We start from the raw sequence: 109772 nt of genomic DNA on the forward strand, positions 1-109772 counted from the left end.
TCTTCCCCTCCCCGCCGCTCTTCCTATCTTTACCGCCGGTCGGGGGTTCGCGGGCCCCGCGCCCCGCGCGGTCCGGGGGTGCGAAGGGGCGCGGCCCCTTCGGAAACGGTGAAAGGGCGGGGCTGGGGCTTCTCTACGCGAAGCGCTGACTCGCCGACCCGTCACACTTCTGGAGCCGCACCGGCTCCTTCGCCCCCGCCAGGCTGAGGCACAGATCCTGCGCGGCCGCAGGCCGGTACGTCGAGCCGGACTTCGTGAACCGCTGGTTAATCCCGCCGTGGCAGTCCCACAGCACCACCGCCGTCCCGGCGGCATACGTGCCACCCGGCACGTCCACACACCGGTCATGCGTCAGCCCACTGTGCAGCGACCCCCGCTGCCCGTCGAACCACCACTGCTGGTTCCGGGCGGTGCCGGAGCAGTCCCAGCCGCCGATCTCCGTCCCGTTCGCGGAGGCCGCCCCGTACGCGTCCACGCACGTCCCCGCCGCCTCGCCGCGCAGGGGGCGGAAGGCGTCGTCCCACGCGCCCTCGCGCAGCACGGGCGACCCCGTGCTCGCCGGGTCCGCGCAGCCCGCCTCGCGCCAGCCCGAGCCGTAGAGCTGGGTGAGGCACGACGCGAAGGCCGCGTGGCCGCGGGCGTTGGGGTGGAAGGACTGCCGCACGGAGTTCTCGTTCGGGGGGAAGGGGTTCGTCAGGTCGACGTACAGCCCCCGGGCCCACGTGTTCTCCATGCACACCTCGTGCCCATGGAATAGACGCGAGTTGTCGAGGAAGATCGCGCCCGTCTCGCGCGCGGCCTTCCGCATGCCCCGTTCGAACGCGGGTACCGCCGTGTTCCGTCCCCACGCGGAGTCCGAGGTGTGGCCGACGCAGCCGCCCGCGAGCTTGCCGGGGAAGTCGGGGTTGTCCTCGATGTCGGGGCCGATGGGGCTCGGGTAGCCCATGACGACAAGCTTGTAGTCGCCGTCCGCGTAGCCCGCGTCCGTCATGACCTTGCGCAGGTCGCGGACGGTCGCCTCGACCTTGGGCACCAGGCCGTCGACGCGCGCCTGCCAGCCGGGGGCGTACTTGGGCTCGCACGGCCCCTGGAGGGTCAGATAGCGCGTGACGCAGTCGGTGATGACCGGGCCGAACTGGAGGTCGTCGTTGGCGCCGGCGACGAGCAGCACCAGCTTCACGCGCGTGTTGCGCGCCTTGACGGCGAGCGCGTCGCTCTGCACGAGCTCGTCCGCGTACTGCTTGCCGCCGCCGATGCGGATGTTGCCCGTGGTCGCGCCGGAGCACGCGACGTTGTAGGTGACGTCCGCGGGGATGCCGGTGCGGTGGATGGCGGCGTCGGGCGAGCGGTGGCACCAGTTGTCGGGGCCGTTCGTCCCTGGCTCATATGCGCCGACGCCCTCGCCGGAGATCTCGCTGTCGCCGAGGGACAGCAGCGACGATTTGCGCTGTGCGAGTGGGCGTTCGGCGGCGTCGCCGTAGAGCTTCACCGCCTCCGCGGCGCGGATCCTCTCCAGTTCGGGCGACAGAGGGGTGGTGGACGCTGCCGCGCCGCGCGACTGGGCGGCCGCCGCGGGAGCGGTGGCGGTCGTGACGGACAGTCCGCCCAGCGCCGCCGCGAAGGCGGCGAGCGCTGCGAGGGAACAGCGCAGGGTGGGTCTGCGTGTCCGGGTCATGGAGCCTCCCCGAGTTCCGTTGTTACTCGCGGTATTTAGTAGCCGCGAGCGACTTTTGGGAACACAGGGATCAGGCCAAACGCTGTGCCCAGCAGGAGTCGAACAGAAGCAGAGCAGGATCCATCAGGAGGTAAGCGGCGATGACCGACAGCGGGCAGTACCGGATCGAACACGACTCCATGGGCGAGGTGAGGGTCCCGGCGGACGCCAAGTGGCGGGCCCAGACCCAGCGCGCCGTGGAGAACTTCCCCGTCAGCGGCCAGCGCCTGGAGCGCGCGCACATCGAGGCGCTGGGCCGGATCAAGGCCGCCGCGGCGAAGGTCAACGCCGGGCTGGGCGTGATCGACAAGGAGGTGGCGGCGGCCGTCGCGGAGGCGGCGGGCGAGGTCGCCGAGGGCCGCTGGGACGACCACTTCCCCGTCGACGTCTTCCAGACCGGCTCCGGTACGTCCTCGAACATGAACGCCAACGAGGTCATCGCCACTCTCGCCACGGAGCGCCTGGGCCGTCCCGTCCACCCCAACGACCACGTCAACGCCAGCCAGTCCTCCAACGACGTCTTCCCGTCCTCCATCCACATCGCCGCGACGGCCGCCGTGACCGGCGACCTGATCCCGGCGCTGGAGCACCTCACGGCCGCCCTGGAGCGCAAGGCCGAGGAGTTCGCGGAGATCGTCAAGGCGGGCCGGACGCATCTGATGGACGCCACGCCCGTGACGCTGGGCCAGGAGTTCGGCGGCTACGCGGCCCAGGTGCGGTACGGCGTCGAGCGGCTGCGCGCCTCGCTGCCCCGGCTCGCCGAACTGCCCCTGGGCGGTACGGCCGTGGGCACCGGCATCAACACCCCGCCCGGCTTCTCCGGCGCGGTCATCGCCGAGGTGGCACGGGCGACGGGGCTGCCGCTGACGGAGGCCCGCGACCACTTCGAGGCGCAGGGCGCGCGGGACGGCCTGGTGGAGACCAGCGGTCAGCTGCGCGTGATCGCGGTGGGCCTCACCAAGATCGCCAACGATCTGCGCTGGATGGGGTCGGGCCCGCGCACCGGCCTCGCGGAGATCGCCCTGCCCGACCTCCAGCCGGGCTCCTCGATCATGCCGGGCAAGGTCAACCCGGTGGTCTGCGAGGCCGTCCTGATGGTCTCCGCGCAGGTCATGGGCAATGACGCGACCGTCGCCACGGCGGGCGCCGCCGGGAACTTCGAGCTCAACGTGATGCTCCCCGTGATGGCGAGGAACCTCCTGGAGTCCGTCCGGCTGCTCGCCAACGTCTCCCGGCTGCTCGCCGACCGCGCGGTCGACGGCATCACCGCCAATGCCGAACGGGCCCGCGAGTACGCCGAGTCCTCGCCGTCCGTCGTCACTCCGCTCAACCGGTACATCGGCTACGAGGAGGCCGCGAAGGTGGCCAAGAAGTCCCTCGCGGAGCGGAAGACGATCCGGGAGGTCGTGCTCGAATCGGGCTATGTGGACCGTGGGCTGCTGACGACGGCGCAGCTCGACGAGGCGCTCGACGTCCTGCGGATGACCCGCCCGTAGCCGCCGCGGCCCCTTCCGCCCGGCCCCCTGCCGTATACGTCTGCGGTATACGTCACGGTGCATAGGTGTCCCGGGCACCTAAGATCTGCGCATGGCAGCGGAGACCACGGACACGACGGGAACGGCGGGCACGGCGGACGGCGGCGGGAACGGCCGCTGGGCGCCAGGCGACCAGATCCTCTGGCGCTACCGAGGCAACGCCAGACCCGGTACCGAGGGCGGCATCCACATCTGCCGCCCCGTCACCGTCGTCGAGGACACCGCCGAGCTGCTCGCGGTGTGGATGGCGCCCGGCACGGACTGCGTCAAACCGCTGCTCGCCGACGGCACGCCCGTCCACCGCGAACCGCTGGCCACGCGCTACACCAAGCCGCGGACGACGGCGGTGACCCGCTGGCACGGCACGGGCGTGCTCAAGCTCGCCCGGCCCGGCGAACCCTGGTCGGTCTGGCTCTTCTGGGACCTCGACTGGCGCTTCCGGAACTGGTACGTGAATCTCGAGGAACCGCTCGCGCGCTGGGCCGGCGGCGTCGACTCCGAGGACCACTTCCTGGACATCGCCGTCTATCCCGACCGCAGTTGGGAGTGGAAGGACGAGGACGAGTTCGCCCAGGCGCGCCACGCCGGTCTGATGACGGACGATCAGGCGGGCCGGGTACGGGCCGCAGGGCACGCCGCCGTCGAGCTGATCGAGGCCTGGGGCCCGCCGTTCACCGCCGGATGGGAGCGCTGGCGGCCCGACCCGGCCTGGTCCGTGCCGGCGCTCCCCGGCGACTGGGACCGCACACCGGCGCGCGTGGGAACGTGAACCCTGGCGTGAACCAGGACTTGAACGCGGACCTGGACCCGGACCTGGACCCGGACTTGAACCCGGGCGTGAATCCCATGTGAACCGGATGTGAGCAGGATGCGAGCCGGTGGTGCGAGAGGGTGTGAATCGGGGCCCGAACCGCTTGCCGACTCCCCGCGCGGCAACCGTAGGATCGGCCTCCGCGATACTGCACTCAGCACGGCACGACACGACCCGGCACCACACGACCCGGCACAACGGACAGACAGCACAGTCACAGTCAGCAGGAGGGGCGGAGCCGTGAGCGGTGACGACCAGCGGGACTACGACGGCTTCGCCCTGTTAGGGCTGGACCGCAGCGGCCAGGCCGAGGCGTTCGACGCCATCGGCGACCGCTACGACGAGGCCTTCCCGCACAAGGAGGGCCAGCTCGCCGCCGGCGAGTGGCTGGCCGGGGCGCTGCCGCCCGGCTCCCGGATCCTGGACGTCGGCTGCGGTACGGGCCTGCCGACGGCCCGGCAACTGGTGGACGCCGGCCATGAGGTCGTCGGCGTCGACCTCTCCCCCGGCATGCTCGACCTCGCCCGCGCCAATGTGCCGGACGCGGCCTTCCGCTTGGCCGATCTCGCCGATCTGCGCGACGGCCACCTGGGCGTCTTCGACGGCGCGACCGCCTTCTTCTCCCTGCTGATGCTGCCGCGCCCGGAGATCCCGCACGCCCTGCGGATGCTCCACGGCCTCCTCAGACCCGGTGGACTGCTGGCCCTCTCGATGGTCGAGGCCGACGTCGACGACTACGCGATCCCGTTCCTCGGCAGCACGATCCGGGTATCCGGATATCTGCGGGACGAATTGCGCCAGGTCGTGCGTGACGCGGGATTCGACATCGCCGGGGAGAGCTCGCGGGCGTACGCCCCGGCGAGCACGGACGTACCACCCGAGATCCAGCTCTTCCTCGACCTGCGCCGCGCCTGACCCACGTGTACCCGCCCTCCCCCGGGCGGACGCACGGCCCCTACGGATGGAACCCCACGCGTGACGGAGCACTCCAACTCCCACGGAAGACCACGGCCCGCGCCGCGCCCCGGCGCCGACGCGCCGGGCGCGCCCGAGCACGCCCCCGGCGGCCCGGCCGCCGAGGCGACGCCGGCGGCCGGGGCCGCGGGCCCGTCGGCCGCGCCCGCGGCGGACGAGGCCCACGCCGTGGCCGAGGCCGACGACACCGCCGGCCAGCGCCCCCGTCCGGAGGCCCAGGGCCGCGTCCCCCGCCCGCGTGCAGGCGACGACGAGCCGGCCGACGAGTCCCACGGCGCCGCGGAGACGGCCGGGGGCACGGCCACCGCCGCGTCCGGTGACACGGCCGACGCCCCGGCCCCGCAGGACCCCGCGCCCGGCGCCACCGCACCCGAGACGCCCGGCGAGGGGCTCCCCGTGCGCTCCGGTCGCCGCGAGGCGGGCGACGGCGGCGACCCCCACATGCCGCCGCACGGCGGCGGCGGTGGCGGGTCCGGTCACGCCGACAACGCCCGCGAGCGGGCCGGGACGTCCGGTGGTGGGGAGCGGCTGCGGTTCGTCGGGGCCGCTACGCGGCGGATCGCACGCGGGATCGATCTGGACGAGATCGTGCTGGGCCTGTGCCGGTCGACCGTGCCGACCTTCGCCGACGCGATCCTCGTCTATCTGCGCGACCCCCTGCCCGTCGGCGACGAGCGCCCCGTGGGCCCCGTCGTGCTGCGGCTGCGCCGCACCGACCGGCTGCCCGAGTACGTCCAGGCCGGCGAAACCGCCGCCGAGGGCGACGCCGCCGTGCCCGATCCGGGGCCCGAGCTCGCCGACTCCGCCGCGGAGCGCTGCGAGGTGCGCATAGGCGGGCCGCTCGCGGAGGTGCTGCGGGGTGTCAGACCCGTCTTCGGGGACTCCTCAGCCGCGCGGGCGGCCCTGCCCGAGCTCCTCGGCGAAGGCCGGCACGTACCGGACCGGCACCGCACCATCCTGGCGCCGCTGCGCGGCCGCCGCCGGGTGATCGGCGCGGCCGTGTTCGTCCGCCGCCTGGACCGGCCCGCCTTCGAGAGCGACGACCTGCTGGTCGCCGCGCAGCTGGCGACGCACACCGCCCTCGGCGTGGACAAGGCCGTGCTCTACGGCCGCGAGGTCTACATCGCCGACGAGCTCCAGCGCACCATGCTCCCCGACTCCCTCCCCCAGCCCACCGGCGTCCGGCTCGCCAGCCGCTACCTTCCCGCCGCCGAGACCGCCCGCGTCGGCGGCGACTGGTACGACGCCATCCCGCTGCCGGGCAATCGCGTGGCCCTGGTCGTCGGCGACGTCATGGGCCACTCCATGACCTCCGCCGCGATCATGGGCCAGCTGCGCACCACCGCGCAGACCCTCGCGGGCCTGGACCTGCCGCCCCAGGAGGTGCTCCACCACCTCGACGAGCAGGCGCAGCGCCTGGGCAGCGACCGCATGGCCACCTGCCTGTACGCGGTGTACGACCCGGTCGCCCACCGCATCGTGATCGCCAACGCGGGCCATCCGCCGCCGGTGCTGCTGCACCGGGGCGGCCGGGCCGAGGTGCTGCGCGTCCCGCCGGGCGCGCCGATCGGCGTGGGCGGCGTGGACTTCGAGGCCGTGGAGCTGGACGCGCCCGCCGGGGCGACCCTGCTGCTGTACACGGACGGCCTGGTGGAGTCCCGGATACGGGACGTGTGGACCGGCATAGAGCAGCTCCGCGAGCGGCTGATCGACACGGCCCGGCTGACCGGCCCCAATCCGCCGCCGCTGGAGCCGCTGTGCGACGAGGTGCTGGGCATGCTCGGGCCGGGCGACCGGGACGACGACATCGCCCTGCTCGCGGCCCGTTTCGAGGGCATCGCGCCCAGTGACGTCGCGTACTGGTTCCTCGACCCGCGCCCCCAGACGCCCCGCCAGGCGCGCCGGCTGGCCCGCCGGGCGCTGACCCGCTGGGGGCTGGAGGAGCTGGCGGACGGGGTGGAGCTGCTGGTCAGCGAGGTGATCACCAATGCCGTGCGGTACGCCGAGCGCCCGATAACGCTGCGGCTGCTCCGTACGGACGTCCTGCGCTGCGAGGTGGGCGACGATGTGCCCCAGCTGCCCAGGCTGCGCCAGGCCCGGCCCTCGGACGAGGGCGGCCGGGGGTTGTACCTGGTGAACAAGATGGCCCGGCGGTGGGGCGCCACGCGGCTGAGCACCGGAAAGGTGGTGTGGTTCGAGCTGCCGCTGCCCGCGCAGGGGCGCTGACGCGGACGGGGTGGGATTCTGGACAGTGTCCAGGCCGCGGTTGCCGACACCTTGTCGGCGCGGTTGACTGGCTCGGGTGGAGGGCGGTTCCCCGCGCGCCCTCACCGGTCCCCGTTCCGGGAGGCGTCCCAATGACCGACTCGGCGCAGAACACCCCGTACACCACGAACAACGCCGGCATCCCGGTGGAGAGCGACGAGCACTCGCTCACTATCGGTGACACCGGCCCCATCCTGCTCCAGGACCACTATCTGATCGAGAAGATGGCCCAGTTCAACCGGGAACGGGTCCCCGAGCGGGTGGTCCATGCCAAGGGCGGCGGCGCCTACGGCCACTTCCAGGTGACCAATGACGTCACCCAGTTCACCAAGGCCGATCTCTTCCAGCCCGGCCGGCGGACGGAGATGCTGGCCCGCTTCTCGACCGTGGCCGGTGAGCAGGGCTCCCCGGACACCTGGCGGGACCCCCGCGGCTTCGCCCTCAAGTTCTATACGGAACACGGCAATTACGATCTGGTCGGCAACAACACCCCGGTCTTCTTCGTCCGCGACCCGCAGAAGTTCCAGGACTTCATCCGCTCCCAGAAGCGCCGCCCCGACAACGGCCTGCGCGACAACGACATGCAGTGGGACTTCTGGACGCTCTCACCGGAGTCGGCCCACATGGTCACCTGGCTGATGGGCGACCGGGGCATCCCGAAGACCTGGCGGCACATGAACGGGTACAGCTCGCACACGTTCATGTGGGTCAACGGCGGCGGCGAGAAGTTCTGGATCAAGTACCACATCAAGACCGACCAGGGCATCGACTTCCTCACCCAGGCGGAGGCCGACGAGCTGGCGGGCTCGGACGCCGACAAGCACCGCCGGGATCTGCACGAGGCCATCGCGGGCGGAAACGCCCCCTCCTGGACCATGTACGTGCAGGTGATGCCGTTCGGTGACGCGCCGGACTACCGCTTCAACCCCTTCGACCTCACCAAGGTGTGGCCACACGGCGACTACCCGCTGATCGAGGTCGGGCGGATGACGCTCGACCGGAACCCGGACGATTTCTTCGTCCACATCGAGCAGGCCGCCTTCGAGCCGTCCAACCTGGTGCCCGGCATCGGCCCGTCGCCCGACAAGATGCTGCTGGGCCGGCTCTTCTCCTACCCGGACACCCACCGCTACCGGATCGGCCCGAACTACGCCCAGCTGCCGCCCAACCGGCCCCGCTCGACCGTGAACTCGTACGCCAAGGACGGCCCCATGCGCTACGAGCCCGCGAACGCGGCCCGCCCGTACGCGCCCAACTCCTACGGCGGCCCGGACGCCGACACCTCCCGCTTCGGTGAGATCGCCGGCTGGGCGGCCTCGGGCGAGATGGTCCGCGAGGCGTACGAGCTCCACTCCGAGGACGACGACTGGGGCCAGGCGGGCACGATGGTCCGCAAGGTCCTCGACGACGCCGCCCGCGAGCGGCTGGCCTCGAACGTCGTCGGCCATCTGAAGGCGGGCGTGAGCCGCCCCGTCCTGGACCGGGCGCTCCAGTACTGGCGCAACATCGACAAGAACCTCGGCGACACCATCGCCACCAGGGTCAACGGGACCTGACCGCTCCCTCACCGGCTCTGCCGGAAAACGGAACCGGCCGCCCTTCCCCACGGGGAAGGGCGGCCGGTTCGGGTCACGGCAGCTGTTGCTGACTGCCCCCGTTGGGGCGGACGTTGCCGTCCGGCTTGGTCGTGTTGGTCGCGGTGGGCGTGTCACCCGTGCTCGTCGGCGGGACCGGCGGGGTGGGCGGCGTGTGCTTGCCCGGCGAGGACGGGTCCTTCGACGGAGTCTGCTTGCCCGGCGAGGACGGGTCCTTCGACGGGGTCTGCTTGCCCGAGGCCGTCGGCGTCGGGGTGACCTTGCCCTGGGTGGGCGTACCGGTCGGGGTACGCGGCGGGGGCGCCGGTGCGTAGCCGTCCTCGGTCTCCAGGTCGAACTTCGCCTCGTCGTCGTCACCGAAGACGGCGGAGTTGTACGCGGACCAGATCTTCGCCGGGTACGTACCACCGTTCACACGACCGCCGCCACCGGTGCCCTGAAGGGTCACCTGCTTGCCGCCCTGCGCCTCACCGAAGAGACCGACGGTCGTGACGAGATCGGGGGTGTAGCCCGCGAACCAGGCCGACTTGTTGTCGTCGGACGTGCCGGTCTTGCCCGCCACCTGGTAGGTGCCGCTGGCCACGACCTTGGCCGTACCGTCGTTGACCACCTGGGTCATCACCGAGGTCAGGCCGTCGGCGGTGTTGCGGGAGACGACGCGGTCGCCGACGGCGTGGGGCAGCGAGAAGTCCTGGCCGCCCTGGGTAGCCGACTTGATGACGCTCGGCGTGACCTTCTTGCCGTGGTTGTTGAGCGTGGAGTAGACGCCCGCCATCTCCATCGGGCTCGCGCCCATGGCGCCGAGCGCCATGGCCGGGGTCTCCTGGAAGTCGCCCTTCATGCCGAGCTCGGTGGCGGTCTTCTTGACCTTGTCCATGCCGACGTCGACGACCATCTGCGCGAAGACGGAGTTGACCGAGTCGTTCATCGCCTGCTGGACGGTGATCGGACCGTAGCTCTGCTGATCCTCGTTCTCCGGCGCGTAGCCGCCACCGCCCGGGCCGACGACCGGCCGCTGGTTGGTGCCGTCGTAGATCGCGCCCGGCGTGACCGGGCGCTTGTCCTGCGTCTTGGACTCGTTCTGGAGGGCGGAGGCCAGGATGATCGGCTTGAACGTCGACGCGGGCTGGTAGTCGGCGCGGGTCGCGTTGCTGACCTGGTGCTGGACGAAGTCCTGGCCGCCGTAGAGCGCCACGACCTTGCCGGTCTTGGGGTCCACGGAGACCGCGCCGGCCTGGACGTGGCCGTCGACCTCACGGGACTTGGGGTCCAGGTCGTCGATCAACTGGTCCTTGACGGCCTTCTCCAGGGCCTTCTGCTTCTTGGAGTCGATGCTCAGCGTGATGGTCCAGCCGCCCGCCGCGAACTCGCTCTCCTTGCGGCCCTGGGCCGCAAGGTCGCGGATGATCTCGCGCTTGGCCGCCTCGACCAGGTAGCCGTTCTGGCCCGAGAGGCCGAGGGCCGCCTTGGGCTTGCCGGGCTCCTTGAACGTCATGCGCTGACGCTCGTCGGCCGGGAGCCACTTCTGCTCGACCATCTTGTCGAGGACGTAGCCCCAGCGGGCCTTGGCGTTCGTCTTGCCGGCCTCGGTGGCGGTGGCCCAGTCGTACTGGCTCGGCGCCTGGAGCAGGGCGGCCAGGTAGGCGCCCTCCTCCAGGGTGACCTTGTCGATGTCCTTGTTGTAGTACGCCCGTGCCGCGGCCTGGATGCCGTAGGCGCCCCGGCCGTAGTAGCTGGTGTTGAGGTAGCCCTCGAGGATCTCGTCCTTGGACTTCTCGTCCTGGACCTTCAGCGAGATGATCAGCTCCTTCACCTTGCGGGTGACGGTCTGACGCTGGTCCAGGTAGTAGTTCTTGACGTACTGCTGGGTGATCGTCGAACCACCCTGCGTACCACGGCCCATGACCGTGTTGAGGATGCCTCGCGCGGTGCCCCTCAGGTCAACGCCGGGGTCGTTGTAGAAGTTCTTGTTCTCCGCGGCGACCACCGCGCGCCGAACAGGCTCGGGAATCTTCGACAGCGGGACTTCCTCGCGGTTGACCTCGCCGATGCGGGCGATGGTCTTGCCGTCGCTGGTCTTGTAGATGTTGCTCTGCAACTTGGCTGCCGAGTTGCCCTTCGGCACATCCACATAGAGGTAGAGCGCGTAGAACGTGCCCGCCCCGAGAGCGATGACGGCCACGAAGTAGGCCAGCAGCATCTTCCATGTGAAGAACCGGCGTATGCCGCTCTTCTTCCCGGCCTTGCCGCCGCCCCGCTCAGGGCGGCCGCCCTTCTTCTGCGCCCGTCGCGCGTCCGCTCGGCCCATCTCTCCCGTAGCTCCAGTCCGTCCGCCCCCAACCCAGCTCACGAAGCTAACACCGCAACTGCCATCAAACGCCCATCGATCACGGCAATAACGGACGTGACATACAGCACCCCGGCTGGCGGGAACCGGGTACGGAGTTGCGCGGAAAACCGTACAAGGCCTTAATGTGCTATCACTTTGATAGGGCCGCACATCCGGGCCCGCGACCGACCGAACCAGGGGGGACCCTCATGTCCGAAGCCACCGCCGCCGCGACCTCCCGACCACGCATCCATGAGCACCCGGCCGCCGACATAGGCGGCGGCACGGCCCTGACGCTGGGCCTCGTGGGCCTGCTCGCCGGTGTGGGCACGGTCGCGGCCGGCGCCGTCACCAGCTCGCACGTCGCGACCGGGGTGACGGCCGCGCTGGTCGCCGGCGGCATCCTGATCGGCCTGGCCTCGCTCGTCGCGATGTCCGGGCTGTGCACCGTCGCCCCGGGCCAGGCCCAGGTCGTCCAGCTCTTCGGCCGCTACCGGGGCACCATCCGCACCGAGGGCCTGCGCTGGGTCAACCCGTTCACCAGCCGCGAGAAGCTCTCCACCCGGGTCCGCAACCACGAGACCGCCGTACTGAAGGTCAACGACGCCTACGGCAACCCCATCGAGCTGGCCGCCGTCGTCGTCTGGCGGGTCGAGGACACCGCGCAGGCGATGTTCGAGGTGGAGGACTTCCAGGAGTTCGTCGCCACCCAGACCGAGGCGGCCGTGCGCCACATCGCCATCGAGTACCCCTACGACGCCCACGACGAGGACGCCCTCTCCCTGCGCGGCAACGCCGAGGAGATCACCGAGAAGCTGGCCGAGGAGCTCCACGAGCGCGTCGAGGCGGCCGGCGTGCGCATCATCGAGTCGCGCTTCACCCACCTCGCCTACGCCCCGGAGATCGCCTCGGCGATGCTCCAGCGCCAGCAGGCGGGCGCGGTCGTGGCGGCGCGCAAGATGATCGTCGAGGGCGCGGTGGGCATGGTCGAGATGGCGCTGGAGCGCATCACCGAGCAGGACATCGTGGCACTGGACGACGAGCGGAAGGCGGCCATGGTGAGCAATCTGATGGTGGTGCTGTGCGGTGACCGGGCCGCCCAGCCCGTACTGAACACCGGCACCCTCTACCAGTGACGGAGGAGTCGGAGCCGGACCGGCCCGCGCGACGGCCGCAGCAGCGCAAGCAGGTGCTGCTGCGGCTCGACCCGTCGGTCCACGACGCGCTGGCCCGCTGGGCGGGCGAGGAGCTGCGCAGCGCCAACGCCCAGATCGAGTTCCTGCTGCGCAAGGCACTCGCGGACGCGGGCCGGCTGCCCAGGGACGTGGGCGTGATCCGCAAGCGGGGGCGTCCGCCGAAGACGGAGTAGGAGAAGCCGGAGCGGTAGCGGTCAGCAGCCGTCGACCTTCAGGACGTGCCAGGTCTTGGGGCCGACGATGCCGTCGACCGAGAGCCCGCAGTACTTGCTCTGGAAGGAGCGGACAGCCGCTTCGGTGGCCGGGCCGAAATCACCGTCCACGCCCGAGCTGCCGAGGCTCTCTCCCCAATATCTGAGCAGACACTGGGCCTCCCTCACCGCCGCGCCCTTGGAACCGCGGGAGATCTGCGGCTCGGAGTCGGTGTAATCGCAGCCGTAGGGCCCCGGTACGACCGTGGTGACCGTCGTTCCGGCCGGTACCGCCTGTGCCGACGCCGCTGTGAGACCCGTGCTCGCGAACGTCGCCGCAGTGAGGGCGACCGCCGCCGCCAGTGAGCGAATCCTCATGTTCACCCTTCTCTCCGTCCCGGGCGAAAGCTGGCCGGGAGATTCCCTTCCCGGCCGGCTCACCGCCCCCGATACTCGGCACGCTCCATCTGCCATGTCGTGACGCACATCCTGGGGCGGCGCGGGGGCGGACTCCATCGTTTCAGCGGTGGCTGAACCGTTCCGCCCGCCGCCCCCGGTCCGGGAAGAGCCGGAAAGAGCGGGGGAGCCGTGCTGCGCGTCCATTTCACGACGGAGGACCTGTTGCGGGTCCGGATCGCCGAGCGCCCGGAACCGCTGCTCGAAATGGTGCTGGCCCTGGAGATGCTGGGGCGCGCGGACATCCCGCCGGCCCTGGCCGGGTGGCAGCGGCGGCTTCGCCGTACGCTCCCGCCGGCGGCGCGGCCGCTGCTCCAGCTGGTGTCGCCGACGGGCGCCGGGCCGCAGTTCCTCGACCCGCCCGCGCCGGGGCTCGACGCCGGGCTGGACACGATCATGGCGACGCCCCGCGCGTACGTCCGCCACGAGCTGCGCCGGGTGTGCGGCATCGACCGGCCCGTCACCGCGTGGACGCGCGACCTCGCCGACCTCGAACGGGACGCGTGGCAGGTCCTCGCCCGGAGCGTCCGGGCCGCGTACGGCGCCGTCATCGACACGTCCTGGCACACCGTCCGGGCCGGTTTCCACGCGGAGACCACCTGGCGTTCCCGTCAGCTGGCGCGGCACGGCCTGCTGCCGACGCTGACCGGGCTGGCCCCCGGGATCACCTGGCGCGGGACGACCCTGGAGGTGGCCTCGGACCGGGAGCTCGGCATACGGCTCACCGGCCGGGGCCTGGAGCTGCGGCCGTCGTTCTTCTGGGCGGGCCCGCCGCTGTTCACCGACCGTCCCGGCGAGCCGGTGACGCTGATCTATCCGGCGCCCACTTTGCTGCCCCTGCTGGAGCCGCCGGGCCCCGATCCGCTGACTCCCCTGCTGGGCCGGACCCGCGCGGACGTCCTGCGCCGTCTCGTCCAGCGGCACTCGACGACGACCCTGGCCGACGGGCTGGGCATCAGCGTCGCGTCCGCCTCCATGCACGCGAAGGCGCTCCGGGAGGCCGGGCTCGTCGTCACCCGGCGGGAGGGGAAGACCGCCTGGCACCAGTGCTCCGGCCTGGGGCTCGATCTGCTCGGCGACCGGCCCGCGACCGTCTGACCAGCGCACCCGCCCGGCAGCCCAGCATCGGGACTATACACACCATGTATACACACAGTGTAGAGTCGCTCGTATGTCCATCGCGCACACCCTTCTCGGCCTCCTGGAGGCCGGCCCCCGCCATGGCTACGACCTCAAGCGCGCCTTCGACGAGCGCTTCGGCCACGACCGCCCCCTGCACTACGGACAGGTCTACTCGACCATGTCGCGGCTGCTGAAGAACGGGCTCGTCGAGGTCGACGGAGTCGAGGCCGGCGGCGGCCCCGAACGCAAGCGGTACGCCATCACCGACGCCGGCGTCACGGACGTCGAGCAGTGGCTCGGCCGACCGGAGAAGCCCGAGCCGTACCTTCAGTCGACGCTCTACACCAAGGTCGTCCTCGCCCTGCTGACCGGCCGCGCAGCGGACGCCCTCCTCGACGCCCAGCGCGCCGAGCACCTGCGGCTGATGCGCGACCTGACCCGGCGCAAGAGCTCCGGCGACCTCGCCGACCAGCTGATCTGCGACCACGCGCTGTTCCACCTGGAGGCGGACCTGCGCTGGCTGGAGCTGACGGCCGCCCGGCTCGACCGGCTCTCGAAGGAGGTACAGGCATGACCCCCGCCGGCTCTCTCCTCGCCGCCTCGGGCCTGCGCAAGGCGTACGGGCTGACGACCGCGCTCGACGGCGCGGACTTCTCCATCCACCCCGGCGAGGTCGTGGCCGTCATGGGCCCCTCCGGCTCCGGCAAGTCCACGCTCCTGCACTGCCTCGCCGGCATCCTCCGCCCCGACGCGGGCACCGTCCACTACGACGGCCGCGACCTGTCCGCCATGTCGGACGCCGAGCGCAGCGCCCTGCGCCGCAGCGAGTTCGGCTTCGTCTTCCAGTTCGGCCAGCTCGTGCCCGAGCTCACCTGCCTGGAGAACGCCGCCCTGCCGCTGCGCCTGACCGGCACCAAGCGCAAGGAGGCCGAGGCCACCGCCCTGCGCCGGCTGGAACACCTGGAGGTCGCCGACATCCGGCACCACCGGCCCGGCCAGATATCCGGCGGCCAGCAGCAGCGCGTCGCCGTTGCCCGTTCCCTGGTCACCACCCCCCGGGTGATCTTCGCCGACGAGCCCACCGGCGCCCTCGACTCCCTCAACGGCGAGCGCGTCCTGGAACTGCTGACGCAGGCCGCGCGCGACACCCGCGCCGCCGTCGTCCTCGTCACCCACGAGGCACGCGTCGCCGCCTACTCCGACCGCGAGGTCGTCGTCCGCGACGGCCGGGCACGCGACATGGCGGGTGTCCATGGCGCCGCCTGAGCCCACGGCGCGGCCCGGCTCCCCGGAGCCCGGCCGCCCCCGCCCCACCGGCCCGACGGGCCTGGCCGCCTGGGCCCGCGACCTGGCCATGGGCGCCCGGTTCGCCGTCACCGGAGGCCGCGAGAGCCTGCTGCGCACCGCGCTCGTCGCCATCGGCGTCGGCCTCGGCGTGGCCCTGCTGGCGATCGCCGCGTCGGTGCCGCACCTGTCCACGGCACGAGAGCACCGCGAGAACGCGCGCTCCGTGAACGACCAGCCCGGCAACGGCCGGAGCATCGAGGCGAGCGACCGCACCCTGCTCTACCAGGCGGTCACCTCCGACTTCCACGACAAGCCCGTGGAAGGGGCGCTGCTGCGGCCCGAGGGCCCCCGCGCGCCGCTCCCGCCGGGCGTACGGGCCCTGCCCGCCCCCGGCGAGATGGTGGTCTCCCCCGCGCTGGACGACCTGCTGCGCTCCGCCGACGGCAAGCTGCTGCGCGAGCGGTTCCCCTACCGCGTCGCGGGCGTCATCGGCGACCAGGGCGTCATGGGCCCCGACGAGCTCTTCTACTACGCGGGCAGCGACCGGATCCGGCTGGACGCACCCCACGGGCCCGGTATCCACGACGCCCCCGTGCGGATCGAACGGTTCGGCCACGAGGAGGGCGGCGACCCGGTCAGCCCGGTGCTCGTGGTCCTGATGAACATGACGTGCGTGGTGCTGCTGCTGCCCATCGGCATCTTCATCGCCACGGCCGTCCGCGCCGGCGGCGAGCGCCGCGACAGGCGGCTGGCCGCGCTGCGGCTCGTGGGCACCGACATCCGCGCCACTCGGCGGATCGCGTCCGGCGAGGCGCTGTGCGGCGCCCTGCTGGGCCTGGTCGTCGGCGCCGCCGTGTTCCTCGTCCTCCGTGACTTCGCCTCCGGCATCACGATCCGGGACGTCGCCGTCTCTCCGGCCGACCTGGTGCCGTCCCCCGCCCTGGCCGCGCTGATCGCGGTCGCGGTGCCGGCCGTCGCCGTGATCGTCACCCTGATCACGCTGCGCCGCGTCACCATCGAACCGCTGGGCGTCATGCGCCACACCGCGCCCCGGCGCCGCCGCCTCTGGTGGCGCCTGCTGATCCCGGCGGCGGGCCTGGCCCTGCTGTTCCCGCTCCTCGGCGGCGTGACGATGGACCCGTACGGGGGCGATCTCGACACCTACCAGGTGGCCGGTGGCGGCATCCTCGTACTGACCGGCATCGCGGCCCTGCTGCCCTGGCTGCTGGAGGCCTGTGTGGCCCGACTCCGGGGCGGCCCGGTCTCCTGGCAACTGGCCACCCGGCGCATCGAGTCGAACCCCGGCCCGGCCGCCCGCGCGGTCGGCGGCATCACCGTGGCCATGGCCGGAGCCATCGCCATCCAGATGCTCTTCGCGGGAGTCCAGGGCGAGTTCGTGGAAGACCTGCCGAGGCACTCCCAGATGATGGGCGTCTACCGGGGGAGCACAGCGGCCGAGGCACGGAGCTACACCAACGGCTTCCGCGCCACCCCGGGCGTCCGGGACGCGCTCGTCACGGTGGAGCAGTTCGCGCTCAAGGCCAAGGGCGAGCGCGGCGGCGTCACGGGGGTCACCGTCGGCGACTGCGACACCCTGCGCAGGCTGGCCAGGCTGGAATCCTGCCGGGACGGCGACGTGTTCATCGCGGACGAGCCCGGCCGTTCCGCCGAACTCCTGCCCGGAATGGCGCTGTCCATGGGGGACCTGCCCTACAAGCGCGACGGCCGCAAGCCCCGGACGTACGACTGGAGGATCCCCGCTTCCGCCCGGACCGTCCGGGCGGTCGAGGACCCGCTGGGCCGCTACCACCGCGGCGTGCTGGCCACGCCGTCGACCATCGACGTCGCGGCCCTGCCCGACCCCACGACCGACGTGGCGATCCAGCTCGAACCGGGGAACCTCGACGCCGTCGAACGCGTCCGCAACACGGCAGCCGCCATCGACCCGTTGATGCGCGTCTACCGCATGGGTGGCGTGCGGAAGGAATCCAACTACGCCATGATCCAGCAGGCCTTGCTCGTCGGCACCGGCCTCCTGCTGGCGCTGATCGGCGCGGGTCTCACGGCGACGACCCTGGAGCAACTGCGCGAGCGCAAACGCCTGATGTCCACGCTCGCGGCCCTGGGCGCACGGCGTACGTCCGTCGTCGGCTCGGTGCTGTGGCAGACCGCGATCCCCGTGGTCCTGGGCACGACCCTCGCGGTGGCGGGCGGTCTCGGCCTGGGCTGGGTGATGCTCCAGGTGGTCAACGGCACGGTCCGCGACTGGCTCGGCTTCCTGCCGGTGGTGGGAGTGGGCGCAGGCATGATCGCCCTGGTGACGGCCCTGTCGCTCCCGGCGGCACACCGGATGACCCGCCCGAACGGCTTGCGGACGGAGTGAAAGAGGGGGTGTGGGCAATCGTTCCGCAGGGCGGAACGGGTGGGCACACCCCCCACCGGCCCGCACCGGGCCCGCAAACCTCAGCCGCAGACAACCCGCACAGGCAGCTTCGCAAGCTCCTTCCGCAACGCATCCGCGAACACCTCGAACTCCCCCTGCCGCGCAGCACCGACTCGCATCGCCAACGCGATCCGCCGCGAAGGCGCCGGTTCGGCGAAGTACCCCGTGGCGAGCCGATCACTCCGCCCCGTCTCGACCCGCAGAGCCGTCCGCGGCAACAGCGTGACCCCGAGCCCACCCCCCACCAGCTGAACCAGAGTGGAGAGCCCCGCCGCACTCGTGGTCGTCTGCGCCCCCTCCGTACGGCCGGCCTCGTGGCAGACGTCCAGCGCCTGGTCGCGCAGGCAGTGCCCCTCGTCGAGCAGCAGCAGATCGAGCTCGCGCAGCGCCTCCCGGGGGATGTCGTGCCGCCCGGCCAGCCAGTGGTCGCAGGGGGTGACGAGGACGAAGTCCTCGTCGAAGAGCGGAATCTCGCTCACCCCGGGCACCCCCAGCGGCACGGCGAGCAGCAGCAGATCGAGCCGGCCCTGGGTGAGCCCGTCCAGCAGCGAGGAGGTCTGCTCCTCGTGGACCTGGAGGTCGAGGTCGGGGTAGGAGTCGTGCACGAGCCGCAGCACGATCGGCAGCAGATACGGCGCGACGGTGGGGATGACCCCGAGCCGCAGCACGCCCGTGAAGGGCGCCCGCGCGGCGTCGGCCTCCTCCATCAGCGAGCCGACGGCGTCGAGGACCGTACGGGCCCGGGCGGCCAGCCGCTCACCCGCCGGGCTGAGGAGCACTTTTCTCGTCGTACGCTCGAGAAGCTGAATGTCGAGCGTCTCCTCCAGGGCCGAGACGGCGCTGGAGAGCGCGGGCTGGCTCATGCCGATGGCCGTGGCGGCATCGCGGAAGTGCAGATGCTCCGCGACGGCCACGAAGGCACGCAGCTGCGCCAGGCTGGGCTGGCGGGGACGTGCCGAAGCGGCTCCGGGCACCCGCTCCGGCCTCCCCTGGGTTATGGACGACGACATCACTGATAACCACCTCCGATCAACATCACCCAGTCTAGCTATTTCCGCTATCAATGCCTCCTGTGGCACTGTGGTTCCTGTCCAACCCGCAGGAAACCCCACGAACGGGGAGTTTCCTCGTTGCAAGGAGAGCGCGTGCTCACTGTCGGTGACAAGTTCCCCGAGTTCGACCTGACCGCCTGTGTGGACCTCGACGCGGACAAGGCCTTCGCGCAGATCGACCACAAGACCTACGAGGGCAAGTGGAAGGTCGTCTTCTTCTGGCCGAAGGACTTCACCTTCGTCTGCCCGACCGAGATCGCCGCGTTCGGCCAGCTGAACGACGAGTTCGCCGACCGTGACGCCCAGATCCTCGGCGTCTCCGGCGACTCCGAGTTCGTGCACCACGCCTGGCGCAAGGACCACAAGGACCTCCGCGACCTGCCCTTCCCGATGCTGGCCGACGCCAAGCACGAGCTGATGCAGGCCTGCGGCGTCGAGGGCGAGGACGGCTACGCCCAGCGCGCCGTCTTCATCGTGGACCCGAACAACGAGATCCAGTTCGTCATGGTGACCGCCGGTTCCGTCGGCCGTAACCCCAAGGAGGTCCTGCGGGTCCTCGACGCTCTCCAGACGGACGAGCTGTGCCCCTGCAACTGGTCCAAGGGCGAGGACACCCTCGACGCCGTCAAGCTCCTCTCGGGCGAGTGAGCTGATCTCCCATGGCCCTCGATGAGCTGAAGTCCGCGATACCGGACTACGCCAAGGACCTGAAGCTGAACCTCGGCTCGGTCATCGGCAACTCCGACCTGCCGCAGCAGCAGCTGTGGGGCACGGTCCTCTCCTGCGCGATCGCGACCCGCTCGCCGATCGTCCTGCGCGAGCTGGAGCCCCAGGCCAAGGAGAACCTCTCCCCGGAGGCGTACACCGCCGCCAAGTCCGCTGCCGCGATCATGGCGATGAACAACGTCTACTACCGCACCCGGCACCTGCTGTCGGACCCGGAGTACGGCAACCTGCGTGCGGGTCTGCGGATGAACGTCATCGGCAACCCGGGCGTGGAGAAGGTCGACTTCGAGCTGTGGTCCCTGGCCGTCTCCGCCATCAACGGCTGCGGTATGTGCCTCGACTCCCACGAGCAGGTGCTGCGCAAGGCCGGTGTGAGCCGTGAGGTGATCCAGGAAGCCTTCAAGATCGCCTCCGTCCTCCAGGCCGTCGGTGCCACGCTGGACGCCGAGGCCGTGCTGAACGGCTGAGCCTTCCCTTCACGAGAACGGGCCCCCGACCAACCGGTCGGGGGCCCGTTCTCGTCTTGCGACACGTCGTGCGCGTCAGGAGGAGACCTCCGGCGGCGACTCGTCCTTCGCGTACGCCCGTAGATACCCGACGACCGTATTGGTCACCGCCACCAGCGGCACCGCGACGACCGCGCCGCCGATGCCCGCGGTCATCGAGCCCGCGGCGACGGCGAGGACCACGGCCAGCGGGTGGACGCGCACGGCGCGGCCGAGGATGAAGGGCTGGAGCACATGGCCCTCGATCTGCTGCACCGCGAGCACCACGACGAGCACCATCGCCGCCGTGAAGACGTCCCGGGTGACCAGCGCCACGACGACCGCCAGGGCGCCGGAGACCACCGCGCCGACCAGCGGGATGAAGGCGAACAGGAAGATGAAGACGGCCAGCGGCACATACATGGGCACCTTGAGGAAGTAGAGCCCTGTGCCGATGAAGATCGCGTCGATCAGGGCCACTATCACCGTGCCGCGCACATAGGCCGTCAGCGTCGCCCAGGCCCGGGGGCCCGCGCCCGCGACGCCCTCGCGGGCGGCCTCGGGCACCAGCTTGAGCAGCCACTGCCAGATGCGGGGGCCGTCGTACAGCAGGAAGAGCGTGCTGAACATCGCGAGCAGGATGCCCGTGAGCACCTCGATGATGACCTGGACACCCTCTATACCGGCCGAGGTGATGTCCTTGGTACTGGTGCCGATGGCCTCGCTGAGTTTGTCGGCGATGTTGTTGATCTGGCTCTGGGTGACATGGAACGGGCTGTTGAGCAGCCAGCGTTTGAGCTCGGTGATGCCGTGCTGCACCTGCTTGGACAGGTCGTCGAGGTTCTCCGTCACCTGCCAGACCACGAACCAGCCGACCAGGCCCATGATGACGAAGCCGGACAGGAAGGTCAGGGCCGTGGCGAGCCCGCGCGGCACTCCGCGCCGCTTGAGCAGGACCACGATGGGCTGGAGCAGAGCCGTGATCAGCAGTCCGGCGACGAAGGCCAGCACCACCAGCCGCACCGCGCTGATCACCCGCATCAGCACCCAGAGCGTGCCGGCCAGCACCAGCAGCCGCCAGCCGACCTCGGCGGCGACCCGTACGCCCCAGGGAACGGCGGCGACGGGATCGGGCCGCGCGCCGGGCGCGGCCTGGGCGACCGGGACGGACGGCGGCACGGACCCGGCACCGGCCCCCGAGGGCGGTGCCGGCTCGGGCGCGGCGGCACCGGGCCCGGCGGCCGCCGTGGCGACGGGCGCCGTGGCGACGGGCGCGGAGACGGACGTGGGCGCGGGCGTGGTGACGGGCTCCGGTGCGGCACCCGGCGTCGGGCCGGCCGCAGGCCGCGCCTCGGCGTTCGCCCTGCGGGCCTCAAGCCGCTCGCCGAGCCGCACCAGACCGGAGCCCAGCCCACCCAGCACTTGTGGCAATCTGGACATTCTTCTTCCTCTACCCCCACTCCCCCGTGGCCATCCTTGTCGACGTTACCTGGCCGGTGGGACAGCGAAGCCCCCGGCCTTCGCAGGTCGGGGGCTTCGGCTGGTCAAGAGGTGGCGGCAGGGCCTAGTACCACTGGTTGGCCTGCCAGAACGACCAGGCGCCGCACGGGCTGCCGTAGCGCTCGTTCATGTAGCTCAGGCCCCACTTGATCTGGGTGGCCGGGTTGGTGCGCCAGTCGGCGCCCGCGGACTCCATCTTGGTGCCGGGCAGCGCCTGGACGAGACCGTAGGCACCGGAGGAGGCGTTGGTGGCGGTGTAGTCCCAGGTGCTCTCGTTGTTCACGATGTTGCTGAAGCACTGGAACTGGTCGCCGGGGATCATCTGCCGGGCCATCGCCTGGACCTCGGCGACGGAGTAGGAGCTCTTGGCCGCGAAGGACGAGGCGTCGCGGGTGGCGGAGCGGCTGGAGACCTGCTCCTTCTCCTCGCGCTCCTTGGCCTTCTTCTCGGCCTCTTCCTTTTCCTTCGCCTTGGCGTCGGCGGCTTCCTTCTTCGCCGTGGCGTCCTCGGCGGCCTGCTTGCGCGCGGACTCCTCGGCGTCCTTCTGCGCGGCGTCGTCGGCAGCCTGGGTCTGCGTCTCCGCCTGCTGCTTCAGGGAAGCGGTCTGGGCCTGGACGGTCTGTCCCGAGGGGATGGCCGCGAGAAGCGTCGTGTCCGCTGCGGTGGCCTCGACGTGATCGGTCGTGCCCTGATCGTTGCCCGCTGCGACACCCACGACGGCGCCCACGGTGGTGACAGCGGTGGCGGATGCCACGGCGAATCCCCGGACAGAAATCCGGCTCACACGTTTTCCTTCCAGCATCGCCCGCATAGGTGACCCCGCGGACGCGACGTGCCCCTGGCGCGGGCCTCCGTCAGCACCGGTCCCGGTGGGGACCGGCCGGTCACTGGAGGCACTGACCCGGTGGGGCCTCCTGACGGAGGTCCGCGATGTGCTCGGGCGGCATACGGCGACGCTGTTCATTTGTCTGTTCCGCATCGCCCCCGGAGGGGCCCAAGTGCCGTATGCGGGGCCTGACAGGAAGCAGACTCTGCCTGAACCGCGCGCTCCGAGGCAATTCTTGGTTACGTGGGAAAGCTCACACCCTGTTTATCCCTGCGGTTTCACGGAAACAGCGGCGCCGTACGACGGCGCGCGGCTAAGCTCCTCGGCTTCGCCGCGCGCCTGGCTGGACGGAGTCGGTCAGATGCGGCCGTCCTCCAGCAATTCGGTCACCAGCGCCGCGATGGGCGAACGCTCCGAGCGCGTCAGGGTGATGTGCGAGAAGAGGGGATGCCCCTTGAGCTTCTCGACCACGGCGACCACCCCGTCGTAACGCCCGACACGGAGGTTGTCGCGCTGGGCCACGTCATGGGTGAGCACCACCCGGGAGTTGGCGCCGATCCGCGACAGGACCGTGAGCAGCACGTTCCGCTCCAGCGACTGGGCCTCGTCGACGATGACGAAGGCGTCGTGCAGCGAGCGGCCGCGGATGTGGGTGAGCGGGAGGACCTCCAGCATGCCCCGCCCCACCACCTCCTCGATCACCTCGGCGGTCGTCACGGCCGAGAGGGTGTCGAAGACCGCCTGGGCCCAGGGGCTCATCTTCTCGGCCTCGCTGCCGGGCAGATACCCCAACTCCTGGCCGCCCACCGCGTACAGCGGCCGGAACACCATCACCTTGCGGTGCTGGCGGCGCTCCAGCACGGCCTCCAGGCCCGCGCACAGGGCCAGGGCCGACTTGCCCGTGCCCGCGCGGCCGCCCATGGAGACGATCCCGATGTCCGGGTCCAGCAGCAGGTCCAGGGCCACCCGCTGTTCGGCGCTGCGGCCGTGGATGCCGAACGCCTCCCGGTCGCCGCGCACCAGCCGCACCTCGCCGTCCGCCGTGACCCTGCCCAGCGCCTTGCCGCGCTCGGACTGGAGCACCAGCCCGGTGTGCACGGGCAGTTCGGCGGCCTCGGGGACGTACACGCGCTCGGCGGTGAAGAGTTCGTCCACCTGCTCGGCGGTGACGGCGAGCTCCGCCATCCCCGTCCAGCCCGAGTCGGTGATGGCGAGCTCGGCGCGGTACTCCTCGGCCAGCAGTCCGACCGCGGACGCCTTGATGCGCAGCGGCAGGTCCTTGGAGACGACGGTGACGTCGTACCCCTCGGCCTGGAGGTTGCGGGCGACCGCGAGGATGCGCGAGTCGTTGTCACCGAGTCGGAAGCCGGCGGGCAGTATGCCCGGATCCGTGTGGTTCAGCTCCACCCTGAGCGTGCCGCCGAGTTCACCGGTCGGGATCGGCGCGTCGAGCCGGCCGTGGCGCACGCGGAATTCGTCGAGCAGGCGCAGGGCCTTGCGCGCGAAGTAGCCGAGCTCTGGGTGGTGCCTCTTGGCCTCCAACTCCGTGACCACCACGACGGGCAGCACGACCTCGTGCTCCTCGAAGCGGGACACGGCTCCTGGGTCGGCCAGCAGGACGCTGGTGTCGAGGACGTAGGTGCGCCGGTCGCCATCACGGCGCTTCTTGCTGTTCACCACGGGTGGACGAACCCCCTCGTGCAGACGTAAGGGCGCACCGCCGTTGTGAGAACGGTGGCGCGGGGAACGGGCCGGGGCCTGGCCCTTCCAGGGTCGCCGGTCGTCATCCGGCCCACCGTCCTCGCCGTGCGGGCGCTCCGGCCCGCTCGGTCCGCTCGGTCGTCGTCCTGGTGCAAAGGGCCTCCCGGGCGGGCGGCCCCATGCCGCCCGCTGGCAGAGCGACGGTCCCAGTTCCGACCGTCGGCCTGCTGGGGATATTCCCGCTGTACCGCGTGAGCATGCAACGGCATATGCGTCGCTCAGGTGAACGATTGATCCGTCGTTACCCGTACGCCAGTTCCTCAGCCGTCCGAACGGGCATTCCGTCAGCACCCGTAGCCGGGCCGCTGTACGGCCGTCGGGATCGGCCGCCCGGATCAGCCGCCGTAGCGGCGGTGGCGCGCGGCGGCCCCATCATGCGGGGGCAACCCCCGCACCCCCGGCCGGAAGACCCCCGGACGCGCTCCGTCAGCCACCGTAGCGGCGATGACGTGCCGCGTAATCCCGGAGCGCGCGCAGGAAGTCGACCTTGCGGAAGGCCGGCCAGAAGACTTCGCAGAAGTAGTACTCGGAGTGGGCGCTCTGCCAGAGCATGAAGCCGGACAGCCGCTGCTCACCGCTGGTGCGGATGATGAGGTCCGGGTCGGGCTGGCCGCGCGTGTAGAGGTGCTTGGTGATGGCGTCGACGTCGACGGTCTCGGCCAGCTCCTCGTGGGAGACGCCGTTCTCCGCGGCTTCCAGGACCAGGGAGCGGACCGCGTCCGCGATCTCCTGCCGGCCGCCGTAGCCGACCGCGACGTTGACCAGTATGCCCTCGCGGTCGACCGTCTCCTGCTCGGCCTCCTTCAGGACCGACTGGGTCCGGGCCGGGAGCAGATCGAGGGTGCCCACGTGGTGGACGCGCCAGCGGCCGTCCGCGGCCAGGCCGCGCACCGTGTTCTCGATGATGCCGAGCAGCGGGTTGAGCTCATCGCCCGGGCGGTCCAGGTTGTCCGTGGAGAGCATCCAGAGCGTGACGACCTCGACATCGGTCTCCGCGCACCAGCCGAGCAGCTCGGAGATCTTGTCCGCGCCCGCCTGGTGGCCCTGCTCGGTCGTACGGCCGTCCGCGCGCGCCCAGCGGCGGTTGCCGTCGAGGATGACACCGATGTGCTTGGGCACCTGGGCGTGGTCGAGGCGGCCCTCCACCCGGCGTGCGTAAAGCCTGTACACCAGGTCGCGCAACTTCACTCTTCCTGCCCCTCCATGCCACGGCGGTCGCCCCGAGGGCGCCACACTACTGCCAGCGTGTCGCGAGGACCCAACTCGGCCTGTCACAGGACCGTGATAGTCAGATGCACATGACCGATCCCTCGCTCTACCACGCGGCCGAAACGCGCTACGACTCCATGGAGTACCGGCGTACCGGCCGTAGCGGGCTGAAGCTGCCCGCCATCTCCTTGGGACTGTGGCACAACTTCGGCGACGACCGCACCCTCGACTCGCAGCGGGCCATTCTGCGCCGGGCCTTCGACCTGGGCGTCACCCACTTCGATCTGGCCAACAACTACGGTCCTCCGCCCGGTTCGGCCGAGCTCAACTTCGGCAAGCTCTTCGCCCAGGATTTCCTGCCCTATCGGGACGAAATCATCATCTCCACCAAGGCCGGCTATCTGATGCACCCCGGCCCGTACGGCGAATGGGGCTCGCGGAAGTACCTGATGTCGTCGCTCGACGCGTCATTGCGCCGGATGGGTGTCGATTACGTCGACATCTTCTATTCGCACCGATTCGACCCGCACACCCCGCTCGAGGAGACGATGGGCGCCCTGGCGTCGGCCGTCCGGCAGGGCAAGGCGCTGTACGCGGGCGTCTCCTCGTACAGCGCCCAGCAGACCCGGGAGGCCGCGCGGCTGCTGCGGGAGATGGGGGTGCCCGCGCTGATCCACCAGCCGTCCTACTCGATGATCAACCGCTGGACGGAGGACGACGCGCTGCTCGACACCCTGGAGGAGGAGGGCATGGGCTGTATCTCCTTCGCGCCCCTCGCCCAGGGCCTGCTCACGGACAAGTACCTCCAGGGCGTCCCGGAGGGCTCCCGCGCCTCCCAGGGCAAGTCGCTCGACCCGGCGCTGCTCACGGAGGACGTGGTGCGCCGGCTGCGCGGCCTGAACGAGATCGCCGGGCGGCGCGGCCAGTCCCTGGCCCAGCTGGCGCTGAACTGGGTGCTGCGGGACGAGCGGATGACCTCGGCACTGATCGGCGCGTCCAGTGTGGCGCAGCTGGAGGCCAATATCGCCGCGCTGAGCGCCGCCCCGCTGGACAAGGCGGAACTGGCCGAAATCGATGCCCTGGCGGTCAGCACAGAGGGCGTGAACATCTGGGCCCGACGGGGAGATTCCTAGATCGAACCGGCCGGAATCCCGGCGCGCGTCCTCTTCGGGATACCCGGCGATGGTTGGCCAGGCCATGATCATCGCATTGCCGTGACACATCTCGACACGGAGAGTGACGAGGGGGAAAGAAAACGGGCCGGTCCGTGGGGGGGATACGGACCGGCCCGAGGGGGGGTTTCCACCATAACCGGTCCGAGGCCGTCCTTGCTGCATCGGCGGGGGTGACAATGCGTGTCGTGCTGACTTGCGGCCAAGAAGTTGATCTTGTGCGGGGCGTTTTACGGAGCAGGCTCAAGCCCGCTCGATCCCTTCATTACTGGGCTGACGGCGCAGAACCGGCCATCCGGTTGCCATCCGGTCACCATCCGGAATCCGGTGCACCGCTCTCCCGAAAATGTCTTGCAAAGTCATCATCGGCTTGACGTGATTCCGCATTCCAGGCGTCATTGGCGTCACGGTGACGTCACGAGGACATCACGCGGGCTTCCCGACGGGCTCCCGCGACCTCGCCCGCCGCCTCGTCCGGGAGCCTGGGGGCGGGTCGGAGGACGTCGGGAACGAGGGTGAGGATGCCGATCGCGGCCATACCGGCCCCGAGCCACAGCGGCGCGCGAAGGCCGAAATCGGCTATCGCCAGTCCGCCGACCGACGACCCGATGATGATCCCGAAGGTGATGAAGGACGAGTGGACGGTGTTGACCAGCGGCCGGGCATTGCCGACCCGCTGCACACGCGTCACCATCGCCGGATTCATGGTCACACCAACCAGGCCGATGCCCATCATGAACACCACCGTCGGCGCCTTGAGATGGGCCAGCAGTGCGAATCCCGTGAGAAAGACCAGGTTCAGGACTAGACCAAAGAGCAGGACGGTCACGGCGTGGCGATCCGCGAGCCGCCCGACGACGTTGTTGCCGATCACGGTCGTGGCGCCGTAGGCGATAAGCAGCAGCGGGACGGTACCGGCGTCGAATCCCGTGACCTCCGTGAGGATCGGGTTGAAATAGGAGAACGCGCAGAACGTCGCGCCGATGACGCAGGTGCTGGTGGAGAGGGCCCGCCAGAGCAGGCGATTCCGGAACACGCCCATCTCCTCGCGCAGGCTTCCGCCACCCTCCGTGTACGGCGCGTCCGGCACCCCGGCGAGCGTGCACAACGCCGCGACGGCGGCGAGGCCCGTGATGACCCAGAAGGCGGCGCGCCAGCCCAGCCGTTCCCCCACCAGCGTGGACAGCGGCAGCCCCAGCAGGGTGCCCAGCATCAGCCCGTTCATCAGCACGGCCACCGCCCGGCCCCGCGCTTCGGGGCGGGTCAGCTGGGCGCAGAGCGAGATGGCCGTGCCGAAGAAGGCCTGCGAGGCCACACCGGTGATGACCCGCGCCGCCAGCATGACCCCGTAGCCGGAGGCCATGGCGGCCAGCGCGTTGCCGAGCAGGAAGACCACGAAGAGCACGGCCAGCGCCCGTTTGGGCCGCAGCCTCAGCATGGCGACGGTCAGGAGGGGCCCGCCGAGGGACATGGCTGCCGCGAACGCGGTGATGAGGTAGCCGATCTGCGGGATGGTCGCGTCCAGCCCGTCGGCCATCTGCGGCATCAGTCCGGCGACGACGAATTCGCTGGTCACCATGGCGAAGACGCCCAGTGCCAGGACGTATACGGCTCGGGGCATGGCAGTCGTGGTCCTGTTCCCTGGTTCTCTGATTTTGTATCGATCGGTTCAAAACTCGGGCATGCGTGAGCGCGCACGGGGAAGCGCGGAGGTGATGGGCGGGGGTCAGATCGCGTCGAGGGCCGTACGGGCGATGGCGCGCAGCGCCGCTTCGCCCGCCCCGGCGCGGGCCGCGACCCGGATGCCGCCGACGGTCGCGGTCACGAAGTGCGCGAGCGCGCTCGCGTCCTTGGCCCGGTCGATGTCGCCGGCCCGCCGCCCGGCCTCCAGGGCGGCGGTGAGCGCGTCGTGGCGGCGGGCGTAGTCGCGCTCCAGCTCGGCCGCCACCTCGGGGTCGCGCGAGGCCAGTTCGACGGCGGCGTTGACGTAGAGACAGCCCCGGCCGTCGGCGTCAGCCCCGGTCTCCTCCGCGATGACGCTGTCCAGCAGGGCGCGGACCTTCTCGCGGGCGGGGACGTCCTCCTCCAGGAGCGCGGCCAGTTGATCGCTCCTGCGTCGCATGTACAGCGCGAGGGCGCGACGGAAGAGGTCGTGCTTGCTGTGGAAGGTGTTGTAGACGCTGCTGCGGCCCAGGCCGGTGGCCTCGCACAGGTCCTGGGTCGAGGTCGCCTCGTACCCGGCGGTCCAGAACGCCTCCAGCGCGGCGTCGACCGCCCGCCCCTCGTCGAACTTCCTCGGTCGGGCCATGGAATGACCGTAACAGGTTTTGGATCACCCGGTCCAATACTTGCCGCCCCGGCGGGCGGGGCTTCGCTAGACGACCTGGAAGTTCCCCATCATGGCCATGTCCTCGTGTTCGAGGTTGTGGCAGTGCAGCATGTAGCGCCCTTTGTACCCGGCGAACCGCACGAGGACTTCCACCACCTCGTACGGGCGGACGTCCACGGTGTCCTTCCAGCCGGCGTCCGCGGCGGCCGGTGACCTGCCGCCTCGGGCGACGACCTGGAACTGGGCCAGGTGCACATGCACGGGGTGGTGGAAGTCGCTGCTGAAACGCCACCGCTCCACGCTGCCCAGGCGCGGGGACGCCAGCAAGGTGCCGGTACTGAAGGGCCGGCCGTTGATGGTCCACATCTGCCGGTCCTCACCAGCCTCGGTCCGGCGGAAGTCGAAGACCCGCACCGGCATCGCCGCCCTGGGCGCGAGCTTCTCGAACGAGGCGGCGAGGCGGGCCGGTACGCGGCTGTCGTCCCTTGCCTTGCGCACGACGTGGAAGCGCATGACGTCGCGCATGCCGCCCTGGGCCGCCTCGTTGCGCAGGACGATCCGGCTGCCGACGGGAAAGCCGGCGAAGTCGACGACGACGTCACATCGTTCGCCGGGCGCCATGTCGACCGTGTGGATCGGCCGGGGCGTGGCCAGCAGGCCGCCGTCGCTACCGATCTGGACGAACCACCCTCGCCCGCCCCCTTCGTCTTCCGGCTCGCCTTCCAGCCGGAGCCGGTAGCGGCGGGCGTTGGAGGCGTTGAGGAGGCGGAAGCGGTAGCGGGTGGCGGACACCTCCAGGACGGGCCAGGGCGCGCCGTTGACGAGCTGGACGTCGCCGAGCACCCCATCGGGGAAGGCGTCGTGATCGTGCCCGTGAGCGGGGTAGCGGAAGGAGCCGTCCTCCTCGAAGGACCGGTCGCACAGCATCAGCGGGATGTCGCGGTCGCCGCGCGGCAGCGGAAGCCTGTCCTCTTCCTCGTCGCCGATGAGGAAGAAGCCTGCCAGGCCGCGCCAGACCTGCGGGGCGCTGAAGTCCATGCGGTGGTCGTGGTACCAGAGCGTCGCGGCGCGCTGCGGCAGCGGGTACTCGTAGGCGCGGTAGCCCACGGCCGTCCGTCCGGTGTGAGCGCCCGCCATGCCGCCGTGCCCCGGCCCCTGCCCCGGCGCGCAACGGACGGGCAGCAGCAGGTCGGTGGGGTAGCCGTCGGACTCCGGCGGGGTGACGCCGCCGTGCAGGTGCGTGACGGTGGGAACCGTGAGGCTGTTGCGCACCTGGAGCACGGTCCTGCGCCCCGAGCGGGCGGCGAAGGTCGGGCCGGGGAAGATCCCGTCGTACCCCCACACCGCGGTCTTGCGGCCCGGCAGGATCTCGACGCGGCCCTCGCGCTGCTCGACCTCGTAGAAGTCGGCTCCCCGCTCGGTGCGTACCGGCCGGGCCACCGGCGGCACCGGCAGCGGAACGCCGAACGGCTCGGGCAGCGGTCCCGCGCTGGTCAGGACCCGGCCCGTCGACGCGCCGGCCAGCTGGGACCAGCCCGTCGCGCCCACGGTCACGGCCGCACCGGCACCGGCGGCCGCCAGCCCCAGGAACCCGCGTCGGCTCAGGCGCCTCACTCGGCCACATCCGTCACGGGCCGCCCCGCCTGCCGGGCGGCACCGGTGGCGCGGTCGCTGAACGCCCAGCACGCCAGGGCCGTCGCGCAGCCGAAGACGGCCATCCCCAGCGGCATGTGGCCCGCCAACAGGCGGGCCTCACCGAGCCCCTGCTGCACGCCGACCAACGCGACCAGTGCCGCGCTCGCCGCCGCGGGCCAGCCCGGAGCGCGCAGGCGCCGCCACACCACGAGCGCCGCGACCGTCTCGGCGACGGTCAGGGCGCCGAGCACGCTCGCGTTGGCGGCGTGCCAGGCGAGCAGGTCCAGGTCGCCGGTGACGAACAGGCCGGCCAGGGCCGCCTGCACGAGCGTGTCCAGCAGCACCGCCACTGCGACGACCCGCAGCACACGCATCGGCCAACCCTGTGTGTCACGCATCGGCCAGGGCCCGCTCGTACCGGTGGAAGCCGTCCTCGACGCCCAGGAAGATCTCGCCGAAGGTGAGGTAGCCCTCGGCTATGACCGGCGTGTCGCGCAGGGCCTCGATCAGGAAGTAGTACGCGCCCAGGTCCTCGGTCTCCAGCACGACGAAGTCCGAGAAACGGCCGTTGAACGCCTCCGCGTCGAAGAAACGGGCCCTGACGCGGTCGGCGAAGGCGGCGAAGGCCGGCTCCAGGTGCGCCTCGCGCATCGCGTTGCGCTCCTCGCGTGACAGCGCCAGCCACCGCTCGGTGACCGTATAGGTGAGGACGATGCCGTACTTCATGGGACTCCCCCGAGTATTTGCTAACGGTGTTAACTTTCGGGGAGGAGCTAAAGTGATAGGCGTTAACTTTGTCAAGGGAAGCGCCGAGAGAAGTGCCGAGAGAAGGCGGGCCGAGCCCCATGTCCAGCACCGCGGGAACCCGTACCGGCTGCCGTCACCGGGTGCGCGAGGAGGCGCTGGCGGAGATCCTGCGCACCGGGCGGCGGCTGCTGGTCGAGGAAGGGGCGGGGGCCGTCACGCTGCGGGCCATCGCCCGTGAGATGGGCATGACCGCGCCCGGCCTGTACCGCTACTACGCCGGCCACCGCGACCTGATCCAGGCCCTGACCTCCTCCCTCTACGACGAGCTGGCCACCGCCCTGACCGCCGCCCGTGACCGCCGGCCGGACACCGAGCCCGGACGGCAGTTGCGCGAGGTGTGCCGTGAACTGCGCCGCTGGGTACTGGATCACCCCCGCGAGTTCGGGCTGCTGTTCGCCAAGCCGGACGCGGACGCCGACACCACGCCCGGCACCGTCGCCCACGACTCCGGCTGGCGCTTCGGCGGCGTCATCCTCGAACTCATGGTCCAGCTCTGGCGGAACGGCGGCATCCAGCCGCCCACCGACCTCGACCCCGCCTGGACGGTCCAGCTGGAGGAGGTCCGCGAACACCTCTCCGGCGAACCCGTGCCCCTTGACGTCATCTACGTCTTCGTCGCCTGCTGGGCCCGCCTGTACGGGGCGGTCGCCGTGGAAGCCTTCGGGCACCTCGACTTCGCCCTCACCGACCCCGAACCGCTCTTCGAGCACACCCTCGACGACATCCTGGCCGCCCTGGGCGACGGCACGGGCGTCGCCCAGAACCTCCCTCGCCAGAACCTCCCTCGCTCAGCCGTCGGCGCGTAGCGCACCCGCCAGCACGCCCACCCACGCACCCGCGATCAGGAAGGGGCCCAGGGGTATGGACGCGCCCCGGGGCACGCGGCGGGTGAGGCGTAGGGCGTTGCCGTAGCAGGAGGCGAGCAGCAGGCCCGCGAAGGCGCCCAGCAGCAGCCCCCACCAGCCGTACCAGCCGAGGGCGCAGCCCAGCCCCGCGGCGAGCTTCACGTCGCCGAACCCCATGCCGCTCGGGTGGAGGAGGAACAGCACGAGATACCCGCCGCCCAGCGCCAGCCCGCCCAGGAGGGCGTGGCGCCAGGAGCCCGCCGCGCCCGGTATCAGCGAGGCCGCTCCCAGCAGGAGCGCCGCCCCCGCCGCCAGGGGCAGGGTCAGGACGTCCGGCAGGCGGCGCACCTGCCAGTCGACGCCCGCCAGGACAACCCCCATGGGCGCCGCGAGGAGCCATACGGCCAGCTCAGGCCGTATCCCGACCGCCGCCGTGAGTCCGCCGCACACCACGGCCGTCATCACCGCCGGCCACCACGGCGGCGCCGGAGCGCCCGGCCCGTATCTCCCCCCGCACACGCCGCAGCGCGCGGGGCCCACCCAGCCGCCCACGGCGTGCCCGCACGGGCCCGTGGACCGCCACCCCTCACCCGGCTCCACGGCCAGCCGGAACCGCGCGCGCCGCGTCAACACCCCGGCGAGGGCACCATACACAGCGGCAACGGCGATCAACACAGCGTTCATGCCTTGAGGTTACGGACGTTCGCCGATTCCCGCCGGGGCCTGTGGATAACCTTGGCGCATGGCCCGCCACCAGGACGGTTTCGCCCAACTCCACATAGTTTCCAGCGGGATGATCACACCGCTGGAGATCGCCGCCTCCTACCGGGCCCGGACGCGCGGCCTCCTCGGCCGGGACGCCTTCGAGGGCGCCCTCCTCCTGACCCCCGCCTCCGGCGTCCACACCTGGCGCATGCGCTTCCCCATCGACGTGGCCTACCTCGACCGCCACTTCACCGTCCTCACCGTCCGCACCATGCGCCCCGGGCGCCTCGGGCTCCCCCGGATCAGGGCCCGCCACGTCCTGGAGAGCGCGGCGGGCGCGATGGCGGAGTGGGGCGTTGCGCCGGGTGCGCGCGTCGAGATCCTCCCGTCCGGCTGAACGCCCCGCCGTCCGCGCTCCACCCCGCGCTATCCGTCCCGCCGGCGCGCCAGCCACGTCCACACGCCGAGCCCCAGTAGCAGCGTCGTCCCCGTACCGATCCCCACGTAGCCGATCGTCCGCAGCCGCTCGTTGCGCGGACCGGTTCCGGCCGAGGCCACCAGTTCCCCTCCCACGCCGCCCTCGCCGCCCGCCTGGCCGCCGCCGTTTCCCGGCGGCCGCCCGGCGCCCTGGTCGGCCTTGCGCGCGCCCGCGACATCGACCCGCAGCGTGACCGGCACACCCGCACCACCCGCCCCCTGCCGCACCTTCGGGCTCAGGCTCACCTGGAGGTAGTACCAGCCCGCGAAGCGCATGCCCCTGACGGCCTCACCACCGCCACCACCACCGCCGTACGCGGCCGGAGGTGTGGCCAGCGAGAGGGCGGCCGGTTTGCCCTGGTAGCCGGTGGTCTTGTTCATGACGAAGCCGCGTGCGGCGTTGTTGAGCCCCAGCCGTACGCCGCCGATCACCATCGGACCACTCCCGCCACCGCCCCCGAACTCCGCGTCCGTGAAGAGCTGTTCACCCGCGTCGACCGACACGCGGTAGAACCGCGTATCCCCGGGCCGGAGCTCGTCACGCCACACCCCCGGGCGGAGTTCGGCCGCGTCGTTGAATCCCGAGCCGCCGGCGACGCCCTCCGCAGCACCCTGCGGCGGTTTCGACGGCGCCTGCGAGCTCCACGCGCCGGGAGCACCCAACATGTCGGTCGTTTCCGTCCGTTGCGGCGGTTCCGCCGCGTACTTCAGCTCGATCGGCACGGCCGAGGCGTCCCCGCCCAGCGCGTCCCCCCGCTCCACGACGAACCGGTACGAGCCCGGCGCCGCGCACGCCGCGCCCGGCTTCACCACGCGTTCCGCGTAGTCCGCGACGGGGTACGCGCCCCCGGCCGACAGGAACGACCGGTGTCGCGCCGTCCCGCACTGCGTACCGTCCGGCGCCTGTAACGAGACGTCGATCCCGTCCCGCAGCCCCATCGCGCTCCCCGGCCTCGGTACCGCCACCGCGGATACATACGCGCTCGACTGAGCGTCCAATTCGACCGTGTAGTACTTCGTTTCCTTCGGCTTGATGCTGTCGGTGTACGTACTCGCACCCGCCTTCAGCTCAGGACCGCGCTCAGCGCCGTTTCCAGCCCCCTGCACGGCAGTAGCGCCCTGAGCCATCCGGTACGCGACCAGCCCCTCCGGCCCATCGGCCGCCCCGGCCGCCCCCGCCTTCCCGGCAGCCCCGACGAGCACTCCGAACGCCGTCGCCATCACGACGAGCCCGCCCCTCATGTCCCGCCTCCCTCACCGCTCCCCGCTCGGGCGGCCCCATCCTGCCCTGCCATCCCACGTACGCGCGACCGCTCCAACTCGTATACGGTGAACGACCAGTTCCGGCCATGCATGTGGCCGGAATGATCCGTATCTCTGGGTAAGGAGACCTATGCGTCGTCGCATATCCGCACTTGTCCTGACCGCCGTAATGGCCGGTACCGGTGCCGCCCTCGTCACCGCCCCCACCGCCCAGGCGGCCGGCATAACCTGCAACACCGCGAAGCTGCGTCACGACGCCGACGCCCTCTACCAGAAGGCCGCACGCCAGAAGCGTGCCGGCCAGCGCGAGGCCGCCCGCCGCACCATCGCCCAGGCCGACGCCCTCAAGCGCCGCGCCGCCCAGTGCGACGCGGCTGACCGCGACATGCCGGGCCACTTCTGACAGGCTGCCGCTTCTGACGGCCGCCACCCAGGGCCGGTCCACCACGTCGCGGTGAGCCGACCCTGAGCGTGCGGTGCTTGCTCTCAGCAAAGCGCCGCCGCGTAGTCGGCTGCCCCTTGGCGCGGGAGGTTCACCCATACCCGGGTGCCCTCCCGTGCCGGTTCGGGGCGGATGACTCCCCAGCTCCCCTTGCACTCGTGCACCACACACGCGAGGAGATAGAGCATCTTGTTGCGACGTGCCGCACACTTCGCGGAACTGTCCGGGTGGACGTGCCGCGTGTGGGGATCCCACACGACGATCCGGATGCCGTCCTGCTGCCAGCCGACGGACAGGTACAGCACCTGTCCGGGCTCGAACATCGCCGCGCAGGCGATGAGTTCGCCCGTCGCCTGGAGCGCGGGCGGCAGCAGGTCCGTCAGCCCGTGCGCGGCGAGCGCGTTGTGCACGCTCGTACGGGCGATCGCTGCGGCATGCGGTTCGCCCGGGATGGCGTAGCTGTACGCCAGGCTTTCGGGGGAACGGGTGGTCGGGGCCGGGTCGAGATGGTCGGATGGGTCGGTTGCGTCGGGCGTGACGGTCGGGCAAAGGCTGACGAACGGCATGGCGACTCCCGTGTGGGTGGGTTGAGTTCGCGGAGTTCACGGAGTTCGCACGCGCTGCGGTGTACGCCGGTGGCTTGTCTCCCTGACGCGGGCACGCCCCTCCCAGGGATGGAGGGTTCGGGCACGCTCGCGTGATGCGCTTCCGGCTGCCGCCTGGCTTTCGCGGTGCGCCATCGAAGCTAGCCAGCCCGGTGGCGCGGCGCCACTTTTTCAGTGGCATCTACCCGATGGGGTGATTTCCCTTCCGGCGCATGGGGAACTCGGCCCCAGTCCGTGTAGTAAGGGGGCATGCCACCCAGGACAACACCCACCGAGCGCCAGAAGCGGCTGGGGATCGAGCTGCGCAAAATGCGTACCGCAGCAGGAGTCTCAACCGAGTACGCCGCCAGTCTCCTTGGCCTCGATCGCGGGAAGATCTCCAACATCGAGTCCGGAGTGCGCGTCATCACACCCGAGCGCCTGCGGACCTTGGCTTGCAACTATGGTTGTGCTGACGGAGATTACGCTCAGGCCCTGGAGGCAATCGCAGGAGAGCGACACCGAGGTTGGTGGGAAGACTTCCGAGGCACGCTGCCTGCCGGGCTGCTGGACATCGCGGAGCTGGAGTGGCATGCCGTCCGGGCGCGGACGGCCCAAGTCATGCATCTACCCGGAATGCTCCAGACCGAGGACTATGCACGCGCAATCTTCGAAGCGGTGCTTCCACGCCTACCAAGGCTGGAAGTGGAGATCCGTGTGGCCCACCGGATGCAACGACAGCAAGTGTTCAACCGTGACAATCCGCTCCCCTACGTGGGGTACATCCACGAAGCGGCACTGCGTATGCGGTTTGGCGGGAAGGAGGTCACCAAGGATCAGCTGCACTTCCTGCTGAAGGTGTCCGATCGGGAACACATCACACTGCGAGTGCTTACCGTGGACACAGGAGCGTTCCCGGGATCCGGAAACGCCATCCTCTACGCCGAGGGTCCGACACCCCAACTCGACACCGCACAGGTGGACTCTCCTCAAGGGCCACAATTCATGCACGCCGAGTCACAGCTGGCGAAGTGTCGCGCCACCCTCGACTGGATGGAGGACGCCGCCTTGGACCCGGAACAGTCACGAGATTTCATCTCCGCTGTTGCACGCGATCTTTGATGGAGGCCTCCATGAACCAGATTGCCTGGGAAGATCCCTTCTGCGGGGACGGTAACAACTGCTTCCGAATAGGCACCGACGACCAGGGTCGGGCCTACATCGCCATCGCAGGCGCCGAGCATCGCTACCTCACCGACACCCGCGAAGCGCTCCGCGCCCTCATCCACGACATCAAGGCCGGCAAAGCCGACCACCTCCTCTGAGGAGCCCACGTCGCATGCCCGACATCCACTGGGAAGCCCCATTCTGCGGCGAAGGAAGTGCCTGCTTCCGCATCGGTACTGACAGCGCCGGCAACGCCTACATCGCCATCGCAGGCGCCGAAAACGTCTACCTCACCGACACCCGCGAAGCGCTCCGCGCCCTGATCCTCGACGTCAAGGCCGGCAAAGCCGACCACCTCCTCTGACGGCTTCTCTCGCGATCAATTTGTCTGTCAGCCGCGCAGGACGAACTGGGCCATGCGCAGGCCGGGCACCGGCTCGAAGTCCATGCCGCGCCTGAAGCCGAGCCCTTCGTACAGCTTCACGGCGGGCCGGTTTTCCGCTCCGGTGCTGACTCTCACCTCGCCTCCGTCGGTCTCCCCGGCGAGGAGGTGGTGCAGCAGGCAGGAGGCGAGGCCCCGGCGGAACCAGGCGGGGTCCACGCAGACCCGGTCGATGTGGGTGACGTGCCGACCGGTGTCGGTCTGCCAGGCCACAAAGGCCGCCACCGTACCTGCGCTTGTCACCGCGCCCAGCCAGCGCAGGGGCCGGGCCGTCATCTCCTGGAGGGGTTCGGACAGGGCGGGGATGCCGTCGAAGCCGATGAGTTCGGCCTCGACGGCATAGGCGCGCAGCCCCACGGCGTGCACGGTGGACGCGACCGTGGAATCGCTCAGATCCAGCTCCCGGATCAGCACACCAGGGGGCATGGGCGGGTGGTAAGAGGAACAGGGCGGGTTACCGTCGAGCATGCGGCGATGCTAGGCGCTCCGCTGGAATTGCGATCCGGTCGCCGCGGGCCGGTACGGGCTGGCGCACTCCGCCGCCCAGGTCGGCGGTGGCCTGATCGAGGCCGTGCTCGGCGACGTGGACGCCCTCCCGGCCGTCCGGCAGCTCGTCAAGATCCCACGGCCCAACGGCCACGGCCTGATATTCATCGGCTCGTGGACGGTGCCGCGAGCCGGGTGCAGCGCCGTGGTGAAGGTCCAGGCGGCCGAAGGCCCGATAACCGGCGCGCGCGAGGCCGTCGTCCTCAGCAGCCTGGACCCGTCGCAGTACTTCACCCCTCATCCGTACGCTCCGGACGCGGGCGGTCTGCCCTACCACGTCGCCGACCACGAGCAGTGGGACGCGCAGTTCCCCGACCACCCGCTCACCCTCGTACGGATCGCGCTGGAGCGGATAACCCCCACTCTGACCCTGCACAGCGAATTCAAGGCGTTGCCGCCCTTCGCCTCTCGGAGTCGTCCGGACGTCCGCCGCTGGTTCCGCCGTCGGAACCAGGGCCCGTCGTCTGGATCATCTGGGCGTTGAACAAGGCTGCTGACTGGCGCACCGATTGCGGTGCCGATTCCTGTGCCCGGGCTTCGCGGTGCTGCGTTGTGCGTGGTGTTGCGCAGGACTTCAGCGATGGCTCACTGGATCAGGTTGGTGTGCGGATGCTCCGGGGACTCCGGGCAGACGTAGAGCTGCAGATTGTTGCTCCTGGAGATCTGGACCCGGGGCGGGTTCGACTCGATGTTGCCGTTGAGCGGGGTGATGGATTGGTCCTCGTACGGGACCCAACCGTAGTTGCTGCTGTTCCATTCGCTCGAGGCGATGGTCAGCAGCGGGACCATGCCGGCGTCACAGGTGGCGCAGAACCGGGCGACGGGATCGGTGAGGCCCCACGGGGGCCAGCCGCCGACCTTCCAGCCGGGGGCGAGAGACAGCTGGCTTCCGTAGAACGAATCCGGGTAGGGAGCCCAGGAGCTGTCCACACCGGAGCCGGCTGCCTGCCACCGGCTCCAGTCTCCCAGCTCCTGTCGCAATTCCTCCCTCAGATCCATGGGGTTGGGGTATTCGGTGATCTGCTCCGGCGCGAGCACGCACGGTCGCGGTATATAGCCGTCGTACTCCACCGCGAACGGGCCGGGCGGCGCGGGGAGGATGTCGGTGACCTCGGCGGCGGAGCGCCAGAACAGTGCGGTCGGAGGCTTGTAGTCCGGCTCGTGTTCGAAGGGACACCACAGCACCTGGAGCAGGTCGGCCTGTCCGGGCGGTCGCAGCAGGGGTACATCGCGCACGTACAGCTGGGCCACGGGCACCATGGGGTTTGGACCGTCGTGCCACTCGTAGTCCTCGCCAGCGTGCACCCCGTACGCCTCGTACAGGTCGTTCGCCTGGTTGTGCGACTCGTCGCAGTGCGGCCACGGCTCGTCGGCGGGCCACAGCAGCGGCCCGCCGACCGAACTGTCGTGCGGCGACGGCGACCCGGGGCGGGGATGCAACCGGATCGCCGGACGTGCCAGCGGAGCCAATCGAGGAAATACCGCGGTGACGTCGACCGGCCGCGGCGGGGTGGTACGGATGACCTTCATAGCGGCGATGCTGCCATCAGCCTCTGACAACGGGCGCACCGATCCACGTACAGCTGACACCGGGCAGCTTCCCCGGGTCAGTACGCGGACCAGAGGAAGATGGCCGCGTTGATCCGCCGGCACGGGGATCAACGCGCTGATACCGCTCTTCCTCAGGTGGTCGCGGATCGCGCGGGAGGAATAGGCCTTGCCGGCGAGGACTGGAGGCCGGGTTCCCACGTCCGGCCTGGTCCGAAACCGTCTAGCCGACACGCAAGGTCAGCAGCGACTCCCGCGCGAACCCGGCGAGACCGACCGGGCACAGCAGTACGTCCAGCGGGGCGTCCCGGCCCTCCCGGCGGTCGCGTTCGTAGAGGGCGCGGCCGCCGGGGGTGGTCAGGGTGATGCCGAGGCCCACGACGTCGGGGCCAGTGGTGTACGGGAGCGGATGCGCCGCGTGGGCGCAGGACGCGGTCGCGTAGTGGGGCAGCGTTTCCTTCAGGGCCGTCACGAGCGCGCCGGTCAGCTGCTCGTCCTGCTCCGTGTGGGCGACGTACCAGCTCAGCGCCATGGCGACGAGCAGGTGGCCGGGGCGGGTCCCCGGGTCGGCGTACCGCAGGGTGTCCGCCCGGTAGGAGATCTCCTCGTGGACGTCCGTGTAAGCCTTCGGGTAGCCGTGGAGCAGGGATGACAGGGTGTCGATGATGTCCCCGGCTCCCACCGGCAGGCGGGGCGGGATGTCCGTGGCCGAGCCGGGCTCGACGACGTCCATGGCGATCCGTGCCAGACCGGCCACGTTGCGCGGGCAGCGCCATGCCTCGCGCGGGAAGTCCTCCTCCCATTCGAGGCTCTCGTCGGCGAGCCCGCGAAGCTGCTCGGCGAGGTACTCGTCGTACTCGTCCTCGTGCTCCTCGTACGGGTGCCCTTCCGAGTGTTCCTCGTGCCCGCAGGGGCGGTCGCGCAGGGCGTCGTCCGTGGCCTTCAGCGCGGCCATGAGCCGCGGCGCGACGGCGTCGTCGGAGCCCCACGCGACGTAGGGGGCCATGAGCAGCAGGCCGAACGTCCAGATGTACGCGGGCTCGCCGCCGGGGTCGGCGGCGAGCCGGGCGGCGCAGTCGAGGGCGGCTCGGTCGTACTCGTCGTTGTAGGCCTCGTCGTAGTCAGCGCGTATCGCGTCCCAGGTGTGGGACAGCTCGTCGACGGACACGTCATCCATGTGCATCAGGCGAGACTAGACGGACGGACGTCGGACCAGCGCGAGCCCCCGTGACGCCCGCGCGGGCGACGACGACGTCGGTTGTGCCACCGTCCTTTCCGGAGATGCGCATGAGAGGACCGCAACTGACGCAGTCGCCGGGCCGTTCGCCGACCGCCGCGAGCACGCGCGCGAGCGGCAGACCGTCATCCGCGCGCGGCAGACCGTCATCGTGGCGAACCCCGAGCTCCAGGAGCGCGAGCTGATCAAGCTCGCCTCGCCGACGGCCGCGCTCGCCGGCGCCCTGCGCGGACGCGGTGTCGCGAAACCGGCCGCGAGTCTGACCGCCGAGGCGGGGGTCACCGTCTTCAAGGTCGGCTTCTACCGCTGGATCTCGCCCGGCGAGGAACGCGAACTGTCGCGGGTGATACGGGATTCGCCGAACGAGCTCAAGGCCGTGACGGCGGGCGACCAGCGCACGTAGCGCACGCCACGCCGTCAGACAACGCAAAAAGCTGTTGGTTCGCGATCACCCGGCCCGGATAATCCGCCTGTTCCAGACATGAAGACATGAGAAGACATGAGGGGAGATGCATGACGGTATTCGCGTGCGTGGGGTGTGACGCCGTGCTCAGCGCCCCGCTGACCGAGGTCGCGCTGCCCGACCACGCCCATCAGAAGTGGGGCAACGGGGTAATGCTGCCGGTGCTGATGGAATCGGGGACGTACGCCGTCGATCCCGAGCCCTCCGGGCCGCCGTGGCGGCCTTGGCGCGAGGTCGGGGAGGCCGAGGCCGCGACCCGAGGCGTCTTCGCACCGGTCTACGGGCTGTCGTACGGCACACCGGGCGCGATCGTCGTCGCCCCGGGGGACACCCGCGGCACCGTCCTGATACCCGAGCGGTGCGAGGGCTACTGCTGTGGGCTGACCGGCGCCGACGGCCCGAACCTCGCGTGCGAGCGGTGCGGCCGGCCGGTGGCCACCCGTGTCGACGACTGTTCGCTGTGGCAAGCGGTGTGGTTCACCCCGGACGCCGTACGCCGTCTCCCCGTGGACGGGCCCGCTCCCTGGGCGAGCGGCTGGGAGGCACTCGCGAGGGGGCCGCAGGGCGTTCCGCCGCTCAGCCGCTCCGGGGCGTGGAGCCGGGAGTGGGAGGCGGCCGTGGGGGCGGCGCTGGCGCATGTGCTGGTGGCCTCGGAGGGTGCGCCCGTGGTCGTCCCCGACGGGCTCGTCGCGGACACGTTCCGTCGCGCACTCCACGCGCTGCTTCCCCAGGGGGCGCCCGTGAAGACCCTCGCCCTGGCCGGGCCCGGCCTGCCCGCCCCGGATGCGGCCGCCGACATCCTCCTGGTGCCGCGGCACCCGCTGACGGGCGAGGCGTGGCGGCCGCCCTCCGGGACCGCGCGGACCGCGCCGCTGGCCGCCGGGACGTGGACGCGTCTCGCGTTCCCCGACGAACGGCCGTGGCAGCCCGCGGCCGGTGGGCTGCCCGACGGCGTCCTGCGCGACGATCCCCTGCCGCTGCTGCCGGATCGGTTCTTCGAGCCCGACGACGACGTCCTCCTCGACACGCTGGCACGGTTGCCCGCCGTCCGTCAGCCGTGGCTGCGCGCCGTCCACGACCGGCGTCGACCGCCCGGACGCCCGCTTCATCCGAGGCGTGTGAGCGACCTCGTCCCCTAGGGGCCCCTAGGGGCGGTCCATCTGTGGTCTGACGGCAGGACCGTGCCTCGGAGTGACCCGGGAGGCCGTGAGGGGCCCGAATACTGGAATCGGATATTCCACCCGAGTCCGAGTCCCACTCCGGTTCCGACTCCGAGTCCCACTCCGCTTCCCACTCCGCTTCCGATTTCGAAGGGCCCGGTCCCCCCATGAAGACCAAGCTCGCTGCCGGCGCCGCCGCCGGCGTCGCCATCGTCGTCCTCGCATCCGTCGGCGCCGCGGCCGCCATACCCGCCGCCAAGGACTGGTACCAAGGCCGCCACGACCAGACGTCCCAGTACGCCACCGGGGCCGAGGCCAAGGCCGACCGCGCCTCGGTGCCGCGCTGGCTGCCCGACGGCGCCCGCGAGATCCGGTACGCGATGAAGACCACCGGCGGCGACCGTCTCCTCAAGGCCACGCTGCCCACCGGCAAGCTGCCCGCGGAGTGCACGGCCCTCCCGTCCGGCACCCGGGCGAAGGAACCGAACCTCTCCGCGTCCTGGTTCCCCGGCCCCGGCAAGGACGCCGGTCGTGCCGCGCAGGCCCGTTGCGGCCTCTACTACGCCTACACCGACGGCGGCACCCTCTACGCCTGGCAGGACAACGACGACTGGATCAACGGCAACAAGGCGAGCTGACAAGGCCGGCTGACAAGACGAACCGAGGCCTACTTCCTGGGGAAGCTCACCTCCACCCGGCGGTTCTTCCGTCGCCCGTCCTCCGTGGCGTTGTCCGCGATCGGGTACTGCTCGCCGTAGCCGCGGATCTCGTACTGGACCGCCGCCGAGCCCACGTCCTTGGCCAGCTCCCGCTGGACCATGTCGGCGCGCTCCTTGCTGAGGGAGACGCCGTGATCGGCGTCGCCGAGGTTGTCCGTGAAGCCGAAGACGCGCAGGGCCGTGGCCTTCTGCTTCTTCACCTCGTCCGCGATCGCGCGGATGCGGGCGCGGGCGGCGTCGCCCAGGTCGGCGCTGTCCTTGTCGAAGATGACCTCCGCCTGGAGGGCGAAGGTGACGTCCACGTTGGTGTCCTCACGGCGCTCGCCGCCGTCGTCCGTCTCGACGACCGACTTGATGTCGAGGACGCGGCCCGGGGCGAGCTTCCTGCCCGGCCGGAGCTTGAGGCCCGGGGCCGTGGGGTCGAGCCTCACCGGCGGCGTCGTATTGGCCCGGCGGCCCGGGCCGGCGTCCGCGTACGCGTTCACCGCCGCCGGGCCCGGCATCGCGACAGCGAAAGCCAGCGTCACCGCCAGGAACGTCCCCAAGGGAACCGCTGCCGGAGTCACGACCCTCACCCCGAGATCCTGATCCGTGCGGACGGCATCGCCGGAAGCTGGAAGTCCACGTCCGTCACGGACGCGGGCGGCGCCGGGAACTGGGCGAAGACGGGACGGCTCTCGCCGGGACGGATGTTGACGAGGCCCGTGGTGCACAGGCACTCGCCGTCCGTGTCGCGCAGGACGAGATAGCGTTTCTTCCCGGCCGAGTCGATGAGCGAGGCGCCCGAGACCGAGGACTGGGACTTCATCTCCGTCTCCTTCGAGCGCCACGTCAGCGGGGTGTACGGCTTGCTCCCCCGGTTGGCGACCGTTCCGTTGACGGTGACGAAGCCGCCCTTGTCGCGGACGGCGGACGTGAGGGTGACGACCACGCCGTCCGGGCCCTTGATCTCGCCGAGCTTCGCGCCCGACGACGCGGGCTCCTCCGACGATCCCGACGACTTCGGCGCGGCGTCGGAGCCTCTCGCCGCGTTCAGGCCGATCGTCTTCTTTCCGTCGTCGTTCCCCTCACCCCCACAGCCCGCCAGGGCGAGGGATATGACGACCACAAGGGCCGCACCTGCGATCCGAAAGCTCATGGGTGCCGTTCCTTCACTGGTCGGTCGGTGAGGGTGGGGTCACTCGGCGAGGCGCACGGCGAACAGGTCCGTGGCCTTCACCATCGCCCCGGGGTGCCTGGGGTCGATCACCAGCACCTTCCCGCCGTCGCAGGTGAGGTCGACGACCGGGGGCGAGGACGGGGGCGAGGACGGGGTCGGGGTCGGGGAGGCCGTAGGGGTGGGCGTGGGGGGTGGGGTCGGGGGTACCGGCGTCGCCGCGTCGCAGCGCGGGGTCACGGTCGCCTTCGCCGTCGCCCTCGCGTGTTTGTCGCCCGTACCGGGGACGACGGACTCCCCCACCGTCCGCTCCGAGACGACCGCGACCGTGAACGAACCCGGCTCACCGCCCGGCTCACAAGTGATCGCCGGCTGGGCGCCGTTCAGTCGCGCGTACGACTCCGCCGCCTCGCAGGCCGGGCCGTCCCTGCCGCCCCGGCCCGCCAGCCAGTCGGCCCAGCCGCCCGCACCGGCTGCCCCGCCCGCACCGGCCGACCCGCCGCCCGTACCGACCGCCAGCAGGAAGCCCGTACGGAGCTGGTCCCGGTAGTCCTGGGCGGCGGCGAGGGCGGCCGCGTCGGCGGCGGTCTGGGCGGCGTTCTTGACGGCGCCCGCGCGGCCGACGGCGAAGAATGCGAGCGCGAGGAAGAGCAGGGCCGCCACGGCCGTGATGTACAGCGGGAACGCCTGTCCGGCGTCGCCACGGAGCCGCCCGAAGGGCGATCCGCTCAGCCCGTGATGCGGCTGATCTGGTTGGTGATCGCCGTCGCGATCATCGTGCCGAAGTCCGTCGTCGTCAGGACGAGGATGATGGCCACGACCACGGCGATGATGCCCAGGTACTCGACCGAGGTCTGTCCCCGGTCGTCTGCCGAAAACCTCTGGATTCCCTTCCGGGGCTCGATCCTCATGTTCTCCTCCTCGGGAGATCTCCGTACGGACCCGTTCCCTTCCCTCACCGGGAAGTTGGGACACCATCTGTCTCACCCCCGCTCAGCGGCGATGCCCTCGGACGTCGACGCCGACGACTGTCCCACATCCGATTGCAGGCGCGAAGGCCCTTCACGGTCTTCCCTCAACTCCCCCAGCGGATATGCCCCGGCGAGCTCGGAGCAGGGAGCGGCGTGGTGCGGGGATATATGGATGTGCTGCGAGGCGTGCGTCATGGCGGTGGTTCTCCTCTCACAGGTGGTGATGCACCTCATTGGCCCTCACTCCCCCGTGATGGAGCCGAAATCCGTGCCCGAGCCCAGGAAGAACCCCGCGATCAGCAGGATCACCGTGCCCGGGACCATGAACGTCGTGATGACCATCGTCGCCTTGGGCACCGTCCTGGCCGCTCGCCGCCGGGCGAGCTGGGCGTCCGTGCGGCGCATGTCCTTGGCGATTCCGATCAGGGTGTCGGCGATGGGGGTGCCCAGTTCCTCGCCCTGCTGAAGGGCGGTGACGAACTGGGCCACCTGTTCGGAGTCATTGCGCTTGCGCAGTTCGTCGAAGGCCTGGCGACGGGCCACGCCCATGTCCAACTGTCGCAGCACGACTCGCAGTTCGTCCGCCCAAGGACCCTCGTAGTGCCCGGCCACCCGGTCGAGCGCCTGCCGGAAGCTCAGCCCGGCGCTCACGACGACGGCGAGGACGTCGAGGAAGTCCGGCAGGGTCCGCTCGATGGCCGCCCGGCGCTCGCGCACGGCGGCCCGGATTCCGACCTCGATCCAGAACAGGCCGAAGGCGACCATCAGCACGGCGAGCAGGGCCTGGCCCTTGGCCAGCATCACCAGCGCGCCGACGAGGCCGAGCATGCCGTAGACGGCCCGGCGGGCCGCGTAACGGTCGACGGTCAGGCCGCCCGGGTTGCCGGCCCGGTCGATGCGGCGCCGTACGGCCGCGACGCGCTTCTCGCCCATCAGGCCGAGGACGAACGGCGCGTAGCGCATGCCGAGCCGGTCGAGGGCCGAACCGACGGCCGTCGTGCGCGTGGAGCCGACTTCGAGGGCCAGAACGAGGTCGGGAGGCAGCCTGGCCTCGCTGCGGACGAGCGCGATGCCGTGGCAGGCGCCCACGACGGACACGCCGGCCAGCAGCACCAGCAGGATTCCCATGCCGCTCATCTCCCCTTGTCCCGGGCCCGGCTCACACGTCGGTTCGTATGTCGGTTCGTACGTCGGTTCACACGTCGATCCTCGACATCCGGCGGATGAGGAAGAACCCCACTCCGTAGAGGCAGAAGGCCGCGACGACCGCGACCTGCCCCGGCCAGCTTCCCGTCATCCGGTCCAGAGATCCGGGTGCGATGCGGTCCATCAGCAGCAACGTCCCGATGCCCATCAGCGGTACGACGTATGCCGTCACCGTCACCTGCGAGAGCTGTGTCCGCACCTCGCGCCGGGTCTCCTTGCGCTCTTCGAGGGTGGTCGTGAGATTGCGCAGGGAGCTGACGACCGTGCCGCCCGCGCGATGGGAGAGGACGAGCGTGGTCACGAGCACCACCAGTTCGCGGGAGGGCAGCCGCCGTGCGAGCTCGCCGAGGGCGTCGTCGATGGAGTGGCCGACGGCGAGCCGGTCGGCGACCTTGGCGAGTTCCTCGCCCGCCGGGGCCTCCATCTCCTCGGCCGCCATGCCCAGCGCCGTGCGGAGGGCGAGTCCGGCCTGGGTGGCGTTGGCGAGGATCCGGGAGAGCTCGGGGAGCTGGCCGATGAACCTCTCGGTGCGTCTGCGCCGCTGCCACACCAGGAACGCGTGGGAGGACCAGATGGCGACGGCGGCCGCCAGCGGCCCGAAGAACGGCGCGAGGAGCAGCGCGGCGACGATCCACAGCCCGGCCGCCGCGCCGATGGTCGCGGCCGCGAACTCGCCCACGGTGACGTCCAGTCCGGTGGCCGCGATCTCCCACTCCAGCCGCCGGCCGGGGCGGGTGGCGCGCAGCCGGCGGTCAAGGCGCCGGAAGGGGCGGACCGGTCCGGCGGGGGGCGGGGCGGGGGCGTCGGAGAGCCGGTCGACGAGCGCCTGGTGGCGGTCCCTGCCGGTGGCGTACGCCCGTACGCCCGCGACGGCCAGCGTCCCGCACAGCGCGGTGGCGCCGACGGCCAGCAGGGCGAGCTCGTCCAGGTGGTCCATGTCCGCTGGTCCTTTACCTCTGCTGCCGCTGCTGTCTCTGGCCGGTTCTTCGGGTGGTGAGCTCCTGCGGGAACGCGGCGACGCCGTAGGCGGGCGGGACGGGCTCGTCGGCCATCCGCAGTCGTTCGGCGGCGCGTTCGGGGAGCGGGAAGTGCGTGAACGTGCCGCGTACGACGCGGTCGGCGCCGATCGGCCGGGCGTCGAAGCGGGCGACGGTGGCGAGGCGGTGACCGCCGCTCCCGCACCCTTCCGGACCCGGACCCGAGTCCGAGTCCGAGTTCAGCAAGGCGATCTCCGCGATGCGGCGGGTGCCGTCCGCGTGGCGGACGAGCTGCACCAGGCAGTCCACGGCGCTGTCGATCTGGTCGCGCAACGCCTCGTAGGGGATCTTGACCTCGGACATCGACGCCAGCGTGCGCAGCCTCATCAGCGCGTCCTCGGCGCTGTTGGCGTGGACGGTGGCGAGGGAGCCGTCGTGGCCGGTGGACATGGCCTGGAGCATGTCCAGGGTCTCCCCGCCGCGCACCTCGCCGACAATGATGCGATCGGGGCGCATGCGCAGGGAGTTGCGGACGAGGTCGCGAATGGTGATCCGGCCCTTGCCCTCGACGTTCGGGGGGCGGGACTCCAGCCGGATGACGTGCTGCTGTTGCAGCTGCAACTCGGCGGCGTCCTCTACGGTGATGATGCGTTCGCCGTCGGGGATGAGGCCGGAGAGGGCGTTGAGGAGCGTCGTCTTGCCCGCGCCGGTCGGCCCGGAGACGACCACGTTGAACTTCGCCCGGACGAGCGCGGCCAGCAGCATCAGCATGGGCTCGTCCAGCGTGCCCATGGAGATCAGCTCGTGGAGGGTGTACGGGCGGGGGAAGCGGCGGATGGTGAGGGTGGCGCCGTTCAGCGCGAGCGGCGGGATGATCACGTTGACGCGTTCGCCGGTGGGGAGCCGGGCGTCGACCATCGGATTCGACTCGTCCACGCGGCGGTTGACGGTGGACACGATCCGCTCGATCGTCTGCATCAGCTGATCGTGGGAGGCGAACCGTACGGGTACGGGCTCGACGCGGCCGGCGCGCTCGACGAAGACCTGGTCGGGGCCGTTGACCATGATCTCGGTGATGGAGGGGTCCTCCAGCAGGGGCTCCAGCACTCCCAGGCCGAGGGCCTCGTCGACGACCCTCCTGATGAGCCGGTCGCGTTCGGCGGTCGACAGGACGGGGCCCTCGCGGCTGATGATGTGGCCGAGTACGCGCTCCAGGCGCGAGCGGCGTTCGTCGGCGTCGAGCGCGGACATCTCGGCGAGGTCGATCTCTTCGAGGAGTTTGGCCCGGTAGACGGGGACGAGGTGGCCGGGTTCCCGGCCGTCGGGGCGGGGTTCGGGGGCGGTGATCCGGGCGCGGAGGCTCATGGGGTGACCCCGGGGGTGTCCTGGGCGCAGGCCATGGTGGCGCTGCGGGTGACGGTGAAGCCGGTGCCGGGGAGGAGGGGCGGGACGTCGACGGTCACGGTGGCGGTGGCCCGGTCCGTGCCGGGGGCGCAGGGGGTGGCGTCGACGTCCGCTCTGGCCGCGACCCAGGGGCTCACGGCGGCGCGGGCCGCTGCGGCGGGGGCGGCCTTCGGGTCGTCGACGGTGGCGGTGCGGGCGGCTGCGCGGGCGGCGGTGCCGGCCTGCATGGTGGCGTAGGCGGCTATGCCGAGGTAGGTGGCGCCGAGGGCCAGGGCCAGGAGGAGGGGGAGGAAGCCCAGGAATTCGATGGAGGCCGAGCCCTGGTCGTCCGGGTGGTGGGTTTTACCCCGGACCCGCCCTTTCCCTCCCCCAGCTACCGCTGGGAGGTGCCCCCAGCCAGGGGCTCCGCCCCCGGACCCCCGCTCCTCGAACGCCGGAGGGCCTGAATCGTTGCCCGGAGGGGCTAATGCTTCCCCCATCGCTCAGTCCTCCCTCGCCACGCCCGCCGTGCTCTCCACCGTCCACGGCCAGTCGGCCGCGCCCGGGAAGAGAACCGGGACCTTCACGCGGACGCTCGCGCTGTAGACCCCGGCCGCCGGGCCGGGGCCGCAGGACGGTTCCGTGTGCCAGGACTTCGGCATGTCGGCGCGGGCCGCGGCCGCGCAGTCGCGGCCGACCGCGCCCGCGCGGGCGCCCTTGTCGGCGGCGTGGCCGGCCAGGGAGTACGAGTAGCCGACCAGGACGCACTGCCAGACGACGGCCAGCGCGACGAGGATCAGCGGCAGGATGCCGACGAACTCCACCGCTACCTGACCCCTGTCGCCGCCGAAGCGGTCACCGAAGCGGTCACCGGACCGCTCGCGCCGCCGGAAGCGGCCGCCGCCCCCTGGCGGCACCGGGGACAGCTGTTCCGGGCCCGTGCCCCCGCCGGAGGGGGCCGACGGGTCCGTCCCGCCGCCCTCTATGGCACGGCGCCTCCGCAGGCCGCCCAGGGCCGCCGGGCGGTGGTGGGTGGCAGCCGTCCGCGAGGGCGTGGCCAGGCCCAGTTCGCCGGCCAGGGTCCACAGGGCCTGGCGGACCCCGGAGCGGGCGTCGAGGTCCTGCATCCGGCCGGAGTCCACGGCGCCCTGGAGTTCCTTGTAGCCGGCCGGGACGGTCGTACGGGCGGCGCGGGTGCCGGTGGTGCGGGCGATGAGGGGCGGCTGGATCTCCGCGTTGCGGGTGTGGCGGTTGACCACGGTGGTCGTCTCCTCGGCCGTACGGATCTGAAGCCGTTCCCAGAGCCGGACCATGCGCTTGGCCGCCCTGACGGACACCACGTCCGGCGTGGTGACCAGTAATGCCAGGTCCGCGGCCTCGATGACGGCCGCGCCCGCCGCGGTGATCTGGGTGCCGCAGTCGGCGACGACGAGTTCGTAGCGGCCGCGCAGGGCGGCGGTGATCTGCCGGGCGGCGGGTTCGCCGACCTCCTCGCCGCGTTCGCCCTCGGCCGGGGCGAGGAGCAGGCCGAGGCCGGTGGGGTGGGGGAAGACGGCGTCCGCCAGGACGCGCGGGGTGATGTCGCTGATGCCGGCGAGGTCGGCGATCGACCGGCGGAACTGTACGTCGAGGTAGGAGGCGACGTCGCCGGACTGGAGGTCCAGGTCGGTGAGGGCGACGTCCCGGCCGGCGGCGGAGGCGGCCAGGGCGAGCTGGACGGCGGTGACGGTCGTGCCGACGCCGCCCTTGGCGCCGACGACGGCGACGAGCGTGCCGCGTGCCCCTTCGGGGGCGGCGCTTCCGTCAGCGGTTCCCTCGGCGGCCGCGCCGAGGTGGTGACGGACCCCGCCGGCCCAGTGGGCGGCGGCCTGGACGCGGGCGCCCAGCTCCTCGTAGGTCGGGGGCAGTCCGGCGAGGCCGCGCGCGCCGCAGTCCATGGCGGCGGCGTACAGGGCGGGCCCGGCGTCGGCGGACATCAGGATGACGCCGGTGGCGGGGAAGCGCAGGGCGATCTCGCGGACGGTCTCAAGGGCGGGGACGGGCCCGAGGCGCTCGTGCACGAGGACGACCTCGGGCAGGTGGGCGACCCCGCCCGCGCCCAGCGCGGCGAGCGCCTCCAGCAGACGGGCGGAGTCGCCGACGCCGGGCAGGGGCGCGACGTCGGGGAGCCCGGCGAGCACACCGGCGACGGCGCGGGCGGTGCCGGGGTCGCCGACGGCCGGGAGGATTCTGATCGTCACCGGGAGCCTGCCTCCTCCATCCACACTCGGTCCACAACAACCATCCGGCTATTTGTCGGCGTCCAGGGTGTACGTGCGATCGCCGCCGGCGACGGGTTCCTGGCTGCCGGGGGCGACGAGGGCGAGCCGGACGTGCGAGGCGAACGACTCGGCGTAGGCGACACGCTGGGCGTCCTTGGTGTCGAGGGCGAAGGTGATCGGCACGGCCTCCCCCGCCTGCCGGGTGGTGGCGGCGGACCGGCTGTCACCGTCCCGTTTGAAGGGCGTGAGCTTGCCGACATCGATGACCTGGGCGCCGCTGACGATCACCTTGGAGACGGGCTTGGCGCCCTGCTCCTTGGCGTCGAAGGTGGCGTAGATGTTGACCCGCGCGCCCGGCTGGATCTTGCCGGCGACGCCTGTGGCCGCGTCGATCATGATGGCGATCTCCTGCTTGCCGGGTGCGAGCGCGGGCCGGGCGACGATCATGTCGCTCTGGAGCAGCGAGCCCTTCCGCAGCGGGGTGACGGCGATCTTGCCGCGCAGGGCGGAGAGGTCGGTGACGGCGGTGGCGGGGAGCCAGCGCTCGGGCATGGAGATCTTCTCGAACTCGTCCGTGTCCAGGTCGCGGTAGGCGGGGATGTCGGTCTTCAGCCGGTACGCGGTGGTCTCCGGGCCGACCTTCGACTCGGCGTCGTGGATGACCGAGAACACCCCGGCGAACGCGCCGACGGCGCAGAGGGCCGACAGGAGCAGCAGGACGATGCCGCGTCGCTGGCGTGAATTCATCGGGTGGCGAACCTCGTTCGGACCGGGATCGGGGTCGGGGTCGGGGCCATGGTCGTGGTGACCGGCCGGCGCTCAGCGGCCGCTCGTCGCCGGGGCGGCGTGGCGGGCGCCGGGCGCTCGTGCGCCGGGTGCCCGGGCTCCTGGCGTACGGGCTCCTGGCGTACGGGCGGTGACGGGCGGGCCGATGGCGTGGGCCGGACGGTCCGCGGCCGCGGGGTCCGCGCGCGGCACGGGCGCGGAGCAGAACCCGCAGCGGTCACCGATGAGTTCGAGGCCGCACCAGTGGCACTCCTCGCGGCGTACGGACGTGACGAGCTGGTAGAGCACGGACGGGTCGGGGATGGCGGCCGCGAACTCCACGGCCCGGTGGGTGCCCCACCAGCGCCGGGAGTCGGCGGGCAGCGGGAGGACCTCCTGGACGCCCTCGACCCGCCAGCCCGGGGCGAGGGTGTCGGTGACCCAGTCCTCGCCGGTGCGGGGGCGGGCGCGGGCGACGGTCAGCCGGGTGGCGAAGCCGGGGCCGTCGGGGGTCTCGCCGGGCCCGGTGCGCAGCAGCGTTCGGGTGGGGTTGACGAGGACGCCGAAGCGGGTGCCGGGCACGAGGGAGCCGACGTGCGCGCCGAAGCCCACGTCCACGCGGTCGCAGCGGGCGACGGAGGACAGCTGGGCGCCCGCGTAGATGTAGTGGGTGAGCAGCCGGGCGGCGGAGGCGAGCACGCCGGGGCTGAGGTCGGAGACCGACAACTGCCGTAACTGCCGGGCCAGCACGCCGACGGCGAGGGGCGGCAGGGCGACGGGCAGCAGGGCGACGCGGTCGCTCTCCAGGACCGAGCGCACGGTGTGCAGCCGGCGGACGTAGGCGGCGGGAAGGGAGTCGGGGTAGAGGACGACGAGGTGGCCGCACTGGTCGAGCAGGAGGGCGGCCTGGGTGACGGCGGTATCCAGCGGCTGTTCCTCGGGCGGCCGCAGCACGGCGGCGGCCGGAACGGGCCCGCCGGGCGGTGGGAGCACCAGATCGGAGCTGGTGACCGCTATCGCAATCGGCACGTCGGCTTCCCCGTTCACTCCGGCCGCGGGGGCTCCGGCGGTCGCAGATCGATACTGCCCAGTGCTGGCGCCTCCGCACTTTATCCACGAATGGAGCGGCTGAGAACAGTTCCTCGATGTTTGCCCCACGGGGTGGTGGCGGCGGGGGAAGCTACGACACACGACACAAACACTCCAGAGTTCCTTGGAGCGCAACGACGCCGCATCAAGTCTCCGACACCTTCCCCCTATTGGATGACACGTGATCGTTGGTCGCCGGCGAAGCCGGTTGCGGTCTCACGCAGGGCGCGAACTGCGGTTCGTCCAAGCCCTCCCGCACCTATCCGGGGCTCCGGGGGGGGCCATGACCTGGTCCACGAACCGGGATGGGGCCGGTGACAACGCGCGGTCCGGCGCGGTGGGACCGCATGTCCACGGGCTGCCGTAGGCCAGGGAGGGAGTGAGCCCCTGACCCGCCCCTTCCCGTTTCCTTCAGGGGCCCCGCCCCCGAACCCCCGGCCCTCAAGCGCCGGACGGGCTGAATGCAGCCCGTCCGGCGCTTGAGGACGGACAGGTCAGCGACGGACCTCTTCCCCGGCCGGCTTCGGCAGCTCGCAGCCCGGCAGGCCGAGGTCGATCTTGTTGCCGGTGCCGACGCACTTGGTGATGCCGTACGTCTGCTCGGCGTAGTTGATGCCCCGGCGGACCGTGACGTTGCCGTTCTCGTCGACCTCGCACGGGTTGTTCATCGTGCAGCTCTCGCCGCTCTCGTTGCCCGTGTTGTTGATGGCGACGACCTTGCCGGAATTCGCGTCGATGACGGGCGAGCCGGAGGTGCCACCTATGGTGTTGCAGGACGGGGTGTAACGGAGCGAGTCCTTCCAGGTCCAGTCGGCCTCGCGGAGCTGGTGGACGAACCCGTCGACGTTGCAGGAGTAGATGCGCTTCCAGTAGCCGGAGACGACCTTGATGGGCGTACCGGCGACGGGGTGGTCGCCGGAGAGGGCGAGCGCGTCGATGCCGTACTGCTGTTTGATCCGCGCGTAGGTGGTGTTGAGCTCGTAGAGCGTGACGTCGGTGTCGGTCATCGTCGAGTACGAGACCTTGGTGGCGCGGAGCGTGGCGACCTTGCCGGCGGTGGAGTTGAGCAGGCTGAAGGTGCGGCTGGAGGGCTGGTCGACGAGGACCTCGCCGGGGGCGGGCATGCCGGTCTCCAGGCAGTGGCCGTTGGTCATCACGAGGGCCGGGTCGCTGTCCGCCGAGTTGGGCATGCGGATCAGCGAGCCGGAACAGTTGCTCAGTGCCACGGTGCCGGCGAAGTCGACCGCCTTGGATTTGGCCGCGACCTTCGGCCCGTCGGCCGGGGCGGCCGTGGCGGGCCCGGCGCCGACGCCGGCGACGGTCGTCCCGGTGAGCAGCAGCGTCGTGAGCGCACCGACGAGAGGTCGTCTCATGGGGGGTGGTCCTCTCCGTTCAGAAGTGCATCCGGTTTTGACGTGTGCATTGTTGGGTCCGCTGTGGGCGCCGGGCAATCAAGCGGTCTGAAGTGATGGGGAAGTTGGCTTGTTTCCCTCGCACACTTCGGCTTGACCTGCTCATGTCACACCTCGAACACTGGGGAGGATCGGCAGCGAACACCCCCCTCATTCGTCGCACGAACGCCCCTCAGGAGGCCGCATGCGACCCCACACCCCCCGTTCCCGCAGGAACCGCGTCCGATGGGCCGCCGCCACGGGCGCCGCCCTGCTCACCCTGGCCATGGCCGCCCCGGCGTCCTCGCACGGCACGAACCGTTCGAACGGCACCCGGACGGACGGCACACACGCGGATGAGATCCGTACGAACGACACCCGTATGAACGACACCCGTGCGAACGGCATCCGCTCGTACGAGGTCAGCGGGCCGAGAACCGCCGCCCAGCGCACCGCCGTCGCCGCGACCGGCGCCTCGGTCGACGCCGTGCGGCACGACTCCGTCGTCGTCACCGCCGACGCCGCGCAGGCCGAGCGCATCCGTGGCATGGGCTACCGGGTGACGGCCCTGCCCGGCGCCCCGGACCGGGGCCGCGCCGCCAGGCCGTACGACTTCCCGCCCGCGGACTCGAAGTACCACAACTACGCCCGGGCCATGGCGGAGGTCGACGCGGACATCGCCGCGTACCCGTCCCTCATGAGCAAGCAGGTCATCGGCAAGTCCTACGAGGGCCGGGACATCATCGCCGTGAAGGTCACGAACGGTTCGGCGGCGACGGACGCCGCCAAGCCCGAGGTGCTCTTCACCCACCACCAGCACGCCCGCGAGCACCTGACCGTCGAGATGGCGCTGTACCTGCTCAAGGAGTTCGGCTCCCAGTACGGCAAGGACGCCCGCGTCACCAAGATGCTCGACAGCCGGGTGATCTGGATCGTGCCCGACGTCAACCCCGACGGCGGCGAATACGACATCGCCACCGGCACCTATCGCGGCTGGCGCAAGAACCGCCAGCCCAACACGGGTTCGAGCTCCCGGGGCACGGACCTCAACCGCAACTGGGACTTCAAGTGGGGCTGCTGCGGCGGTTCGTCCGGCAGCACCGGCTCGGAGACGTACCGCGGCTCCGGCCCGGAGTCGACCCCCGAGGTGAAGGTCGTCGCGGACTTCGTCCGCGGTCGCGTCGTCGGCGGCAAGCAGCAGATCAAGGCCGCGATCGACTTCCACACCTACAGCGAGCTGGTGCTCTGGCCGTTCGGCTGGACGTACGACGACACGGCGCCCGGCATGACGCAGGACGACCGCGACGCGTTCGCGGCCGTAGGAAAGTCCATGGCCGCGAGCAATGGCTACACGCCGGAGCAGTCGAGCGACCTGTACATCACGGACGGGTCGATCGACGACTGGCTCTGGGGCAACCAGAAGGTCTTCGCCTACACCTTCGAGATGTACCCGGACGCGAGCGGCGCGGGCGGCGGCTTCTACCCGCCGGCGTCGGTCATCGACCGCGAGACCGCGCGCAACCGGGAGGCGGTCCTCCAGCTCCTGGAGAACGCGGACTGCATGTACCGGTCGATCGGGAAGGAGCAGCAGTACTGCTCATGAGCGGCTGAACGGTGGCTGATGCGGGGGCGGGCCGACGGCTCGCCCCCTGCACGTCTCAGCCCAGCACCGCGAGCGCGTCGATCTCGATCAGGAGGCCCTTCGGCAGGCCGACGTAGACCGTCGTCCGGGCCGCCGGGGCCTCCTTCAGGTCGGCGAAGTAGTCGTTCCAGATCTCGTTCATCTCGGCGAAGTGGTCCGTGTCCGTCAGATAGACGCGCAGCATCATCACGTCCTCCCAGCTCGCGCCGCCCGCCTCCAGCACGGACCGGACGTTGGCCAGGGTCTGGAGCGTCTGCTCGCGCAGGGTCGGGCCTGCGACGACGGGGCCGGCCTGCCCGGGCTCGGCGGGCAGGAAGCCGACCTGGCCGGCGACCTGGAGGATGTTCCCCTTGCGCACGCCGTGCGAGAACTTCGCGGGCGGGGTGGTGTGGCCGGCCGGGGTGACGGCGGTCTTCGGGGTGTTGTCGCTCATGGCATCACTTTCGTCGGGGAATCCGTCGGGGAATTCGTCGGGGAAACGGTCGCCGGGAGTGAGATTCCGGAGTACTCGGCGCCGATCGCGTCCGCCGTGCGGCGCAGCAGCGGCAGCAGGGCGAGGAGTTCGCCGGAGGGGACGACGACGTTGGGCGCCGACACCGAGCAGGCGGCGACGACCCGTCCGCCGGGGCCCCGGACGGGCGCGCCGACGCAGTTGATGGACTCCTCGTGGCCGCCGAAGTCGGTGGCCCAGCCCCGTTCCCGTACGGCGGCCAGTTCCTGGAGGAAGGCGGTGGCGTTGGGGGTGGAACGGGCGGTGTAGGCGGGGTAGTCGAGGCGCTCGGCGACGGCGCGGCGCTCGGGCTCGGGGAGGTCGGCGAGGAGCAGTTTGGCCACGGCCGCCACGGTGATCGCGACGGGTTTGCCGATGCGGGAGTACATCCGTACGGGGTAGCGGCTCTCGACCTTGTCGATGTAGAGGACCTCGTCCTCCTCGTACACCGCGAGGTGGACGGTGTGGCCGCACTTCTCGTTGAGCGCGACGAGGTGGGGGTGGGCGATCTCCCGGATGTCGAGGCTCTCGACGGCCTGCTGGGCGAGGGCGAAGAGGCGGGCGCCGAGGCGGTAGCGCTGGTCCTGCTGCCGGTAGACGATGCCGTGCTCGTGGAGGGTGCGCAGCAGGCGCAGCGCGGTGGACTTGTGCACGCCGAGGCGGGCCGCCACCTGTTCGAGGTTGGCGGGTCCCTCGGCGAGCAGCGGCAGGATGCTCAGGGCGCGGTCGACGGTCTGGCTCATGTGCGGGGGTCCTCTGTGCGGGGGTCCTCTACGCGAGGGTCCTCTGTGCCGGGTTTCTTTGTGCCGGTGTCTGCCACCCGTGCGGGCCGCCCGGTCCAGCCCGGGCCGAGTCGCAGTCTTCCCCAGGCGGCGGGGTCCAGTCCCGCCAGCGCGTCCGCGAGGGCGGGGGGCGGCGGTTCGCCGAGATCGCCGGGGACGGTGAGGACGGCGGCGGCCACGAGGTGGCCGTAGCGCAGGCGCGCGGGCAGCGGGAGCCCGCGCAGGGTGGCGGAGAGGAAGCCGGCCGCGAAGGCGTCGCCCGCGCCGACGGGCGCGACGACGTCGACGGCGGGCGCGGGGACGGAGACCACGGCGTCACGGGTATAGGCCGTGGCACCGGCCGCGCCCTGTTTGACGACGAGCACGGCGGGTTCGGGCAGGGCGGCCCGGATCGCGTCGGGGCCGCCGTCGATGCCCCAGGCGGCCTCGGCCTCGTCCTCGCCGACGAAGACGACGTCGCAGGCGCGGGCGAGCTCGGCGAGGACGCGCGGGTCTTCCGGCGCGTTGTGCCGCCACAGCGCGGCGCGGTAGTTGACGTCGAAGGAGAGCAGCGGGCCGCTGCCGGGGGTCCGGATGACGAGCTCGCGCAGCAGGGCGAGGCAGTCGGCGGAGAGGGCCGCCGTGATGCCGGTGAGGTGGAGGATCCGTCCGGCGTGGGCGGCCGCGCGGGGGATCAGGGCGGGCGACATGGCGGAAGCGGCGGACCCGGCGCGGTAGTAGGCGGCTTCGCCGTGGGAGGGGTCCGGGATCGTCCCGCTGGTCGTGGGCCGCTCCCCCGCCGTCCGGAAGTACACGCCGGTGGGACGTACGGGATCGCGCTGGACGTACGTCGTGTCCACGCCGTGGGCGGCGACGGCGGCCACCAGGTGCGTACCGAAGGCGTCGGCGCCGACGCGGCTGATCCATCGGGTGGGGTGGCCGCGCCGGGCGAGGACGCAGGCGACGTTCGACTCGGCGCCGCCGATGCCGCGGTCGAAGGACGGCACGTCGGCGAGGCGGCGTCCGGCCCCGGCAGGGCCCGGGCGGAGGACGACCATCGACTCGCCGAGACAGACGACGTCGGGGCCGTTCACCACATCCCCCTACCGTTGACCCGGCACTTGCCGGGATGTTAGACACCGTGCAGCGCTCCACGCAATGAGCGTTGCAGAAAACGCAACACAGCCCGATCCCTTGGGAGGCCCCATGGCCAGCACGGCCGGCACATCCGCCGCCATCGCCGCAGACGCCGTCGCCGAGCTCGCCCAGGAACGGGTGGACCACCGGTTCAAGGGGCTGCCCCCGGACGCGGACGGCCGGAGCGTCGGCGAGCTGGCGGCCGAGCGGCGCTCGCTGTTCACCGGCGGCTTCATCACGCCGGTGCTCGCCCTGTCCGCCGAGGCGCTGGACCACAACCTCGCCCTCATGGAGCAGTGGTCGGAACAGCACGGCCTGGCCTTCGCCCCGCACGGCAAGACCTCGATGGCCCCGCGGCTCTTCGAGCGCCAGCTCGACCGCGGCGCCTGGGGCATCACCGCCGCCACCCCCGCGCAGGTCCGTGTCTACCGCGCCTTCGGCGTACGGCGGATCTTCCTCGCCAACGAGGTCGTCGACGCCGCCGCGCTGCGCTGGCTCGCGGGCGAGCTGGCCGCCGACCCGGAGCTGCGGATCGTCACGTACGTCGACTCCGTGCGCGGCGTCGAGCTGATGGACGCCGCCCTGCGCGACGCGGGCGCGGGCCGTCCGCTGGACGTCGTCGTCGAGCTGGGCGCCGAGGGCGCCCGTACGGGCATCCGTACGGAGGCGGAGGGCGAGGCCGTCGCCGACGCGGTGGCCGCCACCGGCACCCTGCGCCTGGTCGGTGTCGCCGGCTACGAGGCCGAGATCCCGGACGCGGACGCCGGGCTCGTCGACGCGTGGCTGCGCCGGCTGACGGGGCTGGCGGTCGCCTTCGACAAGGCGGGCCGCTTCGCCGGGGTCGAGGAGGTCGTGGTCAGCGCGGGCGGCAGCGCGTGGTTCGACGCCGTCGCGAGCGTCTTCGCGGAGCTTCCGCCGCTGTCCGCGCCGGTGCTCAAGCTGCTGCGCTCCGGCGCGTACGTCACGCACGACGACGGCCAGTACCGCCGCAAGACCCCCTTCAACCGCCACCCCGACGAAGGCGCCCTGCACCCCGCCTTCCGCCTCTGGGCCCAGGTCGTCTCCCGGCCGGAGTCCGGCATGGCCTACCTCAACGCGGGCAAGCGCGACGTCTCCTACGACCTCGACCTCCCCGAGCCGCAGGTCGTCCGCTCCGCCCGCGACGGCTCCCTCCGCCCGGCCACGGGCCTGACCGTCACCCGCCTCGCCGACCAGCACGCCTTCGTCTCCCTCACCGGCGAGGAAGCGGAACGGCTGGAGGTCGGCGACTGGGTGGGCCTGGGCCTGTCGCACCCGTGCACGGTCTTCGAGAAGTGGCCGCTCATCCCCCTGGCGACGGCGGACGGGACGGTCACGGAGTACGTGCGGACGTTCTTCTGACGGGAGTTACGCCCGTCAGCAACCGCCGGGACCGGTGGTTCCTCCCCTGACCCGCCCCTTCCCGAAACCGGGGCTCCGCCCCGGACCCCGGTCCTCATTCCTCCCCGGCTGCCGCCGGGAGGCCCCCCGGGGGGCTGGGGGCTTGCCCCCAGATACGGGAAGGGGCGGGATTGGGGAACCCACCGCATGGACCTGGTCATCCGCAACGCCCGCGTCATAGACGGCACCGGACACCCCTCCTACCGAGCCGACGTCGCCCTGGCCGAAGGCCGAATCGCCGGGATCCACCGCGAGGGCGAGGGGCCGCGCCTCTCGGGCCGACGCGTCCTCGACGCCACAGGCCTGGCCTTGTCCCCCGGCTTCATCGACATGCACGCCCACAGCGACCTCGCCCTCCTCCGCGACCCCGCCCACACCGCGAAGGCCGCGCAGGGCGTGACCCTGGAGGTCATCGGCCAGGACGGCCTGTCCTACGCGCCCGTGGACGACCGCACCCTCGCCGAGGTGCGCGCCCAGATCACCGGCTGGAACGGCGACGGAAGCGACGTCGACTTCACCTGGCGCACCGTAGGCGAATACCTGGACCGCCTGGATCAACAGGGCATCGCCGTCAACGCCGCCTACCTCGTCCCCCAGGGCACCGTCCGCATGCTCGCCGTCGGCTGGGAGGACCGCCCTGCGACGGCCGTCGAACTCGACCGTATGAAGCGCCTGGTGGCGGAGGGACTGGAGCAGGGCGCGGCAGGCATGTCGTCCGGCCTCACCTACACACCCGGGATGTACGCCGACGACGCCGAACTGACCGAGCTGTGCCGGGTCGTCGCGGCGTACGGCGGCTACTACTGCCCGCACCACCGCTCGTACGGGGCGGGCGCGCTCCGGGCGTACGAGGAGATGATCGCGCTCTCCCGGACGGCGGGCTGCGCCCTCCACCTGGCCCACGCCGTCATGAACTTCGGGGAGAACGAGGGCCGCGCCCCCGAGCTGCTGGCCCTGCTGGACGCCGCGCTGGCCGGCGGCGCGGACATCTCCCTCGACACCTATCCCTACACTCCGGGCTCCACCACGCTCGCCGCCCTGCTGCCGGGCTGGGCGGGCGAGGGCGGCCCGGAGGCGATCCTGGCGCGGCTGCGCGACGACGCGGTCGCCGCCCGGATCCGGCACGCGCTGGAGGTGACGGGCTCGGACGGGTGCCACGGGGTGGCCGTCGACTGGGAGAGCGTGGAGATCTCCGGGGTCTCGCGCTCCTCGGACCCTGCCCTCGCCTCCTACGTCGGCCGGACCATCGCCCATGCGGCCCGCGAGCGTGACGAGGAGCCATGGACGACGGCACGCCGACTGCTGCTCGAAGATCAACTAGGGCCCACGATCCTCCAGCACGTCGGCCACGAGGAGAACGTCCGCACGATCATGCGGCACCCGGTCCATACGGGCGGGAGTGACGGAATCCTGCACGGCGCGAAGCCTCACCCACGCGCCTATGGCACCTTCCCGCACTACCTGGGCCGCTATGTCCGTGAGCTGGGAGTGCTCTCCCTGGAGGAGTGCGTGGCGCATCTCACGTCGCGTCCGGCGGCCCGGCTGAGGCTGCCGGACCGAGGCCTGATCCGCGAGGGCCACCGCGCCGATCTCGCCCTCTTCGATCCGGAGACGATCGCCGCCGGTGCCACTTTCGAAGCCCCACGGACGCTTCCGACCGGCATTCCTTATGTCCTGATTGCCGGACGCTTTGTGATGGAAGACGGACGCCGGACGGACGTACTGGCCGGTAGGGCAGTGAGGCGCACTCCGGTGGGCTGACCAGCACGTTATGGGCGGGGGTGCAGCGACCGAAGCGACAGAAGAAACGGCGCGCACGGCGTGGGGCGCCCCCGTATGGTGGCCGTCATGCAGGTGATCCAGTCAACGAAGCTCGCCAACGTCTGCTACGAAATCCGTGGCCCGGTGCTCGAGGAGGCCATGCGGCTGGAGGCGGCGGGTGAGCGCGTCCTCAAGCTGAACACCGGCAACCCCGCGATCTTCGGTTTCGAGTGCCCGCCCGAGATCCTTGAGGACATGCTGCGCAACGTGGGCGACGCCCACGGCTACGGCGACGCCAAGGGCCTGCTGTCCGCCCGCCGCGCGGTGGTGCAGCACTACGAGACCAAGGGCATCGAGCTCTCCGTCGAGGACGTCTACCTCGGCAACGGCGTCTCCGAGCTGATCCAGATGTCGATGCAGGCGCTGCTCGACGACGGCGACGAGGTCCTCGTCCCCGCTCCGGACTACCCGCTGTGGACCGCGTCGGTCTCCCTCGCGGGCGGCACGGCGGTGCACTACCGCTGCGACGAGCAGTCGGACTGGATGCCGGACCTGGCCGACATCGAGAGCAAGGTGACGGACCGCACCAAGGCGATCGTCATCATCAACCCCAACAACCCCACGGGTGCGGTCTACGACGACGAGATGCTGCGGTCCCTCACGGAGATCGCCCGCCGTCACAATCTGATCGTCTGTTCCGACGAGATCTACGACAAGATCCTCTACGACGGCGTCACCCACACCCCCACCGCGGCCATCGCCCCGGACCTGCTGACCCTCACCTTCAACGGCCTGTCCAAGTCCTACCGCGTGGCGGGCTACCGCAGCGGCTGGATGGCGGTCTGCGGCCCCAAGGCCCACGCCGACAGCTATATCGAGGGCCTGACGATCCTCGCCAACATGCGGCTGTGCGCCAACATGCCCGCGCAGTACGCGGTGGCCACCGCGCTCGGCGGCCGGCAGTCGATCAACGACCTGGTACTGCCGGGCGGCCGGCTGCTGGAGCAGCGCGACGTGGCGTACGAGCTGCTCACCCGGATCCCGGGCGTCAGCTGCGTCAAGCCCAAGGGCGCGCTCTACGCGTTCCCCCGGCTGGACCCCAAGGTCTACAAGATCAAGGACGACCGGCAGATGGTCCTCGACCTCCTCCGGGCCGAGAAGATCATGGTGGTCCACGGCACGGGCTTCAACTGGCCGGAGCCGGACCACTTCCGCCTGGTCACCCTCCCCTCCGCCAAGGACCTGGCCGACGCGGTGACCCGGATCGGGAACTTCCTGGACGGCTACGGACAGCCGTAACCCCGCTCCTTCCTGTAAGCGAGACAACTTTAGAACGCGTCTAAGTTAGGATGGCCTTCAGAGGTAACTCAGGAGGCCATCCATGTACGAGCCGACCCGCACCAGGCACGCGGTCCGCACGCACGGGCCGCACCGCTCCCGCGTGGAGGAGCTCACCATCCGGCTAGCCGGCCATCTCACGGCGCTGCTCACCGTGACGGACGAGCTCCGCGCGCTGACCCCGTCCCCCGAGCTGGACGACGCCGCGCGCCGGCTGGCCCTGCGCGTGAAGCACCTGCGCGGCAGCTCCCCACTCCGGGCGGCACCGACGACATCCACACCCACCCCCGCCCGCGTCACCGCCCTCCACCAGCGCGCCCACACCCTGTCCGGCCAGGCCCTGGTCGTCGCCACCCAACGCGGCGACGCCACGGGGGCGACGCTGGCGGCGGAGCGTCTGCACGCGCACGCGGCGGAGCTGGGGATCACGGACGGGATGTAGCGCCACCACGGCCCGGCAGTGACAACTGGGCCTGCCCGGCTGGACAGGGGAACTCGGGAGCAGCGCGGTTGGGTGAGCACGTGACGAGGGCGACCGAGTGGAAGACCGTACCGCTGAGGTAGTGGCCAAGGGATACGTCCCCTCCCCACGTCAGCCGCTCCACTGCGGCCTTCACCAGGACAGCTAGCCTGGTCACCTCCCGGTCCTCTTCGGAGGCGAAGCGGGGGGCGAACTCGGCGAGCTGGAAGCCCAGCCATTCGCCGGCGTCCTTGGACTCCTGCCATGTTCCCCGGATCATCGAGGGTGGTTTCATCAGCCAGTGTGCCGTCTGGATCGGCGGCACATCAGAGGTCGGGAACACCGCGACGGCTTCCCGGTACCGGTCGACTACGTCCTTCTCGCTGGTTGCCGTCGGGGCTTGGCCGGGCGGTCTGCGGATGCTCTCCTTGTCGAACGTCTTCTTCTCCCCGAGCCATGCGTAACCGTGATGGTGCACTACTGCTCCGTTCCGGGGTATGACGACGGCCCCGCCCGTCGGCGCGTGGGCGGGGCCGTCAGGTCAGGTGGTCCGGGTGGTTCAGGCGGACAGTTCGAAGCGGGCGGGGTCGATGCCCGCCGCGTTCAGCTCCGCCGTGGTGAAGCGCAGCGGTACGGCATCCGGGCGCTTGCTGTCACCCATGGCCCACGCGTCCGGCCCGATCTTCGCCAGCGTCACGCACGCCTCACCGTCCGGGTGCGTGTTGCCGCCGCATGCCTTCGAGAACTCGGCTCCCTCGATGGGGAGCTCGTACAGGTCGGTCATCGGTATGTCCTTCCTGATCTGCTGTTACGGCCCGGGCAGGGCCGTCCGCCGCCCGCAGCGGGCGGAAGCCTTGAAAGTGGGTGCTCCGGTCTCCCTGGGGCCGGAGCGATCCCCGTCACCGCCCAGGGCGGCACCCCATCTCAGGGGCGGGCCGGGGTCCCTCGACGAGGGCACTGCCCCGCGTGCCGGTACACCACCACGGGCGGGCCCGAAGCGCGCTCAATGGTTTCTCTGCGGACCGGGTCGAGGGGCTTCACATCGCAGCGGCAGACGGAGCACTTCTCTCCCTGGGGCGCGTAGGTCACGTACTCCCACTCATCGGTCCCGGCCGCCATCGCGTACTCCTTCGCCGCTGTCTGTGTGCGTCAGCAGCCGATGTTGTCCGGGCCGGGGCATCAGGATCTAGCCGGTTTCCTGTTCGTGCAACAACTCATCCCGGATACGCACCAGCATGGCGCGCATGTCGTCACCGGACAGAGCCGTCGACGCGAAGCGCTCGAACTTCTCGATGTACAAGGAGACATCCCGGGGATCGGTGACAACAATCTCCGCGTGGATCGTCTCGACCGTCACTGTCCTGTCGTCCCGGATGACGAATGCGTGGTTGGCGATGTCCTGCTGTGGCGCTGACAGGGGAACGACCCGGACGTCAATGTTGGGGAGCCGCGAGAGGGAAACGAGTCGGTCCAGTTGCTCCGACATCCTGGCGGCTGACACGATCCGCCACCGCAGCACGGACTCGGTGATAATGAAGTGAAGTTCCTTGGCCGAGTCGTAGAGCACCTGTTGACGGTCGATCCTCGCGCTGATGGTGCGGGTAAGAACCTCCTCACCAAGGTTGTGGCGAGCGAGAATGGCCCGGATGTACTCGGGTGTTTGCAGCAGTCCCGGGATCAGGGCCGGTTGGAAGAGGCGCAGCACGGCCATCTGAGTCTCGAGCGATCTCGTCTGCTCCTGCGCCTTGTGCACCCCCATGCGGCGGACCAGGCGCCAAGCTGTGGCTTCCGTGGACTCTGCCCTGGCGACCTCCAGGTACTCGGCCTTGACCTCGTCCGAGACCCCAATGGCAGTGAGGATGCGCTCCACATCCGCCGGGGACGGTGCGGCCTTCCCCGTTTCAATCTTGCTGAGCTTGCTCGTGGACATAACAGCGCTGCGGGCGACGGTCTTGGCTTCCTTTCCGGATTCCTGCCGAAGCGCCCGCAGTGCTGCTCCCAGCTGCCCTCTGTTCACTCGCCGGCGTGCTTCTCCCACCAGGCAGAGAATGGCTCGGCGTGCGCCAGCGCTGTATCCCGGATGGTGACGAAGTCTTGTGCCCGACTGTCAGGAATCGTCTCCCGCCCTGTGACGGCTCCCGCGTCGTCGTAATGCATGACGACTGCCGTCCTCTCGTCAAAGAGCCAGAAGTCGTCTGTTCCTTCGAGCGGGTTCGGCTTGTCCGTGGTGTCGAGAATGAAGAACTCTTCGCCCCCGGTCGCGTTCTTCCGGTACCCCCAGCCCAGTTCGAACCGTAGATACGGTGTGAGGGGGCGCGACAGAATGTGCACGCGGTACACGCGCCTACCGAGGTCTGTGAGGGTCCGAAGCTCCGACACCCATGCGTCGTTGTAGTCGTCGGGCTGCGGCTGCCCGGAGAGGAAGGCGCGGTAGGCGTCCACGTTGCCCGACCCGCTGTAGTCGGCGAGAGTCTCCAGCCTGAATGCCTCTCGCTCGAAGGTGTCGAACAGCTCTCCGAGAGTCTTAAGCGTCACGAAGGCCGCCCTTCCGGATCAGGTCGACCACGAGCTGCATCGGGATCTCCACGAGGGTCTCGTGTGCCGGAATTTCCAACCCGTGATCGGTAGGTGTCTCCCCCTGCACCAAGAGGGTGTCCCTGTCCGTGGCGTAGATGGTCGGGCAGTCCTTGATATCGCACGTGCTCACGAGCTTGGTGACCTTCACGCGGTTCCCTCCCCGGTCTGCTCTGCCGTGTCCGGTTCGATGCTTCCGACCTCGCAGGGCGGGGCGCAAGGGGTTCCGGTTTCCGGAACGGGAAAGCGGGGCGGGAGGGAGGCGGGTGGGGCGCGCAGGGTGTTCAAGGGGGCGGACGCCGGGCGGCCCCTGTTGCGTGAGATGCGCCAAGGCATGGCCCGACGCACGGGCCGCCGACACGGCCCGTCGACGTCTCACCCCGACCCGCATGGGCGCGGCAGCCCGCCGACGCAGGTGGCCCCACCGGCGCTCAGCGCCGCTCGCACTGCCGCCGCGCCCCGTGTGACAGCGGGGAGAGGCGCCTCCGTCGTGCTCTCGGCGACGGTTTCCTCCGCCTGTTCCCGGCGGCAGGCCGGACACAGGGTCTCCCCCGTCACCGGTCGGAAGAGGCACGGCTGGACGTGATCGCCCTGGCATTCGCGCATGCCCGCCACGCGTGGCTGGGGCGGGGCGGCCAGGGTGGTGCGTTGCTCGGCGAACGACGGCGCCGTCGGCATCTTGCGCATCAGACGGTCGTGAACCAAGGCCGCCGCCGAGTGAACACGTTCGGGTAGCCCCAGCGTCAGGGCCTCGCGCAGGTCGGTCAACGAGGCACCGCGCAGGAACCACTCGGCGGCCAGTGGGGCCAGCCCGGCCACCTCCCTGCCCGTCAGGCGCAGTTGGCGTTCGCGGTGCGAGACGGAGGAGAGCGCCAGAGCGCCGCGCTCGATCAGCTGGGAGGGCTGGGAGGGCAGGTTGTGCGTGTTCTCTTCAGTGTTGTCTTGGGAGCGGCCGACGGACCGGCCCTCCGGCCCGCCGACGGCCGGTTCCACGGCCGCCGGTGGCTCGGCGGAACGGCCCCCGTCCCGTACCGCGAGCGCCTCCTCGGCGCTCAGTGGCACGTTCGACACGAGCTGCGTCGTCGTCCAGCGGCCACGCGGACCCTGGCGGTGCCACTCGTGGACGTACCCCTCCGTCTTCAGTTCGCCCTTGGCGCGGCCGAACGCCGCCTTCTTGATCCCCGCCCGCTTCGCCGCCTCCGACAGCGGCTGGTCCACGTCGTCCGGCAACGACAGCTGCCACATCAACAGGCGTACGGCTTCGGCCGATAGGCGTGGATGGCGGACGATGTCGTTCGAGACCTGCGTGAAGAAACGCGCAGGAGGGATAGCATGCTTCTGCATTCGCGGGAGTCCTTCTTCTGCAGCTCCTGGCGGGTGCAGACCCCCTTCGCTGGTTGCCGCCGGCGTCGGGGGTCGCTTCGTTTACGGTACGAAGCCACCCGATTACTCGCGACCGTAGCGCAGCCCCGCAGGCGGACGCGGCCCTTCCGGTGGAACACCGACGATCAGAACCAGGAGGCTTCCTTTCGCCGCCTCCTCTTGACCTTGCGCTTCTCCTTGTCGAACTCCTTCATGACTTCGGGCTCGACCGTCATGACGTAGTCCACGGTGAGACGGAGGGGCTCGCCGTCCTGTCTGGCAAGGGCAGCCGAGGCCCGGTCCGTTTCCTCGACCAAGGTTTCGACGAACGATTCGAAGCTGCCAATCGATGCCTGCATGAAGCGCGATGCGAGCTCAAACAGCCGGAACATGTGCGCAGGCGGCCTCGCTGATCGCAGGTCGATGGACCAGTCGATCAGGGATTCATAGACCTCCAGAAGGCGCCCAGCGAGGTGCGTGATCAGCTCACGGTCACCCGGTTCCCCAGGGAGGCCGAATGCCTTGTCCTGCGCTTCCTGAGACATCCATCGGTTGACGTCCGAAGCGATCCGTTGCCCCTCGGCGAAGGCCGCCGTGAGGTAGGCGCTCGCCTCGGCTTCGCCCGGAAGCGCTTGACCGATGACGCGATGACCCAGGCTGTAGTCGAACCGTTTCGACTCGAGGTCCTTCAACCCCACGTGCAGTTCTCCTGCGAAGAGGAGGTACTCCCAGGCAGCCGGCATCGTCTCGCGGGTCCTTGCGAGGTCCTCGCGACTCCGGGGCACCGTCGCCCCCAGAGCCCCGGCAGCCGGAACCTCGCTTGCCGGTCGAGCGGGGCTTACGGCTGGATCAGTCCGGTAATTGAGGGTGACATTCTGCACCACCCCGGCCTGAATGACAGGCCCCGTGACATTCCCGGAAAGGTTGTTGGTCACCTGTCTCGGCGGCTGGAGGAGGTAGTCCCCGTCATGAGGCCCTGCAGACAGCACACCCATCCCATCCCCCGGAATCGCCGACGACACACTCCTGCGATTCAGGTTAGTGCTGAGATCGGAGGTAAGCATGGCTGAACGTGACATCACCGTCCGGGCGGTACCGGCTGGAGCAGCCGCTCGAAGCACAGGGACCCGTCCACGCCCGGGTACGCGCCGAAGTTGGGGATCCGCTGGTATCCGGAGCGGGTGCAGAAACGGATGGCGTCGGGCTGGCGGTCTCCCGTCTCCAGCCGAAGACAGCTCCAGCCCTGCGAAAGCGCCCAGTCTTCCAGCGCACGGAGGATGAGCGCGGGGACGCCGGCACCAAGCCAACCCGGTTCGACGTACATGCGCTTGACCTCGCCGACACCCGCACCGAGGTGACGAAGCCCTACGGCCGTACGGTCGTGGTCGTGAGCAAGGAAAAATGCCGCGGTGTCTTCCGCAGACGGCACCACTCCGGGCTCGCTGTCGTCCGTGCCGTACCGGACGGCGAGTTCGGCCCGCTGCCGTGCCCGCAGCATCGTGGCGTCAGCGTCTTCCCAGGGAACCTGCCTGATCTTCACGCTGTGGATCGTGCATCACATGCGTCTCGGGCAGGTAAAGCCGCCCGGCATACGGTGATGGCCCCGACCCGGCAGCAAGCCGGGGCAGGGGCCACCGCACACACCGGGATCAGCCCAGGCGCTTCACCAAGGCCCGGTACTCGTCCCACAGTTCCTTCGGCGTGTGGTCGCCGAAGGTCTCCAGGTGCTGGGGCACCAGGGCCGCCTCCTCGCGCCAGACGTCCTTGTCGACCGTGAGGAGCAGGTCGAGGTCGGCGGCCGGGATGTCGAGGCCCTCGGTGTCCAGGGCCTCCTTCGTCGGGAGGATGCCGATGGGGGTCTCGACGCCGTCGGCCGTGCCGTCGAGTCGCTCGACGATCCACTTCAGGACGCGGCTGTTCTCGCCGAAGCCCGGCCAGACGAACTTGCCCTCGTCGTTCTTCCGGAACCAGTTGACGTAGTAGATCTTGGGGAGCTTGGTCTGGTCCCTGTCGGCACCGACCTTCACCCAGTGGCCCATGTAGTCGCCCATGTTGTAGCCGCAGAACGGCAGCATGGCGAAGGGGTCGCGGCGCAGCTCGCCGACCTTGCCCTCGGCGGCGGCGGTCTTCTCGGAGGCGACGTTGGCGCCGAGGAAGACGCCGTGCTGCCAGTCGAAGGACTCGGTGACCAGCGGGACGGCCGTGGCGCGGCGGCCGCCGAAGAGGATGGCCGAGATCGGGACGCCCTTGGGGTCCTCCCACTCCGGGGCGATGATCGGGCACTGCGACGCCGGGACGGTGAAGCGGGCGTTGGGGTGGGCGGCCGGGGTGTCCGAGGCCGGGGTCCAGTCGTTGCCCTTCCAGTCGATGAGGTGGCCGGGGGCCTTCTCCGTCATGCCCTCCCACCACACGTCGTCGTCATCGGTGCGGGCGACGTTGGTGAAGACGGCGTTGCCCCAGAGGGTCTTCATCGCGTTGGCGTTGGTGTGCTCGCCCGTGCCGGGGGCGACGCCGAAGAAGCCCGCCTCGGGGTTGATGGCGTAGAGGCGGCCGTCCTCGCCGAAGCGCATCCAGGCGATGTCGTCGCCGATGGTCTCCACGGTCCAGCCGGAGACGGTGGGCTCCAGCATGGCGAGGTTGGTCTTGCCGCAGGCGGAGGGGAAGGCGGCGGCGACGTACTTGGACTCGCCGTGCGGCGGGGTGAGCTTGAGGATGAGCATGTGCTCGGCGAGCCAGCCCTCGTCCCGGGCCATCACGGAGGCGATGCGCAGGGCGTAGCACTTCTTGCCCAGCAGGGCGTTGCCGCCGTAGCCGGAGCCGTAGGACCAGATCTCGCGTTCCTCGGGGAAGTGCGAGATGTATTTGGTCGGATTGCAGGGCCACGGCACGTCCTGCTCGCCCTCGGCCAGCGGGGCGCCGAGGGTGTGGACGGCCTTGACGAAGAAGCCGTCCGTGCCGAGCTCGTCGAGGACGGCCTGGCCCATGCGGGTCATGGTGCGCATCGAGACGGCGACGTAGGCGGAGTCGGTGATCTCGACGCCGATCGCGGACAGCGGCGAACCGACCGGGCCCATGCAGAAGGGCACGACGTACATGGTGCGGCCGCGCATGGAGCCGCGGAAGATGCCGCCCTCGCCGTGCTCGCCCGCGAAGATCTGTCGCATCTCCGCCGGGGCCTTCCAGTGGTTCGTCGGGCCGGCGTCCTCCTCCTTCTCGGAGCAGATGAACGTCCGGTCCTCGACGCGCGCGACGTCGCTGGGGTCCGAGGCCGCGTAGTAGGAATTGGGGCGCTTGACCGGGTCGAGTTTCCGAAAGGTCCCCCTGGCGACGAGCTCCTCGCACAGGCGCTCGTACTCGGCCTCGGAACCGTCGCACCAGACCACCTGGTCCGGCTGAGTGAGGGCGGCGATCTCGTCTACCCAGGAGATGAGCCCCTGGTGGTTGGTGGGGGTGGTGGGAGCCGCACTGGTGCGCGCCACGATCGCTCCGTCCCGCCGGAACCCGCTGTCCGGCGTCAGATATTGAGGGTGGAACGGCCGCCGGGCACCGGACATCGCCGGTGCCGGACCGTCTCTGCACTTTGGTTGCCCCTTGGGGGCCGCGACCCAGACGCTTCGTGACCGCTCATCCGGTGCCGCCCGCACTCATTTGATCATCCGACTCATCATCCGATCTGTCCAGGGGGCGCCTCCGTGACCATCACCACCTGATACCGGCCCGTAACCTACGGTGCCGTAGGTAGCATGGCGGCCATGACTCCCGCGCCCGACACAGCGCCCCCGATGCCCTCCGGTTCCTCCGGGGCACCGCCCGCCGCGACACCGGATGTCAGTTCGCCCGATTCCAGTTCGCCGGGCGCCGGGTCCGGCTCGTCCGGCTCGTCCGACGCCCCGCTCGCCGCGGCGGCGCATGCCAAGCCGCGGCTGCGCGGCTGGCTGCACGCCGGGATGTTTCCCGCGGTGCTGATCTCCGGCGTCTTCCTCACCGCCCTGGCCGACAGCACCCGGGGCCGGATCGCCTGCGCGATCTACGTCCTGAGCGCCTGCCTGCTGTTCGGCATCAGCGCGCTCTACCACCGCGGCAACTGGGGCCCACGTGCCGAGGGCGTCCTGCGACGGCTCGATCACGCCAATATCTTCCTGATCATCGCGGGCACCTACACACCTCTGACCATGCTGCTGGTCCCGGGCGGCCGGGGGCGGCTGCTGCTGTGGGCGGTATGGCTCGCGGCCGCCGCCGGAATCGCCTTCCGGGTCTTCTGGGTCGGCGCGCCGCGCTGGCTCTACACCCCCTGCTATATCGCGATGGGCTGGGCCGCCGTCTTCTTCCTGCCGGACTTCCTCCGCAAGGGCGGCATCGCCGTCCTCGTGCTGGTGATCGTCGGCGGCCTGCTCTACTCCGCGGGCGGCGTGATCTACGGGATCAAGCGCCCCAACCCCTCACCCCGGTGGTTCGGATTCCACGAGGTGTTCCACTCACTCACGCTCGCCGCGTTCATCACCCACTACGTGGGCATCTCGCTGGTGGCCTATTCGCACGCCTGAGCGTGCGCGACCCGGCCCACGGCCCCCGCGCGGTGGCCGCGGCCTCGACGCCGCGGCCACCCGCCAGGTGAGCCCGCCCACGCCGGCCACGACCACGGCCAGCACGGCGATCTCCCCCACCAGCACATACCCGGCGACGCTCAGCACCGCGACGAGCAAAGCGGCAACGGTCATGACATACCCCCTCCATCACCTTTTGGTTGACTGACCGGTCCCCTGCCCCGCACACAGCGTCACACACCCCACTGACAATCAGCGTCCCGTCAAAGCCGGCCACTCCCGCGCTCGGTGTGGTCCGAGGCGTGCCGAGGTGTGGTCCGAGGCGTGGTCCGTGAAAAGACCGATGCCGGAGAATGCGGCCATGGCCACAGCACAGTCGTCCCCCGTGGTGCCGACCCCGCCCGCGCCCGCCCTCGGGCTGCGCGAGCGGAAGAAGATCCAGACCCGCCGGGCGATCCGGGGTGCCGCCTACCGGCTGTTCGAACGGCAGGGGTACGACGCCACGCCCGTCGACCAGATCGCCGAGGCCGCCGACGTCTCCACCAGCACGGTCTTCCGCTACTTCCCCACCAAGGAGGACATCGTCCTCACCGACGAGTACGACGCGGTGATGCAGGCCGCGATCCGCTCGCGGCCGGTGGACGAGCACCCCGTCGAGTCCATCCGGCACGGCGTCACCGGCGGCGTACGGCAACTCGTCGAACGCGACATCGCCGAACTGCGGCAGCGCACGCGGCTCGTGCACGAGGTGCCCGCGCTGCGCGGCCGGTCGGCGGAGTGCATGGCGGAGTCGGCCCGCGTGCTCTGCGGCGTCCTGGCCGAGCGCACGGGCCGCCCGCCCGGCGACCTGGAGCTGCGGGTCGTGGTCGCCGCCGTCCTCGGCGCGATGCAGGAGGCGACGATGCACTGGGTCGAGCAGGGGCAGACGGAGGATCTGCCGGCGCTGATCGACCGCGCCCTGCGGGTGCTCGTCCGGGGGCTGACGCTGTAGGAAGCCCCTACGGGTCGGGGCCCCCTCAGCCCCCCAGCCTCCCCGCCAGCGCCTCCGGGTCCGCCGTCGGGGCGTCGCAGGTGAAGTTGCGGCACACGTACGCAGCCGGGCGCGCGTCCAGGAGCGTACGGCCCGCGAGCAGCGGGACCTCCTCCGAGCCCGGCTCGCCGACCGCGACGACCAGCCCCGGCGCGGGCGACAGCAGCGCGGTGCGGTGCAGCCGCACCGTCGCCGGGTGGTCCGCCGGGCCCACCACGGCGACCTCGCGGGGCCCGTCCAGCAGGGCCTCGGCGACCGCCAGGCCCCAGCTGATGAAGCGCGGCGCCTTGGGCCCCAGCGCCGTCACGACGCCGAGCGCCTTCTCCGCCGCCTCCCGATGCCTGGCGCTGCCCGTGTACGCGGCGTACGACAGGAGCGCACCGGCCGCCGCCGTCCAGCCGGAGGGCGTGGCGTTGTCGGTGGGGTCCTGTGGGCGGCGGATCAGCGTCTCGGCGTCGTCGGCGGTGTCGAACAGCGCGCCGTCGGGCCCGGTGAAGCGGTCCAGGACGGTGCCCAGGAGCAGCCCGGCGAAGTCGACCCACACGCCCTCGCCCGTGACGGCGGAGAGTGCGAGGAAGCCCTCGGCGACGTCCGCGTAGTCCTCCAGGACGCCGGCGTGGGTGCCCGCGGCGCCGTCCAGCGAGGTGCGGAAGAGCCGCCCGTGCCAGTCCATGTGGACGCGGACGATCAGGTCGGCGGCGTCCGTGGCGGCCTGGACCAGGTCGGGGCGGTCGAAATAGGCGCCGGTCTCGGCGAGCGCGGCGATCGCCAGCCCGTTCCAGGCAGCGACGATCTTGTCGTCGCGGCCGGGCCGGGGCCGCCCGTCACGGGCGGCCAGCAGCCGTTCCCGAATGGACGCGACCTTCACCGCGTCCCACAGCCGCTCGGTGTCCGGGAGCTGGAGGACGGACGCGCCCTCCTCGAAGGTGCCCTCCTCGGTGACGCCGAAGTACTCCGTCGCGAGCGCCGCGTCCTCCTCGCCCAGCACCTCGCGCAGCCGCTCGGGCGTCCAGACGTAGTACGCGCCCTCGGTGTGCCGGCCCGTGCCGTCGTCGCTGTCGGCGTCCAGCGCGGAGGCGAAGCCGCCCTGGTCCGTGCGGAGTTCACGGATCATGAAGTCCGCCGTCTCCAGGGCCACGCGCCGGGCGAGCTCCGAGCCGGTGGCCCGCCAGAGGTGGGCGTAGGCCCGGCAGAGCAGGGCGTTGTCGTACAGCATCTTCTCGAAGTGCGGCACCGTCCACGAGGCGTCCACCGCGTAGCGGGCGAAGCCGCCGCCGAGCTGGTCGTAGATGCCGCCGCGGGCCATGGCCTCGCAGGTGGCCGAGGCCATCTCCAGGGCGGCCTCCGATCCCGTGCGGACGTGGTGGCGCAGCAGGAATTCCAGCGTCATGGACGGCGGGAACTTGGGGGCACCGCCGAAGCCGCCCCGCGCGCCGTCGAAGTCGCGGGTGAGCCCGAGCAGGGCCGCGTGGAGCTCCTCCTGGCCGGGGGGCCGGGCGGTGTCCACGGCGAGGGATCGCTCGGAGAGGTCGCGGACGATGCGCCGGGCGACCTGGCCCACCTCGTCGCGGCGGTCGCTCCAGGCGGCCCGGACGCCTTCCAGGACCTGCCGGAAGCCGGGCATGCCGTGGCGGGGGGCGGGCGGGAAGTAGGTGCCGAAGTAGAAGGGCTCGGCGTCGGGGGTGAGGAAGACGGTCATGGGCCAGCCGCCCTGGCCGGTGGCGGCCTGGACGGCCTCCATATAGACGGCGTCGACGTCCGGCCGCTCCTCGCGGTCGACCTTGACGGAGACGAAGTGCTCGTTGAGGTAGGCGGCCGTCGGATCGTCCTCGAAGGATTCGTGTGCCATCACATGGCACCAGTGACAGCTCGAATACCCCACGCTCAGGAGCACGGGCACGCCTCGGCGCCGCGCCTCGGCGAAGGCCTCGGGCGACCAGGGCCACCAGTCGACGGGGTTGTCGGCGTGCTGGAGGAGGTAGGGGGACGTCTCGTGCGCCAGGCGGTTGGGCATGGGCCCATCCTGTCGCACGGTGTGCCCTTCCGGGCGGGTACGCCACTGCGCCGGGCGGGCCGACGACGGCCCGCCCGGTCACACCGGCGGCGTCAGACCGGCGTCAGGCCGGCGGAAACGCCGTGGCCGTCGCGCCGCCGCCGTCAGACCGCCGACGTCACGCCGTGGTCTTGCCCGCCTCGCCCGACGGGTCGGGCGCCTCCTCGAAGTCCACCCGCTTCATGTGCTTGTTCATGCTCTTCATCAACAGCCACACGGCTCCGCCGATGACGGCGAAGACGATGAAGCCGAGGACTCCGGGGGTGACCTTGTCCTGGTCGAGATCCGCGGCGGCAAGCGTAAGGGCGCTCATCATCATGGGGTCAATTGTTGCGGATGCCCGCGAAGAGGTCGTCCTCGGGGAGGGAAGTGTCGACGAGGGACTTCGCCAGCTCGTACTCCTCGGTCGGCCAGACCTCGCGCTGGATGTCCATCGGCACCCGGAACCAGCCGCCGTCGGGGTCGATCTGGGTGGCGTGGGCGATCAGGGCCTTGTCGCGGATCTCGAAGAAGTCGGCGCACGGCACGAACGTGGTCAGGGTGCGCTCGCGGCCCATCTCGTCCCAGCGCTTGAGCCACTCGCCGTACGGGGACTCCAGGCCGCGCTCGATCAGCGCGTCGTGGAGGGCCTGGGTGCGCTGACGGTTGAAGCCCTGGTTGTAGTAGAGCTTCTGCGGCTGCCAGGGCTCGCCGGCCTCGGGGTAGCGCTCGGGGTCGCCCGCGGCGTCGAAGGCCACCATCGAGATCTTGTGGGTCATGATGTGGTCGGGGTGGGGGTAGCCACCGTTCTCGTCGTACGTGGTGATCACGTGCGGACGGAACTCGCGGATCAGCTCCACCAGCCGGCCGGCCGCCACCTCGACGTCCTCCAGCGCGAAGCAGCCCTCGGGCAACGGCGGGAGCGGGTCGCCCTCGGGGAGACCGGAGTCGACGAAGCCCAGCCACTCCTGCTTGACGCCGAGGATGTCACGGGCCTCGGCCATCTCCTTGGCGCGGACCTCGTGGATGTTCTTCTCGATGTACGGGTCGCCCTGGAGCTTGGGGTTGAGGATGGAGCCGCGCTCACCACCCGTGCAGGTGGCGACCAGCACGTCCACCCCCTCGGACACGTACTTGGCCATCGTGGCCGCGCCCTTGCTCGACTCGTCGTCGGGGTGGGCGTGAACGGCCATCATTCGCAGCTGCTCAGTCAACGCTCGGTCCTCAGTCACTGGTCATGGCCCCTCCCATTGGACATCCGGGGCGCCTCCTATAGTGACCGAAGCGGGACGCGTTTCATTCCGCGTTCACAAATCGGCGCCCAGGAGGAACGATCATGGCTGCGGAGCGCGATGCCCTGCCCGAGGGCCGCTACGGCCGCTCGGCGGACGAGCGTGCCGACCGCAAGCTGAAGATCGTCGGGGCGGTGCTCGGCGCCGCGCTGCTCGGCTTCGTCGGCTGGGCCGGTGTGCACTACATCACCTCGTCGGAGGTGACCGGCCAGCTGATCCGTTCGCAGACCGTCTCCGACTCGGCCGTGCAGGCGGTCGTGGAGGTCCGCAAGGAGAAGGACGCCGTCGCGGTGTGCACCCTGCGCTCGCTGGGCTCGGACGGCGGCGAGGTGGCCCGCAAGGACGTGACCTTCGACCGGCGCGAGGGGCACTTCGCCCAGCGGGTGGAGATCCGGACGACGGCCCACGCCGCCGCCACGGAGCTGGAGGGCTGCCGGACCGCCTCGCGGGGCTGACACCTCCGAGTGTTACTCGGGGATACCGCGCTGACCTGCGTTAACGGGATTCTTGCGCATTTTCTCCCGCTTACGCCTTCCCCCCTTCGGGACGTAATTGTTAGGCTCGTGGTTTCGCCCCGCTTTGAAGGTGCACCCTTCTGAGTAGGGCGTTCATTTGTATCGAGATGCATCCCCAGCATTCCCCAGTACCGACGAGGAGCACCTGTGACCCAGACCAGCGACAACGTCACCTGGCTGACTCAGGAGGCGTACAACCAGCTCAAGGCCGAGCTGGAGTACCTGTCTGGTCCCGCTCGCACCGAGATCGCCGCGAAGATCGCGGCGGCCCGCGAGGAAGGTGACCTGCGAGAGAACGGCGGGTACCACGCGGCCAAGGAGGAGCAGGGCAAGCAGGAGCTCCGCGTCCGGCAGCTGACGCAGCTCCTCGAGTCCGCCAAGGTCGGCGAGGCCCCCGCCACCGACGGTGTGGTGGCCCCCGGCATGGTCGTCACCATCGCCTTCGACGGCGACCCGGACGACACCCTGGACTTCCTGCTGGCCTCCCGCGAGTACGCCAGCGCGGACATCGAGACGTACTCGCCGCAGTCCCCGCTCGGCAGCGGTGTCAACGGCAAGAAGATCGGCGAGGACGCCCAGTACGAGCTGCCGAACGGCAAGAAGGCCATGGTCCGCATCCTTGAGGCCAAGCCCTACAGCGGCTGAGCCCTACAGCGGCTTAGCCCCACAGCGGCTGACGCGCCCCTGGATCCCGCGGTGGAGCCCCGGACCCGTACGACACGGGTCCGGGGCTCCGCCGTATCCGCACTCTCCACTGTTCACGCCGTCACTGTTCACGCCGTCGCCGAGCGGTACTTGCGCACCGACAGGGCCCGGAAGACCACGATGATCAGCAGGGACCACAGCAGCGACGCCCACACCGGATGCTGCATCGGCCACGCGCCCGGCACCGGATAGCCCTGCGGCACATTGCCGAACAGCTCCCGGGCCGCCTGCACGGTGGCGCTGAAGGGATTCCACTCCGCGATGGCGCGCAGCACGGTGGGCATATTGCCCGAGGGAACGAAGGCGTTGGAGATGAAGGTGAGCGGGAAGAGCCAGATCAGTCCGCCCGAGGTGGCCGCCTCCGGGGTCCGTACGGACAGCCCGATGAGCGCGCCGATCCAGGAGAAGGCGTAGCCCAGCAGGAGCAGCAGGGCGAAGCCGCCGAGCGCCTTGAGGACGCCCTCGTGGATCCGCCAGCCGACGATCACCGCCACGATCGCCAGCACGACCAGCGTGAGGGCCGTCTGCACCAGGTCGGCCAGGGTCCGGCCGGTGAGCACCGCGCCCCGGGCCATGGGCAGGGAACGGAAGCGGTCGATGAGGCCCTTGTGCATGTCGTCGGCGATGCCCGCGCCCGCGCCGGCCGTGGCGAAGGTGACGGTCTGCGCGAAGATGCCCGCCATGAGGAACGAGCGGTAGGTGCTGGGGTCGGTGCTGCCGCCGACGGCGATCGAGCCGCCGAAGACATAGCTGAACAGCACCACGAACATGATCGGCTGGACCAGTCCGAAGACGACGACCTCGGGGATCCGGATCATGCGGATGAGATTGCGCTGGGCGACGACCAGGGAGTCGCGGACGGACTGGACGGCCGCCCCGCCGCGTGCCGCCGGGACGGGTCGCCTGGGGAAGGTGGTGCCGGTCGCGGTCATGCCCCCGCCACCTCCTTGGACTCGCCCTTCGTCTCGCCCTTCGTCTCGCCCTTCGTCCCGCCGGAGCCGGACGTGCCGGGTTCGTCGCTCTCGGCCGCGTGCCCGGTGAGCGAGATGAAGACGTCGTCCAGGGTCGGGCGACGCAGGGCGATGTCGTCGATCTCGATGCCGCGCCCGTCCAGTTCCCGGATGACCTCGGCGAGCAGCTTGGCGCCGCCGGAGACCGGGACGATGACCTTGCGGGTGTGCTCCTCGACGGTGGGCTCGCCCTTGCCGAAGGCGCGGATCACGCCGAGGGCGGGGGTGATGTGGGCGCGCTCGTGGACGACCAGCTCGACGCGCTCCCCGCCTGTGCGCGCCTTGAGCTGGTCGGAGGTGCCCCGGGCGATGACCCTGCCGTGGTCGATCACGCAGATGTCGTGGGCGAGATGGTCGGCCTCCTCCAGGTACTGCGTGGTGAGCAACAGGGTCGTCCCGCCGGCGACGAGCTCCTGGATGACCTCCCACAGCGCCTGGCGGTTGCGGGGGTCCAGGCCGGTGGTGGGCTCGTCCATGAACATCACGGGCGGGCTGACGACCAGGGCGGCGGCGAGGTCGAGGCGGCGGCGCATGCCGCCGGAGTAGGTCTTGGCGGGCCGGTCGGCGGCCTCGGCGAGGTTGAAGCGCTCCAGCAGCTCGCCCGCGCGCGCCTTGGCGTCGCGCCCGCTGAGCTGGTAGAGCCGGCCGACCATCCGGAGGTTCTCACGGCCCGTCAGATATTCGTCGACAGCCGCGAATTGGCCGGACAGGCCGATGGAGTGCCGGACGTCGTTGGGTTTCCTCAGCACGTCGACGCCCGCCACCACGGCTTTACCGCGGTCGGGTTTGATCAGGGTGGTGAGCACGCGCACGGCGGTGGTCTTGCCGGCGCCATTGGGGCCGAGCAGTCCTAGAACGGTCCCTTCCGGAACGTCGAGGTCGACGCCGTTCAGGGCCGTGACGTCGCCGAAGGTCTTGACCAGGCCTTCGGCGTAAATAGCGCCTGGCATGGATGTTCTCCCCGTTTGGGTGACGTAATAGTTGATTTTACGTTCACCGGTGGCGATCCGCCCTCTGAATGAATGCCACCGGATATGCGTGGTCCTTACTTCCGCTTACTCGCGGATATCGGGGCGGTCCGCCGGATATCAGGGGCACAGCGGATAGCCCGCGGCGCGCAGGGCCCGGAGCACCTCCGCACGGTGCTCCGGGCCCGCCGTCTCCAGGTGGAGCTCGACCTCGGCCTCCGTCAGGCCCAGGCGGGGATCGGTGCGTTCGTGGACGACGTCGACGACGTTGGCGTCCACGGCGGAGACCACCTCCAGCAGCGCGGCGAGCGCCCCGGGGCGGTCCGGCAGCGGCAGCCGCAGCGACAGGAAGCGACCCTCGGCGGCCATACCGTGGCGCAGGACGCGCTGCAAGAGCAGCGGGTCGACGTTGCCGCCCGACAGCACGGCCACCACCGGGCCCCGGAACGAGCCGGGGTCCGCCAGCAGCGCCGCCACCGGGCTCGCGCCGGCCGGCTCGACCACGAGCTTGGCCCGCTCCAGACAGAGCAGCAGGGCGGCGGCGATCCCGTCCTCGGAGACCGTACGCACCTCGTCGACCAGCCGCTCCACGATCCGGAACGGCACCTCGCCGGGGCGGCCCACATTGATGCCGTCCGCCATCGTCGCCGGACGCGCCACCGCCACCGGGTGCCCGGCGGCCAGCGACGGCGGGTACGCGGCGGCGCCCGCCGCCTGGACGCCCACGATCCGCACGTCCGGCCGCAGCGCCTTGACCGCCACCGCGATCCCGGCGATGAGCCCGCCCCCGCCGACCGCCACGACGACGGTGCGCACCTCGGGGCACTGCTCCAGGATCTCCAGCCCCACCGTGCCCTGACCGGCCACGATGTCCGGGTGGTCGTAGGGGTGGACGAGCACCGCGCCCGTCCGCTCCGCCCACGCGCGGGCCGCGTCCAGCGCCTCGTCCAGCCCCCGCCCGCAGGCGAGCACCTCGGCGCCGTACTCGCGGGTGGCGGCCACTTTCGGCAGCGGGGCACCCTCCGGCATGAACACCGTGGCCCGCACCCCCAGCAGCGAGGCGGCCAGCGCCACGCCCTGCGCGTGGTTGCCGGCGCTGGCGGCGACGACGCCCGCGGCGCGCTCGGGGGGCGTCAGGGCCGCGATCCGCACATAGGCGCCACGGATCTTGAACGAACCGGTGCGCTGGAGGTTCTCGCACTTGAGGTGGACGGGCGCGCCGACGAGCCCGGACAGATGGCGGCTGCTCTCCAGGGCGGTGATCCGGGCGACCCCCGACAGCGTCTCCCGCGCCCGGCGCACATCGCCGAGGGACACCGGACGTGCGGCCATGACCTCAGTATCGCGCCGCGGTATCGCGCTGTGGCGAGGGCGGCGAGGGGAAGGCCGGAGCGGATGACCGGAGCGGATATATGGGGCATACAGCAAGGACGTAAGGGGCGATCCGGGCGGCGCATACATACATACCGACCGGTTTGCGGAGCACTGGTACAACAGCGTGCGGGGACGCGTACTCTGTCCCCCATTCTCAGCGATTCCAGCTCCGTATCCCTGCCCGCCGTACGAAGTGAGCCCCAGGCCATGCCCACCTCTCAGGACATGACGACCGACCTCGCCCCCGGCGTCCTCGACGCCCTCCAGCACCAGGTGGCCGTCTTCGCCCGCCGCGCCGAACAGACCCGGCTCGGTGGCGTAGGCCGGGTCCACAACTCCATGGACCGCGCCGCCTACCTCCTGCTCAACCGCCTCGACCAGGAAGGCCCCATGGGCGTCAAGGCGCTCGCCGCGGGCATGGGCATCGACTCCTCGACCGTCACCCGCCAGGTGGCGCCGCTCGTCGACACCGGCCTGGTCAAGCGCACCTCGCACCCCGAGGACGGCCGCGCCGTCGTCCTTCAGCTCTCCCCGCGCGGCAAGGCCCGCCTGGAGGAGGTCCGCGCGTCCCGGCGCGAGCTGATGGCGCTGTGCACGGACGGGTGGTCCGAGGACGAGCGGGACGTCTTCTGCACCCTGCTCACCCGCTTCAACGCGGCCCTGTCCGACATCCACTTCACCCAGCCCCAGCAGGTGCCGCCGGCCTCTTGACCGGGGCGCGCGGCTGTCCTGTTCTGGAGGAGTGCGAGAGCGGCAGGACGCCCGGGAGCGCCGCCGCGCCCGGGAGTTCGAAGCGTTCGCCGGTGGCGCGGGCGGCCGACTGCTGCGCACCGCGCTGCTGCTGACCGGTGACCGGGAGGCCGCCGAACGACTGCTGACCCGCGCCCTCGCCCGTACGTACGCCGCCTGGGACGGCCTCGGTGGCGACGATCCGTACGAGCGCACCCGCCAGGAGCTCGTGGCGCGCTACGCCCGCTCGGCGCGGGGGCGGTTCCGGCTCTTCCGGCGCGGGGGCGTCGGCGTGGGGGTGTTGGCCCGGCTGACGCCGCGGGAGCGGCTGGTCGTGGTCCTGCGGCTGTACGAGGGGGTCGCCGAGGAGCAGACGGCGGCGGCGCTCGGGGTTTCCGTGGAGCGCGTACGGGCACTGTGCGCGCGGGCGGTTCTCACGGTGGCGGCGTGAGCGGCCAGGACCGCCGGGAGGCGGAGGTCCGGCGGCTGCTGGACGGGCCGCGTCCGGCGGTGCCGGCGGAGATGGTGGCGCGGGCGGCCGAACGGGGGCGGCGGTTGGTGCGCCGGCGGCGGGCGGTGCGGGCTGTGGCCTGGACGTTCCTGGTGCTGGCCTTGGTGGTGTTCTCCGTGTGGGCCGCGCTGGAGGAACCGTGGCGGCCACGGCCGTCGGGGACGGCGCCGCCGTTGTGGGACGGCGAGTGAGGATGCCCCGGTCCCGCCCTCCCACCGTTTCCCAGGGGCTCCGCCCCCGGACCCCCGCTCCTCGAACTCCCCCGGCTACCGCTGGGAGGTGCCCCCAGGGGACTGATTCGGAGGGGCTGATTCCCAGCCCCTCCGACAGGTGTCAGCCCAGCGCCTGCGTCAGGTCGGCCAGCAGGTCGTCCACCGACTCGATGCCCACCGAGGCGCGGACCAGGTCCGCCGGGACCTCCAGCTGGGAGCCGGCGACCGAGGCGTGGGTCATCCGGCCCGGGTGCTCGATCAGGGACTCGACGCCGCCCAGGGACTCGCCCAGCGTGAAGAGCTTGGCGCGGTTGCAGACCTCGACGGCCGCTTCCTCGCCGCCCGCGACGCGGAAGGACACCATGCCGCCGAAGGCCCGCATCTGCTTGGCCGCGACCTCGTGCAGCGGGTGCTCGGGCAGGCCCGGGTAGTAGACCTGCGTCACCTTCGGGTGCGAGACGAGCAGTTCCACCACGCGCTCGGCGTTGGCGGTGTGGCGGTCCATGCGCACGGCGAGGGTCTTGATGCCGCGCAGCGTCAGCCAGGAGTCGAAGGGGCCGGCGACGGAGCCCATCGCGTTCTGGTGGTAGGCGAGCTCCTCGCCCAGGCCGGCGTCGGCCGAGATCAGGGCGCCGCCGACGACGTCGGAGTGGCCGCCCATGTACTTGGTGGTGGAGTGGACGACGACGTCCGCGCCCAGGGCCAGCGGCTGCTGGAGGTAGGGGCTGGCGAAGGTGTTGTCGACGACGAGCTTGGCACCGGCCGCGTGGGCGACGCCCGCGACGGCGGCGATGTCGGTGATGCCGAGGAGGGGGTTGGAGGGGGTCTCGACCCAGACGACCTTGGTCTCGGGCCGGATGGCGGCGCGCACGGCGTCCGGGCTGGAGGTGTCGGCGACCGACCACTCCACGCCCCAGCGGCTCACGACCTTGGCGAAGAGCCGGAACGTGCCGCCGTAGGCGTCGTTCGGGATGACCACGTGGTCACCCGGCGCGAGCAGCGTGCGCAGGAGGGTGTCCTCGGCCGCCAGGCCAGAGGCGAAGGCGAGGCCACGGACGCCGCCCTCAAGGGCCGCCAGGTTCTCTTCCAGGGCCGTGCGCGTGGGGTTGCCGCTGCGGCTGTACTCGTAACCGCCACGCAGACCGCCGACGCCGTCCTGCTTGTACGTGGAGACTTGGTAGATGGGCGGTACGACGGCCCCGGTCAGCGGGTCCGCTTCCTGCCCGGCGTGGATCGCGAGGGTCTCGAAGCTGTGCTGGTCGCTCATTCACCCGAGAGTAGTGCCCGTTCGCCCGATCGCTCCTGTTCACTTGTAACCGGCGGATGAACGATTCGCCGGTTTGTCACGTTGTACCGTCGTCGGCCTCGGCCGGCCGTCGTTCCGACCGCTCCCTTCAGGACATTCAGGACAGTTCATGGAGATTCTTCTCATCCTGCTCGCCGTCACCGTGATCTGCGGTGTCGTGGTGGCCCCCGCGATCCGGCGGTACCGGGCCGTGCGAGGTGTCGTCCAGGGGGCCGGGGCGGCCGTCGACCCGGCCGGCGCCCACGCGTTCGTCCCACCCGAGCGGCTCGACGTACGGCTGCCCGGCCCCGACGAGGAGTTGCTGACCGCCGTGGCGGAGGCCCGCCGCACCCAGGACTGGAAGCCGGCGGCCGAGCTGCTGGCCCGTACGCCCGCCACGGGCGACGCCGAGCTGCGCTGGCAGCGGGTGCAGACGCTGGCCGGCGCGGCGGCCCAGGAGCTGGCCGAGGCGCCGGGCACGGGCGGGATGTGGCTGCGGCACTGGCGCGTGGTGGCGCCCAAGGACGCGGGCGGCGCGGCGGTGCAGGCGGAGTTCCTCGTACAGCAGGCGATGCGCGACCCGTCCTCGCAGGACTTCCGGATGATCCTGGAGGAGGCGCGCACGGTCTGCGCCGAGGCGGCCCTGCTGGCGCCGGGCGACCCCGTCCCGTACATCGTCGAACTGGGCGTGGCCCGGGGGATGGGCGCGAGCGAGGCCGAGTTCCAGTCCGTGTGGGAGACCGTGACCACCCGCGCGCCGGGCCACATGGGCGCGCACTTGAACGCGCTGCGCTACTGGAGTGCGAAGTGGCACGGCTCCCGGGAGCAGGCCGAGGCCTTCGCCCGGCACGCGGCCGGCGCCGCGCCGGAGGGCAGCCTGCTGCCCGCGCTGCCGCTGTTCGCGGTCTTCGACCACCTGCCCGATGTGCAGCTGGTGCGCGGCCTGTTCCAGAGCGCGGTGATCGGCGACGCGATCGAGGCCGCCCAGTACGCGGTGCACCACGCCCCGGAGAATCACCCGGTGCTGCCGCACGTCCGTCATCTGCTGGCCTGGTTCCTGGTCCGCGCCGAGCGCCACGCGGAGGCCCTGGAGCAGTTCCGGAAGATCGACGGCCATATCGGGGCGCTCCCGTGGACGTACGAGCCGGACCCGGTGGCCGCCTACACCGCGTACCGGGCGATGGCGGTGGCGGGGGCGCGGCAGCTCGGCTGACCGCGCCGGCCCGGCCTCTCGGGCGTGCCGGGGCCGTCGGGCCCGTCGAACGCACACACGATCTCCACATTTATGATCCCCATATTCCGTTTCTTTCGAACCCGTTGTGGGGGTCATTGCCCAGTGGGCACATCTCTGCGTGCGCTGCGCGCGCTCGTCCTCCTGGCCGGTTTCTATCTGCTCGTCGCCCTTGTGCTCGGCGTCCTCGTGGGCGCCGACGTCGCCGCGACGCTCTGGGCCCCCGGCCTGGCCATGCTGAAGATCTATTTCTGTTCCGTCGTGCTCGCCGTCCCGGTGCTGCGGGGCGTCTTCTTGTTCCGCACCGCCAAGGCCGAGGGGCCGGGCGGACTGGCCGTCACCGAGGCCGAGCAGCCGGAACTCTGGCGCGCCGTACGCTCCCTGGCCGAGCGGACGGGCACCCGGGCGCCCGACGCGATCGTCCTCACCGGCGACGTCAACGCGGGCGTCGCCGAGGACGCCCGGCTGCTCGGCCTGCTCCCCGGCCCCCGCCGCCTCTACCTCGGCGTTCCTCTGCTGACCGGGCTGACCGAGGCCCAGTTGCACGCCGTCATCGCCCACGAACTCGCCCACTACGGCAACGCCGACACCCGGCTCGCGGGCATCGTCCTGCGTGGCCGCGACAGCGTGCTGCGCACGGCGGAGGCCTTCCGGGAGCAGGAGGAGCGACGGATCGCCGGTGAGCGGGCCCATCAGGAGAAGGCGGCCGAGAAGGCCGTCCGCAAGGGCCGCGAGCCGAAGAAGACCGGCACCGGCCGTGCGGGAAAGGGCTACGGCCTGATGGCCAAGCCCTTCCTGGCGTACGCGGGGCTCTACCTGCGCGTCACGCACGGCGACGGCCGGCGGCAGGAGCTCGCCGCCGACCGCCTGGCCGCCCGGGTCGCGGGCCGGGACGCGACCGCCTCGGCGCTGCGCGAGACCGCCGTCCTCGACACCGCGCACGACTTCTACATGAGCCGTTACGCCACCGCCGGCGTGGGCGTCGGCCTCCTGCCGCCGCGCGGCGAGGTCTTCGGCGGCCTCCGCAGGCTGCTCACCGCCCCCGGGCGACAGGAGAACCTGGCCGGCCTGCGCGACGAACTGCCGCCGGCGGAGCCCTCCCCGTACGACACCCACCCGCCGGTGGCCGTGCGCGTGGAGCTGATCGAGGCGCTGCCCGACGACGGCCGTGCGGTGGCGGACGACGCCCGTCCCGCGCTCGCGTTGCTGCGCGAGCCCGAGCGGGTCATGGCGGACCTTGAGGACGCCGTCCTGACGCCGGCGGCGCGGGCCATGGCGCGGGTGGACTGGCCCGAGCTGGTGCACCGGGCCGTACACGCACAGACCGAGGCGGCGGCCGAGCCGCTGCGGACGGCGCTCGGCGCGGTCCGCACCCCTGCCGCCGGTGGCAGCGCGCTCGCCGACCTGTCCACCCTCCTCGACCTGGCGGACGCCGGACGACTGTGGGAGGTGGCCGACCACCTGCCCAAGTCGCCGGAGGCGGCACAGGCCAGGGGCCGCGCGGCCCGCGAGTTCGCGCGCCCGGCGCTGTACGCGGGGCTGCGCGAGCTGACCGAGCTCGCGCTCGTCGAATCGGCCGGGGCGCGCTGGGAGCTGTCGTGGTCCGCCCCGGCGGAGCTGCGGCTGCCCGGTCCTGTCGGCGGTCCTGTCGGCGGTCCTGCCGACGAGACCGTGGCCGGGGCCGTGGCCGACGCGGTGCGCCCCATCGTCGAGGACGTGCCGGACACGAAGCGCCTGCGCGAACTGATCGCCCTCCCCACCCCGATTTCTCCCACTTCCTGATCGGACGACCCCACTCCCCATGCTCCTGATCACCCTCATCGTCGTGGCCGTCCTGGCCGTGGCCGCCGCCTTCTGGATCCGGCGGCAACTGCACTGGGCACGCATCGGCCGCTGCATCGAGGCCGCACGCATGCTGCCCGAGGACCAGCAGGTCACCGACCGGACGGGCCCGGACCCGGAGGGCGACGCCCTGCGGGAGGCCGTCTCCCGCGGCGAGTGGCGGGCGGCCGCCGAGGCCCTGGCCGCGGCCGGCACGGACTGGGAACGGCGCTACGAGGTCGTCACCACCCTGGCGGACGCCGCCTCCGACGACGACACCTGGCTGAAGGCCTGGCGGGCCGAGCACCCGGACGACCCCGGCGCGGCCCTCGTCCACGCCGACGCCAAGATCTCCCTGGCGTGGGAGATCCGCGGCAGCGCCAGGGCGAACGGGACCACCGACGAGCAGTTCGCCGGCTTCCACCGGGTGCTGCGTGAGGCGCACGAGGACTTCGCGCGCGCCGTCGCCCTGGCCGACCCCGCGGACCCCACCCCGTACGCGACGCAGATCCCCCTCTACATGGGCTCGGGGGCCCCGCACGAGGCGATGCGCGAACTGTGGGCGGAGGTCACCACCCGGGCGCCGCACCACTACCCGGCGCACACGGCCGCGCTCCAGTACTGGTGCGCGAAGTGGCGCGGTTCCGAGGAACTGGCCCGTGACTTCACGTCCCGGGCGGTGGCCGCGGCGCCGACCGGCAGCCTGCTGACGGTGCTCCCGCTGATCAGCTGGTACGAGCACAAGGACACCGAGGCCACCAAGGCCGACTACCGTTCCCCGGAGCTGACGGCCCTGGTGGACGCGGCCCTCCGCGACGTGGCCGCGGCCCGCCCCGGCCACCCGCGCGTGGCGGGCGCCCGCCACCTGCTGGCGTACTTCCTCACCCGCCAGGGGCGCCACGAGGCAGCCGTCGAGCAGTTCCGCATGGTCGACGGCTACGTCGGCGCCCTGCCGTGGACCTACACCACGGACCCCGCCGAGTCCTACTGCGCCGTCCGCACCCAGGCCCTGGCGGGCGCGGCCGCGAACGGCCACCGGAATCCTGGCGGCGGCGCGTACGTTGTCCCGGACGGACCGCCGAAGCGAGGAGCCCGATGATGTTCGTCAGCCGCCACCGGAACCACCTCCCCACCCCCGAGGAGACCCTGCCCGGCCGCGCCGCCCCGGCCTTCCCCCTCCAGGAGCGCCACAGCGTCCTGGACACCCCGCTGGCCGCCCCCTACCCCGAGGGCCTGGCCGTCGCCGACTTCGCCATGGGCTGCTTCTGGGGCGCGGAGCGCAAGTTCTGGCAGACCGAGGGCGTATGGACGACCCTGGCCGGCTACCAGGGCGGCACCACGCCGCACCCGACGTACGAGGAGGTGTGCAGCGGCCTGACGGGCCACACGGAGGTGGTCCGCGTCGTCTTCGACCCGTCCCTCGTCTCGTACGAGTCCCTGCTCAAGCTCTTCTGGGAGTCCCACGACCCCACCCAGGGCAACCGCCAGGGCAACGACCGCGGCACCCAGTACCGCTCGGCGGTCTACACCCACTCCCCCGAGCAGCAGTCCACCGCCGAGGCCTCGCGCGAGGCGTACCAGTCGGTGCTGCGCGCGTCCGGCTACGGCGACATCACCACGGAAATCCTCCCGGCGGGCCCGTTCCACTACGCGGAGGCCTACCACCAGCAGTACCTCTCGGACGCCAAGAACCCGAACGGCTACTGCGGCATAGGCGGGACGGGCGTCAAGCTGGGTGACCCGTTCGAGACGAACTGGGGGCGGTCCTGCCCGACGGGGATCGTGCCCGCGCCGGAAGTCACGGACGAGTAGCCCGTGCAGGAGGGTCCGGGAGAGTAGCCGTATCGCTTCTCCCTCACTCGTTCGAGCGGTGGAAATGCGCTCATGCCCGATACGCTGAGCCACGGCGATCGGAATCACGCCCATGGGAGCAGCCATGACCACCTCCGCCGCCGGGCAACCACTCATCCCCCAGCCCCCGGCCACGGTTGCCGCGCTTCGGCAGGCGCTCAGCCAGATCGCCCCTGCCGCGCTGCCGGCCTTCACCCGGGAACTGGACCAAGCGGCCGACCAGTCCCGGCAGGGCTCCGATCTGGCGCCGCTCCAGCGGTTCATCGCCCAGTGGGCCGTCCATGTCCACATCCAGCGCCGGCCCGAACTGGCAGCGGACCTGCGCCGGTGGGAAGACATCGCCGAGTCGGGCGACGCCGCCCAGGCGCGGCAGGCCGCCTCCGAGATCGGGCGGATCCTGGACGAAGCCCACGCGGCCACGGGCCTCTCCGCCCGGTGAGTCAGAACTGGCGATGGGAGTACGCCCCAGATCAGGATCACGTGGCGGGCGGCATCCCCGTTCACGTGGTGGCGGAAGTGGAACGGCTGGCCGGTCAGCTCGTCGAGCTTGCCGGTACGGGCGTCGATGTCAGCGACGTCGGCAACGGCCCCGGCCGGGCGGCCTGCGCCGCATGGACGCCGTCGGTGGCTGGTTCCACTTCCTGGTGGCGCCAAGGGATCTACCGATCATCGTTGTCCGTATCGTGCCGCCGTTCGACGCGCTGTAGCCATCCCCGCTGAAGCCCCTTCGCGCCCAGGGGTTACCTGACTCCAGAGACTCGTGGGGACGGGCGTCAAGCTGGGTGACCCGTCGGGGGGGTCCTGCCCGACGGGGATCGCGCGTGCGGCTACTGCACGGGCTCACCGTGCTCGAGGTACCGCGCACGGGCCTGACCGCGGGTAGCGATTGCCTGCCTCACGCGGCGGGCAAGCCTAGGGATCAGCAGCTCATCGAGGGCGCTCACGGGGTGGAATTCCGCGCCCAGCAGTTCGTCAGCCTGGAGTTTGATCGCGCTCACTTCCTTCGGCTGGAGTTCCCCGCCATCGAAGACCCACAGGACCTTGTCACCATCGCGTTCGTTCGGGGCCCAGTCCACGACCAGGAGGGGGCCGATGGGCGGCGTAATGCCCAGCTCTTCCAGGACCTCGCGCTTGCAGGCGGCGAGAGGCGACTCGCCCACTTCGATGTAGCCGCCAGGGATCTCCCACATTGGCTTGTACGAGGGGCGGACCAGGAGAACGTCCCCTTGGTCGTTGAAGAAGAGCGCGCCTGCTGCCATCCGGGGGCGGGCCATGCGGAGCTCGTGCTCACTCTGGGGCTCGGTCATGGGGCGAGCGTACGGAACTCCTCGCGTGCCGTGTCTGGTTCGTTGCCGGTCGTTGTGCTGGGCAACGCGTGACACTCGACGCGACGTAGCCAGGGGAGGGCGACGATGCGCGGCATGACCGATCACTTCACATTTGGCCAGCGCGTGGGGTACTGCCGAAAGCGGCGGGGGCTGTCCCAACGGGAGCTCGGTGAGCTACTGAACCGGTCGGAGGACTGGGTCTACCGGGTGGAGTCCGACCGCATTCCGGTGAACAACGTGAAGATGCTGGCTGACCTGGCCGAAGCCCTGCGCGTCCCGCTGGAGGATCTACAGGGACGTCCCGCGCTCTTGGAGGACCACGGGGACCACAAGGCCAGTGTTCCGGCGATTCGCACGGCCCTGATGCAGTCGCGTCGTCTGTCGGGCTCCTTGTTCGATCAGCGGCCGGTTCCCCGGCTCGAACGGGTGCGCATGGAGGTCGGGAGATCCTGGGCGCTGTACCAGGGATCCGAGTACGCCAGCCTCGGCTCGAAGCTCCCCGCTCTGCTGGCTGATGCTCGTGTGGCCATGCACAGCTACACGACAGGGGCGGAAGGAGGTCAGGCGCTTCGCGAGTACGCCTTGGTTCTGCACCTTGCGGCGGTCTACCTCCGCAAGCTCGGTGAGACCAACTTGGCGTGGGTGGCCGTCGACCGCGGGGATGTTGCGGCGAGTGAACTGGGCGACCCTGCCGTTACTCTCGCCCTTCGCCGCGCTGTCGCCCACGTCCAGCTCGGCGCCGGCCGACCGGAGGACGTTCAGGACGCTGTGAACGTCACCCTTGACGCTGCGGCGGAGGTGTCCGAGCACTGGTGGCAGTCATCGCCGCAATCGCTATCGGTCTGCGGGACGCTGTTCCTCAATGGAGCTGTAGCGGCCGCGCGGATGCGCGATGCCTCGTTGGTCGATGAGATGCTGCACAAGGCGCAACTGGCGGCTGACCGGCTCGGTTACGACGGCAACGAGATGTGGACCTCCTTCGGCCCGACCAACGTCGAGATTCACCGGCTGGCGACCGCGCTGGAGTTCGAGGACATCGGGGCGGCAGTCCGTATAGCGGATGGCGTGTCGGCCGTGGGACTGCCGAAGGAGCGCCGGGCACGGCTGCGCCTGGATGCGGCCAGGGCTTATGGCGAAGCCGGCCGTGTGGATGAGGCGGTGGACAGCCTCAAGCGCGCCTTCCTGACGGCACCGGAACAGATACGCGCTCACGAGTTCGCCCGCGATCTCGCCCGCCGCCTGCACAAACGAACCGGCCGACGTGACGTACAGGAGCTCGCGATCAAGCTCGGCGCCGTCAAGTAGTAACCGAGCAGCGTGAGGTTGACCCAAGACCCGGAATTTTCTTCCGGGTCGCATGCGCCTCTCGACCCTACCTTCGGTGAAGTCACTTACCCGTGCTCTCGAAGGACGGTCGAGACCTATGAGTGGGGCCAGTACGGCTGTCAGGTGCGGTGGAACGCGCCGTGTGCAACGCTGGGAGGCAAAGGGAAGATCCGTCGGCTTGGCGCGCGATGAGCTGCGCTCGGCCCTGGCGGACTGGGGGCTGACCGAGATCGAGGAACCGGCCGTGCTGGTTCTCTCGGAGCTGGTCACGAACGCGATCAAGCATCCCCAGGTGGCGGACCGGCACATCGAAACCTCGTTCTGCCACGGCGCCGAGGGCGTGCGGCTGGCGGTAGACGATGCCGATGAACGCCACCTCCCCCGATTGCGGGCCCCGGGTGGGTCTGGAGGCCGTGGCCTGATCCTGGTCGAGGCGCTCTCGGACCGCTGGGGCGTGAGAGCGCGAAGCGGGGTGGGCAAGTCGGTCTGGGCCGTGATCACCATGCCGGGCGGGAGGTGGTTGTGATGCGTCTGCTGGCGTACATGCTGCGGAGCGGCGACGTGGTCGACGACGGCCGCGCCCGGAGGGAAGTGAAAGCCGTCCGTGAGCGCGGGCGGGACGTCACCGTCGTGTTCAAGGAAGGGCACCCGGCGCGCATCGGCCGCGACGACGAGGTGGCCGTTCAGCGTGGCTGGGGACGTCCCGACGGGAGGCTCGCTGAAGAGCGAGCAGGCTGACGGGCGGCCCACCGGCCCAGGGCCGGTGGGCCGGTGGGCCGGTGCGTCAGTCCGTGGTCGCCTCCGCCTCCACGATCGAGGCGAAGCCCGGGGTGGGGAGGGTGCGGGCGTGGCGGAGGCCGGCGCGGGTGAAGAGGGTGGCGAGCTCTGTGGGGGTGCGGGTGCTGCCGCCGAGGGCGGTCAGCATCAGGATGTCGAGGTCCTTGCCGGGGTGCGGGGCGTTGCCCGCCGGTGGGGCAGCGTCGACGATCAGGACCCGGCCGCCCGGGGCGAGGGACCGGCGGCAGGAGCGCAGGATGCGGACGCAGTCGTCGTCGCTCCAGTCGGGCAGGACGTGTTTGAGGACGTGGATGTCGCCCTTCGGGACGGCGGCGAAGAAGTCCCCGGGTACGGCCCGCCAGCGTCCCGTCAGCTCCGCCGGGTCGAGCAGGGGTTCGCGCAGCGCCGGTGCCTGGTCGAAGAGGACGCCCGACAGGCCGGAGTGGCGCAGCAGGACGGAGCGGAGCAGTCCGCCCCGGCCGCCGCCGACGTCCACGACCGTGCCCCGGTCCGGGAACGGGTACGCGGCGGCGACCACGTCGTCGAGCGGGCCGGAGAAGGCCGCCATCCCGGCGTCGAAGACCTCGCGGGCCGCGCTGTCGGTTTCGAGGTGCTGGAAGAAGGGGGTGCCGAAGACCCTGGGGAAGGCGGATTCCCCGGTGCGGACCGTCTCGGCGAGGTCGGCCGCAGGGCGCAGGAACATGTCGTCGGTGAGCAGGAGCACCGTGGCGTGGAGCGAGCCCGGTATGCCGGTGCGCAGGACGGACGCGGCGGGTGTCAGCCCGAACGCGCCCGTCCCGTCCTCCTCGAAGACGCCGCGCGACGCCAGCAGCCGCAGCAGCCGGCGCAGTGCCGTGCCGTCGGTGCCGGTGGCCTCGGCGAGTTCGGCGGGGGTGCGCGGTCCGTCGGCGAGGTGGTCGGCGAGCCGGAGCCGCGCGGCGGTCCGCAGTGCGGCGGAGTGGAGGAATCCGAAGGCCTCCTCCATCAGCCGGAGGACCCCTGATGTGTCGGGGGCGGTTTCGGGGGTAGTGGCGGGCGTGGTCACGTCACGGCTGGACGCGGGCTCCATCTGATCTCCCAGGCGGTTCCGGTGGGTATCGGAGGATCACCACCCTTTCAGCCACCGCCCCGGCCCCGGCTCCGCCGCTGTGTGGATCTCCGGCTGGGACTTCCGCCCTAGGGCCACGGCTCGAACCGCTCAGACCGCCAGGTGGAAGCCCGCGCCCACGCCGCCGTTCGCGTTCATCTCCGCGATGATGTCCAGGATCGCCGAACTGTGCTGTACGCCCCAGGCGTTGCCGACCAGCGTCTGGCCGCTGACCACGGGGGAGCCGGAGTCCCCGCCGTTGGTCCAGATGAGGTGGGTGAACCACATGTTGTGGGTGCCCAGCTTGATGCCGCAGGTCAGGCCCGTCCGGTGGCCCTGCTTGCACATGCGGGTGCCGTTGGGGGGCGGGGCGCCGATCGAAGTGATGGTCACCTCGCCGACGGTGGCGGTGGGGGCGACTCTCGACTCGTCCAGCTTGATGACCGCGAAGTCGAGGCCCTTGGGACCGGCGTTGAGCAGGTTGTTGGGCGTGCTGACGTAGGTGACCGTGCCGATGGGGCCGGTCTCCAGGTCGGGGCGGCTGGCGTTGAGGTCGGCGGGGGCGGCCGCGGTACCGGCGGGGGAGGTGTCCCGGTAGACCTTCTCGCCGACGAGCTTGTTGCCCTTCTCGTCGATGAAGCAGTGGGCGTTCGTCAGGCCGACCAGGTTGCCGGCGTCGTCGCGGCCGACGGCGGTGAGGGTGCAGACGAAGAAGCCCTGGCGCTCCTCCGGGGTCGGGACGATCCGGAAGATGATGCCGGTGCCGCCGCCAATGGGCGTGAGCGGCCGTTCGGCCGCGGTGGCGGCGGCCGGGGCGGCGGTCGCGGCCGGGGCCGCGGTGAGGGTCAGACCTGCCGTGAGAACAGCGAGGCCGAGGGCACGTAACGCGCGCAGCATGCGATCACTTCCTGTGTGTGATGGGACGGTCACGCACATCGAAGAGCACGGATACGTTTTTGTCACTAGGGAACCAACTACGTCTCCCGGCCGGTTGAACGGCGGGCCGGTAGAACGGTCCCATGACGACCGAGGAAGAGATGCTGCGCGCCAACCGGCGCAACTGGGACGCCCGTACCCCCGTGCACGTGGCCAGCGCCTTCTACGGGCTGGACGGCTCCCGCTCCCCCGAGGACTGGTTCGCCCCCTTCGAGTGGGAGGACCTGGGCGCCCTCGCCGGACGGCGGGTGCTGCACCTCCAGTGCCATCTGGGCACCGAGACCCAGGCGTTCCCCGCCCGGGGCGCGGCGCACACGGTCGGGCTGGACTTCTCCGGGGAGGCCGTGGCGCAGGCGCGGCGCCTCGCGGAGGAGTCGGGCCGCGACGTGGAGTTCGTCCGGGCCGATGTCCACCGGGCCGTCGAGGCGCTCGACGGGCGGCGGTTCGACGTGGTCTACACCGGCAAGGGCGCCCTGTGCTACCTGCCGGACCTGGCCGCCTGGGCGGAGACGGTCCGCGATCTGCTGCGCCCGGGCGGGGTGCTGTACGTGGTGGAGTTCCATCCGCTGCTCGATTCGCTCGGCCCGGTGGGCCGGCCCGGGGAGCACGGCCTGCTGCTCGCGCACGACTACCTGGGCGGGCGCGGCCCGATCCGCAGCGACAACCCCCACACGTACACCGACGGCCCGCCCCTGCGCGAGGCGACGACGAGCTTCGAGTGGCGGCACGGGATCGGCGAGGTCGTCACCGCCGTCACCGGCGCCGGGCTGACCGTGGACCTCCTGCGGGAGACCGATCTGCTGCCCTGGCAGCGGTTCCCCTCCATGGTGGGGGACGAATGCGGCTGGTGGCGGCTGCCGGACGGCGAGCCCAGGATCCCGCTGATGTTCGCCCTGCGCGCCCGAGCCTGAGGACCCGCCCCGGGAGGGGCCGCCCCCCGGGAGGGGTCGGGGCGGCGGGCGGCCCGGCTAGCCCATCTCCTCCAGCCGTGCCGCGAGGCGGTGCGGGTCGCCGTGGTACGGGGTGACGGCCGGGCGGTCCTCGCCACGACTCCGGTCGCGGAGGGACACCACCACGTCCGCCGCCTCGCGCAAGGTGCACTCGGAGCGCCCGCCCAGCAGCTCGCGGACGGTGATCAGGGCACAGATGCTGGACACCACGCGGCAGGCGAACCACGACTCGACGGCCTCCATGCCGCCCGCCGCGTGCTCCTCGCGCAGGATCACCGTGACGTCCTCGAAGGCGACGGCCAGCCGGGCGTACGCGCCGGCCTCGTCCGGCGCGTAGCCCCGGGACAGGGCGACGACGAGGCGCAGCAGGTATCCGCCGCCGGTCTCCGGGTCGTCCGGGTAGTCCTTCTCGAACTCGGGCCAGTCGACCTCGCCGGCCTCGCCGAGGATGTAGGGGAGGTCGGACCACTCCCCCGCTTCCGTGAGGACGCGCTTCAGCAGCTCGTACGGCACGGTCACGCTCTCCGCGAGGAGAACCGCGTCGTAGAGGTCCTTGGCCTCGGGGTGCATGTCGCTCACCAGCCACAGGATCTTCCACACGAGGGAGAGTTCCGGGCTCGCCGCCATGAGGGAGACGGATCCGCCCGCGCCGCCGCCGCCGAGGGGCGGGATCGCGGTGCGTACGGGCGGGGCGGGCAGCGTCTCGTTGAAGACGAAGTCGAGCTGGACGGTGCCCGGCGGGAGGCCTTCCGCCCCGGCCGTCCCATCGGCCCCGTCCGTCGCGTCCGTCGCGTCCGTCCAGGGCAGGACGAGCCGGCGGCCCGGCACCCGGTCGTACGTCCATATCTCGTCGCTGACCGCGCCCGCCGCGTCGATGCGGACGGGACCGCCGGCGGCGCGCGAGGCGGCCTCGGCGGCGCGGGCGATGCCGTCGAGCATGGCATCCGTACGGTCGTCCTCCAGCCGCCAGGTGTCGGGGACGACGACGAAGTCCAGGTCGCCGGGCTCACGGGCCGCGTCGCCGAACCACGCCTTGAGCAGCACGCTGCCGCGCAGCACCAGGTGCTCGGCCCACGGGGAGTCCGCGACCGCCGCGAGCACGTGGTCCAGGGCGTGGCGGCGGGCCGCGAACCAGGCCTCACCCCTGTCCGGGTTCGCGAACCGGGGCTCGCTCAGCCGCATGCCCAGGACGTGGTGGTTGGCCGCCGGGTCGTACACGGGATGCTGTACGACGCCCTCGCCGGGCACCGGGCGCAGCGTCGCCGGCAGGTCCTTCTTCTGCCGGGTGGCCTCGTCGGGCGGTAGCTGGGGGACGACCGTCGTCGCCTGCCACGGTCCGTGCGAGAACTTCTCCCAGGGTGTCGTCGTCATGCGTCCACGTCCTCAGTGGTCTCTTCGGTCTCTTCGACCTCTTCGTCGATCCAGCCGTCGTCGACCGACTCGTCACTGTCGTACACGACGAACTCCCGTTCGCTGGAGGCCACGTCGTACCCGGCGTCACGCAGGGCCGCCAGCAGCGCGTCCAGCCGTTCCTCCGCCATCGGGCGGCCCACCAGGCGGCAACGCTGGGTGACGAACCGCTCGGCGCGGCCGTCCGCCCGCACCCGGCGGGCGTTGCGGGAGAGGTGCGCGCCGTGGGCCTCGGCGAGCGCCGTGAGGGGGGAGGTGTCCGTGCCGGGGGTGAGCAGGAGTTTCACGTGGTGCTCGAAGTAGTACCGCGCCCCGAGGGCCGCCGCGTCCGCGTCGGTGCCTGGCACGCCCTCCGCCCACGGGGTCGCCTCGATCTTCGTCCGGACGACCGCGAACCCGGCCTCCCGCACCCCGCGCGCCGCGTCCTCCACCGCCTCCCGCACCACGGGCAGCCGCCCGGAGCCGCGCAGCGTGAGCATCGGCTGACTGGGCGTCCGGCCCCGGTCCAGCACGATGTGCGCGCACTTCATGTCATGGCCGGCCGCGTACCGTTCGAGCGCGTCCACGGTCGCGGGCCCATCGGCGCGCACGGTGAGATGGGCCTCGAAGTCGCCGGAGAATCCGGCGAAGCGGGCTGTGGTGCTGGGTATCACCGAGAGATGATCTCAGCATGACCCCGTGGGTGATCGACGCCCCCTGCCGGTGGGCGGCAGGGTGGTCCGTGACCGCGCGGCGGAGACGCCGTCGCCCACTTCCGTGACAGCTCCCGCCACGAGGACACCCTCGTCCGCATGGAGCGCGTCCAGGCCACCCTGGCCCCCTTCGGCGGCCGGTTCCTCATTCACGGTGTGCCGCCGGAGGTCGTGGAGGGGGCGTGGCCCGGGAACGCCGTGCTGATCGGGTTCCCCGGATGGCCGAGGCCCGCGCCTGGTAAGCGTCGCCCGCCTACCAGGGGCTCCTGCCGCTGCGGACGGACCACATCACGGGCGACGTCGTCCTCGTCGAGGGCGTGGGTCCCGGATGCGACCCGGCGTCGCCGGCCCGGAAGCTGCGGGCGGAGGCAGGGGCCTGAGTCCGGGCCGTACGGCGGTCAGCCGACTCGCTTGCCCGAGGGGAAGCGGGCCGCGAAGAACGCGGCCAGCTCCGCCCGCTGGGCCTCGGTGAAGACGCGCTGCGGGAGGATCACCGCCGCCCGGTTGGGCTGGCGCAGGTACCAGAAACCGGCCCGGGACGTGACGCGCGCGTACGCGGACCAGTCGATCTCCGAGTGGCTGACGCCGGTGGTCAGGCCAAAACTCCCCTCGGTGATCCGTACCGTCCACGGAGCCTCGATGAGCGACGCGCTCCGCTTGATGGACCGCCGGATGCCGAACTCGACGGCCGCGACGCCCAGGACGCAGGTCGCCACCGCGGGGACGACCTTCATCCCCGATCCGAAGAAAGCGCTCGTCAGCAGCCCGAGGACGACAGCGCCATACATCGGGATCATGACCGTGAGCGTGCGGGTGGCCGACAGCAGTTCGCGCCGGGTCAGCTGGAAGGTCGTCGTGATGTCCACGCGGTTGTGTACCTGCTCCTTGAGTCGTCGGATTCGAGCCACGTGATGATCGCAGGACCGCCTGATTCCGCCCAATCGATTTCCGGGGCCCCGTGCGGCCGGTACAACGGGGCACATGCGTTTATCCATGCGTGTATCCATACGTTCAATGGCGGTCGTCGGAAGTCTGGTGGCCGCGCTGGCCGTCGGCGGGCAGGGAGTGGCGAGCGCGGCCGCCGCTCCCGGCCGGTGCGGGGAGCGGACGGCCGTGACCGTGTTCCGGGACGGCGGCGTGCCGTTACTGGACTGGCGCGAGAACCTGGAGTTCGACGGACGCGGCACCCTCTGGGTCTCGCACATAGTCCGGAACCGCGTCGAGGGGTACGCCCCCGACGGGACGCTGAAAGCGTCCTTCCCCGTGCCCGGCCCCGGCGCGGTCCGCCGGGGCCCGGACGGAATGATGTACGTCAACTTCGGCGTGAACCCGCTGGCGAAGGACGGCGGCGTCATGCGCTTCGACCCCACCGCGGCCGCGCCCCGCGCCGAGAAGGTCTTCGGCGGGACGCCCGGGATCAACGGCCTCGCCATCGACTCCACCGGAAACTTCTACCTCAGTCGCGAGCTGGCCACCGGCATCCTCAAGGTCCGGCCGGACGGCACCCGGGACGAGGAGTGGACGAGGAAGGCGGACATCTTCGGCGCCAACGGCCTGGAGATCGTCGGTGATCAGCTCTACGCGAGCGTCCTCGTCGACGGCTCGTCCCCGGTCGTACGCGTCCCCCTGGCCGACCCGGCGCGGCACACCACCGTCACCCGGCTCAGCCACACCGTCCTGGACGGCAAGTTCCTCGACGACCTCACCCTCTTCGGCGACGGCCTGGTGGTCGCGGCCTTCCGGAGCGGCGAGCTGATCCGGGTGGACCCGGCGACCGGACGGTCGTGCGTCCTGGTGGACGGGCTGCGGATGCCGACGAGCGTCCGGGTGCCGCGTGCGTTCGGCGACCATGACGGACGCCGCGAGCTGTTCGTCACCGAGGCCTCCGGCCGCGTGGTGCGGGTGACGATCGGCTGACGCGAGCTCCCCTACCCCGCCCGTACCGCACGGAAGCGGAAGCTACCCGTCCCCACTTCCACCGTCGCCTCCGCGAACCCCGCCGCCCGCAGCCGCGTCTCCAGGGTCGCGGGCGGCACCGGCACACAGGTGTCGCCCCAGTGGATGAACCGGAAGCGCCGGCCGCTCAGCGAGTCGCAGCCGGCGAAGACGCCGCCCGGGCGCAGCACGCGGTGCGCCTCGGCGAAGAGGGCGTCCTGGCGGGCGGGCGAGGGGACGTGGTGGAGCATGGTGAAGCAGGCGACCGAGTCGAAGCGGCCGTCGGGCCAGGGCAGGGCGGTGCCGTCGCCGTGCACGACCTCGGCCCGGTCGCCGAACTCCCGGCGCAGCCCGGCCGCGTACGACGCGTCGACCTCGACGACGCTCAGCCGCGTCACGCCCTCCCGGCGCAGCAGGACGCGCGTGGTGGCCCCGTAACCCGGCCCGATCTCCAGGGTGTCGGGCCCGAGCGGCACTCCCTCCAGGGCCCACGGCAACAGACGGTCCTCGACGGCCCGGGCCCACTTCTCGGAACTGCACAGACGGCGGTGAACGAGATTCATCGGCATGCGACGAGGCTAGGAATCAGGTGACCGTGTCGTATACGGGCCAGGAGGCCAAGCCATGTCGCCGAAAGGACAGACCGCCGGCCACGTCGTCGCCCCCGCCGGCAGTGCCATAGCCGTCGGGAGCTTCGCGCTCGGCGAGGACGAGTGGTTCGACGTCCACCGGCACAGCGCCCATCAGCTGGCGTGGGCGCCGCGCGGCGTCCTGGCCGTGCGCGCCGGGGGCCGTACGTGGGTGCTGCCGTCGACCGTCGCACTGTGGATCCCGGCGGGCGTCCCGCACGCCACGGGCGCCACTTGCGCCGCGCTGATGCGGAGTCTGTACTTCTGGCCGGACCGCTGCCCGTTCGGCTGGCAGGCGCCGCAAGTCATCGCGGTCTCCGGGCTGTTGAGAGAGCTGATCGGGCATCTGTCGCAGGAGGGCCTCGACACGGGGGCGCGGCAGCGCGCGGAGGACGTCCTGCTGGACCAATTGCGTCCCGTCACGGTGACGACGGTCAGGGCGCCGATGCCGGCCGATCCCCGGGCCCGGCGGGTGGCGGAGGCCCTGCGCGCGGACCCGTCGGACGGGCGCACGCTCGCGCAGTGGGGCGCGCTGGTGGGTGCGAGCGGCCGGACGCTGGCGCGGGCCTTTACGGAGGGTACGGGTATGTCGTACGGACGGTGGCGGACGCAGTTGCGGCTGGAGGCGGCGATGCCGCTGCTCGCGGCGGGGGCCACGGTGTCCGCGGTGGCGCGGCGGGTGGGGTACGGGTCGCCGAGCGCGTTCGTCGCGGCGTTCCGCCGGGGGGTGGGGGTGGCACCGGGGGCGTACTTCACGCCGTCGGCCTGATCCTTCCCGTGGCCGGGGTCCGGTCCGGTCACCTGCGGGCCGGTGGGGGCTGATCGCGCAGTTCCCCGCGCCCCTACTGGGCGTCCGCCAGGCGGGCCGCGTCGGCGGCCTCGGTGCCGCGGGCCCAGCCGTCGGCGTCGCGGCCCTTGAGCCGGTGCGAGGTGGTGTCGGGGAAGAGCCGCCCGGCGGTCTCGCCGACCGCCACGTCCCGGGCGGCCAGCACGGGCAGCACCTCGGGCCGGGTCTCCTCGGCGGCCACGTCGCGGACGGCCGAGGACAGCCGGTCGCCGATGCGGCCCGCGTAGGCGATCAGGAAGGACTCCCGGAAGTCACGGGTCCTGCGGGAGCGGCCGCGGGCGTGGTGCTCGTCGGCGGCGCGGCCCATGGCGGCGGTGGCCTGGACGAGGAGGGAGGTGTAGAGGAGCTCGACCAGCTCCAGGTCGGCGTCGAAGCCGACGACGGTGGAGAAGCCGTACTCGCTGGACCACACCGCCTGGCAGTGGTTGGCGGCGGCCACCGCGTTCAGGAGCAGGGCCTTGGCGGATTCGTACGGGCCCTCGACCCCGATCCGGCAGGCGCCCGGCCCGTCCCCGGCGGCGGCCGCGCCGGCGGCGAGCAGGGCCTCGTCTATGGAGTGCCGGGCCATGAGCTCCTGGGCCTTGGCCGACAGGGCCTCCGCCTCCTCCGGGAACTGCGTCGACTCCGCCTTGGCCAGCAGCGCCCGGACGCGGCCGAGCATCCGGGGTTCCACGGCCTCGGCGGCCGTGCGGACGTGCCCGCCGGTGCCGGGCAGCGGGCCGACGCCGCCGACCCTCGGCAGCCGGTCGATGAGCCGCAGCGTGCCCAGGGCGCGGACGGCGGTCTCGAAGCGGCTCAGCCGCTCGCGCTCCGCGAAGCCGTCGAGGAAGGTGTCGTCCGTCTCCCACCAGGCGCGCGCGTCGAGCTCCTCCAGCTGGGCGACCCAGCGGGCGTCGAGCGTCTCCGGCGCGTAGCGCCTGCCCTCGGCGGCGATGAGGGCGACGGCGAACCGGGTCTCGGCGGCGGGCAGTTCCCGCCGTACGAGCCGGACGACGTCGGCGGGCTGCCAGCCGTACTCCCAGGCCCGCCGCACGGTCGCGGAGCCGTGCCGGACGACCGCGCCGCTGATGGCCTCCCAGCCGGCCGGGGCGGCGGCCAGGGCGGAGGCGGCGGCGTAGACGGCGTCGTCGAGATCGTCCCCGTGCGCCGCCCGCAGCCCGCGTACGGCCGCGGAGACGGTTTCCAGGGGCGACTCGGAGCTGTGCACGGTGGGGGCTCGCTTCCTCGGGGGCCCGGGCGCCGGGGATGCGCCTGAGTGGAATCCCATCTTCCCGCATCACCGCAGGCAGGGCACACGCCCGGGGTCGGGGCCCGGGTCAGAGCCTGGCTTGGAAGACCCCCACGGAGCGCTCGGGACGGTAGCCGAGCAGCTTGTTCACGGCGCGCATGGGGCCGTTGTCGTCGGAGACGCCCGTGGCGATCTCCCGTACGGGCATCCGCCCCTCGCCCACGAGCCGCAGCATCCGCAGCTTGACCGCCCGGCCCAGGCCGAGCCCGCGGTGGGCGGCGGCGACGGCGGTGCCGTACTGAATGGCCCGCGAGCCGTCCGGGGAGCGCCGCACGAGCTCGGTGTAGCCGGCGAACGAGCCGTCGGGCGCGACCGCGACGACCGTGAGCATCTCCCCACCCCGGTCGACGACGAGCTGCTGGAAGGCGCGGGACCGCGCGGCGTCCCAGCGCGGCCGTTCTTCCTCGAAGTCGCCCCAGGGGCTGTCGGACATGGCGTCGCGGACGGCCGCGAAGGGGCCGGCGTACTCGTCGGGCACGGCGCCGTCCCACTCGGCGAAGCGATACCCCTCCGGCAGAGTCGGCTCCTCGGCCTCCTCCCCCGACACATCCTGTACATACATCACCAGCGGAATGGCGCAGACGAAACCGTGCGCGAGCGCGAACTTCTCGCCCGCGCCGCCGATCTCGACCTGAATGCCCACCGCGGTCCGCTGCTCCCGCTCCAGGATCGCCCGCACCTCCTGCCACAGGCGCGTCCCGATGCCCCGGTTCCGCAGCTCCGGCCGGACGGCGAGGTACTCGACCCAGGCCGTCCTCCGGTTCTCCTCGCCGTCGAACAGCCGCAGCGAGACGACCCCCGCGTACGCCCCGCCCTCCGCCGGCACCGCCAGCCGTACGTACCGGCTGTCGCCGTCCGTCACACACAGCACCCCGGCCGTCTCCACCCGCCCGGGCCCCGGCACGGCGGGCAGGTCACGCCCGTGCGCGGCGGCCATGACGGCATGCCAGCCGTCGATCTCGCTCTCGGAAGGACGATCGCTCAGACACAGCAGTTCGCTCATTCCGCGCACGCTATGACGTGAGCTCCACGCTGTCGTTCGGTTTTCCACGACCCCATCCGCGCACCGACGACAAAGGGGCCCTCCCGGCGGACGGATCCGCCGGGAGGGCCCCTTCAGGCTCTCATTCAGCTCTCAGGAGAGGAGCCGGACGCTCACGCGCCGGTCGCGCTGCCCGCGATCCACTGCGCCCAGTCCATGTTCCAGCCGTTGAGGCCGTTGTCCGGGGAGATGGTGCGGTCACCGGAGTTCTTGACGTCGACGACGTCACCGATGATGGAGTTGCTGTAGAACCAGGCACCCGGGGTGTTCGGGTCGTTGGCGCCCTGCTTGTCCTCCAGGCCCACGCAGCCGTGGCTGGTGTTGGAGACGCCGAAGATGCCGCTGCCCCAGTAGTTGCCGTGGATGAACGTGCCCGACGTGGACAGGCGCATGGCGTGCGGCACGTCCTTGATGTCGTACTCGCCCTTGCCGTCGGACTTGGCGAAGCCCACCGTCGAGCCGTCCATGCGGGTCTCGACGAACTTCTCCGAGATCACCATCTTGCCGTTGTACGTCTTGTTCTCGGGGCTGCCCGCCGAGATCGGGATGGTCTTGATGGTCTGACCGTCCCGGACGACCGTCATCTGGTGCGTCTTGACGTCGACGGTGGCGACCTGCGCCCGGCCGATCTTGAACTTGATGGTCTTCTTCTGGACGCCCTTGATGTTCGGGCCGCCCTCGACACCGTCGAGGTCCATCTTCAGCGTGACCTCGGAGTTGGCCTTCCAGTACTCCTGCGGCCGGAAGTCGATGCGCTGGTCGCCGAACCAGTGGCCGACGACCTTCTGGCCGCTGGTGCTGGTGACCTCCAGGTGGGACTGGACGTCCTTCCGGTTCTTGATCGGCTTGTCGAAGTTGATCGACACGGGCATGCCGACGCCGACCGTGGAGCCGTCCTCCGGCGTGAAGGAGCCGATGAAGCTGTTGTCGGGAGAGACGGTGGAGAAGGAGGAGTTCTCAGTGGCCTTGCGGTCCTTGGAGTCCTTCGCCTCGGCGACGATCTTGTACTTGGTCGAACGCTCGAGCTGCTTGTTCGGCTTCCAGGACTTCTTGTCCGAAGATATTGAACCCTCGACGGGGGTGCCCTTGTCCGTCGTCATCTTGACGCCGGTGAGCTCGCCGTCACTGACGGTGACGGACACGGCGTCGGTCGTGATGCCGGCGTTGTTGGTACCGCCCTTGGGCGTGATCTTGATCTGCGCCTTGGAGGCGTCCTTGGCGGCCGCGGCGTCGACCTGGCCCTGGGACTTCCCCTTGGCGTCACCGCCACCCTTGGCGTCATCGCCGTCGCCGCCACAGGCGGCCAGAGTCAGTACCCCGCCGAGCACAGCGGCCGCGGCCACCAGGCCCTTGCGGCGCTTGCCGTACGTCATCACACGCTTCTCCATTGCTCCTGGACCCCGGAATCCCCCGAGCCGATCGTGGGGCTCGTGGGGCTACACGTATCCCGGCTACTACATAAGGGAACGCCTGCACCGTTTAGGCCGGTTCCACTTATCGGCAAACTGTGGGAAAGACCACGCCAGTAAAGCCCCTGGGGCGACGGGGGCCGCAACCGGGGCCTTGATAAAGGACGAAAGCCCTGCTAACGAGACCGCCGGCACCCCATGGCTTCCCCACCGGCCGCCAGTGTCACTAACATCGTGTCAGTCGGGACGCACCACAGCTCACGACCATCAATCTCCGTCGTCGCCAGGGGGTTTCATCCCGTGACCACACGTCGCCCGCTGCTGACCGCCGTCGCCGCCGGCACGGTGCTGTGCGCGCTGTGGTTCGTTCCCACTGCCAACGCTACGCCCGAGCGTCCCGAGAAGCAGCAGGACGCCGTCGCGGCGTCGGCCCCCGCCGCCGCCCAGGAGCTGGCGGCCAGCGGGAGCGTGGACACCACTCCGTATCTCTTCGGTGGCATAGCGTTCGTCGCCGCGGGCGGCGCGCTGGTCACGGGCGCGGCCCGCAGGTCACGCACCGCCGCCCGCTGACCGGTCCCGCCCGTCAGGCCAGCGGGCCCGTCACCGGCTCCACCGCCGCGACGAGCTCCCCGGCCCGGACGAACGCCTCGGCGGCCGCCAGGTCCGGTGCCAGGAACCGGTCCCCGCCCGGTCCCTCCACGCCCGCCGCGCGCACGGCCTTCAGCACCGCCCGCGAGGCCGGGGACGGCTCCAGGCCCTCCCGCAGCTCGATCGCCCGCGTCGCGGCGACGAGCTCCACGGCGATGACCCGGCCGAGCGCCGCCACGGCCGTCCGCAGCTTGCGCGCCGCCGACCAGCCCATGGAGACGTGGTCCTCCTGCATCGCGGAGGACGGGATCGAGTCCACCGACGCCGGGACCGCCAGCCGCTTCATCTCGCTGACCAGCGCGGCCTGGGTGTACTGGGCGATCATCAGCCCGGAGTCCACACCGGCGTCCCCGGCCAGGAAGGCCGGCAGCCCGTGCGAACGGTTCTTGTCCAGCAGCCGGTCGGTCCGCCGCTCGGCGATGGAAGCAAGGTCAGCAGCCGCAATCGCAAGGAAATCAAGGACGTAAGCCACCGGCGCACCATGGAAATTGCCGTTGGACTCCACACGGCCGTCCCTCAGCACCACGGGGTTGTCGACCGCGGCGGCCAGCTCGCGGTCCGCCACCAGCCGGGCATGGGCCAGGGTGTCCCGGCCCGCCCCGGCGACCTGCGGGGCGCAACGGATCGAGTACGCGTCCTGGACGCGCGGCGCGTCGTCCTGGTGGTGCCCCGTGAGCCCGGAACCGGCCAGCACCGCCGCCATGTTCGCGGCGCTCGCACCCTGCCCCGGGTGGGGGCGGATGGTGTGGAGCTCGGGGGCCAGCACCTTCTCCGAGCCGAGCAGCGCCTCCAGGGACAGCGCGGCGGTGATGTCGGCCGAGGTGATCAGACGGGAGATGTCCGCGCAGGCCATGACGAGCATGCCGAGCATGCCGTCGGTGCCGTTGAGCAGCGCGAGCCCCTCCTTCTCCCGCAGCTCCACGGGCTCGATCCGGTGCTCGGCGAGCAGCTGCGCCGCCGGGCGCACCACACCGTCGGGCCCCTCGGCGTCACCCTCGCCCATCAGCGTGAGCGCGCAGTGCGAGAGCGGCGCGAGGTCGCCGGAGCAGCCGAGCGATCCGTACTCGTGCACCACGGGGGTGATACCCGCGTTGAGGATGGCGGCCATGGTCGTGACGACGAGCGGGCGTACGCCCGTGTGACCGGAGGCGAGCGTCTTCAGGCGCAGGAACATCAGCGCCCGCACGACCTCGCGCTCCACGCGCGGGCCCATGCCGGCGGCGTGCGAGCGGACGATGTTGCGCTGGAGCTGGGCCCGCAGGTCGGGGCTGATGTGCCGTACGGCGAGGGCGCCGAAGCCGGTCGAGACGCCGTACACCGGGTCCGGCTTGGCGGCCAGATCGTCGATCACCTGCCGCGCGGCGGCGACGGCGGCGAGGGCTTCCTCCGACACGACGACGCGGGCGCCGTCGCGGGCGACGGCGATCACATCTTCCGCGGTTGTGCCGGTCGTCTCCACCACCACAGTGTGCATATCCATATTCAGGCACCCTAGAGACTGAATCGCTACCTGTCACTAGTCGGCTTTGTACTCGTGTAACGCCACGGGGTGACGATCCATGCCGGGCGCCTCCCACGTGGGGTTCCGTGGACTTTCCGGCTGCCCGCCGCCGGGGTCTCCCGCGCCTTCGGCGCGGGGATTCCGCCCACCCTCCCCCGGCTACCGCTGGGAGGTGCCCCCGCCCCGCCCCCGGAACCGGCGGCGCTCCGCAGCCAGCGGCCGCGGCGGCCGGTCCGCCATCCGCACCACCGGGTCCGCGCGCCCCCCGTCCCGCCCCGCCACCACCGGCTTCGCCGAGCGCGCCGCCTTCGCCCGGTACTGCGCCGCGTCCGCCAGCCGGAACAACCGCCGGGCCGAACGCACGGCACCGATCGGATCCCCGGTCGACGCGACCCCGCAGGCCACCCCCTCCCCCAGCTCCAACTCCCCGGCCCGTCGGCACAGTTCGTCCGCGACCCGTACCACCTCGTCCGCCGTCGGCCCCACCGACAGCAGACAGAACTCGTCGCCCCCCAGCCGCGCCCCCAGCGCCCCCGGCAGCTTCGCCCCGCACAGCGACAGCACCGACCCGAACCGTTCCAGCAGCCGGTCCCCGACCGCGTGCCCCAGAGTGTCGTTGACCTTCTTCAGGCCGTTGAGATCACACACCACCAGACTGACGACGGCGCCCTCCACCACGTGCCGCTCCACCGCCTCGTCCAGCCGCGCGTCGACCGCGCGCCGGTTGGCGAGACCCGTCAGCGGGTCGGTGAACGCCAGCCGACGGACCTCCTCCAGCCGCTCGGTCTGCGCGATGCCGGACGCCGCCACCGCCGCCAGCACCGTCGCGAAGTCCGCGTCGGCGGGCCCGAAGAGCGGCGCCCGGACCGGGCGCGCCACGTACAGCTCGCCCCAGGCCCGCCCGTGCAGCACGATCGGCGCGACCACGCAGCAACCGCGCCCACGCCGCCGCAGGGCGGCGACGCGCTGATGGCCGTACAGACCGGAATCCTCTTCGCCCCCACGGGCCGTCTCCACCCACGCGTGCGGCTGCCCACCCACCCACCGCTCGTGCAGAAACTCCGTGATCTCGGGGAAGACGTCCACGGGATACGACTCGTCAACGGGGAACCGTTCCTCCCCCTCCGCGAGCTCACCGGCGTTCGCCAGCACCCGCAGCCGGCCGCGCTCCCGCTCCCACACCGAGATCGCGGCGAACGTCCCCTCCAGCGCGCGGCGCGCGCCCTCCGCCGCGGCCTCGACGCTCTCAAGCGGGGTGGGCGCCGCGGCCATCGCCTGCGCGAGCTCCACGACAGCGCGCAGCCGGGCGTCGCACTCCCCGTCACCAGCCACCCGAGCCTCACATTCCGTGACCGCGAGGGACTCGCGGCCCCGCACTCCACGCACTCCAGCGTAAGAACGTAGGGCGCATTCCGCGCAATAAGACCGATGAAGGCCGGCAAAGACCAATAAAGGCCTTCAGCCGCCCTGCTCCCCGGCTACTCCCCCGGCCAGTCCGGCTTCCGCTTCTCGTTGAAGGCCGCCACGCCCTCGGCCCGGTCGCCGGAGAAGGCCACCGACCGCCAGGCCGCGTCCTCGACCTCCAGCCCGGCCCGCAGGTCCAGCCCGTGCCCCAGCCGCAGCGCCCGCTTCGCGGCCCGCAGCCCGACCGGGGAGTTGCCCGCGATCCGGGCGGCCAGGGCCAGGGCTTCCACCCGGTCCTGACCCTCGTCGACGAGCAGGTCCACCATGCCCAACCCCCGCGCCTCGGCCGCCTCCACCCGCCGGGCGCTGAAGATCAGTTCGGCGGCGCGGGCGGCCCCGACGCGGCGGGGCAGCAGCTGGGTGCCGCCACCGCCGGGGATCACGCCCACGGACACCTCGGGCAAGCCCACCACGGCCGTCCGGTCGGCGACGATCACGTCGCAGGACAGCGCCAGCTCGTACCCGCCGCCCAGGGCGAAGCCGTGGACGGCGGCGACGGTGGGCATGGGCAGCTCCAGCACGCCGGTATAGCAGGCCCGGGCGTGGGGGCGCTGGCGGACGAGGTCGGCGTCGGTGAAGGAGTTGCGCTCCTTGAGGTCGGCGCCGACGCAGAAGGCGCGTTCATGGGTGGACGTGAGCACGACGACCCGTACGTCCCGGTCGGCGGCGAGCTCGGCGGTCGCCTGCCCGATGAGCCGGCCCATCTCCGTGGAGACGGCGTTCATGGCCTTGGGCCGGTCCAGGACGAGTTCGGCGACGTGGCCGTTCTCGTGCGTCCGGATCGCGATCCACTCTCCGATGCGGCGTTCGCTCACGCTGGTGCCCTCCCGGTCTCCGTGTACGGACGGCACCGATCATGCCTCCCGACCGCGCGGGTGGCCATACCCGAGATCAACGCCGACGGCGAGCCGCCGTCAGCCACCCTCCCGCCGCGTGAGCAGCCAGGGCTCGACCACGCCGAGCCCCCGCACCGGCCGCTGCCACATCGGCTGGAGCGCGAAGCGGTACTCGCCCCGTTCCTCCGCCGCCGCGACCTCCGCCTCCGACTTGGGCGCGTCGCCGTTGCGCGTGAGTTCCTCGGCCAGGGCACCGTCGACGAGGACGGCGTCCTTCGGCGCTATCGAGGTGAGCCGGCTGGCGAGGTTGACGGTGGTGCCGAAGACGTCGCCCATCCGCGTCGTCACCGTCCCGAACGCGATGCCGACGCGCAGCTCCGGCATGGTCTCGTCGTTGGTGAGCGTCTCGATGAGCCGGAGCCCGATCTCCGCCGCCGTGCCGGCGTCGTCGGCGGCGTACAGCACCTCGTCGCCCAGCGTCTTGATCAAACGGCCCCCGTGCGCGGCCACAAGATCCGCCGCGGTCGTCTCGAAGGCCTCGACGAGCTCGCCGAGCTCCTCCTCCTCCAGCCGCCGCGTCAGCCGGGTGAATCCCACGAGGTCGGCGAAGCCGACGGCCAGACGTCTGTCGACCATCTCCGCGTCATCGGCCGCCTGGACGACCCGGCCGGTGGCGGCGGCGAGCTGCCGCCGCCAGACGTAGATCAGGAACTCCTCCAGCTCGGGCAGCAGCAGCTCGACCAGCGGATAGGTGATCTCGGCCCGGCTCAGGCCCTCCTGAGGCTCGGTCAGCCCCTCCAGGAAGGAGTCGATCTGCCAGTCGGCCAGCCGGGCCGTGGTCTGGCCCGTGGACCGGGCGACCTGGACGGCCATGGGCTCGCTGAGCAGGCCCGCCTCGACCAGACCGGCCAGGCGCCGCAGCGCCAGCACGTCCGCCTCGGTGAGCGCCTTGGCCTGGCCGATGTCGGCGAAGCCCATGGCGCGCCAGAAGCGGGCGGCCAGGTCCATGGAGACCCCGGCCGCGCGGGCGGCCTGGAAGGGGGTGTAGCGGCGCTCGGCTCCGAGGATCAGCGACTCCAGCCGGAGCGCGAGAGGGTCGCCCTCCTCGATGTCCTCCTCGACGCCGGGGTGACCGGCGTGACGCGCGCCCTGGCCGGTACCGCCCGTGCCGCCCGTACCGTCGTCCCCCGTGGCCCTGCCGGCACGGGTGGTTCCCCCATCGTCGGCGGTCACCGCCCGCCCCCTGTCCGATCCGTGCGCACTGCCCTGCCGATCACTGCTCGCTTAGGTTCCGGGCACAACGATACGTCAGGTGTGCCGTAGCTCACTCTCCCGACGGCGCGGCGGTCACTCTTTACGACGTTTACGATCCGGCCGCCCGCAAATGGACGATGT

At 71.3% G+C, this 109772-nt stretch carries 113 protein-coding genes and 3 pseudogenes (1 of these 116 only partly in view); 50 read left to right on the forward strand and 66 right to left on the reverse strand.

The window, feature by feature from the left end:
- Positions 1-133 precede the first annotated feature (133 nt).
- On the reverse strand, positions 134-1675 hold the full coding sequence (locus AB0E98_RS21790) for a ricin-type beta-trefoil lectin domain protein (RefSeq protein ID WP_361705016.1): 1542 nt from the start codon (positions 1673-1675) through the stop codon (positions 134-136).
- A gap of 140 nt (positions 1676-1815) precedes the next feature.
- Here AB0E98_RS21790 and AB0E98_RS21795 point away from each other — a divergent pair, with 140 nt between their 5' ends.
- From AB0E98_RS21795 to AB0E98_RS21815, 5 genes are all read left to right on the forward strand, one after another.
- Positions 1816-3210 carry a class II fumarate hydratase gene (locus tag AB0E98_RS21795; protein ID WP_361705018.1) on the forward strand — a complete coding sequence of 465 codons (1395 nt, stop codon included), beginning with the start codon at positions 1816-1818 and terminating at the stop codon, positions 3208-3210.
- A 91-nt stretch (positions 3211-3301) separates the two neighbouring features.
- Positions 3302-4018: a DUF402 domain-containing protein gene (locus AB0E98_RS21800; RefSeq protein ID WP_361705021.1), complete on the forward strand. Its 717-nt coding sequence runs from the start codon at positions 3302-3304 to the stop codon at positions 4016-4018.
- Positions 4019-4300: 282 nt separating this feature from the next.
- Positions 4301-4975, forward strand: coding sequence for a class I SAM-dependent methyltransferase (locus AB0E98_RS21805; protein ID WP_361705023.1), 675 nt, complete (start codon positions 4301-4303; stop codon positions 4973-4975).
- A gap of 60 nt (positions 4976-5035) precedes the next feature.
- On the forward strand, positions 5036-7261 hold the full coding sequence (locus tag AB0E98_RS21810; RefSeq protein WP_361705026.1) for a SpoIIE family protein phosphatase: 2226 nt from the start codon (positions 5036-5038) through the stop codon (positions 7259-7261).
- 131 nt (positions 7262-7392) lie between these two features.
- Positions 7393-8856, forward strand: coding sequence for a catalase (locus AB0E98_RS21815; protein ID WP_361705028.1), 1464 nt, complete (start codon positions 7393-7395; stop codon positions 8854-8856).
- A 73-nt stretch (positions 8857-8929) separates the two neighbouring features.
- Here the strand turns inward: AB0E98_RS21815 and AB0E98_RS21820 are convergent, their stop codons facing one another.
- Entirely contained in the window at positions 8930-11203 is a 2274-nt protein-coding gene (locus AB0E98_RS21820; protein WP_361705031.1) for a transglycosylase domain-containing protein, read from the reverse strand.
- Positions 11204-11433: 230 nt separating this feature from the next.
- Here AB0E98_RS21820 and AB0E98_RS21825 point away from each other — a divergent pair, with 230 nt between their 5' ends.
- Positions 11434-12360 (forward strand): SPFH domain-containing protein, encoded by a 927-nt coding sequence (locus AB0E98_RS21825; protein WP_361705034.1) that lies wholly within the window; start codon positions 11434-11436, stop codon positions 12358-12360.
- Positions 12357-12593, forward strand: coding sequence for a hypothetical protein (locus tag AB0E98_RS21830; protein ID WP_311613906.1), 237 nt, complete (start codon positions 12357-12359; stop codon positions 12591-12593). The genes AB0E98_RS21825 and AB0E98_RS21830 overlap by 4 nt, the downstream gene beginning before the upstream one ends.
- Before the next feature lie 21 nt (positions 12594-12614).
- Here AB0E98_RS21830 and AB0E98_RS21835 read toward each other — a convergent pair whose 3' ends face one another.
- Positions 12615-12989, reverse strand: coding sequence for a peptidoglycan-binding domain-containing protein (locus AB0E98_RS21835; RefSeq protein WP_361705036.1), 375 nt, complete (start codon positions 12987-12989; stop codon positions 12615-12617).
- Positions 12990-13199: 210 nt separating this feature from the next.
- On the opposite strand from AB0E98_RS21835, the gene AB0E98_RS21840 reads away from it, so the two are divergent.
- The 4 genes from AB0E98_RS21840 to AB0E98_RS21855 all read left to right on the forward strand — a co-directional run bounded on the left by AB0E98_RS21840 (position 13200) and on the right by AB0E98_RS21855 (position 17859).
- Positions 13200-14165, forward strand: a complete 966-nt coding sequence (locus AB0E98_RS21840; RefSeq protein ID WP_361705038.1) for a winged helix-turn-helix domain-containing protein — start codon at positions 13200-13202, stop codon at positions 14163-14165.
- A 73-nt stretch (positions 14166-14238) separates the two neighbouring features.
- Positions 14239-14763 carry a PadR family transcriptional regulator gene (locus tag AB0E98_RS21845; protein WP_361705040.1) on the forward strand — a complete coding sequence of 175 codons (525 nt, stop codon included), beginning with the start codon at positions 14239-14241 and terminating at the stop codon, positions 14761-14763.
- Positions 14760-15455: an ABC transporter ATP-binding protein gene (locus AB0E98_RS21850; protein WP_361705042.1), complete on the forward strand. Its 696-nt coding sequence runs from the start codon at positions 14760-14762 to the stop codon at positions 15453-15455. The genes AB0E98_RS21845 and AB0E98_RS21850 overlap by 4 nt, the downstream gene beginning before the upstream one ends.
- Positions 15442-17859, forward strand: a complete 2418-nt coding sequence (locus AB0E98_RS21855) for an ABC transporter permease (protein WP_361705044.1) — start codon at positions 15442-15444, stop codon at positions 17857-17859. Before AB0E98_RS21850 ends, AB0E98_RS21855 begins: the two co-directional genes overlap by 14 nt.
- 80 nt (positions 17860-17939) lie before the next feature.
- Here the strand turns inward: AB0E98_RS21855 and AB0E98_RS21860 are convergent, their stop codons facing one another.
- Positions 17940-18929, reverse strand: coding sequence for a LysR substrate-binding domain-containing protein (locus AB0E98_RS21860; protein WP_361705047.1), 990 nt, complete (start codon positions 18927-18929; stop codon positions 17940-17942).
- Positions 18930-19064: 135 nt separating this feature from the next.
- Here AB0E98_RS21860 and AB0E98_RS21865 point away from each other — a divergent pair, with 135 nt between their 5' ends.
- Positions 19065-19619 (forward strand): peroxiredoxin, encoded by a 555-nt coding sequence (locus AB0E98_RS21865; protein ID WP_361705050.1) that lies wholly within the window; start codon positions 19065-19067, stop codon positions 19617-19619.
- 11 nt (positions 19620-19630) lie between these two features.
- Positions 19631-20164, forward strand: a complete 534-nt coding sequence (locus AB0E98_RS21870; RefSeq protein WP_361705053.1) for an alkyl hydroperoxide reductase — start codon at positions 19631-19633, stop codon at positions 20162-20164.
- 75 nt (positions 20165-20239) lie between these two features.
- Here AB0E98_RS21870 and AB0E98_RS21875 read toward each other — a convergent pair whose 3' ends face one another.
- From AB0E98_RS21875 to AB0E98_RS21890, 4 genes are all read right to left on the reverse strand, one after another.
- Positions 20240-21622 (reverse strand): AI-2E family transporter, encoded by a 1383-nt coding sequence (locus AB0E98_RS21875; RefSeq protein WP_361705055.1) that lies wholly within the window; start codon positions 21620-21622, stop codon positions 20240-20242.
- 124 nt (positions 21623-21746) lie between these two features.
- Positions 21747-22484: a transglycosylase SLT domain-containing protein gene (locus AB0E98_RS21880; protein ID WP_361705058.1), complete on the reverse strand. Its 738-nt coding sequence runs from the start codon at positions 22482-22484 to the stop codon at positions 21747-21749.
- Between the two features lie 381 nt (positions 22485-22865).
- On the reverse strand, positions 22866-24188 hold the full coding sequence (locus tag AB0E98_RS21885; RefSeq protein WP_361705059.1) for a PhoH family protein: 1323 nt from the start codon (positions 24186-24188) through the stop codon (positions 22866-22868).
- A 507-nt stretch (positions 24189-24695) separates the two neighbouring features.
- A complete protein-coding gene (locus AB0E98_RS21890; protein ID WP_361705062.1) occupies positions 24696-25457 on the reverse strand; it encodes an isoprenyl transferase in 762 nt (253 codons plus the stop codon).
- 110 nt (positions 25458-25567) lie between these two features.
- Here AB0E98_RS21890 and mgrA point away from each other — a divergent pair, with 110 nt between their 5' ends.
- A complete protein-coding gene (mgrA, locus tag AB0E98_RS21895; RefSeq protein WP_361705065.1) occupies positions 25568-26611 on the forward strand; it encodes an L-glyceraldehyde 3-phosphate reductase in 1044 nt (347 codons plus the stop codon).
- Positions 26612-27065: 454 nt separating this feature from the next.
- Here the strand turns inward: mgrA and AB0E98_RS21900 are convergent, their stop codons facing one another.
- From AB0E98_RS21900 to AB0E98_RS21920, 5 genes are all read right to left on the reverse strand, one after another.
- Complete coding sequence (locus tag AB0E98_RS21900) at positions 27066-28271, reverse strand: MFS transporter (protein WP_361705068.1); 1206 nt, start codon at positions 28269-28271, stop codon at positions 27066-27068.
- Between the two features lie 105 nt (positions 28272-28376).
- A complete protein-coding gene (locus AB0E98_RS21905; protein WP_361705071.1) occupies positions 28377-28958 on the reverse strand; it encodes a TetR/AcrR family transcriptional regulator in 582 nt (193 codons plus the stop codon).
- A gap of 66 nt (positions 28959-29024) precedes the next feature.
- Positions 29025-30593, reverse strand: a complete 1569-nt coding sequence (locus AB0E98_RS21910) for a multicopper oxidase family protein (protein WP_361705073.1) — start codon at positions 30591-30593, stop codon at positions 29025-29027.
- The gene (locus AB0E98_RS21915) at positions 30590-30988 is read right to left on the reverse strand and encodes a hypothetical protein (RefSeq protein WP_361705074.1); all 399 of its coding nucleotides are present in this window, start codon (positions 30986-30988) and stop codon (positions 30590-30592) included. Before AB0E98_RS21915 ends, AB0E98_RS21910 begins: the two co-directional genes overlap by 4 nt.
- Positions 30989-31004: 16 nt before the next feature.
- Positions 31005-31340 carry a darcynin family protein gene (locus AB0E98_RS21920; RefSeq protein ID WP_361705076.1) on the reverse strand — a complete coding sequence of 112 codons (336 nt, stop codon included), beginning with the start codon at positions 31338-31340 and terminating at the stop codon, positions 31005-31007.
- 119 nt (positions 31341-31459) lie between these two features.
- Here AB0E98_RS21920 and AB0E98_RS21925 point away from each other — a divergent pair, with 119 nt between their 5' ends.
- The gene (locus AB0E98_RS21925; protein WP_361705078.1) at positions 31460-32227 is read left to right on the forward strand and encodes a TetR/AcrR family transcriptional regulator; all 768 of its coding nucleotides are present in this window, start codon (positions 31460-31462) and stop codon (positions 32225-32227) included.
- Here the strand turns inward: AB0E98_RS21925 and AB0E98_RS21930 are convergent.
- Positions 32210-32950, reverse strand: coding sequence for an A24 family peptidase (locus tag AB0E98_RS21930; protein WP_361705080.1), 741 nt, complete (start codon positions 32948-32950; stop codon positions 32210-32212). The two genes, AB0E98_RS21925 and AB0E98_RS21930, sit on opposite strands and share 18 nt — an antisense overlap.
- Before the next feature lie 58 nt (positions 32951-33008).
- Here AB0E98_RS21930 and AB0E98_RS21935 point away from each other — a divergent pair, with 58 nt between their 5' ends.
- Positions 33009-33368, forward strand: coding sequence for a DUF192 domain-containing protein (locus AB0E98_RS21935; protein WP_361705083.1), 360 nt, complete (start codon positions 33009-33011; stop codon positions 33366-33368).
- Between the two features lie 29 nt (positions 33369-33397).
- On the opposite strand, the gene AB0E98_RS21940 is transcribed toward AB0E98_RS21935, so the two are convergent.
- A complete protein-coding gene (locus AB0E98_RS21940) occupies positions 33398-34690 on the reverse strand; it encodes a hypothetical protein (protein WP_361705085.1) in 1293 nt (430 codons plus the stop codon).
- 151 nt (positions 34691-34841) lie between these two features.
- Between AB0E98_RS21940 and AB0E98_RS21945 the strand changes: the two genes are divergently transcribed.
- Positions 34842-35114 (forward strand): hypothetical protein, encoded by a 273-nt coding sequence (locus AB0E98_RS21945; RefSeq protein WP_361705086.1) that lies wholly within the window; start codon positions 34842-34844, stop codon positions 35112-35114.
- Between the two features lie 83 nt (positions 35115-35197).
- Here AB0E98_RS21945 and AB0E98_RS21950 read toward each other — a convergent pair whose 3' ends face one another.
- On the reverse strand, positions 35198-35719 hold the full coding sequence (locus tag AB0E98_RS21950) for an ATP-binding protein (protein ID WP_361705088.1): 522 nt from the start codon (positions 35717-35719) through the stop codon (positions 35198-35200).
- Between the two features lie 288 nt (positions 35720-36007).
- Between AB0E98_RS21950 and AB0E98_RS21955 the strand changes: the two genes are divergently transcribed.
- The 3 genes from AB0E98_RS21955 to AB0E98_RS21965 are packed head-to-tail and all read left to right on the forward strand — an operon-like array spanning position 36008 to position 37268.
- The gene (locus tag AB0E98_RS21955; protein ID WP_361705090.1) at positions 36008-36859 is read left to right on the forward strand and encodes a helix-turn-helix transcriptional regulator; all 852 of its coding nucleotides are present in this window, start codon (positions 36008-36010) and stop codon (positions 36857-36859) included.
- A gap of 11 nt (positions 36860-36870) precedes the next feature.
- Positions 36871-37062: a hypothetical protein gene (locus AB0E98_RS21960; protein WP_361705093.1), complete on the forward strand. Its 192-nt coding sequence runs from the start codon at positions 36871-36873 to the stop codon at positions 37060-37062.
- Positions 37063-37076: 14 nt separating this feature from the next.
- Complete coding sequence (locus AB0E98_RS21965) at positions 37077-37268, forward strand: hypothetical protein (RefSeq protein WP_361705095.1); 192 nt, start codon at positions 37077-37079, stop codon at positions 37266-37268.
- A 27-nt stretch (positions 37269-37295) separates the two neighbouring features.
- Here the strand turns inward: AB0E98_RS21965 and AB0E98_RS21970 are convergent, their stop codons facing one another.
- Entirely contained in the window at positions 37296-37814 is a 519-nt protein-coding gene (locus AB0E98_RS21970) for a GNAT family N-acetyltransferase (RefSeq protein WP_361705098.1), read from the reverse strand.
- 103 nt (positions 37815-37917) lie between these two features.
- On the opposite strand from AB0E98_RS21970, the gene AB0E98_RS21975 reads away from it, so the two are divergent.
- On the forward strand, positions 37918-38376 hold the full coding sequence (locus tag AB0E98_RS21975; protein ID WP_361705100.1) for a hypothetical protein: 459 nt from the start codon (positions 37918-37920) through the stop codon (positions 38374-38376).
- A 101-nt stretch (positions 38377-38477) separates the two neighbouring features.
- Here AB0E98_RS21975 and AB0E98_RS21980 read toward each other — a convergent pair whose 3' ends face one another.
- The 3 genes and pseudogenes from AB0E98_RS21980 to AB0E98_RS21990 form a co-directional block, all read right to left on the reverse strand.
- Positions 38478-39422: a hypothetical protein gene (locus AB0E98_RS21980; RefSeq protein ID WP_361705294.1), complete on the reverse strand. Its 945-nt coding sequence runs from the start codon at positions 39420-39422 to the stop codon at positions 38478-38480.
- A 99-nt stretch (positions 39423-39521) separates the two neighbouring features.
- Positions 39522-39623 (reverse strand): annotated as a pseudogene (locus AB0E98_RS21985) (IS5/IS1182 family transposase); the annotation flags it as partial.
- A 40-nt stretch (positions 39624-39663) separates the two neighbouring features.
- Complete coding sequence (locus tag AB0E98_RS21990) at positions 39664-40623, reverse strand: hypothetical protein (RefSeq protein WP_361705102.1); 960 nt, start codon at positions 40621-40623, stop codon at positions 39664-39666.
- A gap of 205 nt (positions 40624-40828) precedes the next feature.
- Here AB0E98_RS21990 and AB0E98_RS21995 point away from each other — a divergent pair, with 205 nt between their 5' ends.
- The 3 genes from AB0E98_RS21995 (at position 40829) to AB0E98_RS22005 (ending at position 42938) form a co-directional block, all read left to right on the forward strand.
- A complete protein-coding gene (locus tag AB0E98_RS21995) occupies positions 40829-41080 on the forward strand; it encodes a hypothetical protein (protein WP_361705103.1) in 252 nt (83 codons plus the stop codon).
- Between the two features lie 110 nt (positions 41081-41190).
- Positions 41191-42279 (forward strand): hypothetical protein, encoded by a 1089-nt coding sequence (locus AB0E98_RS22000; RefSeq protein WP_361705105.1) that lies wholly within the window; start codon positions 41191-41193, stop codon positions 42277-42279.
- A gap of 188 nt (positions 42280-42467) precedes the next feature.
- Positions 42468-42938, forward strand: a complete 471-nt coding sequence (locus tag AB0E98_RS22005) for a hypothetical protein (protein ID WP_361705108.1) — start codon at positions 42468-42470, stop codon at positions 42936-42938.
- A gap of 29 nt (positions 42939-42967) precedes the next feature.
- Here the strand turns inward: AB0E98_RS22005 and AB0E98_RS22010 are convergent, their stop codons facing one another.
- The 11 genes from AB0E98_RS22010 to AB0E98_RS22060 form a co-directional block, all read right to left on the reverse strand.
- Positions 42968-43522, reverse strand: a complete 555-nt coding sequence (locus AB0E98_RS22010; RefSeq protein ID WP_361705296.1) for an OmpA family protein — start codon at positions 43520-43522, stop codon at positions 42968-42970.
- Positions 43523-43590: 68 nt separating this feature from the next.
- Positions 43591-44157 (reverse strand): hypothetical protein, encoded by a 567-nt coding sequence (locus AB0E98_RS22015; RefSeq protein ID WP_361705110.1) that lies wholly within the window; start codon positions 44155-44157, stop codon positions 43591-43593.
- Between the two features lie 39 nt (positions 44158-44196).
- Entirely contained in the window at positions 44197-44907 is a 711-nt protein-coding gene (locus AB0E98_RS22020) for a pilus assembly protein TadG-related protein (RefSeq protein WP_361705299.1), read from the reverse strand.
- Positions 44904-45086 (reverse strand): hypothetical protein, encoded by a 183-nt coding sequence (locus AB0E98_RS22025; RefSeq protein ID WP_361705111.1) that lies wholly within the window; start codon positions 45084-45086, stop codon positions 44904-44906. Before AB0E98_RS22025 ends, AB0E98_RS22020 begins: the two co-directional genes overlap by 4 nt.
- Positions 45087-45386: 300 nt before the next feature.
- On the reverse strand, positions 45387-46274 hold the full coding sequence (locus AB0E98_RS22030) for a DUF5936 domain-containing protein (RefSeq protein WP_361705301.1): 888 nt from the start codon (positions 46272-46274) through the stop codon (positions 45387-45389).
- A gap of 67 nt (positions 46275-46341) precedes the next feature.
- Positions 46342-47289: a type II secretion system F family protein gene (locus AB0E98_RS22035; RefSeq protein ID WP_361705113.1), complete on the reverse strand. Its 948-nt coding sequence runs from the start codon at positions 47287-47289 to the stop codon at positions 46342-46344.
- Positions 47290-47302: 13 nt separating this feature from the next.
- Positions 47303-48694, reverse strand: a complete 1392-nt coding sequence (locus tag AB0E98_RS22040; protein ID WP_361705115.1) for a CpaF family protein — start codon at positions 48692-48694, stop codon at positions 47303-47305.
- On the reverse strand, positions 48691-49212 hold the full coding sequence (locus AB0E98_RS22045) for a TadE/TadG family type IV pilus assembly protein (RefSeq protein WP_361705118.1): 522 nt from the start codon (positions 49210-49212) through the stop codon (positions 48691-48693). The genes AB0E98_RS22040 and AB0E98_RS22045 overlap by 4 nt, the downstream gene beginning before the upstream one ends.
- A gap of 3 nt (positions 49213-49215) precedes the next feature.
- A complete protein-coding gene (locus AB0E98_RS22050; protein ID WP_361705121.1) occupies positions 49216-50952 on the reverse strand; it encodes a P-loop NTPase in 1737 nt (578 codons plus the stop codon).
- 48 nt (positions 50953-51000) lie between these two features.
- Entirely contained in the window at positions 51001-51720 is a 720-nt protein-coding gene (gene cpaB / locus AB0E98_RS22055; RefSeq protein ID WP_361705124.1) for a Flp pilus assembly protein CpaB, read from the reverse strand.
- Positions 51721-51792: 72 nt separating this feature from the next.
- Positions 51793-52767 carry a hypothetical protein gene (locus tag AB0E98_RS22060; protein ID WP_361705126.1) on the reverse strand — a complete coding sequence of 325 codons (975 nt, stop codon included), beginning with the start codon at positions 52765-52767 and terminating at the stop codon, positions 51793-51795.
- Positions 52768-53036: 269 nt separating this feature from the next.
- Between AB0E98_RS22060 and AB0E98_RS22065 the strand changes: the two are divergent.
- A pseudogene (locus AB0E98_RS22065) lies at positions 53037-53194 on the forward strand (chitinase); the annotation flags it as partial.
- Positions 53195-53321: 127 nt separating this feature from the next.
- On the opposite strand, the gene AB0E98_RS22070 reads toward AB0E98_RS22065, so the two are convergent.
- Positions 53322-54200, reverse strand: coding sequence for a serine protease (locus AB0E98_RS22070; RefSeq protein WP_361705129.1), 879 nt, complete (start codon positions 54198-54200; stop codon positions 53322-53324).
- 223 nt (positions 54201-54423) lie between these two features.
- On the opposite strand from AB0E98_RS22070, the gene AB0E98_RS22075 reads away from it, so the two are divergent.
- Positions 54424-55821: a M14 family metallopeptidase gene (locus AB0E98_RS22075; RefSeq protein ID WP_361705130.1), complete on the forward strand. Its 1398-nt coding sequence runs from the start codon at positions 54424-54426 to the stop codon at positions 55819-55821.
- A gap of 55 nt (positions 55822-55876) precedes the next feature.
- Here AB0E98_RS22075 and AB0E98_RS22080 read toward each other — a convergent pair whose 3' ends face one another.
- Genes AB0E98_RS22080 through AB0E98_RS22090 form a run of 3 tightly spaced genes read right to left on the reverse strand, consistent with a single transcriptional unit; the run spans position 55877 to position 58205 of the window.
- Complete coding sequence (locus AB0E98_RS22080; protein ID WP_361705132.1) at positions 55877-56293, reverse strand: RidA family protein; 417 nt, start codon at positions 56291-56293, stop codon at positions 55877-55879.
- Entirely contained in the window at positions 56290-57093 is an 804-nt protein-coding gene (locus AB0E98_RS22085) for an IclR family transcriptional regulator (RefSeq protein WP_361705134.1), read from the reverse strand. Before AB0E98_RS22085 ends, AB0E98_RS22080 begins: the two co-directional genes overlap by 4 nt.
- On the reverse strand, positions 57090-58205 hold the full coding sequence (locus AB0E98_RS22090) for a sugar kinase (protein ID WP_361705135.1): 1116 nt from the start codon (positions 58203-58205) through the stop codon (positions 57090-57092). Before AB0E98_RS22090 ends, AB0E98_RS22085 begins: the two co-directional genes overlap by 4 nt.
- A 112-nt stretch (positions 58206-58317) precedes the next feature.
- Here AB0E98_RS22090 and AB0E98_RS22095 point away from each other — a divergent pair, with 112 nt between their 5' ends.
- From AB0E98_RS22095 to AB0E98_RS22110, 4 genes are all read left to right on the forward strand, one after another.
- Positions 58318-59628 (forward strand): amino acid deaminase, encoded by a 1311-nt coding sequence (locus AB0E98_RS22095; RefSeq protein ID WP_361705137.1) that lies wholly within the window; start codon positions 58318-58320, stop codon positions 59626-59628.
- Between the two features lie 186 nt (positions 59629-59814).
- A complete protein-coding gene (locus AB0E98_RS22100; RefSeq protein WP_361705139.1) occupies positions 59815-61428 on the forward strand; it encodes a D-aminoacylase in 1614 nt (537 codons plus the stop codon).
- Positions 61429-61515: 87 nt separating this feature from the next.
- Positions 61516-62727, forward strand: a complete 1212-nt coding sequence (locus AB0E98_RS22105; RefSeq protein WP_361705141.1) for a pyridoxal phosphate-dependent aminotransferase — start codon at positions 61516-61518, stop codon at positions 62725-62727.
- Between the two features lie 82 nt (positions 62728-62809).
- Entirely contained in the window at positions 62810-63208 is a 399-nt protein-coding gene (locus tag AB0E98_RS22110) for a hypothetical protein (protein WP_361705143.1), read from the forward strand.
- On the opposite strand, the gene AB0E98_RS22115 is transcribed toward AB0E98_RS22110, so the two are convergent.
- From AB0E98_RS22115 to AB0E98_RS22155, 9 genes are all read right to left on the reverse strand, one after another.
- Positions 63192-63704, reverse strand: coding sequence for a hypothetical protein (locus AB0E98_RS22115; RefSeq protein ID WP_361705146.1), 513 nt, complete (start codon positions 63702-63704; stop codon positions 63192-63194). The two genes, AB0E98_RS22110 and AB0E98_RS22115, sit on opposite strands and share 17 nt — an antisense overlap.
- An 81-nt stretch (positions 63705-63785) precedes the next feature.
- Positions 63786-64010, reverse strand: coding sequence for a DUF397 domain-containing protein (locus AB0E98_RS22120; RefSeq protein WP_361705147.1), 225 nt, complete (start codon positions 64008-64010; stop codon positions 63786-63788).
- A gap of 402 nt (positions 64011-64412) precedes the next feature.
- The gene (locus AB0E98_RS22125; RefSeq protein ID WP_361705148.1) at positions 64413-65243 is read right to left on the reverse strand and encodes a helix-turn-helix transcriptional regulator; all 831 of its coding nucleotides are present in this window, start codon (positions 65241-65243) and stop codon (positions 64413-64415) included.
- Entirely contained in the window at positions 65240-65761 is a 522-nt protein-coding gene (locus AB0E98_RS22130; RefSeq protein WP_361705151.1) for a DUF6879 family protein, read from the reverse strand. Before AB0E98_RS22130 ends, AB0E98_RS22125 begins: the two co-directional genes overlap by 4 nt.
- Entirely contained in the window at positions 65751-65951 is a 201-nt protein-coding gene (locus AB0E98_RS22135; protein ID WP_361705152.1) for a hypothetical protein, read from the reverse strand. The genes AB0E98_RS22130 and AB0E98_RS22135 overlap by 11 nt, the downstream gene beginning before the upstream one ends.
- Positions 65952-66175: 224 nt before the next feature.
- The gene (locus AB0E98_RS22140; protein ID WP_361705154.1) at positions 66176-67144 is read right to left on the reverse strand and encodes a hypothetical protein; all 969 of its coding nucleotides are present in this window, start codon (positions 67142-67144) and stop codon (positions 66176-66178) included.
- 164 nt (positions 67145-67308) lie between these two features.
- Positions 67309-67905, reverse strand: coding sequence for a hypothetical protein (locus tag AB0E98_RS22145; protein WP_361705156.1), 597 nt, complete (start codon positions 67903-67905; stop codon positions 67309-67311).
- Between the two features lie 335 nt (positions 67906-68240).
- Positions 68241-68702, reverse strand: coding sequence for a GNAT family N-acetyltransferase (locus AB0E98_RS22150; protein WP_361705158.1), 462 nt, complete (start codon positions 68700-68702; stop codon positions 68241-68243).
- Between the two features lie 109 nt (positions 68703-68811).
- Positions 68812-70641, reverse strand: coding sequence for a phosphoenolpyruvate carboxykinase (GTP) (locus tag AB0E98_RS22155; protein WP_361705161.1), 1830 nt, complete (start codon positions 70639-70641; stop codon positions 68812-68814).
- A gap of 273 nt (positions 70642-70914) precedes the next feature.
- Here AB0E98_RS22155 and AB0E98_RS22160 point away from each other — a divergent pair, with 273 nt between their 5' ends.
- Entirely contained in the window at positions 70915-71706 is a 792-nt protein-coding gene (locus tag AB0E98_RS22160; RefSeq protein ID WP_361705164.1) for a hemolysin III family protein, read from the forward strand.
- A 361-nt stretch (positions 71707-72067) separates the two neighbouring features.
- Positions 72068-72697: a TetR family transcriptional regulator gene (locus tag AB0E98_RS22165; RefSeq protein ID WP_361705165.1), complete on the forward strand. Its 630-nt coding sequence runs from the start codon at positions 72068-72070 to the stop codon at positions 72695-72697.
- 25 nt (positions 72698-72722) lie between these two features.
- Here AB0E98_RS22165 and AB0E98_RS22170 read toward each other — a convergent pair whose 3' ends face one another.
- The 3 genes from AB0E98_RS22170 to mca form a co-directional block, all read right to left on the reverse strand.
- Positions 72723-74750, reverse strand: a complete 2028-nt coding sequence (locus tag AB0E98_RS22170) for a thioredoxin domain-containing protein (RefSeq protein WP_361705168.1) — start codon at positions 74748-74750, stop codon at positions 72723-72725.
- 157 nt (positions 74751-74907) lie between these two features.
- Positions 74908-75108, reverse strand: coding sequence for a hypothetical protein (locus AB0E98_RS22175; RefSeq protein WP_361705170.1), 201 nt, complete (start codon positions 75106-75108; stop codon positions 74908-74910).
- Between the two features lie 4 nt (positions 75109-75112).
- Positions 75113-75982 carry a mycothiol conjugate amidase Mca gene (mca, locus tag AB0E98_RS22180; RefSeq protein WP_361705172.1) on the reverse strand — a complete coding sequence of 290 codons (870 nt, stop codon included), beginning with the start codon at positions 75980-75982 and terminating at the stop codon, positions 75113-75115.
- A gap of 122 nt (positions 75983-76104) precedes the next feature.
- Here mca and AB0E98_RS22185 point away from each other — a divergent pair, with 122 nt between their 5' ends.
- Together AB0E98_RS22185 and greA are read left to right on the forward strand one after the other, a co-directional pair.
- A complete protein-coding gene (locus AB0E98_RS22185) occupies positions 76105-76515 on the forward strand; it encodes a DUF4307 domain-containing protein (RefSeq protein ID WP_311613964.1) in 411 nt (136 codons plus the stop codon).
- Between the two features lie 207 nt (positions 76516-76722).
- The gene (greA, locus tag AB0E98_RS22190; RefSeq protein WP_361705174.1) at positions 76723-77220 is read left to right on the forward strand and encodes a transcription elongation factor GreA; all 498 of its coding nucleotides are present in this window, start codon (positions 76723-76725) and stop codon (positions 77218-77220) included.
- 128 nt (positions 77221-77348) lie between these two features.
- Here the strand turns inward: greA and AB0E98_RS22195 are convergent, their stop codons facing one another.
- From AB0E98_RS22195 to ilvA, 3 genes are all read right to left on the reverse strand, one after another.
- The gene (locus AB0E98_RS22195; RefSeq protein WP_361705177.1) at positions 77349-78212 is read right to left on the reverse strand and encodes an ABC transporter permease; all 864 of its coding nucleotides are present in this window, start codon (positions 78210-78212) and stop codon (positions 77349-77351) included.
- Positions 78209-79240, reverse strand: coding sequence for an ATP-binding cassette domain-containing protein (locus tag AB0E98_RS22200; protein ID WP_361705180.1), 1032 nt, complete (start codon positions 79238-79240; stop codon positions 78209-78211). The genes AB0E98_RS22195 and AB0E98_RS22200 overlap by 4 nt, the downstream gene beginning before the upstream one ends.
- 138 nt (positions 79241-79378) lie before the next feature.
- Positions 79379-80590, reverse strand: coding sequence for a threonine ammonia-lyase (gene ilvA, locus AB0E98_RS22205; RefSeq protein ID WP_361705181.1), 1212 nt, complete (start codon positions 80588-80590; stop codon positions 79379-79381).
- 249 nt (positions 80591-80839) lie between these two features.
- Here ilvA and AB0E98_RS22210 point away from each other — a divergent pair, with 249 nt between their 5' ends.
- The 3 genes from AB0E98_RS22210 to AB0E98_RS22220 are packed head-to-tail and all read left to right on the forward strand — an operon-like array spanning position 80840 to position 82063.
- A complete protein-coding gene (locus AB0E98_RS22210) occupies positions 80840-81343 on the forward strand; it encodes a MarR family transcriptional regulator (RefSeq protein WP_361705183.1) in 504 nt (167 codons plus the stop codon).
- A gap of 31 nt (positions 81344-81374) precedes the next feature.
- On the forward strand, positions 81375-81812 hold the full coding sequence (locus AB0E98_RS22215; protein WP_361705185.1) for a sigma factor-like helix-turn-helix DNA-binding protein: 438 nt from the start codon (positions 81375-81377) through the stop codon (positions 81810-81812).
- On the forward strand, positions 81809-82063 hold the full coding sequence (locus tag AB0E98_RS22220) for a hypothetical protein (RefSeq protein ID WP_361705188.1): 255 nt from the start codon (positions 81809-81811) through the stop codon (positions 82061-82063). The genes AB0E98_RS22215 and AB0E98_RS22220 overlap by 4 nt, the downstream gene beginning before the upstream one ends.
- Before the next feature lie 142 nt (positions 82064-82205).
- Here AB0E98_RS22220 and AB0E98_RS22225 read toward each other — a convergent pair whose 3' ends face one another.
- A complete protein-coding gene (locus tag AB0E98_RS22225; RefSeq protein WP_361705191.1) occupies positions 82206-83351 on the reverse strand; it encodes a cystathionine gamma-synthase in 1146 nt (381 codons plus the stop codon).
- Between the two features lie 148 nt (positions 83352-83499).
- Here AB0E98_RS22225 and AB0E98_RS22230 point away from each other — a divergent pair, with 148 nt between their 5' ends.
- The 5 genes from AB0E98_RS22230 (at position 83500) to AB0E98_RS22250 (ending at position 88711) form a co-directional block, all read left to right on the forward strand.
- Positions 83500-84582, forward strand: coding sequence for a hypothetical protein (locus AB0E98_RS22230; protein WP_361705194.1), 1083 nt, complete (start codon positions 83500-83502; stop codon positions 84580-84582).
- Between the two features lie 123 nt (positions 84583-84705).
- Positions 84706-86382 (forward strand): M48 family metalloprotease, encoded by a 1677-nt coding sequence (locus tag AB0E98_RS22235; RefSeq protein ID WP_361705197.1) that lies wholly within the window; start codon positions 84706-84708, stop codon positions 86380-86382.
- Between the two features lie 19 nt (positions 86383-86401).
- The gene (locus tag AB0E98_RS22240; RefSeq protein ID WP_361705198.1) at positions 86402-87520 is read left to right on the forward strand and encodes a hypothetical protein; all 1119 of its coding nucleotides are present in this window, start codon (positions 86402-86404) and stop codon (positions 87518-87520) included.
- Complete coding sequence (msrA, locus tag AB0E98_RS22245; RefSeq protein ID WP_361705304.1) at positions 87520-88233, forward strand: peptide-methionine (S)-S-oxide reductase MsrA; 714 nt, start codon at positions 87520-87522, stop codon at positions 88231-88233. Before AB0E98_RS22240 ends, msrA begins: the two co-directional genes overlap by 1 nt.
- A gap of 124 nt (positions 88234-88357) precedes the next feature.
- The gene (locus AB0E98_RS22250; RefSeq protein ID WP_361705201.1) at positions 88358-88711 is read left to right on the forward strand and encodes a DUF6247 family protein; all 354 of its coding nucleotides are present in this window, start codon (positions 88358-88360) and stop codon (positions 88709-88711) included.
- 388 nt (positions 88712-89099) lie between these two features.
- Here AB0E98_RS22250 and AB0E98_RS22255 read toward each other — a convergent pair whose 3' ends face one another.
- Positions 89100-89579 carry an NUDIX hydrolase gene (locus tag AB0E98_RS22255; RefSeq protein WP_361705203.1) on the reverse strand — a complete coding sequence of 160 codons (480 nt, stop codon included), beginning with the start codon at positions 89577-89579 and terminating at the stop codon, positions 89100-89102.
- Positions 89580-89693: 114 nt separating this feature from the next.
- On the opposite strand from AB0E98_RS22255, the gene AB0E98_RS22260 reads away from it, so the two are divergent.
- The 3 genes from AB0E98_RS22260 to AB0E98_RS22270 all read left to right on the forward strand — a co-directional run bounded on the left by AB0E98_RS22260 (position 89694) and on the right by AB0E98_RS22270 (position 91664).
- Positions 89694-90905 carry a helix-turn-helix transcriptional regulator gene (locus tag AB0E98_RS22260; RefSeq protein WP_361705205.1) on the forward strand — a complete coding sequence of 404 codons (1212 nt, stop codon included), beginning with the start codon at positions 89694-89696 and terminating at the stop codon, positions 90903-90905.
- A 118-nt stretch (positions 90906-91023) separates the two neighbouring features.
- Entirely contained in the window at positions 91024-91452 is a 429-nt protein-coding gene (locus AB0E98_RS22265) for an ATP-binding protein (RefSeq protein ID WP_361705207.1), read from the forward strand.
- Positions 91452-91664 (forward strand): hypothetical protein, encoded by a 213-nt coding sequence (locus tag AB0E98_RS22270; RefSeq protein WP_361705209.1) that lies wholly within the window; start codon positions 91452-91454, stop codon positions 91662-91664. The genes AB0E98_RS22265 and AB0E98_RS22270 overlap by 1 nt, the downstream gene beginning before the upstream one ends.
- 46 nt (positions 91665-91710) lie before the next feature.
- On the opposite strand, the gene AB0E98_RS22275 is transcribed toward AB0E98_RS22270, so the two are convergent.
- Entirely contained in the window at positions 91711-92772 is a 1062-nt protein-coding gene (locus AB0E98_RS22275) for a methyltransferase (RefSeq protein ID WP_361705210.1), read from the reverse strand.
- A 129-nt stretch (positions 92773-92901) separates the two neighbouring features.
- Entirely contained in the window at positions 92902-93687 is a 786-nt protein-coding gene (locus AB0E98_RS22280) for a trypsin-like peptidase domain-containing protein (protein ID WP_361705213.1), read from the reverse strand.
- A gap of 122 nt (positions 93688-93809) precedes the next feature.
- Between AB0E98_RS22280 and AB0E98_RS22285 the strand changes: the two genes are divergently transcribed.
- On the forward strand, positions 93810-94637 hold the full coding sequence (locus tag AB0E98_RS22285) for a class I SAM-dependent methyltransferase (protein WP_361705215.1): 828 nt from the start codon (positions 93810-93812) through the stop codon (positions 94635-94637).
- A 57-nt stretch (positions 94638-94694) separates the two neighbouring features.
- Here the strand turns inward: AB0E98_RS22285 and AB0E98_RS22290 are convergent, their stop codons facing one another.
- Both AB0E98_RS22290 and AB0E98_RS22295 read right to left on the reverse strand, forming a co-directional pair.
- Positions 94695-96047 (reverse strand): nucleotidyl transferase AbiEii/AbiGii toxin family protein, encoded by a 1353-nt coding sequence (locus AB0E98_RS22290; RefSeq protein WP_361705218.1) that lies wholly within the window; start codon positions 96045-96047, stop codon positions 94695-94697.
- The gene (locus tag AB0E98_RS22295; protein ID WP_361705220.1) at positions 96044-96739 is read right to left on the reverse strand and encodes a hypothetical protein; all 696 of its coding nucleotides are present in this window, start codon (positions 96737-96739) and stop codon (positions 96044-96046) included. The genes AB0E98_RS22290 and AB0E98_RS22295 overlap by 4 nt, the downstream gene beginning before the upstream one ends.
- Positions 96740-96826: 87 nt before the next feature.
- Here AB0E98_RS22295 and AB0E98_RS22300 point away from each other — a divergent pair.
- A pseudogene (locus tag AB0E98_RS22300) lies at positions 96827-97158 on the forward strand (DUF1330 domain-containing protein); the annotation flags it as partial.
- 18 nt (positions 97159-97176) lie between these two features.
- Here AB0E98_RS22300 and AB0E98_RS22305 read toward each other — a convergent pair.
- Positions 97177-97644 carry a YcxB family protein gene (locus AB0E98_RS22305; protein WP_361705221.1) on the reverse strand — a complete coding sequence of 156 codons (468 nt, stop codon included), beginning with the start codon at positions 97642-97644 and terminating at the stop codon, positions 97177-97179.
- A gap of 148 nt (positions 97645-97792) precedes the next feature.
- On the opposite strand from AB0E98_RS22305, the gene AB0E98_RS22310 reads away from it, so the two are divergent.
- Entirely contained in the window at positions 97793-98695 is a 903-nt protein-coding gene (locus AB0E98_RS22310; RefSeq protein ID WP_361705224.1) for a hypothetical protein, read from the forward strand.
- Between the two features lie 11 nt (positions 98696-98706).
- Here the strand turns inward: AB0E98_RS22310 and AB0E98_RS22315 are convergent, their stop codons facing one another.
- On the reverse strand, positions 98707-99282 hold the full coding sequence (locus tag AB0E98_RS22315; RefSeq protein WP_361705226.1) for a class I SAM-dependent methyltransferase: 576 nt from the start codon (positions 99280-99282) through the stop codon (positions 98707-98709).
- A gap of 55 nt (positions 99283-99337) precedes the next feature.
- Here AB0E98_RS22315 and AB0E98_RS22320 point away from each other — a divergent pair, with 55 nt between their 5' ends.
- The gene (locus tag AB0E98_RS22320; RefSeq protein ID WP_361705228.1) at positions 99338-100111 is read left to right on the forward strand and encodes a helix-turn-helix transcriptional regulator; all 774 of its coding nucleotides are present in this window, start codon (positions 99338-99340) and stop codon (positions 100109-100111) included.
- A 73-nt stretch (positions 100112-100184) separates the two neighbouring features.
- Here the strand turns inward: AB0E98_RS22320 and AB0E98_RS22325 are convergent, their stop codons facing one another.
- The 3 genes from AB0E98_RS22325 to AB0E98_RS22335 form a co-directional block, all read right to left on the reverse strand.
- Entirely contained in the window at positions 100185-101396 is a 1212-nt protein-coding gene (locus AB0E98_RS22325; protein WP_361705230.1) for a DUF2786 domain-containing protein, read from the reverse strand.
- Between the two features lie 109 nt (positions 101397-101505).
- The gene (locus AB0E98_RS22330; RefSeq protein WP_361705231.1) at positions 101506-102480 is read right to left on the reverse strand and encodes a GNAT family N-acetyltransferase; all 975 of its coding nucleotides are present in this window, start codon (positions 102478-102480) and stop codon (positions 101506-101508) included.
- Between the two features lie 152 nt (positions 102481-102632).
- Positions 102633-103907: an Ig-like domain-containing protein gene (locus tag AB0E98_RS22335; RefSeq protein WP_361705232.1), complete on the reverse strand. Its 1275-nt coding sequence runs from the start codon at positions 103905-103907 to the stop codon at positions 102633-102635.
- Positions 103908-104228: 321 nt separating this feature from the next.
- Here AB0E98_RS22335 and AB0E98_RS22340 point away from each other — a divergent pair, with 321 nt between their 5' ends.
- Entirely contained in the window at positions 104229-104498 is a 270-nt protein-coding gene (locus tag AB0E98_RS22340) for a hypothetical protein (protein WP_361705235.1), read from the forward strand.
- Between the two features lie 13 nt (positions 104499-104511).
- Here the strand turns inward: AB0E98_RS22340 and hutH are convergent, their stop codons facing one another.
- From hutH to AB0E98_RS22365, 5 genes are all read right to left on the reverse strand, one after another.
- Complete coding sequence (gene hutH / locus AB0E98_RS22345; protein ID WP_361705306.1) at positions 104512-106050, reverse strand: histidine ammonia-lyase; 1539 nt, start codon at positions 106048-106050, stop codon at positions 104512-104514.
- Between the two features lie 186 nt (positions 106051-106236).
- On the reverse strand, positions 106237-107349 hold the full coding sequence (locus AB0E98_RS22350) for a diguanylate cyclase (protein ID WP_361705309.1): 1113 nt from the start codon (positions 107347-107349) through the stop codon (positions 106237-106239).
- A 206-nt stretch (positions 107350-107555) separates the two neighbouring features.
- Positions 107556-108356: an enoyl-CoA hydratase-related protein gene (locus AB0E98_RS22355; RefSeq protein WP_361705237.1), complete on the reverse strand. Its 801-nt coding sequence runs from the start codon at positions 108354-108356 to the stop codon at positions 107556-107558.
- 99 nt (positions 108357-108455) lie between these two features.
- Positions 108456-109610 carry an adenylate/guanylate cyclase domain-containing protein gene (locus tag AB0E98_RS22360; protein ID WP_361705239.1) on the reverse strand — a complete coding sequence of 385 codons (1155 nt, stop codon included), beginning with the start codon at positions 109608-109610 and terminating at the stop codon, positions 108456-108458.
- Between the two features lie 130 nt (positions 109611-109740).
- Positions 109741-109772, reverse strand: partial view of a biotin--[acetyl-CoA-carboxylase] ligase gene (locus AB0E98_RS22365; RefSeq protein ID WP_361705240.1) — the end only. It continues 820 nt past the right edge of the window; the window shows 32 of its 852 coding nt (coding positions 821-852); its start codon lies beyond the right edge, outside the window — the gene reads right to left on this strand; its stop codon occupies positions 109741-109743.

This window comes from Streptomyces sp. NPDC037389 (assembly GCF_040636475.1).
Lineage (GTDB): Bacteria > Actinomycetota > Actinomycetes > Streptomycetales > Streptomycetaceae > Streptomyces > Streptomyces hesseae.

Coding starts and splice junctions, on each gene's coding strand:
- AB0E98_RS22265 (WP_361705207.1), top strand. CDS start 91,024: ATGAGTGGGGCCAGTACGGCTGTCAGGTGCGGTGGAACGCGCCGTGTG.
- AB0E98_RS22170 (WP_361705168.1), bottom strand. CDS start 74,750: ATGCCCAACCGCCTGGCGCACGAGACGTCCCCCTACCTCCTCCAGCAC.
- AB0E98_RS22240 (WP_361705198.1), top strand. CDS start 86,402: ATGCTCCTGATCACCCTCATCGTCGTGGCCGTCCTGGCCGTGGCCGCC.
- AB0E98_RS21870 (WP_361705053.1), top strand. CDS start 19,631: ATGGCCCTCGATGAGCTGAAGTCCGCGATACCGGACTACGCCAAGGAC.
- AB0E98_RS22025 (WP_361705111.1), bottom strand. CDS start 45,086: ATGAGGATCGAGCCCCGGAAGGGAATCCAGAGGTTTTCGGCAGACGAC.
- AB0E98_RS22230 (WP_361705194.1), top strand. CDS start 83,500: ATGGAGATTCTTCTCATCCTGCTCGCCGTCACCGTGATCTGCGGTGTC.
- AB0E98_RS22045 (WP_361705118.1), bottom strand. CDS start 49,212: ATGGGGGAAGCATTAGCCCCTCCGGGCAACGATTCAGGCCCTCCGGCG.
- cpaB (WP_361705124.1), bottom strand. CDS start 51,720: ATGAATTCACGCCAGCGACGCGGCATCGTCCTGCTGCTCCTGTCGGCC.
- AB0E98_RS21970 (WP_361705098.1), bottom strand. CDS start 37,814: ATGCTCGACGGTAACCCGCCCTGTTCCTCTTACCACCCGCCCATGCCC.
- AB0E98_RS22270 (WP_361705209.1), top strand. CDS start 91,452: ATGCGTCTGCTGGCGTACATGCTGCGGAGCGGCGACGTGGTCGACGAC.
- AB0E98_RS21860 (WP_361705047.1), bottom strand. CDS start 18,929: ATGTCGTCGTCCATAACCCAGGGGAGGCCGGAGCGGGTGCCCGGAGCC.
- AB0E98_RS21950 (WP_361705088.1), bottom strand. CDS start 35,719: ATGCCGTTCGTCAGCCTTTGCCCGACCGTCACGCCCGACGCAACCGAC.
- AB0E98_RS22075 (WP_361705130.1), top strand. CDS start 54,424: ATGCGACCCCACACCCCCCGTTCCCGCAGGAACCGCGTCCGATGGGCC.
- AB0E98_RS21855 (WP_361705044.1), top strand. CDS start 15,442: ATGGCGCCGCCTGAGCCCACGGCGCGGCCCGGCTCCCCGGAGCCCGGC.
- AB0E98_RS21915 (WP_361705074.1), bottom strand. CDS start 30,988: ATGCGTGTGCTGCGGGTCGTCGCAGTGGCGGTGCTGCTGGACACGCTC.
- AB0E98_RS22035 (WP_361705113.1), bottom strand. CDS start 47,289: ATGGACCACCTGGACGAGCTCGCCCTGCTGGCCGTCGGCGCCACCGCG.
- AB0E98_RS22095 (WP_361705137.1), top strand. CDS start 58,318: ATGGCCAGCACGGCCGGCACATCCGCCGCCATCGCCGCAGACGCCGTC.
- AB0E98_RS21905 (WP_361705071.1), bottom strand. CDS start 28,958: ATGGCCCGACCGAGGAAGTTCGACGAGGGGCGGGCGGTCGACGCCGCG.
- mgrA (WP_361705065.1), top strand. CDS start 25,568: ATGACCGATCCCTCGCTCTACCACGCGGCCGAAACGCGCTACGACTCC.
- AB0E98_RS22010 (WP_361705296.1), bottom strand. CDS start 43,522: ATGCCGGGCCCGGCGGCGGTGAACGCGTACGCGGACGCCGGCCCGGGC.
- AB0E98_RS22140 (WP_361705154.1), bottom strand. CDS start 67,144: ATGCAGAAGCATGCTATCCCTCCTGCGCGTTTCTTCACGCAGGTCTCG.
- AB0E98_RS21800 (WP_361705021.1), top strand. CDS start 3,302: ATGGCAGCGGAGACCACGGACACGACGGGAACGGCGGGCACGGCGGAC.
- AB0E98_RS22275 (WP_361705210.1), bottom strand. CDS start 92,772: ATGGAGCCCGCGTCCAGCCGTGACGTGACCACGCCCGCCACTACCCCC.
- AB0E98_RS21980 (WP_361705294.1), bottom strand. CDS start 39,422: ATGAAGGTCATCCGTACCACCCCGCCGCGGCCGGTCGACGTCACCGCG.
- AB0E98_RS21990 (WP_361705102.1), bottom strand. CDS start 40,623: ATGCACATGGATGACGTGTCCGTCGACGAGCTGTCCCACACCTGGGAC.
- AB0E98_RS22285 (WP_361705215.1), top strand. CDS start 93,810: ATGACGACCGAGGAAGAGATGCTGCGCGCCAACCGGCGCAACTGGGAC.
- AB0E98_RS22145 (WP_361705156.1), bottom strand. CDS start 67,905: ATGCCGGCTGCCTGGGAGTACCTCCTCTTCGCAGGAGAACTGCACGTG.
- AB0E98_RS22175 (WP_361705170.1), bottom strand. CDS start 75,108: ATGATGATGAGCGCCCTTACGCTTGCCGCCGCGGATCTCGACCAGGAC.
- AB0E98_RS22310 (WP_361705224.1), top strand. CDS start 97,793: ATGGCGGTCGTCGGAAGTCTGGTGGCCGCGCTGGCCGTCGGCGGGCAG.
- AB0E98_RS22100 (WP_361705139.1), top strand. CDS start 59,815: ATGGACCTGGTCATCCGCAACGCCCGCGTCATAGACGGCACCGGACAC.
- AB0E98_RS21795 (WP_361705018.1), top strand. CDS start 1,816: ATGACCGACAGCGGGCAGTACCGGATCGAACACGACTCCATGGGCGAG.
- AB0E98_RS22165 (WP_361705165.1), top strand. CDS start 72,068: ATGGCCACAGCACAGTCGTCCCCCGTGGTGCCGACCCCGCCCGCGCCC.
- AB0E98_RS22030 (WP_361705301.1), bottom strand. CDS start 46,274: ATGGGAATCCTGCTGGTGCTGCTGGCCGGCGTGTCCGTCGTGGGCGCC.
- AB0E98_RS22080 (WP_361705132.1), bottom strand. CDS start 56,293: ATGAGCGACAACACCCCGAAGACCGCCGTCACCCCGGCCGGCCACACC.
- AB0E98_RS21945 (WP_361705086.1), top strand. CDS start 34,842: ATGCGTCGTCGCATATCCGCACTTGTCCTGACCGCCGTAATGGCCGGT.
- msrA (WP_361705304.1), top strand. CDS start 87,520: ATGTTCGTCAGCCGCCACCGGAACCACCTCCCCACCCCCGAGGAGACC.
- AB0E98_RS21960 (WP_361705093.1), top strand. CDS start 36,871: ATGAACCAGATTGCCTGGGAAGATCCCTTCTGCGGGGACGGTAACAAC.
- AB0E98_RS21965 (WP_361705095.1), top strand. CDS start 37,077: ATGCCCGACATCCACTGGGAAGCCCCATTCTGCGGCGAAGGAAGTGCC.
- AB0E98_RS22000 (WP_361705105.1), top strand. CDS start 41,191: ATGACGGTATTCGCGTGCGTGGGGTGTGACGCCGTGCTCAGCGCCCCG.
- AB0E98_RS21875 (WP_361705055.1), bottom strand. CDS start 21,622: ATGTCCAGATTGCCACAAGTGCTGGGTGGGCTGGGCTCCGGTCTGGTG.
- AB0E98_RS22105 (WP_361705141.1), top strand. CDS start 61,516: ATGCAGGTGATCCAGTCAACGAAGCTCGCCAACGTCTGCTACGAAATC.
- AB0E98_RS22110 (WP_361705143.1), top strand. CDS start 62,810: ATGTACGAGCCGACCCGCACCAGGCACGCGGTCCGCACGCACGGGCCG.
- AB0E98_RS21850 (WP_361705042.1), top strand. CDS start 14,760: ATGACCCCCGCCGGCTCTCTCCTCGCCGCCTCGGGCCTGCGCAAGGCG.
- AB0E98_RS21920 (WP_361705076.1), bottom strand. CDS start 31,340: ATGAAGTACGGCATCGTCCTCACCTATACGGTCACCGAGCGGTGGCTG.
- AB0E98_RS22210 (WP_361705183.1), top strand. CDS start 80,840: ATGCCCACCTCTCAGGACATGACGACCGACCTCGCCCCCGGCGTCCTC.
- AB0E98_RS22335 (WP_361705232.1), bottom strand. CDS start 103,907: ATGGAGAAGCGTGTGATGACGTACGGCAAGCGCCGCAAGGGCCTGGTG.
- AB0E98_RS22330 (WP_361705231.1), bottom strand. CDS start 102,480: ATGAGCGAACTGCTGTGTCTGAGCGATCGTCCTTCCGAGAGCGAGATC.
- AB0E98_RS21845 (WP_361705040.1), top strand. CDS start 14,239: ATGTCCATCGCGCACACCCTTCTCGGCCTCCTGGAGGCCGGCCCCCGC.
- AB0E98_RS21940 (WP_361705085.1), bottom strand. CDS start 34,690: ATGAGGGGCGGGCTCGTCGTGATGGCGACGGCGTTCGGAGTGCTCGTC.
- AB0E98_RS21955 (WP_361705090.1), top strand. CDS start 36,008: ATGCCACCCAGGACAACACCCACCGAGCGCCAGAAGCGGCTGGGGATC.
- AB0E98_RS22015 (WP_361705110.1), bottom strand. CDS start 44,157: ATGAGCTTTCGGATCGCAGGTGCGGCCCTTGTGGTCGTCATATCCCTC.
- AB0E98_RS21925 (WP_361705078.1), top strand. CDS start 31,460: ATGTCCAGCACCGCGGGAACCCGTACCGGCTGCCGTCACCGGGTGCGC.
- AB0E98_RS22200 (WP_361705180.1), bottom strand. CDS start 79,240: ATGCCAGGCGCTATTTACGCCGAAGGCCTGGTCAAGACCTTCGGCGAC.
- AB0E98_RS22315 (WP_361705226.1), bottom strand. CDS start 99,282: ATGCCGATGAATCTCGTTCACCGCCGTCTGTGCAGTTCCGAGAAGTGG.
- AB0E98_RS22185 (WP_311613964.1), top strand. CDS start 76,105: ATGGCTGCGGAGCGCGATGCCCTGCCCGAGGGCCGCTACGGCCGCTCG.
- AB0E98_RS21820 (WP_361705031.1), bottom strand. CDS start 11,203: ATGGGCCGAGCGGACGCGCGACGGGCGCAGAAGAAGGGCGGCCGCCCT.
- AB0E98_RS22005 (WP_361705108.1), top strand. CDS start 42,468: ATGAAGACCAAGCTCGCTGCCGGCGCCGCCGCCGGCGTCGCCATCGTC.
- hutH (WP_361705306.1), bottom strand. CDS start 106,050: ATGCACACTGTGGTGGTGGAGACGACCGGCACAACCGCGGAAGATGTG.
- AB0E98_RS21880 (WP_361705058.1), bottom strand. CDS start 22,484: ATGCTGGAAGGAAAACGTGTGAGCCGGATTTCTGTCCGGGGATTCGCC.
- AB0E98_RS21835 (WP_361705036.1), bottom strand. CDS start 12,989: ATGAGGATTCGCTCACTGGCGGCGGCGGTCGCCCTCACTGCGGCGACG.
- ilvA (WP_361705181.1), bottom strand. CDS start 80,590: ATGGCCGCACGTCCGGTGTCCCTCGGCGATGTGCGCCGGGCGCGGGAG.
- AB0E98_RS22255 (WP_361705203.1), bottom strand. CDS start 89,579: ATGACCGAGCCCCAGAGTGAGCACGAGCTCCGCATGGCCCGCCCCCGG.
- AB0E98_RS22195 (WP_361705177.1), bottom strand. CDS start 78,212: ATGACCGCGACCGGCACCACCTTCCCCAGGCGACCCGTCCCGGCGGCA.
- AB0E98_RS22350 (WP_361705309.1), bottom strand. CDS start 107,349: ATGGCCGCGGCGCCCACCCCGCTTGAGAGCGTCGAGGCCGCGGCGGAG.
- AB0E98_RS21825 (WP_361705034.1), top strand. CDS start 11,434: ATGTCCGAAGCCACCGCCGCCGCGACCTCCCGACCACGCATCCATGAG.
- AB0E98_RS22280 (WP_361705213.1), bottom strand. CDS start 93,687: ATGCTGCGCGCGTTACGTGCCCTCGGCCTCGCTGTTCTCACGGCAGGT.
- AB0E98_RS22040 (WP_361705115.1), bottom strand. CDS start 48,694: ATGAGCCTCCGCGCCCGGATCACCGCCCCCGAACCCCGCCCCGACGGC.
- AB0E98_RS21930 (WP_361705080.1), bottom strand. CDS start 32,950: ATGAACGCTGTGTTGATCGCCGTTGCCGCTGTGTATGGTGCCCTCGCC.
- AB0E98_RS22070 (WP_361705129.1), bottom strand. CDS start 54,200: ATGAGACGACCTCTCGTCGGTGCGCTCACGACGCTGCTGCTCACCGGG.
- AB0E98_RS22225 (WP_361705191.1), bottom strand. CDS start 83,351: ATGAGCGACCAGCACAGCTTCGAGACCCTCGCGATCCACGCCGGGCAG.
- AB0E98_RS22320 (WP_361705228.1), top strand. CDS start 99,338: ATGTCGCCGAAAGGACAGACCGCCGGCCACGTCGTCGCCCCCGCCGGC.
- AB0E98_RS22160 (WP_361705164.1), top strand. CDS start 70,915: ATGACTCCCGCGCCCGACACAGCGCCCCCGATGCCCTCCGGTTCCTCC.
- AB0E98_RS22250 (WP_361705201.1), top strand. CDS start 88,358: ATGACCACCTCCGCCGCCGGGCAACCACTCATCCCCCAGCCCCCGGCC.
- AB0E98_RS21815 (WP_361705028.1), top strand. CDS start 7,393: ATGACCGACTCGGCGCAGAACACCCCGTACACCACGAACAACGCCGGC.
- AB0E98_RS22260 (WP_361705205.1), top strand. CDS start 89,694: ATGACCGATCACTTCACATTTGGCCAGCGCGTGGGGTACTGCCGAAAG.
- AB0E98_RS22290 (WP_361705218.1), bottom strand. CDS start 96,047: ATGACGACGACACCCTGGGAGAAGTTCTCGCACGGACCGTGGCAGGCG.
- AB0E98_RS22120 (WP_361705147.1), bottom strand. CDS start 64,010: ATGACCGACCTGTACGAGCTCCCCATCGAGGGAGCCGAGTTCTCGAAG.
- AB0E98_RS21900 (WP_361705068.1), bottom strand. CDS start 28,271: ATGCCCCGAGCCGTATACGTCCTGGCACTGGGCGTCTTCGCCATGGTG.
- AB0E98_RS21790 (WP_361705016.1), bottom strand. CDS start 1,675: ATGACCCGGACACGCAGACCCACCCTGCGCTGTTCCCTCGCAGCGCTC.
- AB0E98_RS21935 (WP_361705083.1), top strand. CDS start 33,009: ATGGCCCGCCACCAGGACGGTTTCGCCCAACTCCACATAGTTTCCAGC.
- AB0E98_RS22085 (WP_361705134.1), bottom strand. CDS start 57,093: ATGAGCCAGACCGTCGACCGCGCCCTGAGCATCCTGCCGCTGCTCGCC.